At 24.8% G+C, this 115,343-nt stretch carries 103 protein-coding genes, 1 tRNA gene, 2 other RNA genes and 5 pseudogenes (2 of these 111 only partly in view); 77 read left to right on the top strand and 34 right to left on the bottom strand.

The annotated features are described in order from the left end of the window. The 20 genes from ACE38S_RS01760 to ACE38S_RS01665 all read left to right on the top strand — a co-directional run. Nucleotides 1-688, top strand: partial view of a hypothetical protein gene (locus ACE38S_RS01760; RefSeq protein ID WP_374696108.1) — the end only. Its footprint begins 959 nt before the window's first position; only the last 688 of its 1,647 coding nucleotides appear in the window; its start codon lies off the left edge, out of view; its stop codon occupies nt 686-688. After that, entirely contained in the window at nt 669-848 is a 180-nt protein-coding gene (locus tag ACE38S_RS01755) for a hypothetical protein (protein WP_374696107.1), read from the top strand. The genes ACE38S_RS01760 and ACE38S_RS01755 overlap by 20 nt, the downstream gene beginning before the upstream one ends. Nucleotides 849-874: 26 nt before the next feature. Next, a complete protein-coding gene (locus ACE38S_RS01750; RefSeq protein WP_374696106.1) occupies nt 875-1,009 on the top strand; it encodes a hypothetical protein in 135 nt (44 codons plus the stop codon). 83 nt (nt 1,010-1,092) lie between these two features. Continuing rightward, a complete protein-coding gene (locus ACE38S_RS01745) occupies nt 1,093-1,218 on the top strand; it encodes a hypothetical protein (protein WP_374696105.1) in 126 nt (41 codons plus the stop codon). A gap of 58 nt (nt 1,219-1,276) precedes the next feature. Then, entirely contained in the window at nt 1,277-1,558 is a 282-nt protein-coding gene (locus tag ACE38S_RS01740) for a hypothetical protein (RefSeq protein WP_374697179.1), read from the top strand. Between the two features lie 251 nt (nt 1,559-1,809). Next, complete coding sequence (locus ACE38S_RS01735) at nt 1,810-2,022, top strand: hypothetical protein (RefSeq protein WP_374696104.1); 213 nt, start codon at nt 1,810-1,812, stop codon at nt 2,020-2,022. A 149-nt stretch (nt 2,023-2,171) separates the two neighbouring features. Further along, nucleotides 2,172-5,357, top strand: coding sequence for a protein translocase SecDF, variant type (locus tag ACE38S_RS01730; RefSeq protein WP_374696103.1), 3,186 nt, complete (start codon nt 2,172-2,174; stop codon nt 5,355-5,357). Between the two features lie 607 nt (nt 5,358-5,964). Next, the gene (locus tag ACE38S_RS01725; protein ID WP_374696102.1) at nt 5,965-8,214 is read left to right on the top strand and encodes a RelA/SpoT family protein; all 2,250 of its coding nucleotides are present in this window, start codon (nt 5,965-5,967) and stop codon (nt 8,212-8,214) included. An 84-nt stretch (nt 8,215-8,298) separates the two neighbouring features. Then, nucleotides 8,299-9,528 carry a motility-associated protein Scm1 gene (scm1, locus tag ACE38S_RS01720; protein WP_374696101.1) on the top strand — a complete coding sequence of 410 codons (1,230 nt, stop codon included), beginning with the start codon at nt 8,299-8,301 and terminating at the stop codon, nt 9,526-9,528. A gap of 95 nt (nt 9,529-9,623) precedes the next feature. Further along, complete coding sequence (gene alaS, locus ACE38S_RS01715) at nt 9,624-12,389, top strand: alanine--tRNA ligase (protein WP_374696100.1); 2,766 nt, start codon at nt 9,624-9,626, stop codon at nt 12,387-12,389. Next, nucleotides 12,382-12,804 (top strand): Holliday junction resolvase RuvX, encoded by a 423-nt coding sequence (gene ruvX / locus ACE38S_RS01710; RefSeq protein ID WP_374696099.1) that lies wholly within the window; start codon nt 12,382-12,384, stop codon nt 12,802-12,804. The genes alaS and ruvX overlap by 8 nt, the downstream gene beginning before the upstream one ends. 342 nt (nt 12,805-13,146) lie before the next feature. Next, on the top strand, nt 13,147-13,470 hold the full coding sequence (locus tag ACE38S_RS01705) for a hypothetical protein (protein WP_374696098.1): 324 nt from the start codon (nt 13,147-13,149) through the stop codon (nt 13,468-13,470). A 17-nt stretch (nt 13,471-13,487) separates the two neighbouring features. Then, entirely contained in the window at nt 13,488-13,649 is a 162-nt protein-coding gene (locus tag ACE38S_RS01700) for a hypothetical protein (protein WP_374696097.1), read from the top strand. Between the two features lie 421 nt (nt 13,650-14,070). Then, nucleotides 14,071-14,421 (top strand): hypothetical protein, encoded by a 351-nt coding sequence (locus tag ACE38S_RS01695; protein ID WP_374696096.1) that lies wholly within the window; start codon nt 14,071-14,073, stop codon nt 14,419-14,421. A gap of 91 nt (nt 14,422-14,512) precedes the next feature. Beyond that, the gene (locus tag ACE38S_RS01690; RefSeq protein WP_374696095.1) at nt 14,513-14,794 is read left to right on the top strand and encodes a hypothetical protein; all 282 of its coding nucleotides are present in this window, start codon (nt 14,513-14,515) and stop codon (nt 14,792-14,794) included. Nucleotides 14,795-15,915: 1,121 nt separating this feature from the next. Then, nucleotides 15,916-16,053: a hypothetical protein gene (locus tag ACE38S_RS01685; protein WP_374696094.1), complete on the top strand. Its 138-nt coding sequence runs from the start codon at nt 15,916-15,918 to the stop codon at nt 16,051-16,053. A gap of 1,071 nt (nt 16,054-17,124) precedes the next feature. After that, nucleotides 17,125-17,553 carry a hypothetical protein gene (locus tag ACE38S_RS01680; protein ID WP_374696093.1) on the top strand — a complete coding sequence of 143 codons (429 nt, stop codon included), beginning with the start codon at nt 17,125-17,127 and terminating at the stop codon, nt 17,551-17,553. Between the two features lie 387 nt (nt 17,554-17,940). Next, nucleotides 17,941-18,039, top strand: coding sequence for a lipoprotein (locus ACE38S_RS01675; RefSeq protein ID WP_374696092.1), 99 nt, complete (start codon nt 17,941-17,943; stop codon nt 18,037-18,039). 579 nt (nt 18,040-18,618) lie between these two features. After that, nucleotides 18,619-19,046: a transfer-messenger RNA gene (gene ssrA / locus ACE38S_RS01670) on the top strand. Nucleotides 19,047-20,565: 1,519 nt separating this feature from the next. Beyond that, nucleotides 20,566-20,739 carry a helix-turn-helix domain-containing protein gene (locus tag ACE38S_RS01665; protein WP_374696091.1) on the top strand — a complete coding sequence of 58 codons (174 nt, stop codon included), beginning with the start codon at nt 20,566-20,568 and terminating at the stop codon, nt 20,737-20,739. Nucleotides 20,740-21,122: 383 nt separating this feature from the next. On the opposite strand, the gene ACE38S_RS01660 is transcribed toward ACE38S_RS01665, so the two are convergent. Continuing rightward, nucleotides 21,123-21,821, bottom strand: a complete 699-nt coding sequence (locus ACE38S_RS01660) for an IS30 family transposase (protein WP_374696090.1) — start codon at nt 21,819-21,821, stop codon at nt 21,123-21,125. A 514-nt stretch (nt 21,822-22,335) separates the two neighbouring features. Between ACE38S_RS01660 and ACE38S_RS01655 the strand changes: the two genes are divergently transcribed. From ACE38S_RS01655 to trmB, 3 genes are all read left to right on the top strand, one after another. Further along, the gene (locus ACE38S_RS01655; RefSeq protein WP_374696089.1) at nt 22,336-22,509 is read left to right on the top strand and encodes a hypothetical protein; all 174 of its coding nucleotides are present in this window, start codon (nt 22,336-22,338) and stop codon (nt 22,507-22,509) included. Nucleotides 22,510-23,985: 1,476 nt separating this feature from the next. After that, on the top strand, nt 23,986-24,153 hold the full coding sequence (locus ACE38S_RS01650; protein ID WP_374696088.1) for a hypothetical protein: 168 nt from the start codon (nt 23,986-23,988) through the stop codon (nt 24,151-24,153). Nucleotides 24,154-24,480: 327 nt separating this feature from the next. Beyond that, nucleotides 24,481-25,122, top strand: a complete 642-nt coding sequence (trmB, locus tag ACE38S_RS01645; RefSeq protein WP_374696087.1) for a tRNA (guanosine(46)-N7)-methyltransferase TrmB — start codon at nt 24,481-24,483, stop codon at nt 25,120-25,122. A 228-nt stretch (nt 25,123-25,350) separates the two neighbouring features. Here trmB and ACE38S_RS01640 read toward each other — a convergent pair whose 3' ends face one another. Next, on the bottom strand, nt 25,351-25,521 hold the full coding sequence (locus ACE38S_RS01640) for a YigZ family protein (RefSeq protein ID WP_374697108.1): 171 nt from the start codon (nt 25,519-25,521) through the stop codon (nt 25,351-25,353). Nucleotides 25,522-25,831: 310 nt separating this feature from the next. Between ACE38S_RS01640 and ACE38S_RS01635 the strand changes: the two genes are divergently transcribed. From ACE38S_RS01635 to ACE38S_RS01595, 9 genes are all read left to right on the top strand, one after another. Beyond that, a complete protein-coding gene (locus ACE38S_RS01635; protein WP_374696086.1) occupies nt 25,832-26,494 on the top strand; it encodes a uracil-DNA glycosylase in 663 nt (220 codons plus the stop codon). Between the two features lie 73 nt (nt 26,495-26,567). Continuing rightward, nucleotides 26,568-27,524 carry a hypothetical protein gene (locus tag ACE38S_RS01630; protein ID WP_374696085.1) on the top strand — a complete coding sequence of 319 codons (957 nt, stop codon included), beginning with the start codon at nt 26,568-26,570 and terminating at the stop codon, nt 27,522-27,524. 89 nt (nt 27,525-27,613) lie between these two features. Next, nucleotides 27,614-28,855: a serine hydroxymethyltransferase gene (gene glyA / locus ACE38S_RS01625; protein WP_374697107.1), complete on the top strand. Its 1,242-nt coding sequence runs from the start codon at nt 27,614-27,616 to the stop codon at nt 28,853-28,855. 111 nt (nt 28,856-28,966) lie between these two features. Beyond that, on the top strand, nt 28,967-29,407 hold the full coding sequence (gene rplM, locus ACE38S_RS01620) for a 50S ribosomal protein L13 (protein ID WP_374696084.1): 441 nt from the start codon (nt 28,967-28,969) through the stop codon (nt 29,405-29,407). An 11-nt stretch (nt 29,408-29,418) separates the two neighbouring features. Then, the gene (rpsI, locus tag ACE38S_RS01615) at nt 29,419-29,820 is read left to right on the top strand and encodes a 30S ribosomal protein S9 (RefSeq protein WP_374696083.1); all 402 of its coding nucleotides are present in this window, start codon (nt 29,419-29,421) and stop codon (nt 29,818-29,820) included. A 1,144-nt stretch (nt 29,821-30,964) separates the two neighbouring features. After that, nucleotides 30,965-31,111 (top strand): hypothetical protein, encoded by a 147-nt coding sequence (locus ACE38S_RS01610; protein ID WP_374696082.1) that lies wholly within the window; start codon nt 30,965-30,967, stop codon nt 31,109-31,111. 671 nt (nt 31,112-31,782) lie between these two features. Continuing rightward, entirely contained in the window at nt 31,783-31,926 is a 144-nt protein-coding gene (locus ACE38S_RS01605; RefSeq protein ID WP_374696081.1) for a hypothetical protein, read from the top strand. A gap of 448 nt (nt 31,927-32,374) precedes the next feature. Beyond that, nucleotides 32,375-32,920 carry a hypothetical protein gene (locus tag ACE38S_RS01600; RefSeq protein WP_374696080.1) on the top strand — a complete coding sequence of 182 codons (546 nt, stop codon included), beginning with the start codon at nt 32,375-32,377 and terminating at the stop codon, nt 32,918-32,920. 1,388 nt (nt 32,921-34,308) lie between these two features. Further along, entirely contained in the window at nt 34,309-34,461 is a 153-nt protein-coding gene (locus tag ACE38S_RS01595; protein WP_374696079.1) for a hypothetical protein, read from the top strand. Nucleotides 34,462-34,534: 73 nt separating this feature from the next. On the opposite strand, the gene ACE38S_RS01590 is transcribed toward ACE38S_RS01595, so the two are convergent. Together ACE38S_RS01590 and ACE38S_RS01585 are read right to left on the bottom strand one after the other, a co-directional pair. Continuing rightward, nucleotides 34,535-35,149 carry an IS30 family transposase gene (locus ACE38S_RS01590; protein WP_374697106.1) on the bottom strand — a complete coding sequence of 205 codons (615 nt, stop codon included), beginning with the start codon at nt 35,147-35,149 and terminating at the stop codon, nt 34,535-34,537. A 21-nt stretch (nt 35,150-35,170) separates the two neighbouring features. Continuing rightward, entirely contained in the window at nt 35,171-35,485 is a 315-nt protein-coding gene (locus ACE38S_RS01585; protein WP_374696078.1) for a transposase, read from the bottom strand. Nucleotides 35,486-38,820: 3,335 nt separating this feature from the next. Here ACE38S_RS01585 and ACE38S_RS01580 point away from each other — a divergent pair. Together ACE38S_RS01580 and ACE38S_RS01575 are read left to right on the top strand one after the other, a co-directional pair. After that, nucleotides 38,821-38,997 (top strand): hypothetical protein, encoded by a 177-nt coding sequence (locus tag ACE38S_RS01580; RefSeq protein ID WP_374696077.1) that lies wholly within the window; start codon nt 38,821-38,823, stop codon nt 38,995-38,997. Further along, entirely contained in the window at nt 38,946-39,362 is a 417-nt protein-coding gene (locus ACE38S_RS01575; RefSeq protein ID WP_374696076.1) for a hypothetical protein, read from the top strand. Before ACE38S_RS01580 ends, ACE38S_RS01575 begins: the two co-directional genes overlap by 52 nt. Nucleotides 39,363-39,559: 197 nt before the next feature. Here ACE38S_RS01575 and ACE38S_RS01570 read toward each other — a convergent pair whose 3' ends face one another. Both ACE38S_RS01570 and ACE38S_RS01565 read right to left on the bottom strand, forming a co-directional pair. After that, nucleotides 39,560-39,685 (bottom strand): hypothetical protein, encoded by a 126-nt coding sequence (locus tag ACE38S_RS01570; protein WP_374696075.1) that lies wholly within the window; start codon nt 39,683-39,685, stop codon nt 39,560-39,562. Between the two features lie 132 nt (nt 39,686-39,817). After that, on the bottom strand, nt 39,818-39,973 hold the full coding sequence (locus tag ACE38S_RS01565; RefSeq protein WP_374696074.1) for a hypothetical protein: 156 nt from the start codon (nt 39,971-39,973) through the stop codon (nt 39,818-39,820). Nucleotides 39,974-41,077: 1,104 nt separating this feature from the next. Between ACE38S_RS01565 and ACE38S_RS01560 the strand changes: the two genes are divergently transcribed. The 3 genes from ACE38S_RS01560 (at nt 41,078) to ACE38S_RS01550 (ending at nt 42,483) form a co-directional block, all read left to right on the top strand. Beyond that, nucleotides 41,078-41,377 carry a hypothetical protein gene (locus ACE38S_RS01560; RefSeq protein WP_374696073.1) on the top strand — a complete coding sequence of 100 codons (300 nt, stop codon included), beginning with the start codon at nt 41,078-41,080 and terminating at the stop codon, nt 41,375-41,377. Nucleotides 41,378-41,577: 200 nt separating this feature from the next. Further along, nucleotides 41,578-41,850, top strand: coding sequence for a hypothetical protein (locus ACE38S_RS01555; protein WP_374696072.1), 273 nt, complete (start codon nt 41,578-41,580; stop codon nt 41,848-41,850). Nucleotides 41,851-41,961: 111 nt separating this feature from the next. Further along, on the top strand, nt 41,962-42,483 hold the full coding sequence (locus ACE38S_RS01550; protein WP_374696071.1) for a lipoprotein: 522 nt from the start codon (nt 41,962-41,964) through the stop codon (nt 42,481-42,483). Nucleotides 42,484-43,341: 858 nt separating this feature from the next. Here ACE38S_RS01550 and ACE38S_RS01545 read toward each other — a convergent pair. The 6 genes from ACE38S_RS01545 to ACE38S_RS01520 all read right to left on the bottom strand — a co-directional run bounded on the left by ACE38S_RS01545 (nt 43,342) and on the right by ACE38S_RS01520 (nt 46,479). After that, on the bottom strand, nt 43,342-43,500 hold the full coding sequence (locus tag ACE38S_RS01545) for a hypothetical protein (RefSeq protein ID WP_374696070.1): 159 nt from the start codon (nt 43,498-43,500) through the stop codon (nt 43,342-43,344). Nucleotides 43,501-43,842: 342 nt separating this feature from the next. After that, entirely contained in the window at nt 43,843-43,989 is a 147-nt protein-coding gene (locus ACE38S_RS01540) for a hypothetical protein (RefSeq protein WP_374696069.1), read from the bottom strand. Between the two features lie 39 nt (nt 43,990-44,028). Further along, nucleotides 44,029-44,283, bottom strand: a complete 255-nt coding sequence (locus ACE38S_RS01535) for a hypothetical protein (protein WP_374696068.1) — start codon at nt 44,281-44,283, stop codon at nt 44,029-44,031. A 178-nt stretch (nt 44,284-44,461) separates the two neighbouring features. After that, nucleotides 44,462-44,752, bottom strand: a complete 291-nt coding sequence (locus tag ACE38S_RS01530) for a hypothetical protein (protein WP_374696067.1) — start codon at nt 44,750-44,752, stop codon at nt 44,462-44,464. 1,082 nt (nt 44,753-45,834) lie between these two features. After that, nucleotides 45,835-45,969 carry a hypothetical protein gene (locus ACE38S_RS01525; RefSeq protein ID WP_374696066.1) on the bottom strand — a complete coding sequence of 45 codons (135 nt, stop codon included), beginning with the start codon at nt 45,967-45,969 and terminating at the stop codon, nt 45,835-45,837. A 351-nt stretch (nt 45,970-46,320) separates the two neighbouring features. Further along, on the bottom strand, nt 46,321-46,479 hold the full coding sequence (locus tag ACE38S_RS01520) for a hypothetical protein (protein WP_374696065.1): 159 nt from the start codon (nt 46,477-46,479) through the stop codon (nt 46,321-46,323). 63 nt (nt 46,480-46,542) lie between these two features. On the opposite strand from ACE38S_RS01520, the gene ACE38S_RS01515 reads away from it, so the two are divergent. Further along, on the top strand, nt 46,543-46,671 hold the full coding sequence (locus ACE38S_RS01515) for a hypothetical protein (RefSeq protein WP_374696064.1): 129 nt from the start codon (nt 46,543-46,545) through the stop codon (nt 46,669-46,671). A gap of 31 nt (nt 46,672-46,702) precedes the next feature. Here the strand turns inward: ACE38S_RS01515 and ACE38S_RS01510 are convergent, their stop codons facing one another. The 5 genes from ACE38S_RS01510 to ACE38S_RS01490 form a co-directional block, all read right to left on the bottom strand. Next, nucleotides 46,703-47,041: a hypothetical protein gene (locus ACE38S_RS01510; RefSeq protein ID WP_374696063.1), complete on the bottom strand. Its 339-nt coding sequence runs from the start codon at nt 47,039-47,041 to the stop codon at nt 46,703-46,705. Between the two features lie 553 nt (nt 47,042-47,594). Further along, a complete protein-coding gene (locus tag ACE38S_RS01505; RefSeq protein WP_374696062.1) occupies nt 47,595-47,741 on the bottom strand; it encodes a hypothetical protein in 147 nt (48 codons plus the stop codon). A gap of 236 nt (nt 47,742-47,977) precedes the next feature. Continuing rightward, nucleotides 47,978-48,175 carry a hypothetical protein gene (locus ACE38S_RS01500; RefSeq protein ID WP_374696061.1) on the bottom strand — a complete coding sequence of 66 codons (198 nt, stop codon included), beginning with the start codon at nt 48,173-48,175 and terminating at the stop codon, nt 47,978-47,980. Nucleotides 48,176-48,500: 325 nt separating this feature from the next. Continuing rightward, complete coding sequence (locus ACE38S_RS01495; RefSeq protein WP_374696060.1) at nt 48,501-48,656, bottom strand: hypothetical protein; 156 nt, start codon at nt 48,654-48,656, stop codon at nt 48,501-48,503. Between the two features lie 366 nt (nt 48,657-49,022). Beyond that, nucleotides 49,023-49,151 (bottom strand): hypothetical protein, encoded by a 129-nt coding sequence (locus tag ACE38S_RS01490; RefSeq protein ID WP_374696059.1) that lies wholly within the window; start codon nt 49,149-49,151, stop codon nt 49,023-49,025. 368 nt (nt 49,152-49,519) lie between these two features. On the opposite strand from ACE38S_RS01490, the pseudogene ACE38S_RS01485 reads away from it, so the two are divergent. From ACE38S_RS01485 to ACE38S_RS01450, 8 genes and pseudogenes are all read left to right on the top strand, one after another. Further along, nucleotides 49,520-50,502, top strand: a pseudogene (locus tag ACE38S_RS01485) (IS30 family transposase). Between the two features lie 682 nt (nt 50,503-51,184). Then, nucleotides 51,185-51,340 (top strand): annotated as a pseudogene (locus ACE38S_RS01480) (AAA family ATPase); the annotation flags it as partial. 305 nt (nt 51,341-51,645) lie between these two features. Further along, nucleotides 51,646-51,828, top strand: coding sequence for a hypothetical protein (locus ACE38S_RS01475; RefSeq protein WP_374696058.1), 183 nt, complete (start codon nt 51,646-51,648; stop codon nt 51,826-51,828). Further along, nucleotides 51,816-52,007, top strand: coding sequence for a hypothetical protein (locus ACE38S_RS01470; RefSeq protein ID WP_374696057.1), 192 nt, complete (start codon nt 51,816-51,818; stop codon nt 52,005-52,007). The genes ACE38S_RS01475 and ACE38S_RS01470 overlap by 13 nt, the downstream gene beginning before the upstream one ends. A 257-nt stretch (nt 52,008-52,264) precedes the next feature. Beyond that, nucleotides 52,265-52,369 (top strand): annotated as a pseudogene (locus ACE38S_RS01465) (DivIVA domain-containing protein); the annotation flags it as partial. A 286-nt stretch (nt 52,370-52,655) separates the two neighbouring features. Beyond that, nucleotides 52,656-53,025, top strand: an RNA gene (gene rnpB, locus ACE38S_RS01460) — RNase P RNA component class B. 148 nt (nt 53,026-53,173) lie between these two features. Then, nucleotides 53,174-53,992, top strand: coding sequence for a hypothetical protein (locus tag ACE38S_RS01455; protein ID WP_374696056.1), 819 nt, complete (start codon nt 53,174-53,176; stop codon nt 53,990-53,992). Between the two features lie 1,201 nt (nt 53,993-55,193). Next, complete coding sequence (locus ACE38S_RS01450) at nt 55,194-55,457, top strand: hypothetical protein (RefSeq protein WP_374696055.1); 264 nt, start codon at nt 55,194-55,196, stop codon at nt 55,455-55,457. Nucleotides 55,458-55,593: 136 nt separating this feature from the next. Here the strand turns inward: ACE38S_RS01450 and ACE38S_RS01445 are convergent. From ACE38S_RS01445 to ACE38S_RS01430, 4 genes and pseudogenes are all read right to left on the bottom strand, one after another. After that, nucleotides 55,594-55,716, bottom strand: a pseudogene (locus ACE38S_RS01445) (IS3 family transposase); the annotation flags it as partial. 12 nt (nt 55,717-55,728) lie between these two features. Next, complete coding sequence (locus ACE38S_RS01440; protein WP_374696054.1) at nt 55,729-55,926, bottom strand: hypothetical protein; 198 nt, start codon at nt 55,924-55,926, stop codon at nt 55,729-55,731. A 3-nt stretch (nt 55,927-55,929) separates the two neighbouring features. Next, nucleotides 55,930-56,133, bottom strand: a complete 204-nt coding sequence (locus ACE38S_RS01435; RefSeq protein ID WP_374696053.1) for a hypothetical protein — start codon at nt 56,131-56,133, stop codon at nt 55,930-55,932. Between the two features lie 52 nt (nt 56,134-56,185). After that, nucleotides 56,186-56,332: a hypothetical protein gene (locus ACE38S_RS01430; RefSeq protein WP_374696052.1), complete on the bottom strand. Its 147-nt coding sequence runs from the start codon at nt 56,330-56,332 to the stop codon at nt 56,186-56,188. Nucleotides 56,333-56,841: 509 nt separating this feature from the next. Here ACE38S_RS01430 and ACE38S_RS01425 point away from each other — a divergent pair. The 4 genes from ACE38S_RS01425 to ACE38S_RS01410 all read left to right on the top strand — a co-directional run bounded on the left by ACE38S_RS01425 (nt 56,842) and on the right by ACE38S_RS01410 (nt 61,380). Beyond that, nucleotides 56,842-56,979, top strand: coding sequence for a hypothetical protein (locus ACE38S_RS01425; RefSeq protein WP_374696051.1), 138 nt, complete (start codon nt 56,842-56,844; stop codon nt 56,977-56,979). Nucleotides 56,980-56,981: 2 nt separating this feature from the next. After that, nucleotides 56,982-57,119 (top strand): hypothetical protein, encoded by a 138-nt coding sequence (locus tag ACE38S_RS01420; protein ID WP_374696050.1) that lies wholly within the window; start codon nt 56,982-56,984, stop codon nt 57,117-57,119. Nucleotides 57,120-57,623: 504 nt separating this feature from the next. Beyond that, nucleotides 57,624-60,446, top strand: a complete 2,823-nt coding sequence (locus ACE38S_RS01415; protein WP_374696049.1) for a cation-translocating P-type ATPase — start codon at nt 57,624-57,626, stop codon at nt 60,444-60,446. A gap of 715 nt (nt 60,447-61,161) precedes the next feature. Beyond that, on the top strand, nt 61,162-61,380 hold the full coding sequence (locus ACE38S_RS01410) for a hypothetical protein (RefSeq protein ID WP_374696048.1): 219 nt from the start codon (nt 61,162-61,164) through the stop codon (nt 61,378-61,380). A gap of 753 nt (nt 61,381-62,133) precedes the next feature. On the opposite strand, the gene ACE38S_RS01405 is transcribed toward ACE38S_RS01410, so the two are convergent. From ACE38S_RS01405 to ACE38S_RS01395, 3 genes are all read right to left on the bottom strand, one after another. After that, nucleotides 62,134-63,084: an IS30 family transposase gene (locus tag ACE38S_RS01405; RefSeq protein ID WP_374696047.1), complete on the bottom strand. Its 951-nt coding sequence runs from the start codon at nt 63,082-63,084 to the stop codon at nt 62,134-62,136. 1,445 nt (nt 63,085-64,529) lie between these two features. Continuing rightward, entirely contained in the window at nt 64,530-64,796 is a 267-nt protein-coding gene (locus ACE38S_RS01400) for a hypothetical protein (protein WP_374696046.1), read from the bottom strand. A 147-nt stretch (nt 64,797-64,943) separates the two neighbouring features. Continuing rightward, nucleotides 64,944-65,132 carry a hypothetical protein gene (locus ACE38S_RS01395; RefSeq protein ID WP_374696045.1) on the bottom strand — a complete coding sequence of 63 codons (189 nt, stop codon included), beginning with the start codon at nt 65,130-65,132 and terminating at the stop codon, nt 64,944-64,946. 442 nt (nt 65,133-65,574) lie between these two features. Between ACE38S_RS01395 and ACE38S_RS01390 the strand changes: the two genes are divergently transcribed. From ACE38S_RS01390 to ACE38S_RS01375, 4 genes are all read left to right on the top strand, one after another. Next, complete coding sequence (locus ACE38S_RS01390; protein WP_374696044.1) at nt 65,575-65,757, top strand: hypothetical protein; 183 nt, start codon at nt 65,575-65,577, stop codon at nt 65,755-65,757. Between the two features lie 725 nt (nt 65,758-66,482). Next, the gene (locus ACE38S_RS01385) at nt 66,483-66,605 is read left to right on the top strand and encodes a hypothetical protein (RefSeq protein ID WP_374696043.1); all 123 of its coding nucleotides are present in this window, start codon (nt 66,483-66,485) and stop codon (nt 66,603-66,605) included. After that, nucleotides 66,589-66,714 carry a hypothetical protein gene (locus tag ACE38S_RS01380; RefSeq protein ID WP_374696042.1) on the top strand — a complete coding sequence of 42 codons (126 nt, stop codon included), beginning with the start codon at nt 66,589-66,591 and terminating at the stop codon, nt 66,712-66,714. Before ACE38S_RS01385 ends, ACE38S_RS01380 begins: the two co-directional genes overlap by 17 nt. An 829-nt stretch (nt 66,715-67,543) precedes the next feature. Beyond that, nucleotides 67,544-70,555: a 2-oxo acid dehydrogenase subunit E2 gene (locus tag ACE38S_RS01375; protein ID WP_374696041.1), complete on the top strand. Its 3,012-nt coding sequence runs from the start codon at nt 67,544-67,546 to the stop codon at nt 70,553-70,555. A gap of 2,457 nt (nt 70,556-73,012) precedes the next feature. Here the strand turns inward: ACE38S_RS01375 and ACE38S_RS01370 are convergent. The 3 genes and pseudogenes from ACE38S_RS01370 to ACE38S_RS01360 form a co-directional block, all read right to left on the bottom strand. Next, nucleotides 73,013-73,207: pseudogene (locus ACE38S_RS01370) on the bottom strand (family 1 glycosylhydrolase). 549 nt (nt 73,208-73,756) lie between these two features. Continuing rightward, nucleotides 73,757-73,948 (bottom strand): DUF402 domain-containing protein, encoded by a 192-nt coding sequence (locus tag ACE38S_RS01365; RefSeq protein ID WP_374696040.1) that lies wholly within the window; start codon nt 73,946-73,948, stop codon nt 73,757-73,759. 496 nt (nt 73,949-74,444) lie between these two features. Then, a tRNA-His gene (locus ACE38S_RS01360) sits at nt 74,445-74,520 on the bottom strand. 2,186 nt (nt 74,521-76,706) lie between these two features. Here ACE38S_RS01360 and ACE38S_RS01355 point away from each other — a divergent pair. The 23 genes from ACE38S_RS01355 (at nt 76,707) to ACE38S_RS01245 (ending at nt 105,107) form a co-directional block, all read left to right on the top strand. Then, nucleotides 76,707-77,009, top strand: a complete 303-nt coding sequence (locus ACE38S_RS01355; RefSeq protein WP_374696039.1) for a replication/maintenance protein RepL — start codon at nt 76,707-76,709, stop codon at nt 77,007-77,009. 308 nt (nt 77,010-77,317) lie between these two features. Then, on the top strand, nt 77,318-77,470 hold the full coding sequence (locus ACE38S_RS01350; protein WP_215825551.1) for a hypothetical protein: 153 nt from the start codon (nt 77,318-77,320) through the stop codon (nt 77,468-77,470). A 69-nt stretch (nt 77,471-77,539) separates the two neighbouring features. Next, a complete protein-coding gene (locus ACE38S_RS01345) occupies nt 77,540-77,665 on the top strand; it encodes a hypothetical protein (RefSeq protein WP_374696038.1) in 126 nt (41 codons plus the stop codon). Between the two features lie 116 nt (nt 77,666-77,781). After that, a complete protein-coding gene (locus ACE38S_RS01340; protein ID WP_374696037.1) occupies nt 77,782-78,093 on the top strand; it encodes a hypothetical protein in 312 nt (103 codons plus the stop codon). Continuing rightward, nucleotides 78,084-78,245, top strand: a complete 162-nt coding sequence (locus tag ACE38S_RS01335) for a hypothetical protein (protein ID WP_374696036.1) — start codon at nt 78,084-78,086, stop codon at nt 78,243-78,245. The genes ACE38S_RS01340 and ACE38S_RS01335 overlap by 10 nt, the downstream gene beginning before the upstream one ends. Before the next feature lie 176 nt (nt 78,246-78,421). After that, entirely contained in the window at nt 78,422-78,622 is a 201-nt protein-coding gene (locus tag ACE38S_RS01330) for a hypothetical protein (RefSeq protein WP_374696035.1), read from the top strand. A gap of 63 nt (nt 78,623-78,685) precedes the next feature. Next, on the top strand, nt 78,686-79,153 hold the full coding sequence (locus ACE38S_RS01325; RefSeq protein WP_374696034.1) for a hypothetical protein: 468 nt from the start codon (nt 78,686-78,688) through the stop codon (nt 79,151-79,153). After that, a complete protein-coding gene (locus tag ACE38S_RS01320) occupies nt 79,137-79,481 on the top strand; it encodes a hypothetical protein (RefSeq protein WP_374696033.1) in 345 nt (114 codons plus the stop codon). Before ACE38S_RS01325 ends, ACE38S_RS01320 begins: the two co-directional genes overlap by 17 nt. 39 nt (nt 79,482-79,520) lie before the next feature. Then, a complete protein-coding gene (locus ACE38S_RS01315; protein WP_374696032.1) occupies nt 79,521-79,670 on the top strand; it encodes a hypothetical protein in 150 nt (49 codons plus the stop codon). Between the two features lie 1,264 nt (nt 79,671-80,934). Further along, nucleotides 80,935-82,194: a DNA (cytosine-5-)-methyltransferase gene (gene dcm, locus ACE38S_RS01310; RefSeq protein WP_374696031.1), complete on the top strand. Its 1,260-nt coding sequence runs from the start codon at nt 80,935-80,937 to the stop codon at nt 82,192-82,194. Between the two features lie 323 nt (nt 82,195-82,517). After that, nucleotides 82,518-82,808 carry an Mbov_0395 family pilin-like conjugal transfer protein gene (locus ACE38S_RS01305; RefSeq protein WP_374696030.1) on the top strand — a complete coding sequence of 97 codons (291 nt, stop codon included), beginning with the start codon at nt 82,518-82,520 and terminating at the stop codon, nt 82,806-82,808. A 59-nt stretch (nt 82,809-82,867) separates the two neighbouring features. Continuing rightward, a complete protein-coding gene (locus ACE38S_RS01300) occupies nt 82,868-84,499 on the top strand; it encodes an Mbov_0396 family ICE element transmembrane protein (protein WP_374696029.1) in 1,632 nt (543 codons plus the stop codon). Nucleotides 84,500-84,743: 244 nt separating this feature from the next. After that, nucleotides 84,744-85,277, top strand: a complete 534-nt coding sequence (locus ACE38S_RS01295; RefSeq protein WP_374696028.1) for a hypothetical protein — start codon at nt 84,744-84,746, stop codon at nt 85,275-85,277. A gap of 2 nt (nt 85,278-85,279) precedes the next feature. After that, nucleotides 85,280-89,764, top strand: a complete 4,485-nt coding sequence (locus ACE38S_RS01290; RefSeq protein WP_374696027.1) for an ankyrin repeat domain-containing protein — start codon at nt 85,280-85,282, stop codon at nt 89,762-89,764. A gap of 91 nt (nt 89,765-89,855) precedes the next feature. After that, nucleotides 89,856-90,836 carry a hypothetical protein gene (locus ACE38S_RS01285; protein ID WP_374696026.1) on the top strand — a complete coding sequence of 327 codons (981 nt, stop codon included), beginning with the start codon at nt 89,856-89,858 and terminating at the stop codon, nt 90,834-90,836. 1,375 nt (nt 90,837-92,211) lie between these two features. Next, the gene (locus ACE38S_RS01280) at nt 92,212-93,483 is read left to right on the top strand and encodes a hypothetical protein (RefSeq protein ID WP_374696025.1); all 1,272 of its coding nucleotides are present in this window, start codon (nt 92,212-92,214) and stop codon (nt 93,481-93,483) included. A gap of 58 nt (nt 93,484-93,541) precedes the next feature. After that, on the top strand, nt 93,542-95,626 hold the full coding sequence (locus ACE38S_RS01275) for a hypothetical protein (RefSeq protein WP_374696024.1): 2,085 nt from the start codon (nt 93,542-93,544) through the stop codon (nt 95,624-95,626). Nucleotides 95,627-96,834: 1,208 nt separating this feature from the next. Next, entirely contained in the window at nt 96,835-99,498 is a 2,664-nt protein-coding gene (locus ACE38S_RS01270; protein WP_374696023.1) for an Mbov_0397 family ICE element conjugal transfer ATPase, read from the top strand. Between the two features lie 32 nt (nt 99,499-99,530). Further along, complete coding sequence (locus ACE38S_RS01265) at nt 99,531-99,920, top strand: hypothetical protein (protein ID WP_374696022.1); 390 nt, start codon at nt 99,531-99,533, stop codon at nt 99,918-99,920. A 131-nt stretch (nt 99,921-100,051) separates the two neighbouring features. After that, on the top strand, nt 100,052-101,233 hold the full coding sequence (locus ACE38S_RS01260) for a plasmid recombination protein (RefSeq protein ID WP_374696021.1): 1,182 nt from the start codon (nt 100,052-100,054) through the stop codon (nt 101,231-101,233). A gap of 4 nt (nt 101,234-101,237) precedes the next feature. After that, a complete protein-coding gene (locus tag ACE38S_RS01255) occupies nt 101,238-103,304 on the top strand; it encodes a VirD4-like conjugal transfer protein, CD1115 family (RefSeq protein WP_374696020.1) in 2,067 nt (688 codons plus the stop codon). A 379-nt stretch (nt 103,305-103,683) separates the two neighbouring features. Further along, entirely contained in the window at nt 103,684-104,004 is a 321-nt protein-coding gene (locus ACE38S_RS01250; protein WP_374696019.1) for a hypothetical protein, read from the top strand. A gap of 14 nt (nt 104,005-104,018) precedes the next feature. Further along, a complete protein-coding gene (locus ACE38S_RS01245) occupies nt 104,019-105,107 on the top strand; it encodes an Mbov_0401 family ICE element transposase-like protein (RefSeq protein ID WP_374696018.1) in 1,089 nt (362 codons plus the stop codon). Nucleotides 105,108-105,323: 216 nt separating this feature from the next. On the opposite strand, the gene ACE38S_RS01240 is transcribed toward ACE38S_RS01245, so the two are convergent. From ACE38S_RS01240 to ACE38S_RS01210, 7 genes are all read right to left on the bottom strand, one after another. Then, on the bottom strand, nt 105,324-105,479 hold the full coding sequence (locus tag ACE38S_RS01240; RefSeq protein WP_374696017.1) for a hypothetical protein: 156 nt from the start codon (nt 105,477-105,479) through the stop codon (nt 105,324-105,326). A gap of 596 nt (nt 105,480-106,075) precedes the next feature. Beyond that, nucleotides 106,076-107,266, bottom strand: coding sequence for an elongation factor Tu (gene tuf, locus ACE38S_RS01235; RefSeq protein WP_374696016.1), 1,191 nt, complete (start codon nt 107,264-107,266; stop codon nt 106,076-106,078). A 117-nt stretch (nt 107,267-107,383) separates the two neighbouring features. Next, entirely contained in the window at nt 107,384-109,462 is a 2,079-nt protein-coding gene (fusA, locus tag ACE38S_RS01230; protein WP_374696015.1) for an elongation factor G, read from the bottom strand. Between the two features lie 21 nt (nt 109,463-109,483). Beyond that, entirely contained in the window at nt 109,484-109,951 is a 468-nt protein-coding gene (gene rpsG, locus ACE38S_RS01225; RefSeq protein ID WP_374696014.1) for a 30S ribosomal protein S7, read from the bottom strand. Between the two features lie 23 nt (nt 109,952-109,974). After that, nucleotides 109,975-110,397: a 30S ribosomal protein S12 gene (gene rpsL, locus ACE38S_RS01220; RefSeq protein WP_374696013.1), complete on the bottom strand. Its 423-nt coding sequence runs from the start codon at nt 110,395-110,397 to the stop codon at nt 109,975-109,977. A 133-nt stretch (nt 110,398-110,530) separates the two neighbouring features. Further along, nucleotides 110,531-114,283, bottom strand: a complete 3,753-nt coding sequence (gene rpoC, locus ACE38S_RS01215; RefSeq protein ID WP_374696012.1) for a DNA-directed RNA polymerase subunit beta' — start codon at nt 114,281-114,283, stop codon at nt 110,531-110,533. Nucleotides 114,284-114,305: 22 nt separating this feature from the next. Next, nucleotides 114,306-115,343, bottom strand: the 3' end of a protein-coding gene (locus ACE38S_RS01210) for a DNA-directed RNA polymerase subunit beta (protein ID WP_374696011.1). The gene runs 2,871 nt beyond the window's last position; only the last 1,038 of its 3,909 coding nucleotides appear in the window; its start codon lies off the right edge, out of view — the gene reads right to left on this strand; the stop codon is at nt 114,306-114,308.

Below are 115,343 nucleotides of genomic sequence, written 5' to 3'. Positions count from 1 at the left end.
ACCAATTAATCCATACTTAAAAGCTAACATTAATGCTGCTTTTGGTGAGAATTATTACTTTTATCAGAATTCTGAGACAAATTTAGATAGTTTAGTATTTTACTTATTAGTTGGTTATAAAGCAGAATATGAGAAAAATGAAAGCAAATATAGAATATCGGTACCATTTTTCGGAGAAATTGGTCAAAGGACAGTTGGAACATTTTTTGGGTTAAAAACATCTTTACTAGTTGGAAGTATTTTAGATATTTTTGTTTCAGAGAAAGATAAACAAGGAATTGATGCTGTTAACACTAATCTTATGCAACCATCAACATGAAAAGGAATTAAATCACACTTAACTTGATTTATTCCTAAAATTAACTTTTTCTTAGGACCATCATTAATGACTTATGCTGGATTTAATATTTTACGTGATTTAGGTGTAAGCAATACTGGTTTAAAAAGTAACGATGTTACAATGAACAGCGGGCGAGTTACCTTACAATTTAAAAATAAAACAGGGAACTGAGAAGATTTTACTGCTATTGTTGGTGAGAATGATAAACTTAATTTAAACCAAATTTTAAATGCTGTTGATTTTAAATTAAGTTTTACAGATGTTAAATTTAAAGTTACAGCAAAAGTAAATGATAAAATCACTTATGAGACAAATGGAAAATCCTTTTTTGACATATGTAAATTGTAAATCAAATCAAAATGGATTAGTATTAATTATTAATTTGGGAAAAAATTTAACAAAGACAGTAGTTGATATTAAAAGTGATATTCATCTTGAAGTTTTAAAAAATATTTTAGATGATTCAGCAATTAACAGTAATGTGTCGAAAGAGCAAAAACATTGTTAAATGATGTAAGGGGTGTTAATAATTTATTGTTGAAAATTAATGGAATTATTGATAAAAAAGCAGATAAAATATCTGCTAATAATTTAGCTATTATCAGCGATAATTCCCCGCTTTATAAAGGAACAGCCGTATTTTCTTTAAAAGTAAAATGAACGGCATAATTTAAACTCATTAATGAGTTTTTTTATTTTTAAAAATAATTTTCTTGAATATAAAAGTTATTTTAAGATAGGAGGGAAGAATAATGTATTATTCAATTTATGGAACAGTTCAGGATATAAATGCTAATTTAATTTATTTAGTAAATAATAATTGTGGTTATAAAATTAATTTGGTGACAAATAAATCATTTGAAAATATGATTAATTAAATTAATAATTCAAAAAATAATTCATTAGAGCGGTTATTATTTGGATTAGGAATTCGTCATGTTGGTAAAAACAGCGAAATTATTAGCCAGTCAATTTAAAACAATTGATAATTTAGCAATAAAGAAAATTTTTTGTGATTTATTAACAACCCCAACAAGTGGGGTTAAAACAGTAGTTAAATTGTTACAGCAAATTATTGTGGGATATTTATTGCTTTTAGTACAGAAAAATAATTTAACCGGAGATTGAACAATTACAGAGATTAAGGGTCCACAGTGGTCAATGGTCGTATTTTATTTAATGCTTTACAAAAAATATTTTACATACAAAAAATTTTAATAATTTACAAAACAAAATTATTACTTGTTTAAAAACACTTGGTTATTTTTTACCAATTATTTATCAAACAATTAATTCTATTAAAAACCACCATTTCAACTTGAACAATATTTAAAAATTATTTTAACAACAATTAATAAAAATGTTTCTTCATAACTTTTGCTAGGAAAATGCGATTAAATTTTTTAATAACTTAGTTATAATTACAAATATAATTAAGGTAAGATGTAAATATTACCAAAAATTATCAAATGGAACAACAACAAATTACTCAATATGTTTTAAAAATGATTATTTTAAAGGCAGTTGATTTAAAATTATTAAATCCAAATATTACAGAGCAAGATGTTACTAATTATTTATTAAAAATAATTTTAATTGAGAAAAAAATATTGATGTTAGTGATGCTGCTTATTATATTTTTAATATTAAACTTAATTATTAAATTTAATCAGATTATTTAATTTATGAATAATCAAAAAATTACTGACAGGATTTATTATTAGGTGATTTTAAAGATATGTTTATTTAATAATATATTATATTAGATATTAAATAGTGTACAATATTAATTATATAAAGGAACGAAAAAAACGTTTAAAGTAGCATAGTGGTGTCAAAAGTGGAAAAAAAAGAACAAGTTAAAAAAATTAGAGAACCAAAAGATAAAAAAACAATTTATTGATTAATTATTCGCATTGGAACATTAATTGTTTTAGTCGTGGCAATGATTTTCGGGGTTATTTTTTTAGCGGACGGTTTTCGTTATTCATATCAAGCAGGGATTGCTTATTCAGGAGGTTATCAAATTCAAGTTAATGTTTTTGATAAAAGATCTTCTAATTATGTTTCTGATCCTGATCTGCCCAATGGTAACAGTAAGAAGGGATTAGAATTATTACGGGATAAATTAGACCCATTATCAAACCAAAACTTGTATTTACAAACATTAGGCCGTAATTCAGTAGAAGTTGTTGTTGGAAAAGACATGTTTAAATCTTACAATGACTTGAGCAAAGCAATTCAACGGTTAGGAGCAATTTATTTAACTGATAGTAAAGGAAATGACTTATTAGTTAATTATAATAATGGTACAAAAGAACGAACACCATTAAGTGATGTTATTTCTAGTTCAACAACATGGGTTAACCAAAACCGTCGACCAATTATTACTTTACAAATTAAAGATCAACAAAAATGATATAGTATTATTAATGGTTTAAAACCGTCAGAACGAGGCGGCCAAGCACAGCTATTATATATTTGAACTGATATTGACCAAATGATTGATGATTTACGTCATGATATTGACAATATGTCATCAATTCAAATCTTATTTAATAGTGAGATTAAAAGTAGCGCTTCTTCAAGTGATTGAACAAAAATTAATAAAATTTTTGATATGGAATATTATGATCAAAGTTCTGCTCAAATGCAATCAGGAAACTTATTAGATAAGTTTGGTGTACCAATTTTACAAATTAGAGAATGAATGGAAGATGCTCGCTTTCGTTTTACCACAGTACCCCAAAGTCAATTATTAATTGACCCAAATGATAAAGCAGCAACAACAAATGAATACATTGACCCGTTACGCCCACAATTACAAACAATTATTGGGTATGATAAGACTTTAACTGAAACATATAAAAAACACATTATTAATTGAAGTTCAATTAAAAGTGGCGAAGGGGCAGCTGAAAATTCAAACCAAATTTTAACATCAACCGAAACAGAAGCCCGCCAAATTAGTAATTTAATTAATGGTGGATTGCGTGGTTTAGAATTTGTTATTAATGGATACCGTTTTGTTCCACCTGTTGTATCAGGCAATATCTTTAAAATTTCAATGATTATTTTAGGATTATTAGTCTTAGCTATCTTTGTTGTTTTATTAATTTATTATCGTTTGTTTGGTTTAATTGCTGTTTTAACGTTATTATTTACAATTATTGCAACATTGTATTTCTCATCGTTATTAAAGGTCGAAATTTCCCCAGAAAGTATTGCGGTCTTAATTATTGTCCTTGGTTTATCATTAGAAGGAAATTTACTCTTCTTCTCTCGTTATAAACGGGAACGCTATGAAAATAATATTCGGTTTGAACCGGCGATGAAAATTGCTAATAAACAAACAATCACAGTGTTTGTTGATGCTTTAGTTGTTTTAACGATTTTAGGATTATCTTTATTTTGAGCAGGAACTAATAATATTAAATCTTTTGCCACAATTTTATTAGTGGGCTTAATTATTGCTATTATTATGGCTTTTGCTGTTGCTCGTTTGATGTACTGAATTGTAATTAAGTTACATTGACAAGAGAAATATTGTTGATTAGATGTTTCACGCTTTTCATTATGAACATTCCTATTGAAAAAACGCGCAACATCATCCGCCTTGCTATCGAAAACAACAGCTTTAAATACAACAATGGCTCCTAGTTCAGAAGGAGATCCTAATAAACCAACCATTGGAACAACAGAACCAATCTTAACAATAGAAGATAAAAAAAACAAAAAAGTAAAGAATGGTAAATTAACATTTTATAATATTACAAAATGAACCCCAATTATTTGAATTATTTTATTAATCGTTGCCTTGACAATTGGTTTTGCAGGAAAAACTAATATTGCTAATTCAATTAAACCAGGGGTTAATATTACAATTAGTGAGGAGTTATGAGGAACTAGTGGATCTGGGCGAGTTATCGATGAAGTAGCTATTGAAAAGTTAAAAACTCATATAGATAATTTCCGTCAAACCAAAAATTATAGTTTTAGTTTTAATATTTATATTATTAAGAAACAAGAAAGTGGCGCAAGTAGTCGTATTTTAGTTGTTAGTACAAATATTACTAAAGGAACTTATGAAAGAGAATTAAAAGCAATTATTGCAACATTCTATAGCGCAAACCCGGAGGATCCGACATTGTCCTTGCAACGAACAAATCCAGTTATGGAGGGTTATATTTTAAAAGTGGCGGCAATTAGTTTGGCAATTGGCTTAGCATGTATTTTTGTTTATACTTTATTCCGTTTAGATTGAGCTCAATTTGCTGGTGTAGTGTTATCTGCTGTCTTTACCTTAATTGTTACAATTGATATTGCTATTATTACGCATATTTTAATTACATTTGAAATGTCAATTGCTTTTTTAACAATCTTTGGTTTTTCCATTGCCTTCGGGACAATGGTGATGGTCCGCGCGAAACAAAATAAAAAAGCAATTGACATTCGAGAGTATGAAACATTTTTTACCTATATGTCAGAGCATCATGCACAAATTAAGCACTTACGTCATGCACATAAATTTTATTATCAAGAGGAATTAAAAAAAATAGCATTAAAACATCCTAATTTAAAATTAAAAGAATTGAAAAAAAAATATCATGATCAATTTCACTGTATTAAAATGGTTGCAAAAGATATTAAAAGTAAAAATCATAAAATAATTTTAGAAATTCGCAAAGAGTTTCGAATTTATAATTATGAACATAACTTTTTACAAAAAGTTGCCAATGTTACAATTAAACAAATGCTACAACATTGTCTAACTTTAGGAATTATGTTTACGGTCTTATTAATTACCTTAGCAGCTTTTTCAGGAACATTATTTGGCTTTAATGTTGTTGTTTTAATTGGATTAATTATGGGAATGTTCGCAACATTATTTGTTACAATTCCAATTTGAGTAGCATTAGAAAAATATCGTGCTTTAAATAAAATCCGTGTTAAAAATTACTTAGATTCACAACGTGTTGAAGTTGATGAACAAATTGTCATTGGTATTAATGATTAATTAACCAAGAAAGTAATTTTTAAAAATGTATATAAAAAAATTATTGTTGGATATTCATAATTATCCCAAATCAGTTGTAATTTTTTGTGATATTAAGCCGTTGTTAAATAATGCGGCTGCTTTTAAAATTGTGATTGATCAATTAGCATCCTATTCGTTGGATCAAAAATTAACTGTTATTATTTGCTCCTAAGGTGCGCAGATTTATCTTTGGTCTCGCGGGGCGCTGTTAAGTTATGCTATTAACTTGCTTTTTATTCCTGTTCGAAATGCTATGGAAAGTTACCACAACAAGTTATTAATGTGAAATATAGTTATGAATATGCGGCTAATCATTAGACGTTCATGTGGTAATTTACAACCCAATTATCGCGCGTTAATTGTTGATGATGTTTTTTATTTTAGTATCAAAAGGAACAGCTCGCGCAATATATTAACTTTGTAACGCAAGAAAAAGCAAAACCGTTGTTGTGTTAGCGTTTGTGATTGATTTTAACATATTTAAATAAAAAAAGGTTTAGTTTCATACCCAATTAAAACCCTGATTGAATATTAATGTTAAACGCGATATAATTACAATAATTATAAGAAAAAGGGGTTGTTTGTAATGGATCAAGATATTAAATATGGGGAAGTATTAGCTCAAATTAAGCTATATATTAAAGATGAGACAACATTAAAGGAAATTCAGAAAGCATATGAATACGCCGAAGAAAAACACCATGGTCAAGTTCGTAATAGTGGAGCAGCGTATATTATTCATCCTTTATGAACAACTTTTTTTTTGGAACAATGACGAATGGGACCAAAAACCTTAATTGCGGGTCTTCTCCATGATGTCTTAGAAGATACTCCAGCCACATTTGAAGAATTACAAAATTTGTTTGGGATTGAAATTGCTAATTTAGTTGAAGGAGTAACAAAGGTTAGTTATTTCGCGAAAGAAAATCGTACCCAAATTAAAGCTCAATATTTACGAAAATTATACTTATCAATGGCGAAAGATATTCGTGTTATTATTGTTAAGTTGGCCGATCGCTTACATAATTTAAAAACAATTGATTATTTAATACCAGAACGGCAACAAATTATTGCTCGTGAAAGTTTAGAAATTTATTCTGCCATTGCCCACCGGTTAGGTATGACAGCGGTTAAACAAGAAATTGAAGATATTAGTTTTAAAATTATTAATCCAATACAATATAATAAGATTGTTTCATTATTAGAATCAAGTAATAAAGAACTAGAAAATACTATTAATCAAAAGATTGAAGAGTTAAAACAAATTTTGATTACTGAAAAAAAGATGTCAATTAAAGTTTATGGACGTAGTAAATCAATTTATTCGATTTATCGAAAAATGAATCAATTTGGAAAAAACTTTGATGACATCCATGATATTTTAGCAGTCCGCATTATTACGAACAGTGTTGATGATTGTTATAAGGTGTTAGGATTTGTACATCAGCATTATACCCCCTTAAATAATCGTTTTAAGGATTATATTGCGACACCAAAACATAATTTATATCAATCATTACACACTACAATTGCGTCTGAAGATGGTCTTATTTTTGAAATTCAAATTCGAACTGAGGAAATGGATGAATTAGCAGAGCAAGGGGTTGCCGCCCACTGACGTTATAAAGAGGGTGAAAATTATGATATTGCGAAGAAACAAAAAGATATTGATGATCGCTTAGATATTTTTAAACGTATTTTAGATTTAGAAAATATCTCGGTCCAAGAACGCGATGAAATTCAGCAAGAAGTTTATAAAACAGATCACTTAATGGAGCAAATAATTCAAAACGATATTTTTTCATCATTAATTTATGTGCTAACACCAAATGGGAAAGTTGTGACATTATCGTTTGGCTCAACTGTTCTTGATTTTGCTTATAAAATCCATTCTGAAATTGGCGAAAAAACAATTGGAGCGAAAATTAATGGATTATTTTCACCAATTTCAACGGTCTTAAAATCGGGAGATGTTGTTGATATTAAAACAGCAGCGACCCAGAAACCAAATCATTCTTGATTAGTAGTTGCTAAAACATCATCAGCATTACAAAAAATTAAAAAATATTTAAAAAAAGAACTAGTTGCAGCAAGCAACGATAGTAAGTTAATTAATTTAGAAAAAATTAAACAAACTAAAGCGCAAATTGAAGAGTATATTGCCAAAAAAGATTTAAAATGAAAACTAGTTGATGCAGAAACGCAATTGAAACGGCTACATGCTATTAATTTTAATAATATTGAAGATTTCTTATTAGATGTTGCTAATGATGAATATACTTTGGAGGAAACAATTAATTTAGTTTATCTTGACCGTGAAACAAGTCAAAATGAAAAAATTCTTAAAAAATTACAGGATAAACAATATAAAAAAGCTCAATTAAAAGATGACATTATTGTGCAAGGAATTTCGAACATTAAGGTTGTTATTTCTCAATGCTGTTTACCAATTCCTTATGAAGATATTACGGGTTATGTTACAAAAGCAGAAGGAATTAAGGTTCATTTAAAAACATGTCGTAATATTCAAAGCAACTATAAACAAGATCGACAAGTTGAAATTAGTTGAAACGAAACTGTTTGTAAAAATAAACAATATGATTGTGCCATTATAATTGAAGCGATTGAGCGACCAGCCTTATTGGTTGATGTGACAAAAGTGTTAAGTCATTTAAATGCTTCTGTGCAAATGATGACGGCTAATATTTCGAATGATTTAATTAATTTAACAATTAAGACAATTATTAAAATTAGTAGTGCTGATAGTTTACAACAAATTCGCTCATCATTATTAGCGATTCCCGACATTAAAGTTGTTGAACGCATTGTGATGTAAAATATCACATAAAACAAATAAAGTTTCATCTTCCTTTTTTATTGGTATAATGTACTTATTATTATTAGAAAAATGGAGGAAACTATGACAGTAAAGTCTTGAATAAAATTTAGTATTATTTGATTTTTAGTAGGAATTGTAATTATTATTGCTGGAGCTGTTGTACCAACTTTAAATCAACAAGTACCGGCGCTAAAACAAGAAATTATTAATTCATTAAGTGTTAAAAATTTTATTACCAATCCGTTAGAATGTTTGAGAGGCGATAGTGCTTATAATATTTTAAATTTTTTATTATCATATGGATCGTTTAAAGCAATTTTTAGTTTAAATGGTTTTGCTCTTTTTAAGTTTTGAGTAATTGATTTATATATTTTTGTCCCAATTTTTACATTATTTGCTGTTCCAACATCAATTTTTGTTGCTGTGTTATTAACACATACGACAACTGCCCATTGAAAATGGAATATTCGTTTATTAGTTGGAAAATGAATAACAATAATTGGCAGTTTTATTTTATATACTTCTTTATTTTTAGGATTATTTTTAATTGCAATTGCAGATGACTTTTCTTTTGTTCAAGAACAAGAAAGTCGTTGATTTAATTTACTAAAAGATCAAGTGTTAGTAACATGAATGAACAATGTCCAATTTCAACCAAATGTTTTTTCTGTTTTAGGTTTAATGATTAATCAAGAAGGGTTAGGACCATTTTTTGCCCAAACACCAGGCGTAATGCAAGCTGGGGCTGGATTAATTATTTTTGTGATGCCACTTGCTGTTGCTAGTGTTGTGATTGGTTTATCAATTAGCATTGCGATTAAATTGTTATTACCATCATCATCTGGTTTTCGCGGTTGCTTTGGTGCTAACCTTATCCAATGATTAGGATATATTAATATTTCTTCGCGTCGAGAGTTACGTCAACGATTATGAGGTAACGTTGGCATGATTGTCTTAATGCTTGGTTTTGTTGTGATTATGATTTTTCCCGCCTTTACATCGACAACAAGATATGTAGCAGCAAATTGAATTATTTTAAGTGTTGCAATTGTGTTAATGGTCGTTAGTTTTATTCCGTTGTATTTTATGTTATTTTGTTTAGCACGTATGCAAGAATTTTCATATAATTTATTAATGTTTGTTCAAATGCTAATATGATTAGTAATTGGTTTATTTTGACAAATTTTAATGTGAACATTATTTAAACAATATTTTCAATATCCAGCGGTAGTCCCAGCCATTACCACATTCTTTTTTGTTAATATTTTATTAGGTTCGTTTTATTTATTGGTGCGTGGATATCGAAAATAAGCTTTGAATAAAAACTTCTTTATTTCAAAGAAGTTTTTATCGTTTGATATGCTATAATCCTATTAATTAATTATGAACAGGAAAGGAATATTAAAATGACAAAATTTACAGCAAATACAATTCGAAAGATGTGGCTAGATTTTTTCCGTAGTAAGGACCATTGTGAATTACCGGCCGTATCGTTAATTCCCGTTGATGATCCATCATTACTATGAATTAATTCAGGTGTAGCAACTTTAAAACAATATTTTGATGGTCGTAAAACTCCACCCTCACCACGGTTAACAAATTCACAAAAATCAATTCGAACTAATGATATTGAAAATGTTGGTTATACTGCTCGTCATCATACCTTATTTGAAATGCTTGGTAATTTTTCGATTGGTGATTACTTTAAAAAAGAAGCAATTATGTATGCTTGAGAGTTTTTAACAGATAAAAAATGAATTGGTTTCGATCCAGATAAATTATATGTCACAATTTATAAAGATGATAAGGAAGCATATGAAATGTGACATAATGTTATTGGATTAAGTGATAACCGAATTATAAAAGGAAATAAAGATACTAATTTTTGAGAAATTGGAGAGGGACCTTGTGGCCCAAATACAGAAATTTTTTATGACCGGGGTGAAAAGTATGACCCTGGCCATTTAGGATTAAAATTATTACAAAAGGATTTAGAAAACGATCGTTATTTAGAAGTTTGAAATATTGTTTTTTCACAATATAATAATAATGGTGATGGTACGTATACTGATTTACCCCGCAAGAATATTGATACAGGGGCTGGATTAGAACGAATTACTTCAATTATTCAAGAAATGCCAACTAATTTTGAAACTGATTTATTTATGCCAATTATTAAAGTGGTTGAAGAACTAGTAAAAAAAGGGTTTCATTATAATGAAACAGCATTGTTTAGCGGTGATGTGCAACAATTAAAAATTAATACGGCTTTTAAGGTGATTGCCGATCATTTACGGGCAGTTACTTTTGCAATTGCAGATGGGGCTTTTCCTGGTAATAAAGATCGTGGTTATGTTATTCGTCGTTTGATTCGTCGTGCTAGTTTATATGGAAAAAAACTGGGGTTAGAAGAACCATTTTTATTTAAACTAGTAGCAATTGTTGTTAAAATTATGCAAGAATATTATTCTTATTTAGTGGAAAAACAACCAATTATTGAACAAACTGTCTTAGATGAAGAAAATAAATTTTTAAAAACATTAGAACAAGGAAACAAACTTTTTACCGAAGTTAAAAACAAATATGGTATTATTTCGAAAGAACATTCTTTTCAATTATTTGAAAGTTATGGTTTTCCAATTGAATTAATTGAAGAAGAAGCTCGTGAAGCGGGGATTAAAGTGGACCGGGCTGGTTTTGATGAATTATTAGAAAATGCCAAAACAATTTCACGGACTAATAGAAAAGATATTAAAGCAATTCAACTGCAAAATGAACTTTTTACCAAATTAGATGTTGTTAGTCAATTTGTTGGTTATGAACATGAACAAGTTAATAATACGGAAATTGTCTTTATGTTTGCAAATGATAAACTAGTTACAAAGTTAATAAATACAACAGGTTATATTATTTTGCAAGAAACACCATTTTATGTTGAAAAAGGTGGACAAGCGGCGGATCATGGCCTTATTTTAAAAGACAATACAACAGCTTATGTGCTTGATGTGCAACAAGGACCTAATAAACAACACTTACATTTTGTTAAAGTAGAAGGAATTTTACAGGTTGGCGATGTCGTTAATGCTTATGTTGATAGTAATCGTCGTTTTTATACGCGAAAAAATCATTCTGGTACGCATTTAATTCATACAGCGTTACGGGAAGTTTTAGGGATTCATGTTATGCAAATGGGTTCTTATAATGATGATGAAAGATTACGGATTGATATTACCCATAATCAACCAATTACTCAAGCTGAAATTACGGCGGTTGAAACGTCAGTTTATAAGGCAATTAAAGCGGCTATTCCTTGTGAAATAATTTATACTGACATTCAAACAGCATTATATGTTCATCACGCTTTAGCTTTTTTCACGGAAAAATATGATGCGGAAGTACGGATTGTTAAATTTGGCAATTATTCTTGTGAGCTATGTGGGGGAATGCATGTTGCTAATTCCCGAGATGTTGAAGATTTATTAGTAACAGGCCTTGAATCAAAAGGGGCTGGGACAATTCGTATTCATGCTATTACATCCAATAAAACGATTGCTAGTTATTTAAATGACCAGTTTTTAAAAGAGAAAACCGAAGCAATAAATTATTTTAATAAATATAATAAATATAATCAAGGAAAAACCAAATTACCTGATCATAATTTAGAAAAAATGTGAAATAAAATTAGTAATTTAACAGTGTCAAAAGTAAACTGGAAATTATTAAAAGAATTAGTTGGGCAATTTAAAGAAATTTTTAAACAATGACAAAAACACTATAAAAATAGTTTAATCCAACAATTTGTTAAACAGCATAATACCTTAGCACCACAAAAAAAAAATAACCTTAATATTTTAACTAATCAATTTTCAACAAAAGTTGATGTTAATGCTTTTAAAGCATTAATTGATGATTATAAAGCGCATTATTATAACTTAGTAATTTTATTAGTTGCAATGGGTGATGATAATCAAGCAACATTAGTTGTTGGTGTTAGTGATGATTTACATGATCGTTACCAAGCTAGCCAAATTATTAAGCAATTAAATCCGTTATTAGAAGGAAAGGGGGGTGGCAATAACAGTGTGGCACAAAGTGGTTTTAAAAATCGAAATAGTGATATTTTAACGAAGTTATTAATTGATCCTCTGGAATTTTTAAAACAACATGAATAAATATTATTTAGGCGTTGACCTAGGGACAAAAACCGTCGGTTTAGCAACAAGTCGTGGTCTTATTGCAACAGCGTATTGTGTTCACTTTTTTACCGAAAACGATTTTTTAGCAGCAGCACATTATTTAGCGGAATTAATTATAAAGGAATATTTTAGTGATATTGTCATCGGATATCCCAAAAATATGAATAATACCATTGGTTTACGAGCATTAATGGTTGATGATTTTGTTACTTTATTAAAATCTTTATTAGATTCAACTACTATATCAATTCATTTGGTTGACGAACGATTAACAACCCATCAAGCTCATCAAATTATGTTAGAAGCAAATCTTTCTCGTCAAAAACGAAAAAAAAAGAAAGATAGTTTAGCTGCGCAATTAATTTTAGAGACATATTTACAACAAAAATAAAAGATATTTTCTCTTTTATTTTTTTAGTTATTAACTGTACAATTATTAATATCAAAAGCAATAAAAAATGATATAATTTTAAAGAATTTATTGATAGTTATAATTTAAAATTTGAGGTAAGATGATGACTAGTAAGAAATTAAATGAAACAAAACAGTTACAAGAAATTAATAATAATTTAAAAATAAATGTTAATTAAACAATCCTTGTTAAAATGTTAACAAAGTCTTGAAAAAATCAGAACCATATTTAATATTAATGAAATAATACCAAACTTTAAATGTAAATAATTCAATTGATTTAAATCAACGTTATGAGAAAGAATATGAAAATTTTGTTAAATTGTTATTAGGAAAAGAAGCAAAATTTACAAAAATACCCAAACAGGAGTCGTTATTATCTAAAAAATTAATCAAAAAAGAAACTATCATCAAAAAGAAAATGATAGGTTTAAATCCTAGTCAATTAAGATTGTTAACAAAGTGAAAATTGTCCCGGATTGAAGACTTATTTCCATCACGGATTATTCGTGGTTATCAAGAATCACAAGAAGCAATTGAAATGGAATTACAACAACCTCGTCAATATTTTTTAAATAATAATGAAGCTATTTTAGCCATTTTAAATGTCAAAACAAAAGTTAAGGATGAAAAACAAACCTTTTAGATGAAAATATAAATAATTTGGAAACAAATTCAAGCTCAGAAGAGTTAGAAAATATTATTAGTAAGTTAAATCCAAATCAACAACGATTAATTCGTCAGCGAGATAATCATTATGGCCGTTTCCAAACACAAGCTCAAATAATCCAAAATAATAATTCCGATGAAACGAAAATTGATTAATTAAAATACTTTAATGAACAAGTTTAATAACATGCCACTAATTGAGGGTTAAATTAAAATCAACTGCAGTTATTATCCCGTAGAGATAGCAGTAAACACTGTGGTTATCAATATGTAAATCGTACTTGAGAAGAGGTGTTATCAACAAGAAGATGATTATTACCTATCAAATCGGGATTTAAAATCTCGTTCATTAGATGAAATTAAAGACCAAATGAATTTAAGTAAAAATCAATTATAACTATTATCACAGCGAAATTATCAACCTTCGGAATGGAAACAACATATAAAGGAAGTGACAATGAAGAAAGATAATAATAAAAGCAACAGTAGTGATTATCCCTGAACATATTATTCAGAAATGTGATCAGATGGTTAAAGATTCCTTATCGTGGAGTTTAGAAAAAACCAAAAAACAAATTTGGAAAAATATATTCGTAATTTTCTAACCGAAGAACAAAAACGAAAACCAATTTTTAAAACAGATATTTATTTAGATAATGATATTACAAGACAAATTAATCAGTTAGCTGTAAAAACTTCAAATAAGATTAAAACAAAAACAGCATCTTTAAAAATTGATCCAATTGTGCCAAATTTAACGTTTGCCACAGATATTAGTAGTAAACAAAACAAACTATTTTTAAATGGTGTGGCTCATAATAGTGTTCCAACTAAGACAACAATGAAGACAAATGATGAAATAAATAATTCATCAAAAACCAGAAAAAAAGGAATATATTTCAAATGTTGATCTGAAAAAACGTCCTAATTTAAAAAAATTAAAATATGGGAATGATTATGCTAAAAATAATAATAAAGTTTTTGCGACAAAAATAACAAACAAACAAACAATTAATGAAATGATTAAGAAGAAATTTGTTTTTGAAAAAAGAAAAGAAACCAATTTAAAATTATATACTCGCAAAAACTTAAAAGATTATCAAATTAATTATGCTGATTCATCAAAAACACCAGATTTAACGGTATATTTAACAAAAATGCAATATACTTTTGATAGTTATAATCCCTGGGAAATTAGAAAAATCCATTGTCGACAATTTAAAAAATTGCAAGAACGATTAGAAAAACAAAAATTAATTAAAAAAAACTTGCGCAAAGAACGGCGTTATCAAAAAATTTAATAATAAAAAAGTTAAACCAAAATCATTACCACAAGTTTTAATTAATAAATATCGTGCGGAAGGGAAAAAAGTTGTTGATGGTTTTTAATTGATGCAACTAATAATTAAAACTTTGAAGCAACTGAAACGAAAAAATGGTGAAGAAATAACAATGATAATTTTAAAAAACAATATTATCACCAGTGGAGTTAATTCAAAAATATTTTAATGAAAAAATTGTTACATCAAGCGCAACAGCAACATGCCGTAGCACTTCGTGATTTATAACAAATTAGAATAAATTAATTACGAAAACGAGAAGAATATTTAGCAACTTTAGCAAAACCAGTCAAATTACCAAAGATTAATAATCCTGAGTTGTAAAATTAAATGGGACAGTTAAACAAATAAAAATATTGTGTTAAAATCCAAATTTAAAAAAAGATAAATAACACAATGTATCAAAAAATCACAATAAAAAAATTAATTTCAATTCAATAATATCAAAATTTTAATTATTAAATTAGAAAAACAGCTTATAAAATAAATCAAAGTAAAAAAACTGTCCATATAATTTATAAAATGTTGATGTTGTTTGAAACCCAATTGAAATTTATGAAAATAGTAATAAAGACAAAAAAAGCTGGTTGCAAACAAAAAACATTAAATAAAATTTACTATGAAATTATTAATTATTTAGTTAATTATGAACACTATTCACTAGATACTATTACAAATATAATAAGAAATATTGACAAAAATTTTATCTGTTCAAATACCTTATATATAATATGTTTAACTTTTCTCGTTATAATTTTAATAAAAAAATTTATTAAGAAAAGGTAAACATAAACCACATAATAAAACAGAAAACCACAGAAAAGTTAATAATTGTCTAACAATTATTGAACGTAATATTGAATTTCCAAATATTAAAGCATAAATGTCTTTGGTCATCTGGAAAGAAATACTATAGTTGGTAAAAACCATAAAACAGCAATTATAACTTTAGCCAATATATGATTTAAAACATCAATCCCGTTAGTAACTAAATAATAGCAAAAGCAAAGATGTCATAGAAAGTATAATAAAATTTATTTTAAACAAACAACCTGGCACAATAAAAACAATTAAATTTGATCTTGGTAAATAATTTAACAAGTAAAAAATTTGAAAATATTTGTAAAATAAAAGTTTATTTTGCTGATGCTAGTTGTCCTGGCCAAATAGAATTAAACGAAAATAATAATGAAATTTTGAGACAAAGTTTACCAAAATAAATAGATTTATCAATATTTTTTTCAAGATGACTTAAATAAAATAGCATTGAAAATAAATTCAATGCCAAGAAAATCATTAAATTATAAAAATTCATTGAATTTAATACAAAATATTTAATAAAGTGTCCTAAATATATTTACAATTCAGGAAATATAAAACAAGAATGACGTAAACTGCACCTCAAAAATTAAGTAAAATAATAAAAAAAGATTTTGCTAAATTTTTATAGAGGGCATTTTATATGGCAAGAAAAGGACAAAAATATAACAAATATACATCATAATTTATAACAAAAATCATTGAGGAAATTAAACAAAAAAATCGTTGAATATCAGCAAAACAATATAATCTAAATGCAAATACAGCAAGATCTTGATGAGCAAATAATAAAAAAGGAAAATTAAACAACCCTAAAAGATATAAAATTTCTTTTGGCAAAAGAGTTTTTAAATATAATAAAAAAAAGTATTAATTATTAAAAAACTCCATGACTTTTACAATTAAACAAATTAATAATCGTCTCTTTTATTAAACAAAATTGTTGTGAATATTCAATAAAATTATTATTAGAAGTAACGGGGTTAAAACATAGTTATTGAGGTAAATATAAAAATTATGACAGTATCAAAAAAAAGATAAAAAAGCAATAAATGATATTATAAAAGTTTATGAAGAAAATTTAAAACAATTTAGATACCGAAGAATTACTAAATATTTAAATGAAGATTATGATATAACATCATAATTCAAAAAAAATTTTTAAGGATTATGTGTAATAATCAAATACAACCTGAATATGTAGGAAAAATGAGAAGAAAAATGAAGTATAAACAGAATAAAGAAAAATTTTATTGCAATATCTTGATTTAATTAATCGTAAATTAAATGATATAAAAACAAGGTTTTTAGTACTATATACTGATGTAACATAATTCTCCTTTTCACAAATTAAATATTGTACAACTTATTGTAACCTATTCGGTTTTTGTTTAGTAGCTTATAAAATTAATGAAAATAATGAATATGATAAATATTTAATTGAAGAAAATGTTGTTACCCCAAAAAACGCCATGAATTTAAATGAAATAGTTGAACATTACGGACAATGAATAATCAATACTTTTGATAAATTTGATGGCTTTGAAGATGCCACATTTCATTATGATATTAATGCCCCCCACGATTTTATGCAAAAATTACAAGAAGATATTGCCCCTTATTTAGGTTATAAAATTAAAATGTTTAAAGCCAAAAAACACCAAACATCACTTAATAAAGAATCAGGGATAATCAATCGGGTAACATGAATAATAAAAATGTTTGTGCAGGGCAAAATCTATGGCAAGTTAGATAACTTCCCATTTTTTGATAAATGTATCAGCGAACTAGGGTTTAGTGATAGCAAAACAAACACCCCCGATAGTAAAAAAATGTACCATGACCCATATTATGCTTTGTTTTATAGTTCTTATCTTTATCGTTTTAAAATGGGAATATAAAGCCTATACTTTATGGTGTTTTGGACGAGCAGCGGTTTATTTTATTAAATTTTTGTGATAAAATTACTTACAATTTAAAAAGTTTTGAGATTATTTCAAACAAATTTGGGTAACCTTTATAAAATTCTTCGCTTAACGCTTAGAATTTTTCCCAAGGATTTTGAAAAGCGGCGCAAAAGTTTTTTTAAACTTTAAGTAATTTTTCACAAAACTTATGAAAATCCCGCGAGCCTATATAAGTACAATATGGTCAAATAATAATTATTATAAATAATCTCTTAAAAATATTTAAGAACACTTACATATATAATATCAATATATCTTGATCTTGATCTTGATAAAAAATTTAAATAAAAATTTTCAAGATAATAAAGGAAATTATAGAAAATGAAAAAACTTTTAAGTTTATTAAGTGTATTAACAATTAGTGAAACTGCTGTACCAACAATAATTGCTGATAGTTCTTATGAAAAAAAGAAAAATTAAATAATAATGAAAATAATAAAATAAATAGAACAAAAATTGTTATTATAACAAATGGAGGAATTTCTACTAATGGAATTATTTTAAATAATAAAGTATATTTTTGATAATTAGATTTAATTATATTATAGTGTTTATTAATATGATCCTGTTACATAACAACAAAAAATTTGTTATTATAGTAAATGGAGAAATTTGGTGTTCTAGCATTGTTTTTAACAATAAATTATATTTTAGATCATTAGATCATATGTGACACTGTGTAGATACAAACGGCAAATTTATATCTTGTTGAATTATTCGCCAGATAATACTTTTATTAAAAGGATTTATGAAAATATCGTTTATTTTGTGTAGGTAAAACAGTAAAAAATCTGTTTTTATGATAAAAGTTATAAATTTAAAGATACTATCCAATGAATAATGCAAATAAATTTATGTGATTTAAGAAAAAAATAAAAAATAACCTTACAATAATTGTTTTTTGCCTGTGCATAGTACACGACGCCAATTATTGCAAAGAAAATGTAAGTAACAGTTTTTATTTACTGTTTAATAATTTAAGAGTATAATTATTTGTAGGGGGATGTTATGGTTTCGACAGGAATAATCTACTAATATTGGCAGTAGTTTGGCAAACTATAATGCTATTAGGTTTGAAGAAATGCAAACAAAAAACAAACAGAAGAAAAAGTTGAAATTCCTACTTTCTTGATGAATAATCAATTAGCAGGTATACCAATGTTAGCAGCTTAATTCCTTGTTGTTAGAGGATTGCTAGCCGTAGTAATGATTAATTGTAGGTTATTAATTATTATCGTATCTCAAAATTTAATCTAATAGAAGTTCTAATTGATAATGTTAGAATTTTGAAAAATCTTATTATCTAGTTATTTAATTAGTTGTCTAATCCTACTATTAAATAATAAAAAAAAGATGATTAGACTAAACTGTAGAAGGTATTAGAAAGTTATTTGTGGACGCGGGTTCAATTCCCGCCATCTCCACCATTTTTTATTTTTAAGAACTTTTGCTTATTAACAAAAAACTAATTACTAAAAGAAACTTATATTGTCATAAATAATAATTTGAGGTTTGTAATTTATTTATGATAATTTTAGTTTTTTTCTAATTAAAAAACATTTTAAAAAGGAATGGTACAATAATAAAAATACAACAATTGTTAAATTAGATGAAAATAAGTTAACAATATTTTAAATATTATTTTTGTATATTTATTATTTATAATTATTTTTTTTCGGTAGTTTATATTTTTACATGATGGTTATTTCGTAATTATTTTGCACGTTTTTAAATTTATTATTAAATTTATTATCAAGTAGTTATTGGTGGTTTTTTTGTAATTTTAGTTATTATTGCATCAAGAGTTAATTCCATTTTTTGTTCCCCAAAGGTGAGCGAAACAAATACAATGATTACAATCAATATTTTTCTACCAATAATAATTTGTTAAATGATTGGAGTTTTTATTTCTTGTTTTGCCACAATTTTATATAGTAATATCATTTTGCTTTTTCTATTTGGGATTTTGCTATTTTTAACTAATAACTATTATATACCTTTAACCGGGATTTCTAATATTATTATGATTTCAGTTTTTTATGTTTTAACACTAATAATTTTTTTTAAAATTTATTTTTTAAAAAAAATTATTAGTTGATCTTTATTGACTTTAACTGGTTTTATTACAGCCTAAGTTACTGTTTTATCTTAATCAGAAATAATCCCGTTTCGAAAAATTTAGTAAGTAAATTATATTTTTTGGTTTTAATTGCAATGAGTTATTTATATTATAGTATTTGTGGTATTGTTGAACTAATTTATGTTCATGCGATAAAATTACAAAATATCATTAAATATGATTGAAATAGTTATATCTATGAAACTTTATAACATGATGATATTTATAATTTAATTCATTAAAATAAGATTCGTCAGAAAATTTATTTTACTTTTATGATAAATAAAATTGAAAAATTAGATAAATTTTTAAGTAGTAATGTTAAAAATAAGATTATTGACTTTATTCCGCACCAAGTTTTTATATTATGAAAAGACCAAAACATGTTATTTTTTAAAGCAAGTTTAAATCATTTTGATATTTTTTCCTTTTGAGAAAGTTGAAAAACCAGATATTAGTAATGTTTTATTACACAATAAAGTAAAATACGATCATAAACTTATTTATTAAAAAAATTTGAGATTTTATTACGCCAAGTTAATACTATATTTGTTTTAAAAAATCTCGAATTGTAAAATTAAATGAAACAGTTAAACAAATAAAAATATTGTGTTAAAATCCAAATTTAAAAAAGGAGAAATAACACAATGTATCAAAAAATCACAATAGAAAAATTAATTTCAATTCAACAATATCAAAATTTTAATTATTAAATTAAAAAAACAGCTTATGGATAGTTTACAATAAGTTTAATCATATTTATGTGGACTTTCAAATAAAATATAATTATGAATAAAGTAGGAATATAAAAATGGGAAGAAATTCATATGCCGATGAATTTAAAAAAACAAATTGTTTTACTTTATCAAAATGGTAAAACCATTCTTGAAATTTTTAAGGAATATAAGGTGTCAAAATCAACTATATATCAGTTAATTGAAAAATTTCATAATTCTGGATCTTTTAAAGCAAAAGATAATCGCACTTTTGAAGAAAATTAACTTTGATTGCCTTGCAAAAATAATTAATCTAATTACGAATGGAAAACAACCTTTTAAGGCAAGCAGTGCTGATAATTAATAAAAAAATAGAAATTATTAACAATAATGCCTAATTGTAAAGTTAAGTGCAACTAAATTATTTTTCTAACCAAATATTCGATTGGTGAAAGATAATTTAGTATTTTTCTTGGTCTATGGTTTAAAGACAATATAAATTTATGAACTGCATTTTTCGTGGTATTTGAAAAATTAAATTTTTTAGGAAATTTTTCTCTAATTAACCCATTAGTATTTTCATTAGTACCTCTTTGTCAGGGTTAATATGCATTAGCAAAATAAATTTTCACATTTAAATTTTTTTCAAGTTGTTGTCAATTAGCAAATTATTTACCTCTATCAAATGTTATAGTTTTAACAAGATTATTTGGAAGAATTGATAAATAATGGCTAATGTTTTCGTTAATAACTTTAGTAGTTCTATTTTCAACTAACATTGCTAAAGTAAATCTTGATGTTCTTTCAACTAAAGTTATTAAACATGATTTACTTTTACCTCGCGATGATACTATAGTATCATCCTCTCAATGGCCAACAGTTATGCGATTATTAACATTAACATTTCGTTCTTTAATTGATTTACCATTAAATTTACCGCGATTTTCTTGAGATTTTCGTTTCTTACCTTTTCTTCTTAAATTTTTATTAGTAACCTTTTCAAGTAATCCAGAATAAATTCAATTGTAAATTGTTTTAAAACTAATAATTCATTCTTTATGAAAATTTTTAATTCTTCCATAAATTTGTTCAGGCGATCAACCTAATAATAATTTTTGTTGTACATATTTTACTAATTCTCTATTTTTAAACTTATGAAAATAAACATGTGATTGTTTTCTATTTTCTGCTTTATTTTGTGCAATTAATGAAAAATAATGATTATTATCTTTATTTCTATTAACTTCTCGAATAATAGTACTAATACTTCGATTAAGATTTTTAGCTATTTCACTAATTTTTAATTTAAATTTCAATTGATTCTCAATATAAATTCTTTCATCTATGCCAAGATGTTTATATCCCATATAAAAAACTCCTTGCTTTAATTTTTCTAAAATAAACTTAGCATCATGAAATTTTTATATGAAATTTTTTGCAATTTTATTTACTTGCACTTACAAGTATAATTTAGCAATAAAGAAAAATATTCCATGCGAAAAATTGGTCAAATAGGATCAAAATTAAAGATAGCAAAATCAACATATTACTATCAAATTAATAAATGTGGCTATAGTTGATGTTAATAATTATGAACAAAAAGTTATCAGCGCATTTAAGCTAATCGCCAAAATTTATAGAGATTGTAAAGTTAAAGCTTTTTTAATTTAAAAAAATATTATCTTATCGCGAAGAAAAATTAGCCAAATTATGATTAAAAATTAGTTAGTATCTAAATGCACCAAATTAAAATATTGTAATCATAAGTTGATGGTTAATAACAACCAAATTAGCAACGTTTTAAACTGTGAATTTAATAATTAATAATAACCACAAAAACCAATGAATTTGTTGTTAGTGATTTAACATATGTTCAAGGTGGTGCTAAATGACATTATCCTTTGTTTGTTGATTGACTTGTTTAATCGTGAAATAATTGGCTATAGTGTCGAGACAAATAAAATAGTACAACTAGTGCAAGAAACCTTTTATTCAATTATAAGATCATTAAAACAAATTACGTTATTTCATACTGACTGGGGGCAATGAATTTAAAAATAAAATCATTGATAATATCTTAAGTACTTTTAACACCAAACAATCATTAAGCAATAAAAGGGGGCTATCCTTATGATAATGCTGGGGCTGAAACAATTTACAAAAGTTTTAAAAAATAATTTGTCAAGAGGCAAAAATTTATAAATTTAACCCAATTAAAATACAAATTATTTAACTTTGTGCATTGATGTAACAATATTCGAATTCACGGTAGTTTAAATTATTTAATACCCTGTTGAATTTATAAAAAACAACAGTCAATATAAAAGTGTCCTAAAAATGGTTGTTAATCAAGTATGAAATAAATCAAAGTAAAAAAACTGTCCATAGAATTTATAAAATGTTGATGTTGTTTGAAACCCAATTGAAATTTATGAAAATAGTAATAAAGACAAAAAAAGCTGGTTGCAAACAAAAAACATTAAATAAAATTTACCTCGAAATTATTAATTATTTAGTTAATTATGAACACTATTCACCAGATATTATTACAAATATAATAAGAAATATTGACAAAAATTTTATCTGTTGGCGTTGCGTATATACAAACGGCAAATTTATATCTTGTTGCATTATTGATCGGATAATACCTTTATTGAAAGGATTTATGAAAATATCCTTTATTTTGTGTAGGGAAAACAGTAAAAAATCTGTTTTTATGATAAAAGTTTTTAAATTTAAAGATACTATCCGATCAATAATGCAAATAAATTTATGTTTTTTAATATAAAAATAAAAAACAATATCACAAGAATTGTTTTTACGGTTCATCGTACATGACGATGTTCAAATACCTTATATATAATATGTTTACCTTTTCTCGTTATAATTTTAATAAAAAAATTTATTAAGAAAAGGTAAAAATAAATCAAATAATAAAACAGAAAACCACAAAAAAGTTAATAATTGTTTGACAATTATTGAACGTAAAATTAATTTGACAAATATTAAAGCATAAATGTCTTTGGTCATCTGGAAAGAAATACTATAGTTGGTAAAAACCATAAAACAGCAATTATAACTTTAGCCAATATATGATTAAAAACATCAATCCCGTTAGTAACTAAATAATATCAAAAGCAAAGATGTCATAGAAAGTATAATAAAATTTATTTTAAACAAACAACCTGGCACAATAAAAACAATTAAATTTGATCTTGGTAAATAATTTAACAAGTAAAAAATTTGAAAATATTTGTAAAATAAAAGTTTATTTTGCTGATGCTAGTTGTCCTGGCCAAATAGAATTAAACGAAAATAATAATTAAATTTTGAGACAAAGTTTACCAAAATAAATAGATTTATCAATATTTTTTTCAAGATGACTTAAATAAAATAGCATTGAAAATAAATTCAATGCCAAGAAAATCATTAAATTATAAAAATTCATTGAATTTAATACAAAATATTTAATAAAGTGTCCTAAATATATTTACAATAATATGATTCCTGTATGGTCTACAATCAAACAATTTGAATAAATTAAAAGAATATAACATTGCTACAGCGGATAATTGGTTAAGCATTGAATATTCAAACCAAATTATTTTTATTGATCCCGAAAATATTAAAGGGTTATCAAATCAAAAACGTAGTATTTTTAGCATTAAATGAACATATTCATTTATAAAAAATCGTTAGTTTGTATTAACTAATTGTTAATGTAAATGATAAACTTAAATTATTATATCATTTATAGTAGTAATTTAGTTTATTGTGTAAATAGTGACTTAATTTTTGCAAATAATAGCAGTCCTTTTGGCGAAATTGTACATTAAACAATGTTAACAGGTTTTAATGCAGCGCTAAATATTAATAATTTTCATAAGTTAGACAATTATCTTGAACAAAAGTTATTTATTATTTATCCAACTAGTTTTACAGTATACACTTATGATGAACCTCAACCCAAAGTTAACAGTGAGATAAAATTATTATTATTAAAAAACAGTAGGAAAAGACTAAACAATGAGATTAAGAAATAAACCTTGAGCAAAAGACTATATTATGGAAAACTCGACATTTGCCACTCAAAACCCTAAAAATTATAAGGGGCAATGAAAGAATAATGTGTTCAAGAACAATAACCCCTTAAATATTGAAATTGGAACAGGGAAAGGAGACTTTATTATCGCGTTATCAAAGAAATATCCAGATCAAAATTTTTTAGCAATTGAACGTTATCCGTCGGTGTTAGTTTTATCTTTAAAAAAAATTATTGCTGAAAATTTACATAATTTAAAAATAATTGTTTTTGATGCGGCACTTTTAACCGGTGTTTTTGCGCCAAAAGAAGTTAATAAAATATATTTAAATTTTTCTGATCCATGGCCAAAAGCACGACATGAAAAACGCCGATTAACAAATAAAATATTCTTAGATTTTTATCAAATTATTTTACAAGATAAGGGTGAAATTCATTTTAAAACAGATAATGATCAATTATTTAAATACTCACTAACATCTTTCTTAGATAATAATTGAAAAATTGTTGATTATACAACAGATTTATATCATAGTTCATACCTTGTTAATAATATTCCAACTGAATATGAACAACGCTTTGTTAAACTTGGTAAAAATATTAATTATTTATATGTTCAAAAATAGTTAGGTTAATTTTATTATGATTAGTTCACAAAGTGAGGGTATTAATTTGCTCACTAGGAAGTTTAAACTAGTAACTAATGGTTTTGGTAAAATTTTTATTAATTTTTAAATTTTGATAATGATATGTTAAATATTCATCAACAAGTTTAATTTTCGTAATTAGGAATTTAATAATAACATTTTTTGTTTATAAAAAAAGGAATTAATTCGATTTTTTGTAAAGTTCTTTTAACAATGTTCGAATAAACACCGAATTAAGCATTCAGCGCCCAATTTAATACCACCAAAATAATGAATAACTAAACAAACAACATTAGTTAAATTATGATGAAATAAAATATATAAAATTGGTTTTCTAGCAGTATTGATCGGTTCACGATCATCACTTTTTCGAATAATGTCTTGGTGTTTTCCAATAATATAGGCATAACAATTGTGGGTTGCATTATCTTGTTGATTTTTTTAATAAATTTAAGAGATTTATTTTTGGAAGTTCCTTTTTGAAGGAGATAAAGAAAGCGTGATTTTTTAATGATAATTTCATTAACAATCGGTATCTTTTTCTTTAGTTCTTGCATTTTTCACTTTCCTATTTTTATGATAATTATTTTATCTTGATTATATTATTTTATCTTTTTTTGATATAATTATTTTATAAAAAACTAAAATTAATATATTAATATAATAAAAGTAATAGGAGAAAATTATAATGTTAATAAAGTGTGCAGTTGGTTGAGAAGAATTTTTTGATAATGAAATTAAAAAACCGTATTTTAAACAATTGCTAAAAAATATTGATCGAGAGTACAAAAGTAAAATTTGTTATCCAAAAAAAACAGATATTTTTCGTTTATTTACCTTAATTGAACCAAAAAATATTAAGGTTGTCATTATTGGTCAAGATCCTTATCATGGCCCAAGTCAAGCAAATGGATTGGCATTCAGTGTTAATAATGGAATAAAAAACCCGCCAAGTTTAGTTAATATTTTTCATGAATTAAAAAAAGACTTAGAGATTGACCACTATGATAGTGGTAATTTAGACCATTGATCTAAAAATGGTGTTTTTTTATACAATACAATTGGGAGTGTTGTTACCAAAACACCATTAAGTCATAAAAATATTGGTTGAACTACTTTTAGCCAAAATTTAATTATTTATTTAAATGAGATTCGCGATGATATTATTTATGTTTTATGAGGGAATTACGCTAAACAATATAGTAAATATATTTTTAATAAAGATAATATTATTAAGGGAGCACATCCGTCACCGTTTAGTTATAGCTTATTTAAAGATCAGCAATTTTTTTTAAAAATTAATTATTTACTTTTAAAAAACAAAAAAAAAATAATTGATTGGAAAATGTAATGTATAATTGTTATATGTAAAATACTAACTATATAAAAGGAAATATTTTATAAAAATAGATTACGGGGATATTATGATTCTAATAACAACATTTAGTGATATATCAAAAATCTTATATAATAATAAAATGGCATATATTGCTAGCGGTGTTATCGGTGCACTTTTTATTATTTATTGTGTTTATAATGGCTTATATTATTTAATTAATCCTAACCGCTACCATGGGATTCGTTTTACAACTAAAAACATTGCTTATATTACAATGCTATCAGCAGTTTCGGCAACAGTTACAATTATTATTTCAATAACAGTTCCAATTACTGTTTTTCCACCCGTCCGGATTGCTTTTGAAGGTTTAATGGTTAAAATTAGTGGTTTTATCTTTGGACCAATTGTTGGCCTATTATCTGGGGTTGTTACTGACTTAATTGTAATGTTGTTTGTTCCGTCTTATGTTCATGTTGCATATATTATTGTAATTGCTTCATATGGTTTTTTATCGGGTTGTGCTTTCTCAATTAATCGTGCCGTTGGTAAACATAAATTAATTTTATTTATGTTAACAAATGTTTTTATTTTAATTTTTGGAACTTTTGCAGGGGTAATGACTTGATATTCACCGTTAGAAACAATTAATTTGTTCGTGGGTTTAGAAGTTAGCAAAATTATATTACTTTATATTATTGGTTTTGGAGCAGGAGGAACAATTGTTATTATTTGAATTATAATGTTTGTTTATTGTCATTTTGATAAAACAAAAAAACGTTATTGAGATTTAGTGGCAATTATTATGCTTGCTGTTGTTAATGAGTATTGAGTTACCACGCTGATATCCGCCTGAGGGGATATTGCTTTCCTAACAGTTTCGCAGAATAAGAATGTTGAAACTGACGGTTATGGAGTAACGATGATTACAAGATTAGCAATGTCCCCAATAAAAGTATTATTTAATTCAGCGATTATTTACATTACATATCGAGCTGTTTCACCATTAATTCATAAAGATACTAATGTTAATTTACAATATTAAAAACAATAAATAACAATTTTCAATTAATTTATTTTTTTGTTTTATATTTATCTAATGATATTAGAAATTATAGAATGGAGATGAAGATAATGAAAGTTAATTCACAAATTAAAGAACTAATTAATTTGGAATTAAAACGTCAGCAAGATCATGTTGAGTTAATCGCTTCAGAAAATTATGTTAGTGAAGCAATTTTAGCAATTACCGGATCAATTTTGACAAATAAATATGCTGAAGGGTATCCATTTCACCGTTATTATGGGGGGTGTGAATATATTGACCAACTTGAACAATTGGCAATTGATAAGGTAAAAGAATTATTTAAAGCAGAGCATGCTAATGTTCAGCCTCATTCAGGTAGTCAAGCTAATGCAGCGGCTTATTATGCTTTATTAAAACCACGTGATACGATTTTAGCAATGGATTTAGCGGCTGGCGGACACTTAACCCATGGACATAATGTTAATTTTTCTGGTCGATTATATGATTTTCATAGTTACCAAGTTGATTCAAAAACCGAAATGTTAGATTATGACACAATTGAAAAAATTGCAATTGAAGTGAAACCAAAATTAATAGTGGCGGGGGCCAGTACTTATTCACGTGAGATTGATTTTAAAAAGTTCCGAGAAATTGCTGATAAAGTTGGTGCCTTGTTAATGGTTGATATGGCACATATTGCCGGGCTAATTGCTGCTGGACTACATCAGTCACCAATTCCATATGCTGATGTGGTTACTTCAACAACACACAAAACATTGCGAGGACCCCGTGGGGGATTAATTTTATCAAAACAAAAGTGGGCTAAAAAAATTAATAGTGCTATTTTTCCAGGCAACCAAGGGGGGCCATTAGAACATGTTATTGCTGCTAAAGCTCAATGTTTCATAGAAGCACTCCAACCGGAATTTAATAAATATCAAGCAGAAATTATTATAAATGCCAAAGTATTAGCAGCAACATTAAAGGACAAAAATCTACGCTTAGTAGCTAATGGAACCGATAATCATTTATTAATGGTTGATGTTAAAAGTAGTTTAGGAATTTCAGGACAAATGGCGGAAGAAATTTTACAAAAAATTGGTATTATTTGTAATAAAAATATAATTCCGTTTGATAAAGAATCATCGGTCGTTACTAGTGGAATCCGCCTAGGAACAGCAGCAATGACAACACGTAGTTTTAGTAATAAACAATTTCAACAAATTGGGGAAATAATTTATCATGTTTTAAAAGAACCAACCGATGATAATGTTATAAAATATCAAAAAGAAGTCCAAAAATTACTAAAAGATTTTCCAATTTATACAAATTGAACATTACAAAAATAATTAAATTTCAAAATATCAGATTAAAAGATTGATTATTCTGTAATTTTTAGTTATAATATTGTTGCTTTATACATTAGACCCTGGTACGGAACGATGTTAGGAGGAAGTTATATGAGACAGACTACTATCTTAAATTCAGCTAAAGTTGATAAAAAATGATATGTTATTGATGCTCAAGGTCTAATTTTAGGACGTTTAGCAAGTAAGATTGCAATTATCTTAAGAGGAAAAAATAAACCAGCGTATACTCCGCATGTTGATTGTGGCGATAATGTTATTATTATAAATGCTAATAAAGTTATCTTATCCGGGAACAAATTAAATGGTAAAATATATTATCATCACTCACAACATCCAAATGGATTAAAACGAACAACAGCAAATGATATGTTAGTTAAAAAACCAATTTATCCAGTTGAACACGCAATTAAAGGGATGTTACCAAAAAATATCTTAGGAAGTAAATTATTCCGTAATTTATTTGTTTATGAAGGTAATAAACACCCACATGAAGCACAACAACCCATTAAATTAGAATTAACTAATAAATAAAAGGAGAAAATATGGCAAAAAAACAAGAAGTTATATATCGTGGTACCGGAAGAAGAAAATCTTCTATTGCCCAAGTTGTATTAACTCCCGGCAAAGGGAATGTGGTTGTTAATGGGAAACCGGCGTTAAATTTTTTTCCATATGCAACATTAGTGCAAGATTTGGAACAACCCTTAAGTATTACTGGTTCAAAATCAGAATTTGATATCCGTGTTAAAGTGTCTGGTGGTGGTTTTACCGGGCAAGCTGGTGCAACAAGACTAGGAATTGCGAGAGCCTTAGTTGAATCATCACAAGATTATAAAACTTTATTGAGACATGCCGGCATGCTAACTCGCGATGTTCGTATTAAAGAACGTAAAAAATATGGGCTACACGGAGCTAGAAGAGCACCACAATATTCAAAAAGATAGATTTCAAAAAAAGAGCATTTTTCTTTGCAAAATGCTCTTTTTTTGAATTATTATGTTTAATTTGTCATATACCATAAGTTTAGTATAATTATTATGTAGATAAGATGGTGAGGTAATAACAATGATATAATTTACAATTCAAGAAAAAATATCAGGTAATAATTTATTATTAAATTTTTATTTTTTAACAAATGCAAAAAATAAATTTACTGATAAAGATGTTAATAATCTTCACATAAAAAACATTACAACAATGCAAGCCCTAGCCTAGATACTTTTTTTAAAACTAATATATGTATTGCTGATTTTTTGTTGCTTTAATTAATGGTTGATCAATAAAAAATCAAAAAAGGACAAAAAGGCGAATAAAAGGAACTTTATGATATTTTGATTATTTTCAAATTGATTATTTTATTAGATAAAATGTTAAATTAAAATTTATCATTAACAATCATCTGGGATATTGATCCTAAAATTGGGATTGTAAATGTTTAAAAAATATTTTTAACAGCAATGGAAAAAGAAAAATAATAATTTGAAACATTAGCAATCGGAATTGTTTTTGAGATTTCGGATAATTTTCGAATTTTTTCATAAAATACAATAATGAATATGGGATTTTTAACTTAATTTTTTTGTGGATTAAAAAGAACGATGATTACAATATTTACAATTTCAAGCTAAAAATTTATAATATAAACGGAATAATTATTGTTTATATTTAAAACAAAAATTAACATAGTATATTAAAATTCCTAAAACATTTTATATAGGAGAAAAAATAATGATGCTCGATTTTTAGCGCATAATTTTTAATATTTTTATAAAAATTATTTTATTAAAAATTTAACAATTATTAATTTATTTGAAGAAATAATTATCGTTGAGTTAGAACTATTATTAGACAATTTGAATAGATATTTAGTTTTAAAACAATTAACTAAACTAAGCACATTATTAGTTTGGTATTAATCGAACATATCAAAAAGAAACACCATTATCATTATTTACTTTTAAATTTAATTATAGTTATCCTCAAGAGGAAACAAATATTTATGATTTAGGAGTTAATATTGCAGAAACAAAATAACAACAAACAAAAGGGAACTATGATTTTTTAAAAAACTAATGAAAATTTATATGCTTGAAAATAACATTAATAAATAACATTAATCAAGAAGACTATATTTATCAAGAAACAATTAAATTAATTATTAAACAATTAGATCAGTATCAAATTATTAATTGCTTTTATGAAATAAATAATGATAATGAAATATCATTTAGTTAATTAAACAAAACAATTCCATCATATGATTTTTATTTAACTTATATTGGTAATAGTGATTTGATTCAACACTAATTCGGCGTAGTAATATTATTTTAATAATGATTAGTAAAAACGATGTTAATAATCAATATTTAATTAATTAAATTTTTAATATTGACGATATTAAATTAAAATTACAATTTGATCTAATTATGTTAGAATAATTAACATTTGCTTATAATAAATTAAATTTAAATCAAAAAAAGCAATAGAAAAAGCTTTAAATTATCAAGATATTTTTTTATTACAAGGACCACCTGACACTGGTAATACCCGAATTTATTACTGAATTAAGTTTATCAATATGCCAAAAAGATGGGAAAAAGGTTTTAATTTCATCGTAAAATAATACCGCAATTGATAATTTTTTGACAATATTGTATAAAATGCCATTGCTAATTTAGTTGCGTTTAACATGAGAAGAAGTTCGAAAAAAAATCTGTTTTTATGATTTTAATCCGGATAAGTTAATTTTTAATAGTTATCGCTTTATTTGTTAACATTTGTTAAGACAATATTTAACAAAATTAAATAGAATTGAGTATGATTATAATAATCAAAAATATGAATTACAAAAGTTAAAAGAAAATGTGAAAATGTTAGATAAATAAATTATTGATTATAATTAATATATGCAAAAGATAAACACCTTAATTGTTGAACGAAAAACAGTAATTAATCAGAAATTGAAATATCAAACTGATAATCGTAAATTAGCTGTTGATATTAACAATATTCAAAATGTACTAGCCTTCTTAGATAATTTGAATTGATAAGGAATGATTATATCAATGCCAGCTCTTGTTAAATTATTTAATAATAATTTTGATAAATTATTATAATAAAAACTTGATTTCCAATTTGATGAATCGTATTCGTTAACTAAAACATATAAAGATTATTATCAACCCCAGCTAATAATAAGTTATTTAAAGAGAAATAATTATAATTAGAAAGATTAAAACAAGTTAGCAAAGAATTACTAGATAATGATTGAATTGAAAAATTATATGAAATGCAAAATAAAATTTTATAATTAAAAATCAACTTGTATTAAAACAGGAAAATGTTGCTGTGCAAAAATAACAAGTAGTATTTAAAAATAGTCTTTTGCAATTATTAAAACAATATTAAGAAAAAATTAAGGTTAATCAACAAAATATTAATGTCAGTGATTAAAATAAATATAATCAATAAATTTATGACTTATAACCTGAAACAGGAATGTTAAATAATAAAATTAGTACTTTAAATATTGAAGTTAAAAATATTGTTGATAGTATTAATACCATTTTTAATTTAAATTTATTAGTAAAAGATATTATCGGTACAATTAATGAAATTTATAAAGCAATTAATAACATTAAACATAATTTGAATTTAATGGTCAATGAAAAAGATACAAAATTTAATTTTATAAATAATATGATTACTTTTTTAAACAAAAATTATAAAATCGGTGATTTTTTAACCCAAGAAAATATTAAAAATAATTATTTTACCGCAGCAACTGAACGTGACACAATTAATTATGCAAACCAATTTTTACAAAATAGTGTCAATGTTGTTGCAATTATGATAACTTCAAATCAATCGTATGCTCAAAGTAAAAATAAAATTTTATGTGATTATAACATTGATGACATTGATATTAAAAAGTTTGGCTTTGATGTTGTTATTATTGATGAGGTAAGTAAATTAACACCAATGGAAATTTTTATGACTTTAGTATATGATAAAGCTATTATTTTAGTTGGTGATTATCGCTAATTACCGCCACTTATTCTGTGCCAGGAAGAAGATGTTATTTTAATTAATGAAATGTATCAGGATAATTATAATTATAATGATTTTTTAGAATTATTAACTAATTCATTGTTTAAAAAATTATTTCAAAATGTGATGAATCAGTAAAAGAAATTTTAGTTGATCAATATCGTAGTTATGAAAATATTATGCGTATTGTAAATGTATTTTATGAAAATTAACTATAACTAGAGGGTAAGGAGATAATCAAAATAATGAAAAAACAACATTATATTACTGTTAAAAATGAAGATGGATTAAAAATTTTTTATAGCAATAAAGCAATTGAGCGTGTAAAATATTGTTCACAAAAATAATATGTTTACTGATGATACAACATTTACGGCAATTAGTACTAAGAAATAAAAAATTAACTATAATAAAATAGTGATCAAAATATTTATCAAATTAATAATTTATTTAATAATGTTTATGAAAAAAAGAAGTTATTTTATCATTAACAACATTTAAAGATATTAAAATTAATGTTTTCAATGATCATCAATTACAACAAGTTATTGAGGATAATGTTAATTTAAAAACAAAAATTTTAGATTATTTTTTAACTGATATGACAAAAACTTTAACTAATAACTTTAATTTAAATATTCTCAAAATTATATAAAATTTATTATAGATTGATTATCAACAAGATCCGAGTTATGTTACTTCAACATTAGTTAATCCAATAATAATAGTTATTAATTTTGTGAATGTTGATCCTTAAGCAGTTTTAATTAATAAATATTATTATGATAATATTAGTTATATTATTTTTGTGAATGTTTAATAAGAAAACACTGTGTATGATAGCAGTAGCCCGATTCCAATCCTTTATTTAAGTAAAACAACGTTACCAATTAATGATAATTTTTTAACGTTGTTTATTAATAATAAAAATTAAACAGAACTTTATGGATTGCAAGCAACAGAACTTATTACGTTAAATCATAAAATTATTACATCTCAAAAGTTTTTACCGAAGTATAATTAACTTTTATTTAATAAGATTTTATGGAGGTTAAGAGATTTAATAAATAATAATGAAACAGCCTTTGATGATTTTTTAAAAAATTATTACCGAGCATTATTTTAATAATAAAATTAATGTTTTATATCAATATGAACAAATTTTAGATAATTTCAACTTAAAATCAAATTATAGTACAAAGATACATGCAGCGTTAATTGCGGTGATGAAACATGAAGAAATGTTGCAAAAAAATATTATTAAAACTTATAAAGTACTAACTAATAATAATTTATTATCAAATAAAGACGTTTTAAATATGTTGCAATAACTTTATCATAAAGATAATTTTTCATTAATTCAGTTGCTATCATTAACTAATATGACGAATTCAACAATTATTGAAAAAATTTTAAATCAAAATCTTTTTGGAATTTTAAATAAATTTCTTTTTACAATTAATAATGATAATTTTCATCGTGAATTATTTGAAATAATAAACTATGTAACATTAAAAAAAATAATAAATTATTAGTTAATTTATATGGTTATGCTGAAGACTATATTAAATATTCTAAGGAAATGCCTAATTGTAAAGTTAAGTGCAACTAAATTATTTTTCTAACCAAATATTCGATTGGTGAAAGATAATTTAGTATTTTTCTTGGTCTATGGTTTAAAGACAATATAAATTTATGAACTGCATTTTTCGTGGTATTTGAAAAATTAAATTTTTTAGGAAATTTTTCTCTAATTAACCCATTAGTATTTTCATTAGTACCTCTTTGTCAGGGTGAATATGCATTAGCAAAATAAATTTTCACATTTAAATTTTTTTCAAGTTGTTGTCAATTAGCAAATTCTTTACCTCTATCAAATGTTATAGTTTTAACAAGATTATTTGGAAGAATTGATAAATAATGGCTAATGTTTTCGTTAATAACTTTAGTAGTTCTATTTTCAACTAACATTGCTAAAGTAAATCTTGATGTTCTTTCAACTAAAGTTATTAAACATGATTTACTTTTACCTCGCGATGATACTATAGTATCACCCTCTCAATGGCCAACAGTTATGCGATTATTAACATTAACATTTCGTTCTTTAATTGATTTACCATTAAATTTACCGCGATTTTCTTGAGATTTTCGTTTCTTACCTTTTCTTCTTAAATTTTTATTAGTAACCTTTTCAAGTAATCCAGAATAAATTCAATTGTAAATTGTTTTAAAACTAATAATTCATTATTTATGAAAATTTTTAATTCTTCCATAAATTTGTTCAGGCGATCAACCTAATAATAATTTTTGTTGTACATATTTTACTAATTCTCTATTTTTAAACTTATGAAAATAAACATGTGATTGTTTTCTATTTTCTGCTTTATTTTGTGCAATTAATGAAAAATAATGATTATTATCTTTATTTCTATTAACTTCTTGAATAATAGTACTAATACTTCGATTAAGATTTTTAGCTATTTCACTAATTTTTAATTTAAATTTCAATTGATTCTCAATATAAATTCTTTCATCTATGCCAAGATGTTTATATCCCATATAAAAAACTCCTTGCTTTAATTTTTATAAAATAAACTTAGCATCATGAAATTTTTATATGAAATTTTTTGCAATTTTATTTACTTGCACTTACAAGTATAATTTAGCAAATAAAAAAAACGCGAAACAAGTTGATTACAACTTCATTGACAAGAAATTTGGATAAAGTTACGATTATTAAAGATCAGTGTAAAAATATTAATCATGTTAACCAATTAATAATTCAACTGCTTTATTCGCTATCGCAGTTATAAGTAAAATATAAAGAAATTAATTTTAAAAATATTTTTAATTCTGAAAGTAAGTTCCAATAATATATTAATATATGTGCTTTTGATAAGAATAAATATAAACAACTTATGGAATTTTATCACGAATTAGTATTATATTTATATTGTTATAAAGCCCACAATTAACAAAATGATAATAAAAATCAGAAATGAATTAAGGAAATTGCAATAGTTAGTTATAATAGTTGTTAAAATAATTAGTATGAATATTGAACAAGTAATGTATAATTACCAAAAAAATTAAATGCTTAAGTTTAAATTTTTATTTTGGTAGTAAGAAAAAATTAAGGTTTTATAAAAATTATAAATAACATAATAAAAATAAAATTAATTAATTAATTATTAGAGCAATTTTTTATTTTTAATTAATCGTTAGATAGTATCTTTCACACTTAATAAAATATGTTTTTTCTGAAAAATTCCATCCTTTCTTTTATTAAAAATTTTTAAGTAGTTGTTTTACTTATTTATTAGTTAATTATTAAATATATTACTAAAAAATACATTTAATAAACAAATAATTAAAAAAAGATAATGAGATAAAAAATAATAAAGATACTATCCAATCAATAATGCAACTCTTAAACTTAATATTTTAATGCTTAAAGATTGATAACTCATCTATGACACGAAGCTTTAAATAAAGTGTGAAAGCGAATGGATTTTACTCCTATTTATTTCTTTAATTCTCAGCAAGATTAATCCCTCGCGAAATGTCATAGCGCGGGGTTTTTTTATCTTGTTTTCATTAAAAGAGTGCTATTAAATCAAAAAACAACATCGGACACTAAAAAAAACAAGAGGGTTGAAACTTTCAAAAGGTTATTTTCTTTATATAAAGTTGTCTAAGGATGGATTAAGCGTAATTAATAACTGGGTAAATTTTTACTCATGTGATGGATAAAACTCTGTCTAAATATAAAGTTTTAATATCATCATCATTCACCACCGAAGCGAGGTGGATGGCTAATTAAGCTAATTAAATCAAAATATAAATATTATTACTAAATATCAAAATATTAATCAACAAATGTATTTTATGTTTATTTAAAAAAATAAAAATAAAGGAGGAAAATATTATGGAAAAATATAAAAGTAAATATATCAATAAAACTTGAAATGAAATAACAACTTAATTTGGTTGAGTTAATTGTGAACCTGTTAATTATTGTATTTCCTATTATAAAAATCATTATGATTTGCAATGTTTATAATTAGCAAAAATATACTTAAATTTATTTAAAAAAAATTTAGATGTTATTAATTATAATATGCAACATTACAAAATTAATGATATTTTAGATTTAGCAACAGAAGGTTGAAAAATATTACAAATTAATAAAAAAATAAAACAAATAAATTAAAATATATTATTACAATTTACCCTTCTGAAATTGACCAAATTGATATTATTATTTATAATGTTTTGCAAAATAAAATAATTAATAACATTACTTTTAATTCTAAAGATGAATAATAAGCAATAAATAATATCTATTTAATATTAAATGAATTTAAAAAGCAAACTTGTTCTTATTTTAATAAAGTTCTTGTAATAATTGAAGGTTGTCAACTTCATAGGGGATTAAAAATAAAAAAAACCCATTATTTATCCCTAAATTCATTGGTGGTGTAAAAGTTTTATACAAATATCGATTTAATTTAAAATATGTTTTACAATCACCAATTGTTAAGAAAAATTATAGCTATAAAGGAAGTGTTAAAATGACAGAACACAAACACGACGCTTAAAAACATTTACAATATTTTTTAGCAAAGGGAGTTGAAAAAAATGGTACAAACAAAAAGTAATTTGTCAAAAAAAAGTAACAAAAAAACATAAAATAAAAAATAAAAGAATTAATAAATTAGAACTAACTGTTAGATTACATGAAAATCCAATTAAAACCAAAATTAAAGCGCTGGTTGTTGGTGATGTTGAAGTTTGATGATTGTTCAGCAAAATGTCAGTAAAATGGATTAAATTATTCAACATTATCAATATATAATCCAGTAACTGTATTTGAGTTTTTGAAATTTAAAAAAGATGATGAGGTAAAAATTAAAGGATCAGTATTTAATCAGTTAAATTTAAAAACTAAACGATATTTTTTATCTTTTCGAGTCGATAGTTTTGAAATTATAAAAAAGGCGATTAGAAAAAGAACAAATACAAATATTAAAAAATAGGAGAAAAAATAATGGTATTAAAAATGTAAAATATGTTTTTATAAATGAAAATAATGAGATTATTAAAAATGAAGATAATAGTTTAGATATTAAAATTGCTGAAATTATTTTAGAAAATACTACCGAAGTTGAAGAATTTAATGCAAGTAATTTAGAAAATAGTAATCAACAAATCAAATAACTAAAGACAAAAACAATTAATTAATTTCACAATTATAACAACAAACGCTACAATTAAAACAAATTGAAGTAATTGACTTTATTAATTATTTAACTGATAATGAAGAATTTAAAAATGTTTTATTAAAATCTTATGACATTACTGATGATATTGAAGTTATTAAAACACAATTGCAAAGTGTTTATGATTAACTAATTAAAGTCCAAACCGTTAATACTGGTGGCGTACCAAAAGTAGAAAACAAAGAAAACAATATTTTAGATACAGACAATGTATTTAATAAATAGAAAGAAGGAAATAAATTATGGCACAACACCCACAAAGAATTTTTGGTGATATTGCTAATAAAGCAACACAAAAAGAGTGTGAATCATTTAATCAATGATATTTACAAACTTATCAACAAAAATTTAGTTGATAAGTTTTATTTGCGTGAAAAGAAGCCAATAAATTTGGGTTTAACATACAAGAAAAATAAAAATATTAAATATAATGAAGGTTTAGGAGCAAACAGACAAATATTTAATACCGATGATAATTTATTGAAATATTAAAAAGTTGAATTTTAAGATGGAATTGTTGAATTAAATACCATTTTAACTTTTGCTCGTAAATTATATCCTGTAAAAAGTAATTTTAATCCTAATCTTTGAGAGGATGATATTGAACAAGCAATGGATACCAAAGTTGCCTATAAACGTAACAAAATTTTAAATATTATTAGCAAAGGAACAGTTACAACTATTCAAGGACAAAAAGAAGATGATAGAAATGCTTTAAAAATTCATGATGAAATTATATGGATAAAATATATAAAAATGGCTTTACCCCATCAGAAACAGTTGTCTTAGGTTCAGCTGATTTTATTCTTGGCATTCCGCGTGATAAATTACAACTACAATTTGGGGCAAATGACCAAATAAATAGTTTAATAACAACAAGTGGGGCAATGAAAAATATTGAAAGAACAACATATTATATTATTCCAACTATATGGTTCATAAAAAATTACCAATTATTAATAAAGATGGTTCAGAGGGAACAATTAATTTATTGCCAGAAGGTGTTAATGCAATTGCCTTTAAATTTAGCAAAAAATATGATCCGCTTATTTTACGCAAAAAAGACCATCTTTATTAATAATTGGTGCTACGGCATTAGGGACTGGAATGGTAATACTTTGATTATGGAAAGAATTTTAGAATTTTATATTTAGATGGTGCTGTAACTGAACCAAAAATAATTATTAAACATACATATGCAAAAATTGATATTAGTAAAATTGTACCATTTATCTCGGTTAACTTGTCCTTTTGTATATGTTTTTTCTAAATTAAAACTTTTTGGTACAGGAATACCCATTGCTGTATTTTTATATAATTCACCATTAACCTTTGCTTTTAATCAGGATTGTTAACAAATTACTTTTAAATAAGCAGGTGTTAACCCTAAATAGGCTCTTCGACCTAAAACCATAAACATTTTATCAGTTGGCAAACCAAAATATAGATTACTAATTTGATTTGTTAATTCAATCAAAGTTTCATTTAATGTAAAGAATGCTTTATTTGCATCATAGGCATTTTCTGCTGTATAATTTACGAAATGGAATTACTTCATATTGACCATTTGCTAAACAATAATCATAAATAGTTTGAATTAATTCACATTCTAAATTAACAAATTTATTCTGCACAACACCAGAAATATCGTCAACAATAACACCATTTTAATATTTTGTTCTATCATTGCTAAATCAAATGATTCATTCATTAATTTTAAATTAAATTTTTTATCAATCAGAACTGTAATTCTTGTTAATCCCATAGTTTTGAGTTGCTCCACCATTTGGTAATGCATAATCATCTTGTCACACCACATAATGGTTTAAATTATATAATACTTGTCCTGCATTAGGTAATCAAACAACTTGCTCTGCTGTTGCTCTGTTGTATATTGTATAATACTTGCTGCATATTCATTATATAAAAGTCCACGCAATAAAGCAATAACTATATCAACATAGGCTTTTTTGCTCTGTTGTATTACCTTGTAATGTAAAAGGTACTTATGACAACAAATTAATTTGTTGTCATAATATTTTTAACTCCCTTATTATCTAAGGTTTTTAAGTGTATAATCAGTTATTTTTTAATTTATTCCGGAGTATATGCTCCCTTTTTAATAGTTTCAATTTCATCACTTTTATTTTCAACCAAATTTTCAATAATATCTTTAATAAAATCAGTTGGTGAAACTGATGGTTGTTCTTGCACAAACAAATCAGTTTTTAATTATTTTAAAGTTTGCATTTTTTCAGTTAAATAATTACCACTAACTTTATCTAAATTAGTTTTAATATATCTAATTTTATTAGATGGAACATCTTAAAAAGCTTTTAATTCATCTAATTAATTAGATAATTCAATAAAGTCTTCTTTTGATATAACATCTTCGCGGTTTTGTACACTTTCTCTAATTTGCTTTGCTTAATTATTAAACTGATTTAAGATATTTTCTGCTATTTCTTCACTCAAACCTTATTCGATTAATTGTTCTTTTGTAAGTGCCATTTTATAAACTCCTCTTTTTTTATCCTTGTTCGATTAACAAGTCGGCGTAAACTCTTTTTTACGGAAAAAGATTAAACCTATTACTTCATTATATACTATTATTTTACTAATACAACACTTTATGTATTATTATTTATATATATATATATATATATATATATATAAATATTATTATAAATTAACAAACTTAATATAATTTATTGCTAATTTGCCCTTTAAAACGTGTAATAATAGGTATTTAACAAGATAAAATTATTAAAATAATTCCTAATTTTGCTTGTATATATATACATATATATATATAATGCAGGTAGATCTTGATAAAAAGTTTCAAGATAAAAAAAGGAGAAAAACAAGTATGAAAAAGTTAATTGGTTTATTAATCATATTAACTATTAGTGGAGCTGCTGTACCAACAACAATTGCCTCTAGTCATTATCAAAAACAAGAAACTATAAAAAATAGCGAAATTGATTATCAACAAACAAATAATTTAGAAACTTTAAATAGAGATAAAAGACAAAATAATAGTGAAACTATTATTAATTTGAATAAAACTACTGTTGATTTTAATCCTGATGGCGGGTTGCTCGATTTATCAGTTAATTTATTAGGAAATTTTATTTTACATTTTACGAATTTGCTGATATTAATGTAACAAATTATACAAATATTAAAAATTGAAATGAATTTACTAAAAAATTTAATTTTATTCGTTTTAATGGGTCTACTAATATAACATTTAGTCGTAAAGATGGTGTTGGTGGAATTGCTGGATTTGTATTAACTCCAAAAGATATTAATATTTCTTCACTTAGTTAATTAAGGCATGATTATAATTATAGAGAATTACCACCATTGCAATTTAGTAATGGCAGGGGATTTAGTAGTTATGAAGCGCAAAGATCAGACGAACTCCCATTTAATAAAAATTCAGAAAAATTATTTAGTGAAACACTACCTAATAAACTAGCTTTTAGTAAAATAAGTGTTTATATTTCTGCTATTAAACTTATTCCAAGTAATAATGGTAATAATTTATTTTTACGTTTAGTTTATAAAGTTATATATACACATTTTGCTACAACAGATGGAATAAATATAAATGGGTATTTAACAACGGAAGTATAACATTGTTTAAAAAATAAAATTTAATAAATTTATAAATTGTATGGAACTAAATAATTATTTATTACCATTTTTAATTAAATTAACAAAATATAAAATAATAGAATTATAAAAATGAAAAAGTTATTAAGTATTATTGGCGCAATATCATTAACAAGTACAAGTACAATAATTTTAGTTGCTTGTAATACATCGCAAAAATATAGCCCCGAAGAATTAGCAAAATTAAAAGAAGAAAATAAAATAAATACAAAAAATCAAGAAATTAAAGACAATTTAGAATGAATAGCACCACAAGAAAAACCATTTAATAAAGTTGATGATAAATGATATTATGTTGTATGAAAAAGTAAAAATTGAAATATTACCAAGTTTAAAAATGATATTTTAGTGGATAGATTACATACAAATAGAGAACTTAATGGTAAAAATGAAGATGAAGAGTATAAACTAAATTTAGAATGATATCAACAAAATGATATAATTAACGCACTTTTTATCCGTTCTAAAAGTGTTGTTTCGCCATGAATTAGTAATAAATATCGTTTTAAATCAGTTTATCGTTGAAATTTAGATACTAAGGAGCCTGATTTAATTTTAGATGAAAACAGTAATATAAAAGTTGAGGGTGAATAGAAAAAAGATATTTAATGATAGTATCAATTAAATATCTTTTTTATTTTTATCTTGGTTTAAATGCAATCTTAATGGGATTATCACTTTTATTTCTAATACCTAAAATAGAATTATTAACATCTAAAATAATTGACTTTTTATTACCTCAAAACCATCTAGTATTATATATAATTGCTGTTGATAAATTAATAAGGTATGTTTTTTAAAATATAATTTTTAATTTCATATAATTAGTATAATATGCTTGTAAATATGTTTCTCTAATTTTGTCATTGTCTTTATTTTTTCATTTTGTTATTTGTGTTGAAAAATATACTTTATACTTAATATCTGGTGCTTTATATTTATTAAAATAAATCTTATCATCAAATCCCCGTCAGTATAAGCAGTAATAAATGTTTAAACATCATTTATAGGTATTTCTTTCGTATCCTTTATTTGTAAAAAAGTATTTGGTAAATTAACTTTATCATTTTGTGAATAACCATCTTTTTGTAACGACAAATCTAATAATGAAAACAATAAATTATTACAATTTTTAACTCCACCATATAAATCAATATTTCTATTAGAAATAAAATCTTCTATATCTGGTTGTCCACATTATACTTGTATATTATTAAGATTACTTATTTCTATTGTTTTATAAGAACTAATAAATTTATTTATATTTTGAATTGTTGGGTCAATTTGTTTTAAGTTAATTTCTATTTCACAATAAGCAGAATTAAATTAATCAGAAAATAAATTCATTGGATAATTATCTGTTTGTGAACATTTTATTTGTGAATTAATTTTAAGTTTTTAATGGCTGGACTGTATTAGCCGGCTCAGATATCTTTTGTATAATCTGGATAATTATATGATAATGGTGGGATAAAAAACATATTGTGGATAATTAAAGGTTGGTATTTCATAGTCGTGTGGTAATAAGAAACTAGTTTTATAATTAATTGTCATATCGCGTAAATAACTATTTAATGTACTTTTTGTTTTTTCACGAAAATTTCATACCAATAATCTTAAATAACCTTCTTCATTATTAGTATATGGGTTATAAGCACAAAAGATAATTTTGAAATTATCTTTATATAATGCTTGTATTTAAAACATATCAATAATATAACTACAATTTGTTCCATCAGGTGTTTGTAATAATTCACAATCATTATCTTTTTCACTACGACCAACTGGTATTTGAGCATTTACCACTTTTGGTTAGTTAATTAATTAAATAAACTCGGTTTTTTTTGTTTAATTGTTTTAAATTATATGTTTAATAAACTATATTATTTGTTGGTTTACCATCATTAGTTAAAACAGTACCTACTAATTTATTGATTAATAAAGTTGTAAAATTTAAGCTAGTGACATTTGCTCCAAAAATAACACCAACTTTATCATATTACTTTGTTCTCTAAATATTTCAAATGGTAAATAACCTTTATTTTTCACATTATCACCTCAAAACGCATCATTATAAAAACTATAAATATTAGCACTCATAAAAAACCCATTTAATCATTGAAAATTAGGTCAAGTTTTTTAATCTTGATTAATTAATCAACCCCAAGGAATACCAAATGAAATAAATTTTAAGAATTTACCAACTCCACCGGTTATTGTAAAAGGATTAAATACTAATTTTTGATTATAGTTTAAAGGTAATGCAGTTATTTGACGGTTAATAAAATTATTCATATTTAAAATATCCCAAACATTACATGCACCCATTTTATTATATTCAATTTGAACTTGATCAACCGTATTATCAAATTCATCTTTTCTTCTAAAATACAATGATGCTTGAGTACCAATAATATTGTTAACTATACCCGTTTGTTTTTATTTTGTTTGGTGGTGTTATTTTTCAATCTTTTGATCAATAAAATTTAGAATCCTTATCTTCTGTATGAATAGTTGTGCCAACAGTGGGATTTGTTGCTGTTGAATTTGTTTTATCAGTTATAACAATAATTTAACTATTTTTTTGATTTAAAAAATCATATTTACTATCCATATCTGTTTTTCAATCTTTATAACCAGTTATCATAATTAGTTGAATCCCTTGAATGTTATATAAACTTACTTTGGGTGAAACATAAATATTTACTTTGTTGGGTGGACAAGGATACATGTTATACATTAATAAATCACGATAATTCATTACTTTTGGATTAAATTGACCTTTAATAATTGGTCGATCAATAACTGGCATATCAAAAAAGATCGGATTACCATAAAATTTAACCGTCATTGATCTAAACACCAGGGTCTTTAAATAAAACCTCATCTAATTAAACAATGCCTTTATTTATTTTTTCATTATAAGTTATTTTAGAAAAACAATAACCTTCCCCGGGGCGCCTGATGTTTTAATAAATTTTTATAACAGATAAACTACTATTAACTAATTTTGTTATTAATACTTGAAAAAGTAATTTCTTTGTCATAAAAAAACTACCATCATAAGGTTAATAATAATTAATAATAACATTTGATATATATAATCATTGTCTATTCTTGGGGGTGCATAATTAATATCACCACCACCAATATTTAAACCACAGTCATTAAATACAAGTATAAAAATTATAATAATCATTATTAATATTTAATTTACTTGCATCTTCATCTAAACTTAATAAAGTGTATTGTTTTTCGGTTGATCGCTTGGTAAATACTTGTTCAAATTTAGCTTATCTAAATTGAATTGAACTTTTATCATCAATCACATAAGCATCCTATATATTTATCAATATTAACCTCTTTTGTATAAAAATTATCAGCTTTATTATCATTATTCATAAAATAACTTAATTTATATTTATTTAAGTATTATAACATTTCTATTAATATCATAAATGTTTTCACCATCAATTAATTTTCAATAAACATTGCTATTTGTTCATCTTTTAATTTTATAACAAAAAGTATCTTGTTATTTGATCATAATTGAGTTAAACTGGTTGATTTTTAAAATCAACCATAGTTAAGATATTAATTTCTTCACCTTTATATTTTTGTGCTATTTTTAAACTATCTTGTCATTAAACAATCGTACTTTCCATATTATCAAATATTTGTGAATAACTACCGTAATTACTTAGTTTAGCGTTATTAGGTTTTCAACCTGTTTCAATATCAAGGACATATTAACTATAAACATTAAAAGGAAATACCATTAAATGTCTATTATCTTTTATGTTTTCTCTTATATCTATTAAAGTATCGTTGCCTGTTTTCTTAATTATTCGATAACCTCTGTGGGTTAATTATACTAATTTTTTAATTCTCCTCAACTTCTGCTCTACCTTGTAAAGCATTTTGATTATTACCAATTTAATCATATTACATTAATTTATTATTATGTTCGATCTCTTTGGCTTGCATTTTATCTTGTCATGCCTCTATTTTTTCAAAATATTTTGTTGCTTCTAATTCATCGATATTGTCATATTCAGTTATGGCTCTTATTGGTTCCATTTTACCATTATCTAATATAGCAGTAATTAATTCATTTTATCACATTTGGTCAACTAAACTAGCACTAATAAATCAAAACCATAAGGACGTTCGCCTGTGCCATCTCATAAACCATAATATTTTAAAACAGTATCAAACATTTTAGTATAACATTGCTTACGGTATGCTTGTAAATAGGCTTGTTTTTCTAAGTCTTTTGTTTTTAAGTTAATAATGATTGGGTTTTATTTTGATCACCATCTGATTTATCGTCAAATGGACTAGAAAAATGACATGATAAATATACTTTGTTCAATAATAGATTTTTGGTATTAGGTATATGTTTATAATTTTGGTGTATATTGTTACTACTTATAAATATTGTGATGATGTCTCATCTGATGCCATTTGACTTGATTGAATAAAAATATCATCAAAAATATTTTGATATACTTTTTTATTTCCCATATTATAGGTAGCAAGTAAACTATCATCTAATTGATCATATCAATGCGTGTACGATATGCTCATCTTTCTTTCAACTTAATATCAAAAATATCTTATAAATTAAATTGTAATTTATAAAAATTTGCCATGGTAGATAATGGATTTAAAGTAGTTAAAGTTAATAAAAATAAAGGATTAGATTCATTTATCGTTTCTCAGAAAGAAACTATACCTAATTTATTTTTAAATTCTTGGACTAAAACAGGTCTAACATAATCTTTAATTTGTGTTTTACTTTGTCCAACAACTACCTCGTTATTTTTGGGTCAACATTAATAACTATTTTATCTTTGGTACAAATTAAATTTAAAATAAAATCATTATCTGATTTATGATAATTTAATAAAATATCATCATCTTGTTCAATTTCATTTATTTTACTTACGCATGATATGAAGTTAAAATGGTTGATTCATAAATCAATATTTCCATCACTATTTTCTAATAAACCAAAAATAGTTTTACCCATTAAACTTGCTGTTAATTCATTTTTATCTAATTTTTTTATTTTATAAGTTTCATATCATCAATTTAATTTTTCTAAAATGTCTTTATGATGGAGACTTAAATAAAATATCTTTACCATTTATTAATCGCGTTTGATGGCGAGCAATAATATTTGCTAAATTAATTGTTAAATCATAATTATAAAATTTTAAAACACTATTAATATCATTTAAGTTTTATAAAATAAGGAAAGTATTATTCATGGTTATTTTGCTCCTTTAATTTTAAGATAAGTGCATAATTAATAATATTTACTATTAATAAATTTGACTCATTTACTAAAACTTAAACATACACTTTAACTTTTTGATATTTCTTAATATATTCGTTATATAAAGTTAATTTACATATTGCGATATTATCTTTTTCTAATTATTGACAAAGTTTTTTTTAACTTGTCCGCAAACAGATATATATGGTCTTTTGCATTTATTACACGCTCATCATGTATTACATAAATATCTTTTTTTAATTAATTAAGTTATTTACTCCCTTTGTTGTTATAATTTATAATCTGTTGAACTATTATGTTTAACCATTGATATTAATTCAAAATGTAAAGTATAAAAATAACTATCAAATATATCACCATATAAGTCTAGCGTTTTTTCTTCTCTGGCATTTGGTTTATCTTATCATTTAATTAATTCATATTGTGTTTTACTTACAGAACATTTTTCTCATAATAATTTTAATTGGTTTTTATTTATCAACATTGTAAATGCTTCAATACGATATCTTATTTTAAATTTCTGTTTTTGTGATGGGTTAAATGTCATATATTGCCCAAAAAAATAATTATATTTTTCTCTATTTAAACTTTGTAACGTTGAATAAGTACTATCATATACATTTAGACTAATACTACCCTGCTGTATTTAAATTAAAGTATTGATTTAATTTATTATTATAAAACTATAAAATATCTTTTACTTGTTCTAATTCAGTTTTAAATTGATGTGTAGCATTTGAATGAGTATATTCTGCTATTTTATATGCTTTTTTATCAAATGAATTATATAATCAAAAAATTGCTGATGTTGTATATTTTTTTTGGATTATTAGCATTAGCAATATCAACACCACCCAATAATTTCGTTGGTTGAATAATATCGGTTACTTGCATAATATAAATATGTCTTGCAAAGATTGATCAACTAGTGTTTGTCTCTGGCAATTCTCAACTCCACACTTTTGTTCTTTCAATATTCAATTGTTACAATCTTAATCGATCATTAACTTTATCTTGTGGTAATTAATAATTAAGTTTTCAACTAGAATAATGAATAATAATTTTCATATTTTATTTTTTAATATATTTAATTTTTTCATATTTACTATGCATTATTTCTTCATTAAAAGATAATAATTCATTACAATAACCAACAATATATCGTTTTAAACTTTCAGGATTACATGTATTAATTGTTATTTTATTTTGATAACCACTAATAGCAAACTTTAAATAACTTACATCTTTTATTTTAAATTGGTCACATTATTCCTTTCAATCAATAACTAATTTATATTTATTCAAATTAGCAAAGGTTTTTAATTTTTCTTTCCGACTTTGTCGGATGTAAAATTTTACAATATATTTTGCTATCATTCGATAAAGTAAAAGTAAAATTTGATAAATTAATACTATAATGTATATTATTTTCATCTAACATATTTCATATATTTTTAAACATACTATATTTTAAATCTTTACTCTAATACACACTAGCAATTATACAAATCGGTTCTTTAATTAATAAACTAATTTTTAATAATTCAACAAAACATTTTAATATTTGAAATAGTCTTACCGCTATATCCTGTCCCAATTTGATTAATTTCATTAACTAATTAATATTTTTTAATAAATGCGATATTTATTACCAATATTACTATTTTGTAATAATCAATAAGGAGTTTCTAATAAATAAGCAAAATGATTAAGTATTATTATCACTTTTTTAATATCTCTAATACTTGTTTGTAAATTAATAATTATTGGTTGTTGATTATTTAATTTTAATTATTTTTCAAGTTCTTTTTCTTGTAGTGAATACTTATTATCAAGTAAAGTAACTATCTTCTCGCTCGCGTAAATATCATATCTTCACTTTTTTGCCCTCCCGAGAAAGATTTAATTTATTGGTTAAATCATTCAAAGTATAGGAGATATTATTAGGTTTTATCACGTCAAAACTGCTCTATTTTACGCTCAAATGTTCGTAAATTTGCTGTTTTTGGATTAAATTCTTTCATTTTTTACTTTTTTTGTATATTAAAATTACTATTATTTAATGAATATGATTAAATAAAAGAGTAAACTATACATAAAAATATATCAAAAAACCATCGCGGTTATTTTTTGTTATTTATATTTTACATCAAAACTAAAAAAAATAAAGAAATTTACTTTTTATTTTAGTATACAGACATAAAAAGATACAAATTCGATACTTGTTACATTATAATAATATATCTTTAAAGTTATTTGTCAATACCTTTTAAAAAAAATTCGTTTATAAATGAATTTAAATAAAAGAAATGGAAATACAAATATATGCAAAATTATACACATGTAAAATTTGATGAACGAAGATTTTTAAATGATTTATTGTTATCTGATGCTTTTAAAAAGAAAAATGGTGCGATTAATTTATCAGAAATAGCAAGACAAATGGACCCGCGAGATTAATACTGTTTAAAGAAGGAAATTAAGCGATTTAAAAATATACAAGATTATAAGCCATTAGATGCTCTCACAAATATTATAAACAAAAGCGTAAAAAATCTATTAAAAAATACCTGAATTTACAAAAAAGCAGTTAGTATTTATTAAATCTTGTTTTAATAAATACCACGATACATTCGAACAATTGATTTATCGTTATTTTATAGAATTTGGTGTTAAATTTCCTGCTTGTGTTAAAATTTTATATAAATTAATTCTCTTAGGAAAATTATAATTAATAAAGAAAATTTGCTTCATCGTGGTAAAAAATATAAAACAAAACAAAAACCTGATAATAGTGGAAAATTAATTAATTTTAAATCAATTTGAGATATTGAAAATAAAGTTTCTAGTTTTGGTTGATTTTAAATGGATACTGTTGTGGGAAAAACCATCATTATAGTTGTTTAGTATTGGTTGAACAAAATAGTAAAAATTATTTTGCAATGAAATTAGAAAAAAATAATTCAAGTGAAGTTTTAAAAAAAATTGAACATATAGTTATAATTAATGGTTTAGTTGGAAAAATTAAAGGGATAATAACAGATAGAGGAAAAGAATTTAGTAAGTTTGAAGAAATGGAAAAGATTACTGATTATAATATTTATTTTTGTGATCCTGGTAAACCACAACAAAAACAATTAATTGAGTATATTAATTTTGAACTTAGAGAATTATTTCCTAAGAAAACTGATTTTAATAATGTTATGCAACAAGAAATAGATTGAGTAGTTGATGTTATAAATGAAAAATTAAGGCCTATTTTGAATTTAAAAACATCAAAACAAGTATTTTTAAATAATTTTAAATAAGTTTATTTGAAAAATTTAATAAATTATTTTTCAGTGTACTTAAATATACTTAAAATATAATAAATTTACAAATATTTTATTTTTTAAAAAATAGTTGCATTTATTTTTAAGAGTGTTGTTATAAATCTAACAAGAGATAAAAATTTGGAACTTGTATCTACACGATGCAACGTATAATTTAAAATTGCAAGATATTTATGAAACGATGGAGGAATGAACTTTAAAATAAATTTATCAATTGATTAAATTTTCAAATAGTATTAAGGAACATTTAAAATTACCGTTTAAAAAAATATTAAATCCTTATCAATATAAGGATAATGTTTAACTATTATAAGAAATTAATTATGAAAAATTATCAACAATTGAAGAATAATTTTAAAACGGTTATTGAGCAAAATCGTTCAATTGAAAAGTTAATAAAATTGTTTACAAAGCGTTTACCAGATTATCAGGGTTAAATATTCGAAAAAAAAACGAACAAAACCAAAAGGAATATTTTTTTGTTGGACCAACCCAACCGGAGTTGGGAAAACGTAATTAGCAAAAGCGTTGGCGAAGTTTTTATTTGGGAATGAAAAATATTGTATTCGTTTTGATATGTCGTAATGTAATCAAGAAGCGAATGATCAAAAATTAATTGGGCCCCACCGGGTTATGTTGGTTATGAAGAAGAGGTTAATTAACCAATGTTATTAAAGAGAAGCCCTTTAGTGTTTTATTATTTGATGAAATCGAAAAAGCACATCCGTGAATTTTAAATAAATTTTTACAAATTTTAGCAAATGGACGCTTAACGAACAATAAAAGTCAAACGGTTGCTTTCTCTGATTCATTTATTGTTATGACCTCTAATATTGGAGCAAGTGGAATTGATGATAATTTACCATTTTTGGAAATTAAAAAGAAATTTATTCAAAAAAGTATCCGATCATTTTCGAATTTAATTTAAACAACCAGAATTATTAGGTTGAATTGGAAATAATATTATTCCTTTTAATTTTATTAAAGATACTAATTTTAAAGCGAAATTAATTACCCAAAAATTACAACCAATTAAGACGGCAGTTAAAGAAAAATATAAAGTTGACCTGAAATTTGGTAATTTACCAGATATTTTACCGATTATTATTCAAGATACAGATGATAAAAAAGTGGCGTGATTTATTAAATAATATTGAAAAACATCTTGTTGATGGTTTAAGTATCTTTATTTTTACCAATCAAAATAAATTTAAACCTGGACGACCTAGACAAACAATTTTAGTACAAGCAAATGGTTCACATATTGTGAATATTGTTTGAAATAAAAGATGAATAATTTAATTAATTTTAATCATTTTGTTTCATTTACCACCATCAAAGGTCCCGACAAACGTTTTGCTTTATGAATACAAGGATGTATTATTAATTGTAAAATATGAATTAATCAAGAAATGATCCCGTTAATTAATCGGAATGTAATGGAGGTTAAAACCCCTTTTTGAAGCCATTATAGACGATAACGAGCACTTTCAAATTTATAAGAGAATTTTACAACAAAACTTTTTGTGATTAAATGTTGCTGTTTTTCCAGTGAAATAATAGTTATTGGTCGTTTAAAAAGAGACCAATATTATTATCATAATATTTTTTAATATTATAATTAAGTAAAGATTATAAAAATAATTCACAATTATTTAGTAGTAGCATTGTTGTTTTTCTCCTTCAATAATTTAATTATCAAAAAAGATAATTTGTTCCTTACAAATTAGGTGTAAAAATGAAAAAAATTAAATTACTAGCAACCGATATTATTAATAAAGAATTTAAAGTTGATTATCAAGGTTATGATCCAAATGATGTTGATATGTTTTTAAATATGATTGCCACTGATTATTGAATTTTTGAGTACATTACAAATGATTTTAATAAAGAAATCAAATATTTGCGTCAACAATTAAATGAGTTTGCAAGATGAATGATGTGTTACGCGCTCAACTTGATGAAACAAAAGTACAAAAGCGGCGCTTAGAAGAAGAAGAAGAAGAAGAAGAAGAAGAAGTATTCAAAGACGGATTTAATTAAACGAATTCATAATTTAGAGGGTAAAATAAATAACAATTAGATTTGTTTAATTAAGAGCGAAGATATAGTATAATTATTATGAGTTATGACAGAGCTAGTTGCTATTAACAAAATGTTAATAGAGGAAACTCCACGCTCGCACAGTCTGTGATGATTGTAGTGTTTGTGCTAATTTAATTCATAAAATTAGGAATAAGGGTAACTTATGACGGCTGAAAAAAATCCTACGTTATTATTTAATAATATGGAGTTTTTTCTATAAAAGTGCCACAGAAACGAGTTTTTAAAGAAATTTAAAAAATGGAACGGGTAAACCCCACAAGCGAGAAACCTAAATTTTGGTAAGGGAATTTCTTGTTTTTAAGCAGAAGAAACAAGATGATTAATTTAATGATTGATAGATAAATAACTAGTATTTTATTTTAAGAAAATAAAAACAGAACGTGGGTTATGATGTTGTAACTTTATTAATAAAAATAGATATTAATCTATTTTTATTTTTATTTAAATTAGTTATAATTTATTTTTATAAAAATAAATTATTTAACTTGACCCATATTTAAAAAATAATTTATAATTTTTATAAATAAGAAAGGAAAAAATAATGAAAAAAAATACTAACAGTAATTTAACAGTGCAAAATGATAAGATTTGAGCACGAATTAAAAAATCAGTTTTTCATAAAGAATTATATAATCAAAGTTTAATTACTTTTAAAATTGCGACTTCTGCTATTTTTTTAGCAGTGGCGGTTGGGTTAAGCTTATTAGAAGTTTTTAATGTGCCAACTCCTTGGGGAGCAACTTTTAGGTTACGTTTTTTTGATACTTTAGTAATTATTTATTCAATTTCAATTGTTGGGTTAGGATTTGCTTTACTAGAAGGAGTATCCTTACCATGAATTCATAACTTAATTGATGGGTATCATACCTGAATTGAAATGGCGTTTTTTATGATTTCTAATATTTTAGTTGTGTTTATAACATGATTTGTTTATTATATTTTATTCAATGCTTACGCAAAAATTACGGTGCCAGAAAATGTGACAGACCATAATATTCATGAGTATCATCATGTTAAAAAAGCTCATAATCATCATCATAAAATTAGTAACATTAATTTCGTAAAAAAATTTTTAGCATTTATTATTATTATTCCAATATGTGCTTTAATTGAAGCAATTTCATTTATAATAATTGTTGTAAAAATTTTAGTAAATATAGGTAATACTGATGTTGGTCAATATCATGGCCATGATATTGACGGAATGGCTTCGATTTTTGAATCATGACAGCATACTTTAATTTTTATCGGAATTTTCTTTGGAATTTTTACCGGGAAATATATTGTTAATACTACTTTATTTTTATTATTAGAAAGACGAACAAGACAGCTGGCTGACCGCTATGGAATATATGTATAAAACCTTTTTTAAAATTTTAAAAAAGGTTTTTTTGATATAATTCATTGCTACGAGATAAAATATTATGATCGCATTTTTTAAGAATAAGGTGAGGTTATGAGGAAAATCAAAGAGTTAATTGATATTAACAAAATTGAGAAGAATTTACATTACAATGAGTTACATTAAAAAACCAAACTAATAAGCAAGAAACACCATTAGAAATGATTAAGCGAATTTAAGCACCGTGAATGCATTAAGTTGTTTTTTAAAATCAAAATTTTAAAAAACCAGTTTCTCAATCAAAGATAATTTTTGAATTTTCTAGTTTATGATAAAATAGCTTTTGTTTTTTATCTTTTGTCTGATTTAATAAATCTTTATGTTTTTCACAAGTTAATAAAACTTTATTTGATAAAAATTATTTTACAATAAATGATATTGATAATTGTTACAAATCAATATCACATATCGTTTGTTGCTTATTAATTTTCATTATCTTCTTCTTTTCTTGATATTAAGTTTTTTATAGCAAAATTAATTAACTGAAACAAAGAAAGAACAACACCTTAAATTAGGAGAAAAACAGGTACACTTTGTAAAGATTTTTAAGATATTTAATAAATGTATAATACAACTTAAATGGGGTATCAAAAAGTTATTATAGTTTTTATGTAAATATTTAAGATACTGTCCTTTCTCTGAATCAATTAATAATTTTGGTTTTACAAATAAAAAAAACAATTTTAATAAAAGGTTTATTATTCTTATTTAATCTATAATTTTTTCAAAACCCTTTTTCATGCGACCATTATTGTTATGGAAGATTATTGTGGGCATGGTAAAACTGCACTTTTGTTTGAATACCTTGGTTTTTTGTTGATTATGAAGGTTAAGAAAAGATTATTGATGATTTATATAAAACAACAACTTATTTCAAATAGCTTTATCCTCTAAATAAACCAATTGTAATATTTGGTCATTCAATGGGTTGTTCTTTGATGGTTCGCTATTATGCAATAAAATATGGAACAAATATTTAAGATTTAGTTATTTGCGGAACAGCGCATTATTCAAAATGATTGTTAAAATATTGGGTTCGAATGGCTAAAATTGGATAAAAATTGAAGGGACAAAAATCAAAAGATAATTTTATTTATAAATTCTCTTATGCACTACTAAACGCTCGTTATAAAAACGAAGGGAATTAGGCAGCGAATGTGTGTGAGATTATCAACAGATAAAAACAGCACAAGAAGCTTTTGCAAATGATCCATTAACCGGACAAGTTTTTAAAAAAAGCGCTTTTAAAGATATGTTTACAGGATTATTATTTATTACAAATAAAAATAATATTAAAAATACCACCGATACATTACCGTTTGTTATTTATTTGCTGGGGCGGATTATTAGGTTGGAAAATATGGAAAAATGGTTATGAAAACTACTGATTTATATAAAAAATATGGGAAAAAAGTTAAAGTAAAATTATATCCAAATGATTGCCGTGAAATTTTAAATTAGATAATTTAAAAAGAAATTTGTAAATTGTAAAAAAGTTTGATGTTAAATTTCCAGCATATGGATTAACAACCATTTTTAGGACACTTTTATATGGACTGTTATTTTTTTCTAAATTCAACATGTGTTAAATAATTTAAACTACTGTTAATTCGAATATTGTTATATCAATGCACAAAGTTAAATAATTTGTATTTTAATTTGGTTAAATTTATAAATTTTTGTTCCTTGACAAATTATTTTTTAAAACTTTTGTAAATTGTTTCAGCCCCAGCATTATCATAAAGACAGCCTTTATTGCTTAATGATTGTTTGATGTTAAAAATATTTAAGGTATTATCAATGATTTTATTTTTAAATTCATTGCCCCAGTCAGTATGAAATAACGTAATTTGTTTTAATGGTCTTGTAATTGAATAGAAGGCTTCTTGCACTAGTTATACTATTTTATTTGTCTCGATATTATAGCCAATTATTTCACGATTAAATAAGTTAATTAACAAACAAAAATAATGTCATTTAGCACCACCTTGAACATATGTTAAATCACTAACAACAAAACTTCATTGGTTTTTGTGGTTATTATTAATATTATTAAATTCACAGTTTAAAACGTTGCTAATTTGGTCGTTATTAACCACCAACTTATGATTACAATATTTTAATTTGGTATATTTAGATACTAACTAATTTTTAATCATAATTTGGGTGAATTTTTCTTCGCGATAAGATAATATCTTGTAAAATTAAAAAAGCTTTAATTTTACAAGATCCATAAATTTTGCGATTATCATTGGATGCACTGATGACTTTTTGTTCATAATTATTAACATCAACCATAGCCGTATTTATTAATTTGATAGTAATATGTTGATTTTGCTATCTTTAATTTTGATCCTATTTGACCAATTTTTCGCATGGAATATTTTTCTTTATTATTGTTAATAATTTCTATTTTTTGCTAATTATCAGCACTACTTGCTTTAAAGGGTTGTTTTTCATTATAATTGGATTAATTCTTTTTGCAAGGCAATCAGTTAATTTTTTTCAACAGTGTGATTATCTTTTGCTTTAAAAAATCCAGAATTATGAAATTTTTCAATTAACTGATATATAGTTGATTTTGACACCTTATATTATTTAAAAATTTCAAGAATGTTTTGCTATTTTGATAAAGTAAAACAATTTGTTTTTTAAATTCATCGGTATATAAATTTCTTCCTATTTTTATATTTTTACTTTCTTCATAATTATATTTTATTTGAAAGTCCACATAAATATGGTTCAACTTCTTGTAACCTATTCAATATAAAAAAACTTTATATAAATTAATTTATTTAAATTTATTAGTGTTAAATAAACAAAATTTACGACATCACGGTAAAAATTACAAAAGAAAAGGAAAATATGATAATCATAGTAAATTAGATGATAAATTTAAGTTAATACGAGATATTAAAAATAAAAAAATTATGTTGGATTTTTAAAAATGGATGCGGCGGTTAGTAAAGATCATCAATCTAGTTGTTTAGTATTAATTGAACAAAATAGTAAAAATTATTTTGCAATGAAATTAGAAAAAAATAATTCAAGTGAAGTTTTAAAAAACTTGAACATATGGTTATAATTAATGGTTTAGTTGAGAAAATTAAAGGAATAATAACAGATATAGAAAAATAATTTAGTAAGTTTGAAGAAATGTAAAATATTACTGATGCTAATGTTTATTTTTGTAATTCTGGTAAAACACAACAAAAAACATTAATTGAGCATATAAATAGCGAGTTTAGACATTTATTAAAAAAGGAAACATATTTTAATAATGTTACTCAACAAAAAATAGACTGAATATTTAATGTTATAAATGATAAACTTCGATCGTGTTTAAATTGAAGAACTTCAAAAGAGGTATTTTTAGAGAATTTTAGATAAATTTATTTGAAAAATTTAATAAATTAATAAATTATTTTTAGTGTGCTTAAATGTACTTAAAATAAGATAAAATTACAAAAATTTATTTTTTTTGAAAAAATGGTTGCAATTTATTAAAAATATTTTATTATTAATCTAATAATATATAAATTTGTCGTTTGTATCTACACGATACCAAAGAGCAGAAAGGTCATTAATGATGGAAGAATATATATCCAAAAGTAATAGTAACTTAGAAACTTTTTTAAACACTAATTTTGAAACTGGCTTAAATTATGAAGAAGTGATCTTACGGCAAAAACAATATGGTAAAAATGAATTACCAAAAAGTAAAGTAACACCATGATATGTTATCTTTGGAAAAGCATTACTTGAACCAATTCAATTAATTTTAATTGTTGCTGCGATAATTTCAGTTATTGCTCCTATGATTGGTAATAACTGACAAATTAAAAGGGAGTGTTTTATTGATTTTTCGGTGATTGCAGCAATTGTTATTCTTGATGCAATTTTAGAAACAATACAAACTGTAAAAGCACGAAAATCAATGGCTTCTTTAAAGTCGCTATCGAAACCCAAAGCGGTTGTCATTCGGAATGATGCACAACAAGAAATTCCAGCGAATGAATTAACGGTCGGTGATATTGTTATTTTAGAATCCGGAAAATATGTTCCGGCGGAGTTACGAATTATTGAACAATCAGATGTTTTTATTGATGAAGCAATTTTAACTGGTGAAAGTGTTCCTGTTCATAAAACAGCTTTCCAAATTGAACCAACAACAATTTTATCCGAAATGAAAAACATTGCTTTTATGTCAACTTTTATTACTGCTGGTCGTGCTATTGGTGTTGTGATTAAGGTTGGTCAACAAACTGAGATTGGTAAAATTGCCACAACAATTAATGAAACAGAAGAAACAGCAACTAATTTAGAAAAAAAACTAACAAAGTTTTCATATTGAATTGCGGGATTAAGTTTTATTATTGCTGTTGTTATCTTTTTAGCATTATACTTTAGTGTTGATAAGAATGGCTGAACTAGTTATTTGATGGTTGCGATTACTTTAGCAATTGGTATTATTCCAGAATCATTAGCAGCTGTTGTTTCCATTACTTTATCATTTTCAACGAAACGAATGGCGAAGCAAAATGTAATTGTAAAAAAACTAACTAGTATGGAAACACTAGGAAGTGTAAATGTTATTTGTACTGATAAGACGGGAACTTTAACACAAAATAAGATGACTGTTAAAAAAGTAATTATGAATAACAATGTTATTAATGCTGATCAGTACATTGGTGGTCATCTTGATCAGCACCAGGATTTATTTTTAAAAGCATTAGTGTTGTGTAATGATAGTGTTACGGAATATAAAGAACGAATTGGCGATCCAACCGAATTAGCATTGGTGGATTATGCTGAATTATTTGCTTATGATGAACAAGATTCTCGTGATAAATGAGAACGAATTGATGAGGTTCCTTTTGATTCAGAACGAAAACTAATGTCAACATTAAATGTTATTGAAGGGGTTAGCACAACTTTTACCAAAGGGGCTTTAGACAGTTTATTAGAGCACTGTGACAAGATTATGATTAAAAATGAAATTTTAACCTTAACCAAAAAAGATAAATATAAATTATTAAAATTAGCTGATGATTTATCAGCCCAAGCATTACGAATATTAGCCTTTGCTTACAATACTAATTTTGATCATGAACAAGATTCAGAAGCTTTAGAAACAAATTTAATTTTTTTAGGAGCTGTTGGAATGATTGACCCTGTACGGCAATCAGCAATTGAAGCTGTAAAAAAAGCCCATGCGTCCGGAATTAAAGTTGTTATGATCACCGGTGATCATGCCACAACGGCTTTGGCAATTGCCAAGGAATTAGATTTAGCATATTTGGAATATGAAGTAATTTCTTCAGAACAATTAAATGAAATGTCAGATGAACAATTGATTCGGATTGTCGATAATATTAAAGTGTTTGCCCGCGTTAACCCGGAACATAAGGTGCGGATTGTTAGCATTTTACAACAAAAGGGTTATCTTGTCTCAATGACCGGCGATGGGGTTAATGATGCCCCGAGTTTAGTCAAAGCAGATATTGGGGTAGCGATGGGAATTACGGGGACGGATGTTGCAAAGCAAGCATCAGATGTTATTTTAACCGATGATAATTTTGAAACAATTATTAAAGGGGTTAATGAAGGCCGTAATGTTTACCAAAAAATTCGACGCGCCATCACTTTTGTTATTGGGGTTAACTTAGCAAATGTATTATCAATTTTTATTTTATCGTTAATTAATCATGTTTCATCAGTTGAAGCAACCGATATTTTATGAATGAATTTAGTTATTGAATCAATTTTAGCAATTTGTATCGGGATGGCTGATAATGATAATACTTTAATGACAATTAAACCGGTGCAAAATAAGAATCCTTTGTTTCGGAATATTTGAGGACCAATGATTCGAATTACCCTCTTAACATCCGGAGTTTGTATTGGGGCTTATTATTTTGGAATGAGTTTTGTCACAGCGGAAGAATATGAAGCTTTTGGTTATCAAACAGTTTTTGATTTTTTACGAAGTAGTGATCCGAATATTACGATTGATATGAAATTACAAATTTCTGACTTTGGTCGTACCGGAATTTTTATTGCTCTAACTTGTGTTCCAAGTATGTTTGTCAATACTGTTACTTTAACTAATTGAAAAATAAAATCACATTTTACACCAATTATTAATCGCCCATTAATTTACGCTGCCGTGGTAGCTGTTTTCTTAAATACCATTATTTTGTTTATTCCTTGAATTAATAATAAGGTTTTAAATTTAAATGATTTAGAAGTATATAATTTAAGCAACTGATATTTTGTTCCATCGTGTTTAGCGATGGCCATGATTCCAGTGACAATAATTATCATAACTGATGCTTGTTATTTTTGATGACATCATGGTTTAAAACAATCCTTACAAAAACCTAGAAAAATTAAAATAAGAAAGTTATAAAATGATAATGATTAAATTAAAAAAGGACATGATTATACTGCACCCCAAAAAGTAAGTAAAATAAAAAAGATTTTGCTAAATTTTTATAAGGGGCATTTTATATGGCAAGAAAAGGACAAAAATATAACAAATATACATCAGAATTTAGAACAAAAATCATTGAGGAAATTAAACAAAAAAAGTTGTTGAATAGCAGCAAAACAATGTAATCTAAATGAAAATACAGCAAGATCTTAATGAGTAAATCATAAAAAAAGGAAATTAAACAACCATAAATGATCTAAAATATCTTTTACCAAAAGAGTTTTTAAATATAATAAAAAAGAGTATTAATTATTAAAAAACTCCATGACTTTTACAATTAAACAAATTAATAATCGTCTCTTTTATTAAACAAAATTGTTGTGAATATTCAATAAAATTATTATTAGAAGTAACGGAGTTAAAACATAGTTATTGAGGTAAATATAAAAATTATGACAGTATCAAAAAAGATAAAAAAGCAATAAATGATATTATAAAAGTCTATGAAGAAAATTTAAAACAATTTAGATACCGAAGAATTACTAAATATTTAAATGAAGATTATGATATTATATCATAATTCAAAAAAAATTTTTAAGGATTATGTGTAATAATCAAATATAACCTGAATATGTAAGAAAAATGAGAAGAAAAATGAAGTATAAACATAATAAATAAATAAAAAATTTTATTGCAATATCCTAATTTAATTAATTGTAAATTCAATGATATAAAAACAAGGTTTTTAGTATTATATACTAATGTAACATATTTAATTTGAAAAGGAGAAAGATATTATCAATCAACAATTATTGATGAATATACTAAAGAAATAGTTGATGTAAAGTGATCTAAATATAATGACAATAAATTAGTAATGGATAATTTAAATGATGCAATTAAAAAATAAAATTAATAAAAAAAAGATCTGAATGGAATAATAATTCATCTAAAATCACGGATATCAATATAAATTCGCTATTTATTACGATAAATGTTTATCTAACGGTATTATAATTTCAATAAGGAAAAATTACCACTGTGCAGATAATATTGTTATAGAAAGTTTTCATTCATTACTTAAGAAAGCTACAATCAATAATAAAATATATAATTAACACGAATAATATATAAAAGATTTTGTAAAATGAAATACATGGTATTAAAATCGTAAAGAAAAAGATATAATTAAAAAAATAGTAAATACTTTTTATTATTATTATTTACTAAAATGGGTACATTATTACTTACTATCTTTCTTTTCTTTTATTTATCAATAGTTATTTATTAAATAATTTTATTGTTTGTTCTTTTTTAGGTATAGTTTAGTTTCCTTTAAGTATTGGTTTAATTATAATCACTTGTGACTACTCTTCTTATGCCTCATGTAGTACTATTTAATTAGTTGATTAACCTCTTTATAGATATCCCCTTTCACTTCGTTTATTTTTTAGTGTTCCAGCTTGTCCACTTTGTGAAATTTCTTAAATATATATATAATATATATCTATTTTTCCTAATTTTTGATATTAATAATTTTTCATTTATTTTTTAAAAAAACTAATTTTTTAAGAATTTGATGATTATTTTGGCATTGCAAAGTTAAAAATCAAAAGTTAGCATTTATTTTTTGTTTATTGCCTAATTGTAAAGTTAAGTGCAACTAAATTATTTTTCTAACCAAATATTCGATTGTTGAAAGATAATTTAGTATTTTTCTTGGTCTATGGTTTAAAGACAATATAAATTTATGAACTGCATTTTTCGTGGTATTTGAAAAATTAAATTTTTTAGGAAATTTTTCTCTAATTAACCCATTAGTATTTTCATTAGTACCTCTTTGTCAGGGTGAATATGCATTAGCAAAATAAATTTTCACATTTAAATTTTTTTCAAGTTGTTGTCAATTAGCAAATTCTTTACCTCTATCAAATGTTATAGTTTTAACAAGATTATTTGGAAGAATTGATAAATAATGGCTAATGTTTTCGTTAATAACTTTAGTAGTTCTATTTTCAACTAACATTGCTAAAGTAAATCTTGATGTTCTTTCAACTAAAGTTATTAAACGTGATTTACTTTTACCTCGCGATGATACTATAGTATCATCCTCTCAATGGCCAACAGTTATGCGATTATTAACATTAACATTTCGTTCTTTAATTGATTTACCATTAAATTTACCGCGATTTTCTTGAGATTTTCGTTTCTTACCTTTTCTTCTTAAATTTTTATTAGTAACCTTTTCAAGTAATCCAGAATAAATTCAATTGTAAATTGTTTTAAAACTAATAATTCATTCTTTATGAAAATTTTTAATTCTTCCATAAATTTGTTCAGGCGATCAACCTAATAATAATTTTTGTTGTACATATTTTACTAATTCTCTATTTTTAAACTTATGAAAATAAACATGTGATTGTTTTCTATTTTCTGCTTTATTTTGTGCAATTAATGAAAAATAATGATTATTATCTTTATTTCTATTAACTTCTCGAATAATAGTACTAATACTTCGATTAAGATTTTTAGCTATTTCACTAATTTTTAATTTAAATTTCAATTGATTCTCAATATAAATTCTTTCATCTATGCCAAGATGTTTATATCCCATATAAAAAACTCCTTGCTTTAATTTTTCTAAAATAAACTTAGCATCATGAAATTTTTATATGAAATTTTTTGCAATTTTATTTACTTGCACTTACAAGTATAATTTAGCATTAATAAATTCTAAAATCGCTAAATAATTACAAACATATTTTTTATAATATCAAACACCTTTTCTGTTTTTGATTAATTTTGTAAAGTATTCATTAATATAACACTGACATTTATTAATCAATATTGTTTTATTTTATAATTTAATTTTTAACTATTTTCAACAGAGTTCTTTTAAAGACACTTTCAAAACCTTCTTATAAATAGTAATATTTCTAAAATTTTTTTATTGTGGAACACTAACTAACATTTTAACCATTATACGGGTTAAATATTTATCCCAAAACCATGATAACTCTTTTATATTGCCTAAAATAATTGCTTTTATTGGTCATAGCAGTACTACGGCCCCCTCTATATTATTTGTCCTCACTTGCTTGGTTAAACGACATTCCAGGTATAATAGTTTTATTTGGTTAGTTTTTGCTGTTATTTTCTGAAAATAAACAAGGTTAATGACAATTTTAACATAATTAAAAAAGACAGAAATAAAATTCTGTATTTTTATTATTTTTTGGGAAATTCCCACCAACCGAATATTTTACGCGCTAATTTATTGGTTAAATTATTCAAAGTATAGGGGATATTATGTAATTTATCTTACCAAAATTCTTCTATTTTATGATAAATTGTTCGTAAACTTGCTGTTTTTGGATTAAATTATTTCATTTTTTACTTTTTTTGCATATTAAAATTACTATTATTTAATGAATATAATTAAATAAAAGAGTAAATAGAAATATATAAAAGAACCATCACGGTTCTTTTATATATTAATTATATTTTACATCAAAATAAAAAAAGTAAATTACTTTACTTTTTTTAGTTAAATTAATTTGCTAATAATTAACAATTAAATTGTAACATACTAAATAAAAATTACTATCTTTTTTTTGCATTTTTATTATTTTTTATAATAAAGTCCTAAACTATGGAAAAAAGGGTAAAAAATGATAAATATTGATGAAAACTTTTTTAACAACTCTAATATTTTATTAGATAAACAAAGTATCAATTTGATTAAACAAAATTTAGAAAATTATAATAAATTAATTTTTAAAAATTATAAGAATGATGAAAGTTTAAAATAATATAAAGTAAAAAACAAAATTTAAATAACAGTAATAATTTTAAAAGGATAAATAACTTTTAAAATAATAAAAAGAACGGATTGGAAAACATTTTTAGGACACTTTTTTATGAATTGTTTTCTAAATTCAACAGGTGTTAAATAATTTAAACTACCATTAATTCAAATATTGTTATATATCAATGCACAAAGTTAAATAATTTGTATTTTAATTGGGTTAAATTTATAAATTTTTGCCTCTTGATAAATTATGTTTTAAAATTTTTGTAAGTTGTTTCACCCATAACATTATCATAATGATAGCCTTTATTACTTAATGATTGTTTGATGTTAAAAATATTTAAGGTATTATCAATTATTTTATTTTTAAATTCATTGCCCCAGTCAGTATGAAATAACGTAATTTTTTTTAATGGTCTTGTAATTGAATAAAAGGTTTCTTGCACTAGTTGTATTGTTTTATTTGTTCGAGAACTATAGCCAATTATTTCACGATTAAACAAGTTAATTAACAAACAAAGATAATGTCATTTAGCACCACATTAAACATATGTTAAATCACTAACAACAACTTCATTGGGTTGTGGTTGGGTTTTATTAATTATTAAAATTAACGGTTTAAAACGTTGCTAATTTCGTTGTTATTAACCACCAACTTATGATTACAATATTTTAAATTTGGTGCATTTAGATACTAACTGATTTTTAATCATAATTTGGCGAATTTTTCTTCGCGATAAGATAATATCTTGTAAAATTAAAAAAGCTTTAATTTTACAAGATCCATAAATTTTGCGATTATCATTGGATGCACTGATGACTTTTTGTTCATAATTATTAACATCAACCATAGCCGTATTTATTAATTTGATAGTAATATGTTGATTTTGCTATCTTTAATTTTGATCTATTTGACCAATTTTTCGCATGGAATATTTTTCTTTATTATTGTTAATAATTTCTATTTTTTATCAACCATTAGCACCGCTTGCTTTAAAAGGTTGTTTTTCATTCATAATTAGATTAATTCTTTCCGCAAGGCAATCAGTTAATTTTTTTCAATAGTGCGATTATCTTTTGCTTTAAAAAATCCAGAATTATGAAATTTTTCAATTAACTGATATATAGTTGATTTTGACACCTTATATTATTTAAAAATTTCAAGAATTGTTTTGCCATTTTGATAAAGTAAAACAATTTGTTTTTTTTAAATTCATCGGTATATGAATTTCTTCCCATTTTTATATTCCTACTTTCTTCATAATTATATTTTATTTGAAAGTCCACATAAATATGGTCAAACTTATCGGAACCTATACAGAATATTATAAAATTAATCAGGAAACAGGTAAAGAAGAATGTGTTTTTATTTTAGATTTAATTGTTGGAATTGAAAAATGAAAAAGAGTAACTAATGATGTTAAAGAAAAAATATTATTATTTATTACTGAAAAAAAAGATATAAGGATATTTTAGATACTATGGAACATTTAAAAATTAGTTTAATGACAATATTTAATATTATGAAAAACGCAAAAACAGATGAATAATATTACATTAATAAAATTAATAAAAAAAATAGATATTTCGCATATTTTATATATTCAAATTGATGGAACTTATTTAAAAATGTGAAATGAAAATAAAAAAAATAATAATATAGTATATTTTCAACTGTTCATACTGGCTTTAATAAAGCAAAATAAACTAAAAAAAACCTGTAATTAAAGATAAATTAGGTGTTATAGAACCAGATAATATTCCAGAATATATTAAAAAAAATAGTAAATTAACTAATTTTGTTAGTAAATTACTTATATTAATTACAAGTTATTATGATATTAATGACAATATTGAAATTATGATTTTATAAGATGATGCGCCTTAAATTAAAAATATTGCAAAATTTATTAAAGAATATTTATCTAAAAATAAAGTTAATTACACCATAGATAAATTTCCATCTTACAAGTAGATTTTAAAAAAAATATCCTATCAAATTAAAAATAAACAAAATAAAGAAACAAATCATAAAACCGTTGATTATTTTTTAATGATAAATATGAATAATTATTAGAATGCTTAGAAAGCAGTACTTCTTTTATAAAATAAGCAAAAATTAAATTATTAAAAGAGACAATTATATTAATTAAAAATAATGAAGAAGGAATCATGAATCAAACACTATAAAATAATATTAGTTGTCATATGGGGGTAATATTTCTCATTTATTAAAAAAAGGTACTATGATCAAAAAAACTATTTATAGTGAAAAAACTATTAGAAATAAATTAAATGCTAGTATGGATGGGATTAAAAAATAAAATTGATTTATTTAATAGCAATGAACAACTATTAGAAGAAAATAAATTTAATTATTCAGTTAATAATTTTGTAAATAATAATTTACAACCAATTTTATATTTTTATTAGTTTTATATAATAAATTAAATAATTTTAATAAAAATGTATTTTTGTTGTGGAAAAATTTAAAAAAAATACAAAAATATATTGACAATAAAATTGAAAGTAATACAATCTAATTAAGTAAGTGATATATATATATATATATATATATCACTCCACAATTTTTAAGGTATTAATTTAAGACCCCAAAATAATTTATATGACCAAACAAATTTAGTTATTTTATCGTTTATAGTAGTTATTATTGTGGAGTTAATTTTAGTTGCCGATGGACGGAGAACGAGTTATTACCAGAGTTATTGTTTGCCAATAATACCAGCGATACCTTCCAAATTGCCCATTGAATACTTTTGCTTGTGGCTTATGATTATTCCTCCTTATATAATGATTGTTGCCACAAGTTATTCAATTATTAAAATTGGGACGCTGTTCTAAATGCTTTTATTTTAGATGCTTTATTTATATAATTAATCCGGTACCGTTATTAGCAATTTTACATTTTACATTAATTTAGATATTGTTTACATTGTTTTAATTATGTAACCAGTTGACATTTTAAAAACGATTTGAACATTAATTATTTTAAAACAAAAAAATTAGTAAAAAATTTAACATAGACCAAGCATATTACTGAATTTGATAATAAAATAAAAAAAATAAAAAAAATGCAAAATTTTGCATTTTTTTTATTTTTTGTGTATAATGTTATTTTTAATTTTTATGCCCAAAAGAGGAAAAAATATGATATAATCATTTTGTAATAAAATTGGTATAAAAGTGGTTAAACTAAATTTAATAAAAAAATTAAGTTTTTTGAATGGGGTAATCAGAAACAATGAAAAAAATTAGAGTATTAACATTAGAAAAAAGAGGAATTTTAAAGAAATTCCTAAATCAAAATGAAGAGGTCAAATCAGGTGAAGAAATTGCTTTAATTGAAAGTGAAAACGGCCAATCAATCATTACAGCCCCAATAAATGGAATTGTTGTTAAACCAATTAAAGAAGGCAGTAAAATTAAAAGTAATACTATTATTGCTTATTTGTTAACAACTGAAGATGAAATTGAAAAGTATTATTTTAAGCGTCTTGCGAATAATGAATCTACACGTTTAAATAAAAAAGGGATAAAGTTTTCAACAACAAAAAATGGTCAATTTGGAACAAAATGAAAAGACATTGAAAAAGATGATTATTCAGGAATTAGTGTCACAAATGAAGATACATTACATCCAACTTTCACCCCACCGTTATTAAATCAACAACAATTTCATAATAATGAAGAAACGGCAATTGAATCAAGAACTACATTAATTAATGAGCAACCATTTAATAATCAAATAATGCCTCAAATTTTTAAACAAAATAATGAGCAAGAATTTTTACCCAAAGGAATTATTATTAATAATGATCCTTACCTTTCACCAAATCCGGACAAAAATCAATCAATTTATTTTAAACAACAAAATAATATATTACAACAAGATCAAACTTTTAAACAACCCATTACAACAAGAGGACAAAATAAGAAACGTTGAGATGAAACAGGACTATCATTCGGCTTTAAGAAAACTCGAAGCTTGTCATTTAAAAATTTGAATATTGATGATAATTATATTATTAATAATCAGAAGAAAATCCCTTCAATTGACACAGTTAATAACCCAATGTACCAGGGTAAAAAAAGGGGGGATGTAAAGGCAACAATGGTTAATATTCCTAATTTAAATAATAATATGTTTCAAAAAAGTAATTTTGAAGCACAAAATAATAGTTTAAACCAACCACCATCACCATCACTTTCGCCACAAATCATTGTTACTAACGCTGTTCCAATTAGCCAAACAAAATTAATAGAAGAAAATCAAACAAAAGAATATGATAAATATTTAGTTAATACCACAAAACAACAAGACGAAGAACCAGTAAATGCCGCAGAATTTTTGGGTGGTAAAAATCAAAATGCTAGTTTTCGTAATCTTGTAAATAAACGTCGTGAGCAATTGCATAATAATAATGATTTTCACGAATTATCGTTAGAAGCGGATAGTTCAAAAAGCTCAACAGACTTTTTAAATGAATATGGTCGTCCTAAAATTTTGCGTAATATTGTACAAGGAAGAATTAATGATTTAATTAAAAGAAACATATCACCACCAGAAACACAAAGTGGTGGTTATAATAGTGGTTATAACTCTAATGTTAATACGCTTCAAGCGGATGAAAAGAATGAACCATCTGATGAAATTTATATTTCATCAGATGGTTATACAATTGATCCAAGCAAAGAAAAACAAGCAAAAATTAAAAAAACAGGCAATTTTTCGCCATTAAAATCTTATCGTGATCGTTTATATGAAAAATTAAATGATAATGATCAACGAGAAAAAATTTTAAAAACAAAAAATCAACGAGAGTTGATTAAGAAAAGAATGGAACAAATTGCAAAATCAAATGTTGAGGTTGATTCAGTCTTAGGTGGAATTAGTAATTATCGTCGTCCTTCTTTTGAAGAAATTGAGTCACAATATGAAATGTTAAATAATAAATATAATAGTCATAATTCAGAACAAAATAAAGTAACTATTGATGCAATTCAACAAGGTTCAGCAAATGAACAACAACAATTATCAAAACAATTCAAACCAAAGGAAAATAATGGTAAAGATAATCGTGAACCAAATCCATTATCATTCCAACCAGGAATAAATGATAATAATGTTATGATTGAATTAGCAATTTTAAAAGAGCGTTTAGCTAATCAAGAACAAAATAATAAGCAAAATGAATTATTGAGAGAAATTAAAAGTTTACGACAGATAAATAATAGTAATAAAAATAGTAATAACAGTGATAATTATAATGGTACAAATTTTGATAAAATGATGCAATATATGTTAATGCAACAAATGTTAAAAACAATAAATGAACCAGATCCGATTTTGAAAGAAATGCTAAAAGAGTTTAAAATCAATAATAGACAAAATATTAAAAAAGGCAATGAAAATAACGAGGGAGCACATAATTTACAAGTTAAAAAATTTAATACAGAAGAAAGTATAACTTCGAATGTGCATGGAAACTTAGTGCAACCGTTAAACGATAATTTAAGTATTATTAATACTAATAGTAAAATTGAATCACAAGGATTAGAAACAAGAGAAGAAATTAAATCAACAAAATATCCGGCAATTAAATCAATGATTATGTCACAAACACATGTTCCACCATTAACAATTAATGGTGATATTGATATGTCATCAATAATTGACCAACAACGAAAATTAAAAAATGCTAATATTGATCATGGTGTTCGTTTTTCAACAATGAGTTTCTTGGTAAAAGCTGTTTCTTTATCTTTAAGTAAATATCCAAAATTAAATTCATATTATGATTCAAAAACAAATCAAATTGTAATTAAAAATTCTCAACATATTGGTTTAGCAACAGAAACTAGCGAAGGATTAGTAATCCCAGTTATTAAATTTGCTGAACGAATGAGTTTAAAACAAATCGCAATTAATATTCAAGAAATAATTGAACGTTTACGTCAAGGTGAATTGTATGATTATGAATTACAAGGAAGCACTATTACGATTGCAAACTATGGAATGGTTGGAGCAGTTAATGCAACACCGACAATCTTTTACCCTAATTCAGCTGTAATTGGTATTGGTCGCATTGTTCGTAAACCAGTTGTTATTAAAGGTGATAAATTAGTAATTCGCTCGATAATGAATCTTTCTTTAACAATCGATCAACGAATTATTGACGCTGCGGAAGCGGGAATCTTTTTAACAAGATCAAAAGAAATATTAGAGTCACCAGAATTAATTACATTATCATAAAAAAATCTTATTAATTTTTAATTTTTTAAAATTTTATAACTATAAATTTTTCCTTTAATAATTAAACTATTTAATTAAATTAAAACACTGTTAGTGCGATTAATTATTATAGTAATAATTAATTATAAGTATCTACGATAAATTAATCTAGATACAATATTTATTTTATTTTTGTCTAAAAACTAAAAGATTTCGTAAAAATATTAAAAATATCTAGTTTAATAACCATAATAATATTTCAATTTTAATTTGTTCATTAATTTTTTATAATTGGGCATAATTTAGAATAATGCAAGTAATTATTGCATATCATTTTTTAATTAAGTATTTGGGTAAATTGTAAATTTAATTAAAATATCGAAAAACTAAAATAATAATATTTGTTAAATTTTTTTCAATAATGTTTTATAAGATTGTTTTACCATTAATATTTCGTGATTTATCATTATCAATTTTATAAATGTTTTTATCGTTTATCATCGACCCGATATATGCATATAACATTATGGTTTGCCTTTTTTATCTTTATATTTATTTAAAAAGTTGTTAATAACATCCATTTCAGTTTGAACGTAACTAGCGAAACAAAGAAATTTAACATTACGAATTATTAATTATTAAATTAAAATTTTGTTTTTATTAATGATATACATTTTGCTACTATTTTTATATTTTGTTACTCCATGGATACTATACATATGTACTTAATATATTATATAACCTGAATTGTAAATATATTTGAGACACTTTATTGAATATTTTTTATTAAATCCAATTAATTTTTATAATTTAATGATTTTTGTGGCATTGAATTTATTTTCAATACTATTTTATTTAAGTCACCTTGAGAAAATATTGATAAATCTATTCCTTTTGGTAAACTTTGTCTCAAAATTTCATTATTATTTTTGTTTAATTATTTTTGATCAGGACAACCAACATTTTAGCAAAATAAACTTTTATTTTACAAATATTTTAAAGTTTTTTTCACTTGTTGAATTATTTACTAAGATCAAATGTAATTGTTTTTATTTTGCCAGTTGGTTTTGTTTAAAATATTTTATTTAATAAAACAAGAGAATTGTCGCTAAACATTATTTATATTTACTAATCTTCACTTGATAATTAACTAATTGTTTAGGATATAATAAATCTAACTTATATTTTAACTGATACATTTGCATATCAAATCGAATAACTTATGCTTTAATATAATTATTTTACATAATTTGTTCCAAGTAAACTGTTTTTGTTTTTAAGCTTTTAATAATTTCTAAATAAATAATCTTCGTTGCTTGGCCCTTTTTTAAAAAACCGGGAAATTATTACTAATTCAAGCTTACGCTGTAAATCATTATAATGATACTTCGTCATTCTTGTTAAAAGAGGACAAATTAATTTATCGTTTTTTTATCCTTTGTTCCAGCATGATAAAACATATAATTTTATAAATCAACATATGTTAGATTGGGTTTAATATCCTGAGCTAACATTGTTAATAACATATGAAAAGTTTTTTGGTAAAGGTTTTTTGATTTTAATACTGTGAATTAATTTTAAAATTTTGGATGCTTCGCGGTATAGTGTGAAGCACATAAAAAACTATTAATTAAACTCTTATTTGTGTGGTTTATAATCATTTTATACTCTTTTCGTAATGCAATTAAGCGTTATGGATTGGTAATCTTTATATCTTAAACTTTTAAATTAAAATTATGTATAATATATTTTAAAGTACCGGTTGCAGAAACTTCATCAATAAAACTTTTTGATTTTTTTAAAATTATCTCCTATTTTTAATTAAATATAGTTGAACAAATCCATGCCGATTTTTATAAAAATTAACTCATGACTAATTATCAATATAAGCTCAAAAATGATAACCAAAACAATTATAACCTCCCTTAATTGTTTGATAAATTAAATCTAAATGTTCCCACAAAATAAATACGGTATTGATAATTAATAGTCCTCTTTTCTAAAAAGCGTTATTTATTTTTAACTCCCATCCCGTTTTCTGAAATATAAACAGGAATATTATTATAATGTTATTTTAAATTAATTAATGTTAAATAAATTGCTTTTGTAAAGATTTTTTCTCATCCCTGGTATAGATTAAGAAGTCGTTATGGCGTTTCATATAGCTAGTAAGTGATATTTTTTGGGCAATTTTTTTAACTCTTCATGATAAGTATTTTTTACCACGGGGTCTAAAAAATAATTTGTTGTAAATAAATCGTGTCATTTTAACGCCTCTGTAAATCAGCCTTATTTTGATTATGATAAATTGGGGATATGGTTAAATTCTTAAAATACAACCAATTTATCTTTTTAATTTTAATTGTCAATATACTTTAACTGCTCATTTAAAAGCAGTTAAAGTATATTGTGTTGAGCTTGCACCCCTTTTTGTATATTAATTTCATTTATAAAATATCAATCATATCAGTAACTACCTTAAATTACCACAATTGGATCATTAAATGTTGTAAACATTTTAACACGATCACCAAATAATTCAAAACAAGTTTTTGCATAAAACACAAAAGCGTAAAATACTTATTTTGATAGTCAACCACCTTTTTGTTGTGATCAATACAACATATCAAAATGAAATAAATTAATAATTTGTTTAATGTTATTATTTAACATTTCATTAATTACATTATTGTAAAATTCAACTCCTTTTGGATTAATTGTTTTCCACAAGGAATTAGGTGTGTTCATTTAATTGATGTTAGTAATGAATTAAAACTTAATTATTTGACAATTTTAATATCTTATTGATAACAATGATAACAATCATTTAAATAAGGTTACTAATTAAAAAAGCAATATTTTTTATAACTTAAATCAATGATCTCAATTTGAAACAAATTTTCCATTTTCAAAAAAAAAGCACTTCCTGTTTGTGAACTATAAAGGAGGGGGCTCTCTCATAAAAAATTTTTCTTAAAATTATACTGTATCATTAGAAATATCTCTTCCAAAGACACTTACATTATAGTGTTTAATACAAAAAAACAATAATTTTTATTTATTTGTTTTATCTTCTAATTTCAAATATTGTTTCCATAACTATTGGGCTTGACTATGTTCGAAAATAAAAAGTTTATTTTTAATTAAATATTTTAAATTATCAATTTCTGTTCAAATTGCATTAACAATATCACGACTATATTTTCAAGCAATTCAATTAAATTATTTTAAATCTAAAATTTTATAACTACCACCAGCAAAAAATTTAATATCTAAATCATAATTAATATATTGATCCATAATAAATGGCAATGCAACATTACAATAGTAATTTATCCCAGTTCCAGTATCTTTAAACATACAAATAATATTACTCCAATTTTTTCGATTAAAAAATCCAAATTGCTGGTTCATTTTTTAACTTTTTACCATTTAATTATGTAACATTAACATCTTAATTTACTAATGCAATATATTCTTCTTATAATAAGAAGACAACCGTTGATTATCAATTTTGGTAAACTGAGCCATTATTTTTTTTGTTTATAATTATGTACTAATACACTATTTCAAACTTGTAACGAATCCATAACACGTTGCCTTCTATAATTGATTTCTTAAAATTACAGTAAAAAACGATTAAAAATAATACAATAAAAAATCATATAAATTTATTAAATTGCCATAAAATATAATTTTATTTTGATATTAATTACTTTAAAATAAAATTATATTTTAAATACGTCAACATTTCTATTATATCAGTTGTATTTATTAATTAAACGGTCGGTTTTTAACTAATTAGAAATTTTTTTCTTTTAAATAAATTATTTTGAAAATTATAAATCTATATATTTATTTAAATTATCAATCTAAAAATAAAAAAAAATACTTATCTCGTAGTTAAAAATGGGGCGGATGATGGGACTTGAACCCACGAATGCCGGAGCCACAATCCGGAGCGTTAACCTCTTCGCCACAACCGCCATATTTGATTATATAAATAACCTCATTAATTATAACTTAAAACAAAAAAATGTAAATAGAATCATCGGCACATCTCAAAAACATTACTTTTTTATAAACAAAAAATAAGTAAGTTGTTAATGAAAATGATTGTTATATTAATATTTATTAACATTAATTTTATAATTCAGGTAATATAAAATTAATGGGATATTTAAATAAATAAAAATATTGTGTTAAAATCTAAATTTAAAAAAGGATAAATAACACAGTGTATCAAAAAATCACAATAAAAAATTAATTTCAATTCAATAATATCAAAATTTTAATTATTAAATTAGAAAAACAGCTTATGAAATAAATCAAAGTAAAAAACTGTCCATATAATTTATAAAATGTTGGCTCTGGTTTAAACCAAATTGAAATTTATTAAAATAGTAATAAAAACAAAAAAAAGCCGGTTGCAAACAAAAAACATTAAATAAAATTTACTATGAAATTATTAATTATTTAGTTAATTATGAACACTATTCACCAGATATTATTACAAATATAATAAGAAATATTGACAAAAATTTTATCTGTTCAAAGACTTTATTTATGTTTAACTTTTCCCGTTATAATTTTAATAAAAAAATTTATTAAGAAAAGGTAAAAATAAATCACATAATAAAATAGAAAACCACAGAAAAGTTAATAATTGTCGAACAATTATTGAACGTAATATTGAATTTCCAAATATTAAAGCAATAAATGTTTTTGGTCATCTAGAAGGAGATACTATAGTTGGTGAAAACCATAAAACAGCAATTATAACTTTAGCCAATATATGATTTAAAACATCAATCTCGCTAGTAACTAAATAATAGCAAAAGCAAAGATGTCATAGAAAGTATAATAAAATTTATTTTAAACAAACCATCTGGCACAATAAAAACAATTAAATTTGATCTTGGTAAATAATTTAACAAGTAAAAAATTTGAAAATATTTGTAAAATAAAAGTTTATTTTGCTGATGCTAGTTGTCCTGGCCAAATAGAATTAAACGAAAATAATAATTAAATTTTGAGACAAAGTTTACCAAAATAAATAGATTTATCAATATTTTTTTCAAGATGACTTAAATAAAATAGCATTGAAAATAAATTCAATGCCAAGAAAATCATTAAATTATAAAAATTCATTGAATTTAATACAAAATATTTAATAAAGTGTCCTAAATATATTTACAATTCAGGAAATAATGGATTAACAACCATTTTAGGACATTCTTATATGGTCTGTTTTTTTATAAATTCAACAACAGGTATTAAATAATTTAAACTACTGTGAATTCGAATATTGTTATATCAATGCACAAAGTCAAATAATTTGTATTTTAATTGGGTTAAATTTATAAATTTTTGTTACTTGACAAATTATTTTTTAAAACTTTTGTAAATTGTTTCAGCCCCAGCATTATCATAAAGACAGCCTTTATTGCTTAATGATTGTTTGGTGTTAAAAGTACTTAAGATATTATCAATGATTTTATTTTTAAATTCATTACTCCAGTCAGTATGAAATAACGTAATTTGTTTTAATGGTCTTGTAATTGAATAAAAGGTTTATTGCACTAGTTGTACTATTTTATTTGTCTCGACACTATAGCCAATTATTTCACGATTAAACAAGTTAATTAACAAACAAAGATAATGTCATTTAGCACCACATTAAACATATGTTAAATCATTAACAACAACTTCATTGGGTTTGTTTTGTTTATTATAATTAAATTCACGGTTTAAAACGTTGCTAATTTCGTAGTTATTAACCACCAACTTATGATTAAAAATTAGTTAGTATCGACCGCATAAAGAAATCGTTTGGTGATAATTTTAAAAAAACTACTAAGAAAAAGACTGAGATAAAATAAGTCTTTTTTAATTAGGTTAAAATTGTCGTTAACCTTGCTTAGTTTAAAAAAATAATAGCAAAACCAACCGAATAAAACTCTCCTACTTGGAATGTCGTTAAACCAAGCAAGCGAGGATAAACAATATAGGGGTGGCCGTACCGCTACGACACAATGTGGGCAATTCTTTTAGGCAATATAAAAGAGTTATCGTGGTTTGGGAATAAATCTTTAACCTGCAATGGTCAAAGGGTAAGTGTTCCACAATAAAAAAATTTAGAAATCTTATTATTTATAAGGAGGTTTTGCGAGTGTCTTTAAAAGAACTCTGTCAAAAAAAATTAAAAATTAAAGTAAAAAATAAATCAACACTGATTAACAAATGCCAGTGCTATATCAATGAGTACTTTACAAAATTAACCAAAAATAGAAAAGGTGGTTGATATTGTAAAAAATATGCTCGGCATTGTTTGGCAAGGTTGGAATTTATTAATAAACAAAAAATAAATGCTAAACTTTGATTTTTAACTTTGCAATGTCAAAATAATCATCAAATTATTAAAAAATTAATTTTTAAACAAAATAAATGGAAAATTATTAATATCAAAAATTAGGAAATATATATAGATGTAAGAAATTTCACAAAGTGGTCAAGCTGGAACACTAAAAAATAAACGAAGTGGGAGGATATCTGATAAGGTTAATCAACTAATTAAATTAGTACTACACGGGGCAGAAGAGTAGTCGCAAGTGATTAACCAAACCAATGCCTAAGGGAAGCTCTGCCTAAATGAGGAAAAGCAATAAAGTTATTTAATAAATAACTAGTGATAAACAAAAAAGAAAAGAGAGAGAGTAAACAATTGTCTTACTCTCTCTCTTTTTATATAACAAAAAAATAAATGAGGAAAGGAAAATATATATGCTCGAAAATAATATCAAAAATACAATTAGTGATTTAATTAACGAAATTAAAACAACAACAGAAAACAATTTAAGCAATTTAGAACAAATTATGGAAGCTTTAATTGACAAAGTTAACAATATTGAAAATATCTTAAATCAAATAAGATAAAAAAATTAAACCAACTAATTTTAATAAATAGTTGGTTTTTTATTTCTGATAAATAAAAAAATAAAGGAGATGAAAAATATGTCTGAAAATACTTTTATTAAATACCAAAAATGTGGAACACCAAAGCAGTTTCACAAAGTTAACCATCGTGAAAAAACAAAATGATTTGAAGATGTTTATTATACTGAATATTAAAATTTTTATTTTTAAAACTTAATATCTTATAAAATAGGCGTTGATTGCAAATATTTATGATACAGCAATAATTTTTTTTCGAAAAATAATTATATTGGAAATGGGGATTTTAAATAATGAATATAACAGAATCAATTAAATTTGACAAACTAAAAGAAGAAAACGAAACACTTTTAAAAGAACTTGCTGAAAAAGAGCAAGAAATAAATAGTTTTAAACAACAAATAGATATGGCACATAATTTTAACCAAAATTTAGGTAGTGAAATTGAAGAATTAAAACAACAACGATTGTTTAAAGAAGATTTTAAGAAAATAGCAAATACCAGTTTTAGTTCCAAAGGTCATACAAGCTTCACAACTTGAGAATTAAAAGATAATTCATTATATGACAAATTACCTAGTAAGGAGGATAAAACATGTATTTAGTTATAAAAGATTCAGATAATATAAAAGATCATTATAAAATAACGGATTTAATTTCAAAAAATACCGATCATGAAGAAAAAGCAAACTTTTGATATAAATTTGTTTTAGAACAATATTGAACAGGAGATATTGCTGATCAAGTGGAACAATAGATAATATAAAAGATATTGATGAATATTTAACCAAAAAGTTTAAAGAATTACAAGAAAAATCGTGAAATGAAATTATAGAAAATTATGTTGAAGATAAATTTGGTTATACAGTGGTAAATCATTTATCTGATATTAATTGAAAAAAGATCCAGACAAAAATATAGAACCAGTTAGTTATGAAGCGGTTCTATGGTTTAATTAATTATTTATTTTTAAACTACTATTGGATATTAATTTTAGGAAAAATAAAATTAAAAGCAAAAAAGCGAGGTGATTATCATAAAAAAGATTATTCAAAACCAAAAGCAAAATTAAATGGAAATATAATTATTGACTGTATTAGATGTGAACAAGAGTTCGCTATTTTAAATTCATAATGATTAACGCTTAATAAATTCTATAAATGCCAAAAATGTAAAAAATAAAGTGAGGTATTAAATATGATAAAAAAAATTTATTTAAACCAAAATATAATTTCACAAGAAATAAATAATAAAACACACATTTTAATAAACAAACAAAAAGATTGCGTTGTTTTAGATAAAAATTGTTTAGGTTTATCAAGTTATCAAAATTATTTTAGTTTAGAAATTGATGAAAATAAAAATTATATGGTTCATAGTAGGGTTAATAATAAAAATGGTAATATTGTGGGAAAAAATTTAATTTTATATTTTAAAAAATTAAAACAAGAAAATGAAAAACAGTTTAATTTACAAAGCAAAAATTATGCTAATAATGATTTACTAAATGAATATAACAATCATTATGATAATAAAACAACACAACAAAAATTAACATCAGAACAATTAAAACAATTACTAGAAGATTTAGAAAATATTGATAACCCCAATTATTGAGATAATGGTTTTTATTTAGGATACAACAAATATGAAAAAAATAATTAGTTTGTTATCAATATTTTTGTTATCGTGTACAAACACGGTGAATTTGATTAGTTGTGGTAATATTGCAAATAACAAACCATATTTACCACCAAAAAAACCGAATAAACCAATAATAAAAGATGTTTTTTACTATGAAAAATTAAAACAAGAAATTACAGCAGAAACCAAAGAATATGATGAAATAATTAAAGAATTTGAAAATAGTAAAAATGATTATGAAAACGAAACAGATTATCAAACAGAACTAAAACAAACACAAGCAGAAAAATTTATTAAAATGTCTGAACTAAATAATTGTGAGTATCAAATTTTACTATGTCAAAAATAAAACAAATTTACTGAGGAACAAAAACAACAAGCAATTAAGTTGTTAGAAAACCAAATTAACAACTTAAATAGTGCTTTAAATTTACTAAACGAAATTAAAAATAGTGATTTTGATCAGAAAGATTTAGAAAAAATTCAAACAAAGTTTAAAAATACAAAAATTATTTTAGATGAAATTAAAAACAATTAAGAAAGGAATGATTTAATGTGAAAAAATATAAAATTAATAAATTAAGATTATTTTTTAGTTGCATATCAATTATAATGTGTGTTTTAATGACCACAGTTTTAATTTTATGTAGAGAATGATATTCAAGTGAAAACTTATTAATTTTTTCAATATATATTTGTTTCTGTTGTTATAATTCTGCTTTTGTTGGTTTGTTTATAGTATTTACTTTGAGTGAAATTTCAGAATTTATAGACAACAAAAAAAATAAAACAAGATAAGTAATTATTTTATTTCAAAAAATTTAAATAGTTAGTTATAATTTTATCTATTTTATTTAAAAAATAATGATTTTCAATATTAATTTCATATTCTATACATTGATTTTTTATTTTATTTTTTAATTCTATATACATATCTAAATGTTTAATAGTTAATATTTTATGATTATTTAATATTCAAAATTTATTAGCAATTATTAATCCAAAATTACTCTTTACTATAAACCAACAATATATTGAAAAAAATGGAATTCCTATTGAAATAGTATATAATAATCAATTTTGATTTTCTAATTTAATTAAAAAATTTGAAATTAATAATAATAAAGAAAATAAGATAGAAAACAAAGGCACAGCAATAATAATAAAACTCGAAAATATGAAAATACAATATAAAATTCAAACAAACAAATGCTTAGTACTTTTTTTCATTTTTACCCCATTAATTTGATTTTAATAAAATACTAAAATATAAATCTAAATAAATTATATATAAATTTTAAAAGAAAGGAATAAATTTAATGTGAAAAAATTTTTTAAAAAAGGAGGAAAAAATGATATTTTTAAAATTTGTTTAACGAGTTTATTGATAACAATAACAACAACATTTTTGTTTTTTATTTTAAAATATGGCCATGATCTAGTTTTCAGTATAACGAATGAGGAATACAGATTGCTTTTTTCCGTTTAATTATATACATTATCCTTGTTGTTGTGGATATTCTTTTTATTGGAAAAATAATATTTGATTTGTTATTTTGTATTTGAGAACTAATTGAAAATAAAAAACAAAACAAAAATAATAAAAATAACACAAAAACAAGATAACTAATATCTTGTTTTTTTAGAAAGAGGTGCCGAAATGATAAATTGTCCGTTGTGTAAATATGTCCATCATATTTATAATGAAAACAATACCCAAATATTATTTTTTTGTTCTTATAGGCATCCCAATCCATGAATCATTTTAGATAAAAGAAAAATTAGAAGAACGATGGTTTGTTATGCTTAAAATAATTGAATTATTTGCTGGGATTGGAAGTCAAAGAAAAGCATTAGAAAAGATTGGAATTAACCACAAAGTAATTGCATTTTGTGATAACGATAAATACGCTGAAAAATCATATCGAGCAATATTTAATGATTATGACACACAAAATTTAGGAGATATTACTAAACTAGAAACTTTACCGTATGCTGATTTAATAACTTGATCATTTCCATGCCAAGACATATCAAATGCCAATAATAATGGGCGAGGATTAAATGGCAAGCGAAGTGGTTTAGCTTACAAAGTTGTTGATTTAATAAAAACAATGCCAACAAAACCAAAATATCTTTTAATGGAAAATGTACCAAATTTATTAAATAAAAAGTTTTTTGTCGGATTTCAAAATCTTCAAAATCAACTTGGTGAATTAGGATATTATAACCAATATTTTACAATGAATGCCAAAGATTATGGAATTCCCCAAAATCGGAAAAGATTGTTTATGATTTCAACATTAAAGCAAAATTTTAAATTTCAATATCCCCAACCTTGTAATTTAAAATTTTTAGTAAAAGATATTTTAGAAAATAATGTAAATGAAAAATATTTTATTAGACAAGAATCAATGAAAAAAGCAATTGAAAACAATAAACTTAAAATTATTGAACAATGTGCTTATACAATTACAACAAAACAAATGCGATGAGGAAACGCTGGAATTATTGCAATTCCCAATGATATAAAATTTAATGCTCGTGGCAAAATGGAAATAGACTTTAATTCTTATAAACAAGAAAGTAGAGTATATGATGCTAGTAATGAAAATACATATCTAGATACATTAACTACAAATTCAAAATCAGCAAAAATTGCAATTCCAATTAAAAATTATAGAAATTTTATTGTTTTACCACGAGCAAAAGATGGTTTACTAGTTAACGGTTCATATAATCGGTTTTGAAAAACAGAAAATAACTATATGGGAACAATCGCAGCAAGTAATATCAATAAAATCATCGTTGATAAACATAAATTACAACAACAAGATAGTAGTAAAATATTATCTTTTTTAATTGATGAAAAAGAATATTTTTTGCGAGTATTAACTCCAAAAGAATGTTGATTATTAATGGGGTTTAGTAATAAAGACTTTGATAAAGCAAGTAAAGTTGTTTCAGAAACCCAACTTTATAAACAAGCTGGCAATAGTATTGTTGTGGATGTGCTAGAAAGAATTTTTACAGCAATGTTTCAAATAGAAAGGAAAAATTAAAGATGCAAAATAAGAGAAAAGTTTGATGAAAATGGATTTTATATCCTTTGACAATTATAATCGGAATTTTGTTGCTAGTAATTTCCCCTATTTTGTTTTTAATTGCACTAGGAATTGATTGTGATCTGATATTAGGTGATTTATTATTGCATTTATTTTTTCTACCTTTCGAAAGGAAAGAAAAAAATGGCTAAGAAAAACAATATTAAAAATTACTTTAATAATAAACAACAATACTATCAAAAAAAGAAAAATATATATTATCAAAAAAGAAACAAATTTAACAAAATAAAAATTTTTAAATAACAAAGGAGGATGAAAATATGAAAACAAACAACACAGCAGATTTTAGCGGAATAATTGATGTTGCCATAATGTGAACTAATATTGTTTTGGGAGTTATTCTAACATTGCAAGTTATTTTTGCAGGTTGAAAATTAATTATTATTTTAATTTCAATAATGCGAAATGCCGATAATCCAGAGGCACGAGCAAATGATCTAGGTGCTTTAAAATGACCAATTGTCGGAATTATTGGTTCTTTGGTAGTAATTGCCATAATTAATGTTTTTCTGCAAGCTTATAAAGGATATAATCCCGCGATTGGCGGATAATTTATATAAAAATGAAAGGAAGTTGATAAAAAATGATAGTTAATGCACTTTATAAACTAATGTGATCAATTTTTGTACAAGGGCCATTGCAATTAATCGCATCATTTAACACCGTACTAAATTATTTAACAGGTGGAGTGGTTGGTGATTTAATGTTTGGATCAAAACAAGAATTTAGTTTTCAAAATATCCCAATGGCATTCTGATATTTTTTCATTACGGCTTTGTGTTTATTTTCCTTAATATTTACAATTACCATGATTAAAATTTTGTTTCAAGATGCCACCGAAACAAAAACAAAATTTATTGTTGTTTTACAAAACGGCAGTAAAGCATTTGTTTTTATCTTTTTAATTCCAATCTTTTTCTTTTTGGCAAATTTTGCAATTGCACATATTTCCAAAATGATTACATCAGGGTTTGGGGGCGAAAACGGAAATATTGCCAATTATCTATACAATATTGGAAATGCCAATTGAGATGGGAGCGGCGATAATATACCAAGAAATTATTCCTATCCTGATAATATTGGTGATTTTAATATGATTGCCGAAGTTTTTGGAGTATGATTTATGTTATTTGCAATGTTTATGATTGGAATTGCTTTGGTACAAAAAATAATCGAATTGTTTTTCTTATTTATTATTTCACCATGAGTAATGGTTGCCATGACTATTGACAATGGTAAAGGAGCATTTATTTGAAAAGATATGGTAATTGCAAAATTTCTAGCATCAACTGCCACTTTAACAGGATATTTTATTTTTATGACAACAATTCAAACAATTTTAAGCACTAATTTAGCAGGATTAGGAATTGAGGGAATTGGAAAATCATTGTTTGTTATTCTGATGATGTGTGGTGGCGGATTGGCAGTAATGGCGTTTTCGGATGTTGTTGCCAACTTAATTGGTGAAGCAGCTGGTGTTCGTGAAGGTATGAGTTCGATGAAATCGACTGTTGCTGGTGGGATGATGGCAATGGGGGCTGCTAAAATGGCAGGAAAAGCATTTGGATTTGCTAAAAGCAAAAGAGCCAAACGAGCAATGGCAATGGGTGGTACTAGTATGGCAGATAAAACCATGAACGCGATGGGTTCTGGTGGTGATTGAGGGGATAACGAAACAGCAAGTGGTCAATCTCGCCAAGAAAAACCACTAGACTTTCGCCATTTCTGACACGCCACCGAGGGAATGAGTTCAAGAGCTGGCATTGTTGGTTTAGCGGGATTTGGGCTTGGTGTCACAACCTTGGCAACAAGTAAACTAGTTGGAGCAGCACGCGGAGGTGGAACAAAAGGATTCTTCCGCCAAATTGGAATTGGGATTGCAACGCCATTTAAAGCAATTGGAAAAAGATTTAATCCACAACTTGCAAATAGTGGTAATGAAACCAATAATTTTAAAACAACAAAATCTAGCGATTGAAAATCTGAGTCTTTAAACAAAAAACTAGGGAAAATAAATAAAGTAAAAGATAAATTAAACATTCCAAATAATAGTTTTGTTTTTGTTAATCCACAAAATAAACAACAAGCAAAACACAATAAACCAGTTAAAAAAGTTTATAGTCTTATCGAAAAAGAAGATAAACTTAATAAAAATATTGGTAGCCATATTACAAAACAAAATGCTAGAAACAAAAAATGGGATGAAAAAGCGGCCAAAAAAGCAGAAAAGAAAAAGTCATAATTTAAAAAACCACCTGACAAAAACAAAAAATACGATATAATATAAATAAAAAGGAGTGATAAATGATGGGATTATGACGATTATTGGGCGGCGAAGTCAATTGAGAACGCGTTTCCAGAATGCAAGACAGAGGTCTTGCAACTGAAATTCACGGTGCAATTATTAACTCACGAGGGGGGGAACTAATAATATTCCTCTAAGCATTGATAGATTAAATAATGATGACAAAAATAATGTCATGTGAGTGCTAGAAAAGTTTGGTCGTCAAGTCCCTGATTTAAAAAGGTACTCATTTTTATCAAAATCATATCTTGATCCTTATGAATATTTAAAACAAAAACATAATGCAGTACAACAACCAAAATGAGATCAAGCGTGAGAATGATACGACGAATATAAAAAAGGAGCAATTCCTTTTCTTGAATATCGCATTCAAATTAGAGAAAAAGAATTGGAAGAAGACGAAAATAAATTTGTTCTTTATAAACAAGAAATAGAATATTATGAAATATGAAAAAAAAGTGAAAATAAAACAAAGTGAAATAAAAGAAATAAACCATCTAAAACAACACATAAATTAATAAAACACTATGAAGAAAATATTACTAAACAAAAAGCAGAAATTGTTAAATTAAAAGCAGAATTGGAATTGTTGAAAGCAAAAGAAATGCAAACAAAAAAAGAAATACAACCCGATGTATCACTTGAAAATGAAAATTTACGATTAAAAAAAGAAATTTTAGAAATGGAACTAAAATTAAAAGAAGGAAACAAATAAAAATGAAAAAACTTTTGGGATTATTAGGAACAATTATGATAACTAGTAATACGGCCGTGCCACTAGTTGCAAATAAGTCTAATAACAATAACGATAAAATTAAGAACATTCTAGAAATATTAAATCGAAAAAAAAGACAAAATAATGAAAATATCTCAACTACTCCAAAAACGCAAGATGACCAACAATCTCAATTTTTAGCAACTTCAAATAATCAAGTTGAATTTATTGAAAAAGAAATTACTTTAAATGAAAATTATTCTGATAATATTCAAATAATGTTACAAGAACTTATTAATGAAAATTATATTGATCCGTTAAGAATGATAAATAATGAAGGAATTGTTAGAACAGATTATTTTGAAACAAACCAAAATATAAAAGAACGCAATGAAAATATTAAAATAATAGAAAAATTAGATGAAATTTTAGAATTAAAAAAATTTGATGCAAATAAAATAAGAATTTTAGTTTTAACTTTAAAAAATAAAAATGACAATAAAATAAAATTAGTAATTAATTTAAATAACTTTTATTTACTGGGAATTATTAATAATCAAAATCAATATTTTTATTTTGATGATGAACTTGTAGAAAAAGTTAAACAAAAAAATAAAGAAGCTATCGAAACATTAAAAAACCAAATTAAAGAAATATCAAATAAAAATCAATTAGGTAATTTAAATAAGAAACTTAAAAATTTACAAGGTGAAAGCTTAAAAATTGATGAACAAAAAATTAAAAGTTTAAATACTGCAGTAATTAAAAAATATAATTGTCAAAAGATTAATTTAAATTATACAGGATCATATTCAGAAAATGGATTAGATGTTGTAATAAAAGAAAAAGGCAAACCAAATAGGGCAAAAGATATTATTATTTCAAGAGATACTTTAAATAATGCAATTGTAAATTTAGAAAAAATTAACAATGAAAGTAATCAAAATCAAACAACAAAAAATGATTTAGCAAAAGTTATTTTTATTACAAGTGAGGCAATGAGATTTGGCTCTCATATTAAATATTTTAATTATGAAAAAAATGGAAAACAAGTTGAATTTAAAAATATTCCAGAAGATATTCAAAATATTATTAATTCTAAAAATGATGACAAAATTCAATGAAAAAATTATTCTGAACAATTAATAGGTGGATGAATAGCATCAAGTAAATATGTAGAAGAAAAAAGAAAAGAAATTTTTAAAGAATTAAGGGCGCTTTTAGAATATTTTGAAATACATGATTATTTTTTAAATAATTTAAAAAAAGAATTAAAATTAAACAAAGAAATTTTATTTTCAGCAACTAATGAAATTTTTAAAAAAATAGATGAAAAAAATATTGATGATATTAAAATTAAAATCAAAAATATTTGAATTGCCAATATTTTAAGTATTTTAAAAGAGGCCGAAACCACGCCATTTAAAAATAGAGATCAAATACTAAAAATTGTTTTAGATAAAATGCGGGGATTATCACCAGCTCATGTTACTATAAAAATCAATAATTTAGATATAACAAAATTATTGATTTTAAGAAAAAAAGAATTAATAAACCAACCAACCAATACTGGTGATACACCTTTACATTTTGCTTGTAATTTTATTGAAGATAATAAAGAAAACGGACGAGAATTTCTTAATTGAGCACAACAACGAGGCGGCGATATAGAAAATATTGATAATATATTAAATAATCAACCAGAAATAGATAATAAAAAAGAAAGAGAAAATAATTATTTATTAATAAAATTTTTATTAGAAAATGGAGCTGATATTAATGCAAGAAATAATGATGGAAATACACCATTGCACAACGCTGCTAAAAATGGTTATCTTAATGTTGTAAAATTATTATTAGAAAATGGGGCTGATATTAATGCAATAAATAATGATGATCCATGAGTTACACCATTAGATGAAGCGGCAATTAATGGTAATATAGCCGTTGTTAAATTTTTGCTCGAAAATAAAGCGAATATTGATATTTTAAACAGAAATCAAATTAATTCTTTACATAGTTCGACAATTAATGGTCATATAGCCATTGTGAAGCTATTATTAAAATATTTATTAGAACAGTTAGAACAGCGTAATATTACTTTTGATAATTTAACTAAAAATATTCTTCAAACCGCTTTAATAATTAAAATTGACGAAAACAAAAATCATACAAAAATCAAAGAACTTTTAGAAAAATTTAATAAATTTAATAAATTAAAAACAAAAGCATCTAAAAAAGCAAAAGAACAATATAAACAATTAATAGTAAAATTATTAAAAATTGAATTATCAGATATTATTACAGAAACTGATTTAGGGAAATTATCAGATAATAGTCCAGAAACTATTTTAAATAGACTAAGAGAACTAAATCCTAATTTAGATATTAGTCAAGTTAAAATACAAGAGAATAGCATTACTGATACTGCCGCAAGTATTGAATCAATTGATAAAATATATACTGATGATACAGTAAAAGTTACATTTACACTTGGTAAAAAACCAAGTAATATAAATGATACAAAAAAAATAATTACAGAAGATGAATATAAAAAGCTAGGAGCACGCCCCAAAGGAAGTCAAGTAATTTCAAATCAACCTTATAACACAAATAATTCAAATGTTTCTGTTTCTGATAGTAAAAAAGATAAAACAATTGGCACACAAGGTCAAAATTATAATCAAAGAGAACAAAATACTATGTATGATGTGCCTGGAGAGGGTAGTTGTTTGTTTTGATCTGTTGCAACAGCTTATTTATTGCCTGTAAGAAGAAATAATGATGAAAAATTTAAAACAAGATTTATTCAATTATTTGGTGAAGAAAATTTAAAATATTTACAACCTATTCAAAAATTATTAAAGCAATATGATTTAGAAAATAACAGAAATTTAAATCAATTATGATATCAAGATCAAATAGCAAATAATTTAGTAACAACTGTATTTCGTAATCGCGTTGTTGATTATATTGAAAGAAATTTAGATACAATTTCAAATCACGGTAGTGAATTAACATTTAGAAATCTTATTCAAGAAAATAATGAAATTGATGTTAATTATTTAGAAAGAATAAGAGAAAATAATTCATGAGGTGATACTCCAGAAATAATGGCAATGAGTAATCTTTTAAATGTTAATATTAGTGTAAATAATGACAGTCCTTATCAACCAATTAATCAAAATTCAAGTAATACCATAAATATATTTCATGTTAACGGAAATCATTATAATTTTGATATCTCACATCAAATATCATCAACAAATAGTGAAATTGAATCTATAAATAACAACAACAAAACACAACAAGACTTAACGGATGCTGTTACAGAAAATAAATTAGATAAAATATCAGATAATCAAGAACAGACGATTTTAAATCGCGCTAGAGAATTAAATCCTAATTTAAATATTGATAAAATTAATGTTACAGATATTAGATCAACAACTGCACTTATTGTTTCCAATGACGAAAATATTTATAGTGGTTGTGTAATAATTAGTTTTATAATTGCCACACAAAATAATCTAGAAAATATATCAAGTAATCAAGAACACACAATTAAAGAGAGCATTATAAATTCACAAGAAAAAATCGCAACAGTAATTTCAAATCAATCTGCTGGTGGCGGCACAGCAAGTGTGCCTGTAAATAAACAAATAAGTACAAATATTGTAAATTCACAAACAACAGTTAAAAAAGCAATAAATAAATATAACTCTCTTTCAAAAAAAGAAAAGCAACAAAAATTAAATGAAATAAACAATCATTATCAAACATTATCCGAAAATGATAAAAAGACCTTTAAAGATAAATTAAAAATGATTGGTACACAAGCATTTGGAGCAGGAACGATTGGTGTAGGAGCAAAAATAACTGTTTCTAGTTCTGCGGCCACTGGTGTTAATGCGGCATCCGCAGCAGGTACACAAGCAATAGAAATGACCCCGCTTTTATCATCTGGTACAACAGAAGGTTTGGCAACTGCAGAAACAATTACTGTCGAAGCTAGTGCTGCCACAGCTTTATCTCTTGAAACTTTAGGTTTATCATTGGTGATTGCGGGCTTAGCGATTTCTATAACTGGGATACTTTGATGAATTAATTCTGATCATACAGCAGCTAAACACGAATCACATAATCAATATAATGAAATTGAAAAATACTATAAATTTTTAGCTCATGATCAATTAAAATTAGATATTAATATTAATGAATGAGATAAAATTAAACAAATTTATCAAGAAAATTCAAATAATTATCAAGAATTTAAAAATAAAATCAAATCAGAAATTACTAATTTTCATAAAGAAGATCATAGTGGTTGGGGCGGGTCAATTAGTGATGATGATATTGATACTTTAATTAATATTATTTACAATCATTTTCAAGAAATAAACAATCATTTTTCATATAATCATAATCATGGCTGGAAAATTGTAACAAATACAATTGGTAGTTATTTTATGATTGAAGAGGAATAGGAAAAATTTTAATAAATAAATATTTAAAATGGCAATTTAATTAAATTGCCATTTTTTATTTTGGCAAAATAGAAAGGATGATAAAAAATGTATGAAAAAATTACTTAGTTTGTTGGTAATATTTTCGTTGTCATGTGCAAACACAATGACGTTGATTGGTTGTGGTAATATTGATACCAACAAACCACATTTACAGCCAAATAATTTTAAAAATAATTTAAAAATTAATTTAGAAACAAATATTGATTTAGAAAAAAGATACTTATCCCACCCTATTTTAATGCAAAAACGAGGTTATAAAGGAACTTTCTTTAATCAATATAAGACAGATACTATCAAACGGTTAACAAATGTTTTTTTAAGCAAAGCAGATAATAATTTAGCAATTAAATTTAAAACAGAATTTAGTACTTATGAACAACTACAAAATTATCTAAAAATAGAACAACAAAATTACTGACAAAATTTACTTAATAATATTTGTCAAAAATACCAAGATAATTTAAAACAACTTATCTTATTATTTTATAATTTTATTTCAAATATTTGAAATAAAACAATGATTAATTCAATTTTAAGGAAAATAGAAATTGAAAATGTGATTGATGGGGATGATAATGTTTGGGGACAAACAAATAATCACCAAGCTATTTTAATAAATAAAAAGATTTTATCTTGTGCGTTTGAAAAAACAATAAATAGCGAATGACACAAAGGACAATTTACAACCAATAACTTTCTGCATATTTTAATCCATGAATTAGGACATATCTTTTATTTTTATGATTGAGAAACATTTAAAATCAATCATATTTTTTATTTAAAGCAATTTTTAGGACAGAAAATTAATAACTTAAATAAGTTTGCAGAACTAGACAAAGAAAAAGTGTTAAAGATATTTGCCAACAGTAATTATGGATTGAGTGATGATGACGAGTTATTGGCAGAGGGATTTGCGTATTGGTTATTAACAAAACAAAATATGCAAACAAAAATATGAGCATTTTGAAACGAATACTTTACAAGTTATTTACCACAAATAAGAGATAAAAAAGAAAGGAAGTGTAAATAATAATGTTAAACACAATAATTGGAATGATGGGAACAATCGCCGTAATCGGCTTATTTGGTTGTTTATGAAAGTTTCTTGACATTAAATTACAAAAAATGAAAAAACAAATTGAGTTAACCAAATATAAAAAAACTTTCCAAATAATATTTTATGTTAGTATAGGTTGTTTGGCGTTGTTTTTGTTAGTGATTGGGCTATGGTTTGGATTAATATATCCAACTTTGAAATAAAATGAAAAGAATAGGAAAATTTTTAATATATGTTTTTCGAATTGGCAATTTTTTAACTGGGATATACTTTTTCGCAACAAATTCAATATATTTAATTAAAAATTATAATATGAGTGAATGATTAATTTGATTTTTTATTATGCCAATTAATTTAATACTTTTTTATTTCATAGATTGCATCTTATATAAGATTAAAAGTTTTATCTAACTATATTTTTTAAAAAATAGAAAGGAATGATTTAATGAACTGAAAAATTGAACTTATAACAATATTTGTACTATTTATTATAACTATTGTATGACAAATAATAATTGGATTTTTAGGTTATAAAAAAGAAATTGATTCAAAAAAAATTATTTATTTTATTAACATCATCAATTTTCTTTTTTATTTTTAGTATTTTAATTATAAATATTATAAAAATTATTTTATGTTTTGTTTCTTAATCAATATTAATAAATAGAAAGGGGATGAAAAATTTGAAAAAAGAAAAATTTTTAAAAATTAAAAAATGAGGTAATAAATATAAAAGAAAATGATGATTTATTATTTTATTTATGTTTGTTACCCCTATTTTTTTTATTTTACTTTATTTATGTATTTTATCGATTATTTTTATATATTCTAATCCTTCATTTTGAATTACATGATGTTTTTTAACAATATTTACATTAATATTTATAATTTGTATTTATATTTTTGAATATAAAATAATTAAATACATATATTAAATTATTTAATTATTTTTTTAACAAGAACTAAAATAAAACTTTTTGCATTATAATAAGCAAATATAGATCAAAATCAAATTATTAAGATAAAAATAAAACTTATTAATTGTGTTAATAACATTTGATTATTTAAAATTTTTTCTCATAATCAAATTAATTTAACACATATTAAACTACAAAAACTTCTTATTTTTTTAATTTTACTTATATTAAAAATAAAATTAAAAGTATTGTAAGTAAATCCGTATAGAATCGCAATTAGTAAATAAAAAATAATTAATGTAAAATTCATCCCTAATCCGATTAAAAAATATTTCATTTTTTATTAATTCAAAAAAACATTTTTAATTATCCTTATAAATTTATTTTATCATTTTTAAACTTTTTAAAACAGAAAGGAGGTTTTATATGTTATGAAAAAAACTATATTATCATGTTTATTAATATCACTAATAGGTGTAAATGAACCACTTATTGTCAAATCATCCAGCAATGATAGTTTTTCAATCGCAAAACAAGAACAAGTTATTAGCAAAAATGCAAAGAAAAGTTTTAATCCAACATCACCAAGTTTTACAAAAAATATTAATTGAAATAATGATATTTATTCTGAAACAAGTGGTGTTTGGGGTAGTGATTATACAGAAAAAGTAGAATCACCATATTATTATGTTAATATACTCAATTATGCTAGTAGTTGAAATGATTTTAAAAATAAGTATAAACAGATTAAAATAGATTATGAGGGTTATGTTGATCATAACCAAGCAGATAAGGTAGATTATAATGCTTACCATTATCTCAATCTAAGTCAAATAAGTGGTATGGCAAAAACATCCCAGATTTTTCACCACTATCAAGGTTATACCCAAAATGAAGAGTGAGGATGAGCGGATGTAAGATATCAATTAGAAAATAATGATCGCATTAAAATTGATTTTCTAGTTTATGCCAGGGCCGCAAACGGATGAAATTCTCATAATACATGAGCTAAAACATGATTAAAAGTTAATAGTTTGTTTTTTAATACTAGTTTTAGTTTTAATGAGATGAAAGGTAATTTAACAAGGGAACTAAATAAAGAACTTAGTTATTATTCTAATATTGATAATAACCCACAAAGCGCTAATAATTGAAACCAAATTAAAACAAAAATGGATAGCAAAATCAGAAAAGCACTAAATGATAATAATGATACACAGGGATGAATTGAATTTTTAAACCCAAATTATCAATTAGAAAAAAGGAACAATAATTATTATCTTAAAACAAGTTTTAATATTGAAAATTATCAAAATGGCAATTCTGAAATATGAGAATTTAAAACACCTTTAAATTTTAATAGCGATTATAATATTGCTAATGCCAAAAATAGAATAGAAAACGAGTTAAAACAAACAATTATTTATCAAAGTGATACATCAACCAATATTTTAGATGAAAGTAATTGAAATGCAATTAAAACTATCTTAGATAATAAAATATTTAATGTTTTAAGCAAAAAAGGAAGCATAATTGAATGAAAAAAACTTATTAAACCAAATTACGCCTTAATAACAGAAAGTAATAATTATTATCTTAAAACAAGTTTTAATATTTTTAATCATTTAACAGAACAATGAGAAAATTGAGTTTTTAAAACAAAACTCAATTTTCTCATTAAGTGCAAAATATTGAAAAAGTAAATTACAAGAACGAATTTTAATAACACCAGGAAAAATTAGTGATGAAAATGGGGTTACAATGATTAATGATATCGAAGAAGTTATTAATAACGGTGAGGGAAGGGAAAATAAATACAATAAAGGAATAATAAAATATCATACAACAACATTTTTTCAATATATCGAACCAAAGGAAAATAACAATGATCCTGATTATGATATTGTTAAAATAAATGGAGTTAATTTAAACGCTGTTAATGGTTTATACACATATACTTTTGATGATAAAGAAAAAGTTAATAAATATGAAATTGAAATTATCCACGAACCAAACCCTAAAATTGAGGGAGATGTTGGTGGTAATTTTAAGTTAACAATTTTAATTGAAACAATTACTCCATCATTACAACTAAAATTAATGGGATGAGGGCCAAAAAATATTGACTACGAAAAACTAACAAGTGAATTTATTAAAGACCCTAGTAATGAAAATAAAACAATTAAAAACCCCAATTATGATCAAGAAATTAATAAAGAAACAGGAACAAAAAAACAATTAATATGAGTTCAACATCAATCTAACACCCCATTTCCGTTAGATCCAGTTAACAGAGATGGAAATTTAATAAAAAGTAGTAATATTAATGATTATGATATTGGTTATTTAGCAGAAGCAAGTGCGGTCGGAGCGGGATTTGAAAACTTTTACAATAATGACAACATTGAAAAAGTTATTCGTTATTTATCAAATGAAAATTTAGAGACTAAATTTGAAAATGGCTACGAATTAGAAAAAAACAAAACTGATGATGTTAATACTAGTGCTGGGTGATTTCATTTTATTATTCAGCAAAAACGCTTTAATGATTTAAAAGGAAATACGCAAACACCATTTTATCAACACAAATTTATTTATGTTGATAAAAATAAAAGTTCAAATTATCAGTATTTTTTAAATTCAGTTGATAACAAAAATGCTAGTTATTTTTGAAACACAACACAAGGAAGACATCTGAAAGATTACATGATTAACTATAAAAAGTGAAACACAGACAATGATTTAGCAAAATTAAATTATGAAGCAGTGTTATCATATTGGCGAGATTATGTTTCAGATATTCGCAATCATTTAGCGGTCAATGAAAGTATAAATAATTTTAAGGCATTAAATGATTTAAATATTAGTGCTTTAAAAATGAATGTCAAAGATATTAAAACTATTAGAAATAAAATTGAAAAATTTGTTTGACAAAAAATAAATAAACTTAGTTTATTAGCAACAATAAACAAAGATTATATTATTCAAATATATAAAAATAGCCAATGACAAAAATTAACTGATGATGATTTAAACCAATTAATAACTAATCAAGAAGAACAAACAAAAGAAATAATAATAAAAATTAAAGCACTAAATACATCAATGATACTAATCGGGGAAACAAACCAATTTAAAGTTATTAACAGCTTAAATTATGATGAAAATAAAGTCATTGATTTAAGTAAAATTAAGTATCAAAATCAAGAATATAATTTTAAAGATAAAACAAAAGATAATATTTTTAATAATTATATTATGGAATATATTAAACAAGGTTTTAAGATTAATAAATTAGATGAAATATTAGTACAAGATGTTGATTATCAAATATCATCGCAAGGATTAAATGGTAAAAAAATTAACATTAATGATAATGAATTACAGGAATTTATGAAAAAGATTCAAGAAAATAAATATACTGAGCTAAAAATTACTATTTATGCTTTGGATAATAGTTTAAAAGTTATTGGGAATGTTTCATATAAGTTAATAAATAACCCAATAGCAGAAAATACCCCTAATAAACCAAATGAAATTCCCCCAACAGAGGGAATTATACCTAACATTCCCAATAAACCAATGGATCCTAATAATCCCAATGGAAATAATGGGAATGGAGAGAATAATAATCCAAATAAACCAGAAAAACCAAACAAACCAATAGACCCCAAGCCTAATGAAAATAATGAAACAGGATGAAAAAAGTTTTTAAAAAAACCAGTTAATTTATTTTTTATGACATTGATTAGTTGTGGGATAGTTGGTGGGTTTATAACTTGAATTATCATTAAAAATCAATTAAATAAAAAAATTGGTGGCAAAATAGAAAATAAAAAAAAGTAAAAACAAAAAGAAAATAAAAAACAATAAATAATATCTGTTTATTTCCATTTTATTTAATACCCTTATTATGCATTTTAAGGGTTAAATTAGGCACTGAAAATTATTTTATTTTAAATATATAATAATATATTATAAATATGAAAATAGTTTTTAAAATAAATATATAAAAACACAACAAAAAAGCATTTTAAATGCTGTTTTTTATGTAAAAGAAAGTAAATTGTTAATTAATTATGAAAACAATATTAATTATTTTATTTATATTATTACATTTAGGAATTGTTATTATATTTTGAAAATGGCCGGTTAAAAACAGGAAGAAAAATGGGACAATTAATCTCTGAAAGTATAAATTGAAAAAATTTTTATTAGTTGGTATATTGACAACATTATTATATTTTGAATTTGGTGGAAATTTAGTAATTTTATTATCCGGAACAATTTAATATTTATTATATAAATATCAAATAAGCCCAAAATGTATTATTGTATGTAAAGCAATAGAAATAATTCAAAATTCAACAATGTGTATTTTTAGAAAATTAATAATTATTCATTGAAAATTATTCCAATTATTATAAATTATATCTTTATTAAAATTAGGACTAATTGTTTTAATTGATTCTAAAATAGAGTATAACAATAAATACTCAATAATAAATATTATAATCATAATACCAAAATTTAATATAACAGACATACCAATTTTTTTCATATTTTAATACAATATTTTTTAAAATGATTAGTTATTCAAATTGAAATCTCATTTTTTTATTTTTTATTAAATTATAAATAAAAAAAGTAATTAAGTTATGTATAATATACGATGAAAAATTAATAAAAAAGCCAATAACAAACCAAAATCATAATTCTTTTATCAATATCATACTAAAATAATATCAAAAAATAAAAGAAAGAGGTGTAAAATATGAAAAATAAAAAAATGAAAAAGAAAACTAAATTTGATTTTGTTTTTTGGACTTTTGTTTTAATACAAATACTATTAACAATAGCGATTATAATTTTATTTAGTTAATTATTTTAATGAAATATCTATTTATTCCCCTTTTATTTTTAATATCCTTATTAAGCATTTTAAGGGGCAAATTAGCAATTAAAGTTATTTTATTATATTAAATTATATAAAAATAGTTTTTAAACCGGCATTTTAAATGTCGTTTTTAATTTAAAAGAAAGAGGTGCAAAATATGAAAAATATAATACCAAAAAAATTAAAAGACGCCAAATATCGATTTTGACGCAATATAACAATAACAGATGTTTTAATAATTGCCATTTGAGTTGGATTAACAATTATGTTTATATTTGGTTTTCAATGAAAACTATGAATAAAATTATTATCATCATCAATAATGATTTTAATTAGTTTACCACTAATTATTACAAATAAAAAAACTAATTTAAAAGGGTGACAATGCTTATATTATAAAATTAATTACTTATTTAGTTGTAAGAAATATAGTAAAAACAAAACCAGCTTACTGGTGCCATATAATAAAGTTGTTGGTAATAACTATATTACAACTCACGGAATTTTAAAAGGTACTTTAAAAAAGACCCTAATTGGAACAATTAAAATAAAAGGATTTGATATTACTTTATTAAGTGGTGAGGAACAAATAATAAGATTAAGAGATTTACAAGATATTTTAAAATTTGCTAATTTTCCAATAACTTTTTTAAAGTTAGAACTACCATTAAATTTTGATGAAAATATTAAATATTTACAAAAACAAATTAACAAAACAAAAATTCGTTATAAAAACAAAGAAATTAGTTTTAATCAATTTGTAAAAATTACAAAACAAATTAAAAATAATATTACTTTTTTAAAAAAAGAATTAATTAAAATAAACGATGAAATTAAAACTGAAAAATGTTTTTTTATTTTTGTGTATGGAAATAGTGAACAAGATTTAAACGAAAAAATATTATTTTTAGAAGATAAATTATTTAAAGGAAAAATTAATTGTAATATTTTATCTAATTACGAAATAACAAAAATCTTAAAATTAATGTGAAATCCATATGAAAAGCCATTAAATAAAACAGATTTTAATAAAAATAAAGATAATTTAGCAAAATTATTGCAATTCAACTACCTAAATATTAAAAAAAATTATTTTATAGCAAATGATTTATATTATTCAATTAATACTATTCAGGACTATCCTTTATTTATTAACGATTTATGAGGAGCGTGTTTATTTTCAAATGAACAAACTATTATTTGAAATATAAATCCTCTAAATTATGATGAAACAAAAAAAGCAATTAACAGCGCCATTCAAACAACTAAAACAAGACAAGTGATGACAAAATCATATGTTAATACAAATGAAAATAACTATGAATTAGAAACATACTATCATTTAATTAATGAAGTTAATGGTGGCGGTGAATTATTAAAAAATGTTAATATTTTATTTTTAAATTATGGAACAAATAAAAAAACATTATCACAAGCACAAACACGATTAGCAAAATCATTAAAAGAGATGGATATCAAAATTAATTCATTGTGATATCAACAATTTGATGGTTTAAAAGGATTTATACCATATAACAATAAGGTCATAATTAAAAAATATGGCCGAGAAATGCCAACAAGTACCCTGGCAGCATCATTTCCATTTATTGATAGTGGTTTACATGATAAAAAAGGTATGTGATTAGGGGCAAACAATATGGGAAATGTCGTATTATGAGATCAATTTAAAAAAACCAGTAAAAGAACAAACCATAATATGTTTATTAATGGAACATCGGGAATGGGAAAAACATATTTGTTAAAAAAAATAATAAGTCATCATATTAAGACGGGGCGTAAAGTGATTGTTATTGATCCCGAACGAGAATACCAACCATTATGCATTTATTATGATGGAAATTGAATTGATGCAGGAGATGCTTCGATAGGCAAAATAAACCCCCTACAAATTTTAGATAATAACTTTATTGATGAATTAGAAAATACCAATTCATCGCCCCTATCAAATCATTTACGATTTTTAGAACAATGATTCAAAACGCTTTATCCTGATTTTAACGGGCGAGAAATTAATTTATTAACAAAATATTTGAAATTATTATATCACCAATTTAACATTACAAATAATAGCGATATTAACAAAATTAATAACAATGATTTTCCAATTATGAGTGATTTTTATGACTTATTAGAAAAAGAATATAAAAATAATAAAAACCAACTTTTAAAAGAGTTTATGGATTTAATTACCACAGATTTTTTAAATGATGGAAAATATCAAGCACTTTGAAATGGACATACAATGATAAAATTTAAAAATAATTTTGTTGTTTATGATGTTTATAATTTGTTTGACTTAGATGACAAAAAAACAAATGCAGCACAATTAATTTTAATGCTAAATATTATTAAAAAAGAAGTAAAAGAAAATCGTTTCAAAGATGATAATGAAATAGTAATAATTGTTGATGAAGCTCATTTAGCAATCGATAAAGATAATCCAGTTGCTTTAAATTTTATGTACCAAATGACAAAAAGGATTCGAAAATATAATGGTGCTTTGGTTGTGGCAACGCAAAATATCGCTGATTTTGTAGAAAATGAAACCGTTTTAAAGAAAACAACAGCAATTATAAATAATAGTCAATATTCATTTATTATGGGGTTAAAACCCAATGACTTAGAAAAAGTAATTAATTTATATAAAAGTTATGGGGGATTAACATCAACAGAAAAAGACTATATTGCTCGTAGTGTAAAAGGACAAGGACTATTTTTTGTTTCAGGATTTGAAAGATATCGGATTGAAATACAAGCAAACAAAAAAGAAAAAGCCGGATTTGGAAAAAAAGATAATTAAAATAAAAAACTAAAAAGAAAGGAGCTATCAAAATGAAAGAAACAGAAAAATATATAAGTTATCAAGTTATGACAAATAATTTAATTTTAACAAAACCTTATTATGATATTAAAGATAATAAATGAATTGAGTTAAGGATAAAAAATTTATTGTATCCTTATGTAAGAATTAATATAAATATTAAATATTTTAAATTACAATATAACAAAGATTATTGTTTTATTATAATTTTTAGAAATCAAAACTTTTATATTAAAAATAAAGATGGAAAAATTGAGGGTGAGATTAGTTGAGAAAAATTACACCCCCTTTTATTAGAAATGGATAAGCGAGTTTTAATTAAAAAAGCGGAGCAAAAACAAATATACCAAGAAAATTTAAAATATTTTAATGGTAATAAATTTCCGAAAAAAGATGATTAATTAGACAAAATAAAAATAAAATTTTTGAAATATTTTGGCAAAGCCAAAATGTATAATGAGTAGTAATTTTGGCTTTTTAAATTTAACAAATTTTAAAGGGTAAAAATTTCCAAAATAAGGAGGAATAGAAGATGGAAAAAGAAAATAAATTTAAGTCATCACCACCGATTGCAACTTTTAAAAAATATAAAAGTGGTACAGTCGACAAATTAATACGACATAATTTTAGAATTAAAGTACCTGAAAATGTCAACCCTGAATTTACAAAATATAATTTTTATTATGTTGGTGATAAAAAAGAAAAAATTATAAATTATAAAGGTTTTGAGTTAGCAAATAATAAAAGATTTGAATTATTAAAAAATATAGAAGAAGATTGAAATAAGCAACAACAAAAATATAGTGAAGCACAAAAATCAACTTTTAAAGATTTTTGTAATAAACATAATACTTACATAGAGGTTGTTTTGCCAGCAACAAGACAAGAATGATTTGAAAAAATGGTAATATGTCAATTTACAGATATTAAAGTATGAGACAAAAAAACAAATACGCGTAAAATGGGACAATTAATCCCTGAAAGTATAAACTATCATAAATTAAATGAATGAGTTAATATTGAAATAAATTTTATGAAACAATGAATGAAAAATAATCTTAAAACAGATATGGGATATTTGTATTCAGTAGTTCACATGGACGAGACAACACCCCATATTCATTTTGGTTTTATTCCTGTTAGTAAAGTTTTTTCAAAAAAAATTAATGAAGAAAGATACATAATTAGTAATAATAGGATTTTTGGTGGTAAAAAACAAATACAAAAATTTCATAATTATCATGCTAATTATTTAACAAAAGCAGGTTATGAAATAGAGCCTGGTGAAATTGGTGGTAAAGGTAGTTATAATGCAATGAATTTTCGAGAAGTTAAAGAATTTGAACGAAATAAATTAGAAAATGAAATTAATAATCTATTTGATGAATACAAGTCTACCAAAGACAATATTAAAGAATTTAACAAAATTAAAAGTATTAATGATGATTATGATAGTTTAATTTATGAAATTAAACAATATTTAATATATGAAAATAATTTTACAGATTATGAAATAAATCAATTAACTAAATATTTAGATTTAGCAGAAAAAATGAAATACTACAAGATTATCACTACTATCACTAACCCAAAAAAATCAGATTTTAAAAATATGAGTTTAATTGAACAAGAATTTAATGAAATGGTTTTTAAAATCAATCCAATTATGCAAAAAGGTTATGATTTGGTGAGCAGTCTAGAAAGAGAGTTATAAAAATATGTGAAATAAAATTAAAAAGAAAAAAATAAGTTTATTAATTGGTTTATGTTTTGTTCCAATAATTTTTATTTTTTGTTTAACATTATTTGGAATAGGTTATTCAATTTTTAATAATTGAAAACAAATGGCAATATTTATCAACGAAATTAAGCAATTTCAAATATTATCATGATGAAATTATATAATTAAAAGTGAATACGGATTATTAATAACAGTTGGATTAAGTTTAGCTTTTTATTGCTGGTTTTTTTATTTTGTTTTATTTAGTAAAGTGAAGAGTAAAGAAACTGCAATTAAAACAACCGATAAAATAGATTTTGGGGATAGTAAATGATTAAGTATAAAAGAAATTGATGATATTGGTGATAAAGTTAATATCAAAGATAATTATAAAAATACTGGTTTTGTTTTTAACTGTAATAAAAATAAAAAAGATTTATTGTTTAACTTAAAAAATAATATTCATAGTGTTATTGTTGGCTCAACAGCAAGCGGAAAAACACAAGGAATAGTATTACCAACAATTTATTTAAACGGAAAATCAACCGCTAAACAAACTATGATCATAACCGACCCCAAGGGAGAATTATATAATTTAACTAGTGGATTTTTAGAAGAAAATGGTTATAAAATAAAAGTTATTGATTTTCGTAATTTAGAGAAAGGAAATACTTGAAACCCACTAAAAATAATTTACGATGACTTTATTAAAATGATGATAACAGATAATGAAAAAGAAAAAATAAAGTGAAAAATAAAATATCAAGATAAAATTAGATCACTTAGTCGTATGTTAATTAACAAAAATATAAATATTGAAGATGAATTTTGAAACGAATCAACAAGCATGATTGTTCAAGGAATTATTTTGGCAATATTAGAAGATTATGAAGATAAAATAAATAAATTTAGTAAAAAATCAGAAATCGAAGAAAATTTAAACCAAGAATTATTTTTTAACAAATTTAATATGGCATCAGTAGCAGCAATCGCTAGTTTTAAAAAAGATTTAGTTGAATGACTAAATAATCGAAAAAATACCAGCATTGCCAAAATTACCGCAAGCCAGGCTTTAGTTGATAGTAAAGAAAATAGGACACTAGATAGTATTTTAATTACTGTTGCAAAAAGTTTAGAAATATTTAACAGTGATTTTATTCGTAATTTAACATCCCAAAATGATATTAATTACAATGATTTTATCGAATATCCAACAGTTCTATACATCATATTTAGTGATGAAAATGATAATTACTATAAATTAATAGCAATATTAATTAGTCAAATTTATCAATTTTTAACAAATCACGCAAGTAAAACAATCGAGCAAAAACTAGAAAAACCAGTATATTTTATTTTAGATGAATTTGCTAATTTAACAAAAATAAATAATTTTGAAAGATGAGTTAGTATTTCACGCAGTAGAAACATCTTTTTTCAATTAATATTACAAGATATCAACCAATTAAAATTAAATTATGGTGATACAATAGCAAAAATTATTTTAAATAACTGTGGGATGCACATTTTCTTACATACCAACGATTTAGAAACAATTAAATATTATAGCGAATTATTTGGAACAAAAACAATCGAACAAATTAGTATTAATGAAAATAAAAGCAATATTAGTGTTTCAAAAAATTTAAAAAGCCATCCGTTAATGTTAACTAGTGAGTTAGCAAATTTAAAACAAGGACAAGGAATTGTTAAAATATCACGCTATAACCCAATGAAAATAACTTTAAAACTATGGAAAGATTTAAAGTTATCAGAAAAAACAAACCCATTTCAATTAAAAGAAATTGAATATATCAATTTTAATAAAGAATATTTTTATGATATTAAAAATAATAAAAAAGAAATGAAAGAAAATGAAACTAATGAATTTGCGAATTTAACAACAGAAGAAATTACAACAAATATTAATAATTTAAAAATCCAATTAACAGAATATGAAAAAACAAACTATAAATCTATTCAAAATAAAACAATGATAAATTTACTTTTACAAAAAATTAAAAACCTTGAAACAGAGTTAATCAAAAGACAAGAAAACCAATAATTATTCTGAAAAGGAATAATTATTTTTTATAAATAGTAAGATTTCACAAAGTGGTCAAGCTGGAACACTAAAAAATAAACGAAGTGGGAGGATATCTGTAAGGTTAATCAACTAATTAAATTAGTACTACATGGGGCAGAAGAGTAGTCGCAAGTGATTAACTAAACCAATACCTAAGGGAAACTCTACCTAAATGAGAAAAAGCAATAAAGTTATTTAATAAATAACTAGTGAAAAATAAAAAGAAAAAGGATAAGAAGGTTAATTAATTTCTATCTTTCTATCGATAAAAATAATGTAATAAAACTGCTGACAAATTATTTTAAGCAGTATAAAATTTTACTATCATGCAATGATGATTTAAAAGGAATATAAGTATATGTTAAATATTTTCAATACTATTAATTTTAGAGAAAAAGTAAATATTGATGTTAATGAAGTAGGAAAAAGATTAATATTAGAAGAATGAGAAAGCACTGATCAAGAATTAAGAAAACAAAATTGCAATGGTCAAAATGGTTATATTATGTGAGGGAAAAGACCTTTTACAGAAAAAACAGAGTATGGCGATATTACTTTTTATAGAACATTATTTCGTTTTTACAATAAAGATACTAATAAATATGAATTTGTTTTTTTTTATTTGATAAAAAAATTGGGAGAAAAAAATGAAGTAGAATTAGCATTTTTATTAAAATAGCAATTTGAAAAGAAATGGATAGTGCTAAAAGACAAAGAGATATTAAGGATACGTATCCAAAATTAAACATATCCAATATGACAATCACAAATATTAATAAAGAGGTTAATTTTGATAAATTATTTAAAGAACAATTAAAAACAAAGACAGAAAAAATAAATGTTCAAACACCATATTTATATGCTGGAGTTGACGATTCTTTTAGTAATTTAACAAAATATAAAAAAATAGAAAAAAACATGTTTAGAGTAGCATATTTCCATACTGGATATGATGAAATAAAAAGTACTAAAAACAAAAATGTTTTAAGAGATAAAAAGATTTTTATTGTTATGAAATCAGTAAAAAATAAATATTATCTTATTAAAAAATATAAAAAAGAATTTTTACATTTTTTAAATCAAAATTTTAATATTGAAAATTGTAAGTTAACGCTGGCAGGTGATGGAGCAACATGAATTCAAAAATTCGCTAATGAAATTGGTGCAATTTATATTTTAGATGAATTTCACTTAATGAAAGAATTAAAAACAATAGTTCCTTATCGAAGAAGAAAACTTACCAAAAATTTAACTGATAACGAAAAAATAAGAAAACAAATTTATTTAGATATGAATAAATTATTGAAAAGTGGCGACCCTGATGAAGCAATAAAATATTTAAAAAATTTAATAAAAATCAAGAACATTAAAGAACATCCATTTTTGAAAGATAAAAAAGAAGATATAAAAAAATTTATTAATTATATTAATAAAAGAAAAGATGGAATTAAGGTTTATAAAGAAGATTGATATAAAGGGTCTTGCACTGAATCACAAATTTCACATAATGTCAAATGATTAAAAGGATATGGCTCTAAATCATATAGTGAAAAAGTTTTCAAAAATATGATTGCAATGAAAATGGCGAAAGAAAACGGGGTTAATTTAATTGAGTTTTATCTTAATAAGTTAAATAAAAAATTGCAAAGAGAACATAATTATTATTTCAAAAATGATGCTAATCACCTACAAAAAGAGCATAATTTTTATTTCAAAAATAACGCTAATCACCAATTTTTAATAAATAAAAATGTTTCTCAACAAGCAAGCGTGTTTATTTAAAATATAAAACAATTCAATAAATATTTATTAAATAATTTTATAAATTATTATTTTTGTTTTGTAATTTTGTGATTTTATGTTATTATCAAGATGGTTAAAAAAGATAAATTTGTCTTTTCCTTAGTTAGTTTTATTTTAATAGATAAAATATTTATTAAAAATAAGACATCACCAAACGAATATTTTATTCCATCGTTAGTATCTAAATATACCAAATTAAAATATTGTAATCATAAGTTGGTGAATTTTTCTTCGTGATAAGATAATATCTTGTAAAATTAAAAAAGCTTTAATTTTACAAGATCCATAAATTTTGCGATTATCATTGGATGCACTGATGACTTTTTGTTCATAATTATTAACATCAACCATAGCCGTATTTATTAATTTGATAGTAATATGTTGATTTTGCTATCTTTAATTTTGATCTATTTGACCAATTTTTCGCATGGAATATTTTTCTTTATTATTGTTAATAATTTTTATTTTTTTGCTAATTATCAGCACTACTTGCTTTAAAGGGTTGTTTTTCATTATAATTGGATTAATTCTTTTTGCAAGGCAATCAAGTTAATTTTCTTCAACAGTGCGATTATCTTTTGCTTTAAAAAATCCAGAATTATGAAATTTTTCAATTAACTGATATATAGTTGATTTTTACACCTTATATTATTTAAAAATTTCAAGAATTGTTTTGCCATTTTGATAAAGTAAAACAATTTGTTTTTTTAAATTCATCGGTATATGAATTTCTTCCCATTTTTATATTCCTACTTTCTTCATAATTATATTTTATTTGAAAGTCCACATAAATATAGTAAAATTCATTGTAACATATCCATAAAAAGTTTTAATATATATAAAATGTTACATTTTAATTTAAAATATACAATAAGAAAAAAAGATAAAAACAAGATTAATTATCGATAATAAAAAAATAACTCCAAAAAGATTTTTTTAAAATGTTATTATTTGCTAATTGAAACAACTGTTCCAGCTCCGATGGTACGACCACCTTCACGAATTGAGAATTTAGTTCCTTCCTCGATAGCAACTGGTGCGATTAATTCAACTGTTATTTCAACATTATCCCCTGGCATTACCATTTCAACACCACTTGGTAATTTAATTGATCCAGTAACATCCGTGGTACGGAAGTAAAATTGTGGACGGTAGTTTCCGAAGAATGGTGTATGACGTCCTCCTTCTTCTTTTGTTAAAACATAAACTTGTGATTTAAATTCTGTATGTGGTTTAACTGAACCTGGTTTTGCAATAACTTGCCCACGTTCAACATCATTACGATCTACTCCTCGTAATAATATCCCAACATTATCCCCAGCTTTAGCGTCATCTAATAATTTTCTAAACATTTCTAAACCTGTTACAACAACTTTTTTAGTTTCACTTTTTAATCCAATAATTTCAACTTCTTCATTAACTTTAACAATCCCACGTTCAACACGTCCTGTTGCAACTGTCCCACGTCCTGTAATTGTGAAAACATCTTCAACTGGCATCATGAATGGTTTTGCTGTATCTCTTTCTGGTTCTGGAATTCATTTATCAATTGCAGACATTAATTTAATTATTTCTTCTTCTCATTTAGCATCACCTTCAAGCGCTTTTAAAGCTGACCCTCTAATAACTGGTGTTTTTTCTCCATCAAAACCATATTCGCTTAATAGATCTCTAACTTCCATTTCGATTAAATCCATCATTTCATTATCGTCATCCATAATGTCGCATTTATTTAAGAAAACAACCATTTTTGGAACTCCAACTTGGCGTGATAATAAGATATGTTCTCTTGTTTGAGGCATTGGTCCGTCTGTTGCTGCAACAACTAAAATCGCCCCATCCATTTGAGCAGCACCAGTAATCATGTTTTTAACATAATCAGCATGCCCTGGACAGTCAACGTGCGCATAGTGTCTTTTTTCAGTACGATACTCAACATGTGAAGTATTAATTGTAATTCCACGTTCTTTTTCTTCAGGAGCTTTATCAATACTATCATATTTTTGGGCTTCTGCGAATCCTTTTTTGGCTAATACTGTTGTAATAGCCGCTGTTAAAGTAGTTTTTCCGTGGTCAACGTGTCCAATTGTTCCAACGTTAACGTGTGGTAAACTTCTATCAAATTTTTGTTTTGCCATTTTAATATTTTCCTCCTATATTTTAATTAATAGACAAATGTCATAATTATTTTAAATTAATTTTATTTGCTTTATAATCATTTTTTTCTAATGGTGAATTAAACCATTTTTATTCAATTATTCGGCTGATTTTCCAGCTTTTTTAATAATTTCTTCAGTAATTGATTTTGGTGCTTCTTGGTGATGTGAAAACAACATTGTATAAGTTCCGCGACCTTTTGTAAAACTTCGTAAATCAGTTGCATATCCAAACATTTCTGATAATGGAACTTTTGCTTTAACAATTTGGGCATTCCCACGTTGATCATTTCCTTCGATTTGACCACGGCGTGATGACAAGTTCCCCATTACATCCCCATAGTATTCTTCAGGAACAGTAACTTCAACCGCCATAATTGGTTCTAAAATAACTGGTTTACATTTTTTTGCTGCTTCTTTTAATGATAAACTAGCTGCAAACTCATAAGCCATTTGTGATGAATCAACATCATGATATGACCCATCAAATAAAGTCGCTTTAATATCAATCATCGGATAACCCGCTAATTTTCCTGTTTGCATTGATTCCTCTAATCCTTTTTTAATAGAACCGATGAATTCCTTTGGAATTTTTCCACCAACAATCTCATCAACGAATTCAAATCCCCTATCATTATTTGGTTCAAATTTAATTAATACGTGTCCATATTGACCACGTCCTCCTGATTGTTTAATGTATTTCCCTTCCACTTCAGCACTATCTTTAAATGTTTCACGGTATGAAACTTGGGGAGCTCCAACATTGGTTTCAACCTTAAATTCACGTTTCATTCGATCAACTAAAATATCTAAGTGTAATTCTCCCATTCCAGCAATAATTGTTTGACCTGTTTCCTCGTCTGTTCATGTTCGGAATGTTGGATCTTCTTCAGCCAATTTTTGTAATGCTAAACTCATTTTTTCTTGGTCAGTTTTTGTTTTTGGCTCTAATGCTAGGTTAATAACTGGTTCTGGAAATACCATTGATTCTAAGATTACTTTGTTTTTCTTATCGCAAAGAGTATCTCCCGTTGTGGTTAATTTTAAACCAACGGCTGCCACAATATCGCCAGCATACACTGTTTCAATTTCTTCACGATTATTAGCGTGCATTTTTAATAAACGACCAATTCGCTCTGATTTATCTTTTGTTGAGTTTAAAACAGAACCTCCTTTTTTTAATACTCCTGAGTAAACTCGGAAAAATGTTAATTTTCCAACAAAGGGATCAGTCATAATTTTAAATGATAAGGCTGAGAATGGTTCACTATCATCAACACGACGTTCTGTTTCCATTCCGTCTTCTAGCACTCCTTTAATTGATGGGATATCAAGTGGGGAAGGTAAATAATCAATTACCCCATCCAACATTAATTTAACTCCTTTATTTTTAAAAGCACTTCCACAAAAAACAGGGAAGAAATCACCTGTTAATGTTGCGACACGAATTGCGCTTTTAATTTCTGTAATTGGAATTTCATTTTCGTCTAAATATTTTAACATTAATTCTTCATCAAAGTTAACCACTGCTTCAATTAATTTCATGCGGTATTCTTCAACTAAATTTTTTAAATCGTCTGGAATTGGAATTTCTTGTGATTCTTCTTTTTCTGTTCCATCATAATGATAAGCTTTTCGTTCAATAATATCAATAATTCCGCTAAATTGATCTTCCGATCCAATTGGAATTTGGACTGGATGAGCATTTGCTTGCAGGCGATCATGAATTGTTTTTACTGAATACAAAAAGTCAGCTCCAATTTTATCCATTTTATTAACAAAAACGATTCTTGGCACCCCATAAGTTGTTGCTTGTCGTCAAACTGTTTCTGTTTGTGGTTCAACCCCTGATTGTCCATCAAGCACCGCAACTGCACCATCTAAAACACGTAATGATCTTTCCACTTCAACGGTAAAATCAACGTGTCCTGGAGTATCAATAATATTTAAACGCATATTTTTTCAAAACGCTGTTGTTGCCGCAGAAGTAATTGTAATTCCACGTTCTTGTTCTTGGGTCATTCAATCCATTTGGCTAGCTCCATCATGTGTTTCCCCAATTTTATGAATTTTACCAGTATGGAATAAAATACGCTCAGTTGTTGTTGTTTTTCCGGCATCAATATGCGCCATAATTCCAATATTTCTCGTATTTTCTAGAGAATATTCTCTCGCCATCTATTTTTTTCTTTCTATTTTTTATCAACGATAATGTGCGAAAGCCTTATTAGCTTCTGCCATTTTGTGTGTATCATCTTTTTTCTTAACTGCTCCCCCGATTCCGTTTGAAGCATCAATAATTTCATTTGCTAAGCGATCAACCATGCTCTTTTCATTTCGTAATCTTGCATAATTAATTAATCAACGTAACCCTAAGGTAACTTTACGATCTTCATTTACTTCAATTGGGACTTGATAATTAGCTCCCCCAATTCGTCGAATTTTTAATTCTAAATGTGGGGTAATATTTTTAATTGCTTTGTTAAATACTTCTAATGGTTCAGTTTTTGTTTTTTCTTTAACGATATCAAATGCACCATATAAAATTGTTTGCGCAATTCCTCTTTTTCCGTTGATCATAATTTTATTAATCGCACGAGTTGTCAATTTTGAATCATAAATTGGATCTGATAAAACATTTCTCTTTTCTGCTTGACGTTTACGCATAGTAACCCTCTCCTTCTATTTACTTAAGTTTTGGCATATTTTGGTCTTTTTGTTCCGTATAGTGAACGTCCTTGTTGACGTTTATTAACTCCAGAGGTATCTAATGTTCCGCGAATAATATGGTAACGAACCCCTGGTAAGTCCTTAACCCTTCCTCCACGAATTAAGACAACACTGTGTTCTTGTAAATTATGTCCTTCACCAGGAATATACGCTGTTACTTCCATTCTGTTTGTTAAACGAACACGAGCATATTTTCTTAAAGCTGAGTTGGGTTTTTTGGGTGTCATTGTTGCTACCCGTATACATACCCCTCTTTTTTGTGGTGCGGTTTCATTAGTTTGTTTTTTTTGTAAAGAATTTAAACCCTTATTTAAAGCGGGTGCTTTTGTTTTCCAAACTTTTTCTTTTCGTGGTTTACGAACTAATTGATTAATTGTCGGCATTAAACTTTCTCCTTTCTTCTTCACATATCCTAGTGTATCAAATAATACAATCCACACATAATATTACATAAAACAGCAAAATAAGTCAATACTTAATAATAAATATTGTCAAAAGAAAAACCACAAGATTTTTCTAATATTCTTCAGATTTGGCAACAATTCCAGCCATAATAATATCTTTCGAATTTTTTAATCCTGTTCCAGCCGGAATTAAGTGACCTAACATAATGTTTTCTTTTAAGCCTTCCAAACTATCAACTTTTCCTTTAATTATTGCTTTAACCAAAACACGGGTTGTATCTTGAAAAGACGCTGATGATAAGAATGACTCTGATTCTAATGGCGCTTTCTTAATTCCAAATATAACATGTTTCGCTGTTGGTGGTTTTTTCATTGAGCGAACAGCATTAATTGTTTCATTACGATAACGTTTAATTGTTACAATTTCTCCTGGCAACAATTTAGTATCTCCTGCATCAATAATTTTAACTTTATTCAACATTTGTTTAATAATAATTTCAATATATTTATCGGAAATTTCAATTCCTTGTAAACGATAAACTCGTTGTACCTCTTTTAAAATATAATTATAAACATCTTCAATTTTGGCAACTTCTAATAATTCTTTAATATTAATTGAACCTTCAGTTAATTTTTGACCACTAACAACTTTATCTCTTATCTTAACTATTAAAACAGCATTATATTGGGTTTTATATTTTCGTTCATCACTATCTGATTTAACATAAATAGTATGAATCCCACTCTCATCACGAATATCGCTAATTTCCCCATCAATTTCGGAAATTACCGCAATTGATCCTTTAGGAGTGGTAACGTCTAATAATTCTTTAATCCGTGGTAACCCTTGGGTAATATCAGCACCACCAGCAACACCACCGGTATGGAATGTCCGCATTGTTAACTGCGTTCCAGGTTCACCAATTGATTGCGCCGCAATTGTTCCAACAGCTTCACCAATTTCAACTTCCATACCTGTTGCCAGGTTTTTTCCATAACAACGTTGACAAATCCCTTTTTCAGCTCCACAAGTTAATACTGAACGAATAATAACTTCTTTAATATCATTATCAATAATTTTGCGACTATCTTCTTCTGTTAATAATGTATTAGCTAGAATAACTTCACGATTCTTTAGTTTAATATCTTTTAAATTATAACGACCAACTAGGCGGTCAAATAACGGCACAATGATATTAGCGTGTTTTTGTTCAATAATATCTGAAACAACAAAACCACGATTATTATTACAATCTTTTATTGTAATAATAATTTCTTGCGAAACATCAACTAACCGTCTTGTTAAATACCCCGAGTCGGCTGTTTTTAAAGCCACATCAGCCATCCCTTTTCGAGCCCCGTGGGTTGAAATAAAGAATTCAGACACGGTTAAACCTTCCCGGAAGGAAGATTTAATTGGCAATTCAATAATATCTCCTTTTGGATTATTCATTAAACCCCGCATCCCAACCAACTGCGTAAAGTTTGACACATTCCCCCTTGCTCCTGAATCAGCCATCATAAAGATTGGATTTTTAGGATCTTCACGTAAAACATGTTCTAATTCAGTTTGAATATTATCTTTTACTTTTGATCAAACACCAATAATTAGATGTTGTTTTTCTCGGCTTGTTAGCATTCCCATTTTAAAGTAATTATTAATTTCTTTTACTTTTTGGTCAGCTACTTTAAATTCTTCTTGTTTTTTATAATAAACTTTAACATCGCCCGCTGAAACAGTTACCCCTGATTTTCCGGAATATTTAAATCCTAGGTTTTTCATATTATCTAACATTTCAGCTGTTTTATTAGCACCATATATTTTAAAATAACGATCAATAATATTTGATAAATCTTTTTTCTTAAACGGTACGTTTGCCGTTCATGTGGATAAGTATTCAATTAAATTAACATTATCCTTAATTAACGAACGCGCTGGTAAAGCTGTTAAATTTTCGATATTTGTCTCATTTAAATAAGGGAATTCCTCTTTAAAAATTTGGTTAAAAATAATTTTTCCTGGTGTCGTAATAATATAATCATTCATTTGTTCGGGAGCAAATTTTTTATGCGTAAAACAAGAAACTGGAATAGCAACTAAGGCATGGAGCGCAACAGCCCCGGTTTCACAAGCAATCACTGCTTCATTTAAATCTTTAAAAATTGTTCCTTCACCTAACTGCCCCTTTTCTTCATGTGTTAAATAGTAGTTCCCTAACACCATATCTTGGGTTGGAGTAACAATTGGTTTTCCATCTTTTGGCCCTAAAATGTTACGACTTCCCAACATTAAACTACGCGCTTCGGCAACTGCTTCATCGGTAATTGGCACATGGACCGCCATTTGGTCACCATCAAAGTCGGCATTAAAAGCGGTTGTTACTAAGGGGTGCAATCGAATTGCTTTTCCTTTAACTAGTTTTGGTTCAAATGCTTGAATTCCTAATCGGTGTAAAGTTGGTGCGCGGTTTAATAAGACCGGGCGTGTTTTAATAACATCCTCTAAAATTTCTCACACTTTATCATCTTGATTTAAAATTAATTTTTCAGCAACTTTAATATTTGCTGCTAAACCATCTCTCACTAATTTGCTAATAACAAATGGTTTAAACAAAGTAATTGCCATATCCCGTGGTAAACCACATTGATACATTTTTAAATCTGGTCCAATCGCAATAACCGAACGTCCTGAATAATCAACCCGTTTCCCTAACAAGTTTTGACGAAAACGACCTTGTTTCCCCTTTAAAATACTTGTCAATGATTTTAATGGGCGTTTATCTTTCCCGGTTACAGGGCGAGCTTTTCGTTCATTATCTAATAATGCATCAACAGCTTCTTGTAACATCCTTTTTTCATTATTAACAATAACACTTGGGGCTCCCATTGTTTTAACTTTTTTTAATCGTTCATTTCGAATAATAATTCGACGATATAAATCATTAATTTCTGAAGTGGTAAAACGACCCCCATCTAATTGAATAATTGGGCGAATATCTGGCGGAATTACTGGCACCGCACGAAGAATCATTCATTCTGGGTGCGACCCTGATTTTTTTAATGAATCTAAAACTTCTAATCGTTTCATTAATTTATTTTGGTCTAATTGTGTTTTTTTGTCTTTTAAATCTTGTCTAATTTTTTCAATTTCATCATCAATATTTAAATTTTTCAATAATACTTCAATCGCCGCAGCCCCAATACCAAAACAGGCGCTCGTATGACGATTAATAAATTGGGCACATTCATCCATTGAAAATGGTAACGAAGTATTTTTTAAATCTTCAATCATTGTTTCGCCAGCCTCATAAGCAATTGTCCCGGGTTCTAATGTATCTAAAATTTCTCGTAATGTTTTTGTTAAGCGTTGACGAGTTGCAGCTGAAGTTTTAGCATTTCCTAAATCTAAAACCATTTTTTGTTTTAATGATTTGGCATCACCATCATCTAAAACAATATACGAAACAAAATAAACAACTTCTTCAAGTTCTTTTGTTTTCATATCTAAAATTAAAGCAATTCGACTTGGTGCTGCTTTTAACATTCAAATATGGGTAACTGGTTCTTCTAATTCAATATGTCCCATGCGTTCACGACGAACAATTGCTTCGGTAATTTCAACCCCGCAACGTTCACAAATTTTTCCTTTATTTTTTGATTTTTTGTACTTCCCACAAACACACTCAAAATTTTTGGTTGGCCCAAAAATTTTTTCATCAAATAATCCGTCGCGTTCTGGTTTTAATGTTTTATAATTAATTGTTTCTGGTTTTTTAACTTCCCCAAATGACCAGCTCCTAATATCGTCAGGCTTTGCCAAACCAATTTTAATCATTCGATTATTTTTTTTATTATTATCAATCATTTTTTCTTCCCCCTTAATCTAATTAGTCTTTATCATCTAAATCATTAACTTCGTTTTCATCATATTCAACTTCATAATCTTCATCATCTAAATTATCTTGTAAATCAAAACTATCTTCGATTTTAGTAAAGTCATCTAAATTATTACTTTTTTGTCGATCACAATTATTATCACTTAAAATAAAATTATCAATGTCAAATTCATCTTCAAATTCATTACTATCAGTTAATAAATCTTCATCAACATAATCTAATTCATCATAACTTTTAATACTTTTAATATTTCCTTTTTCATCAATCATATTAATATTAAATCCCAAACCTTGGATTTCACGTGTTAAAACATTAAATGATTCCGGAATTCCTGGTTCAGGAATCTTTTTATCTTTGATAATTGATTCATAAGCACGCGTTCTTCCTTTAATATCATCCGACTTAATTGTTAAAATTTCCCGCAAAGTATGAGCTGCACCATAAGCTTCTAGCGCTCATACTTCCATTTCTCCGAAACGTTGCCCTCCATTTTGAGCTTTTCCTCCCAATGGTTGTTGGGTAATTAATGAATATGGTCCGACATTTCGGGCATGCAATTTATCATCAACCATGTGTGATAATTTCAGCATATACATTACTCCGACTGAAACGGGATTATCAAATTTTTCTCCTGATTGACCATCAATTAAAACTTCTTTCCCGAAGTTTTTCATTTTCGCTTTGTCCATAATTTCAATTAATTCTTCATTTGTCATGCCATCAAAAACGGGTGTTGAAATTTTTTGTCCTAATTTTTTAGCTGCCATTCCTAAATGAATTTCTAGAACCTGTCCAATATTCATCCTTGATGGTACCCCTAATGGGTTTAACATAACATCAATTGGAGTTCCATCTTCTAAATGTGGCATATCTTCTAATGGTAAAATTTTCGAAATAACCCCTTTGTTCCCATGGCGTCCGGCCATTTTATCTCCCTCTTGGATTTTTCGTTTTTGAACAATATAAATTTTAATAACTTCTAAAACATCCGCTGATAATTCATATTTTTCCCGAGGAAAACGTTTAAT

The organism is Spiroplasma endosymbiont of Polydrusus formosus (assembly GCF_964263245.1).
GTDB lineage: Bacteria > Bacillota_I > Bacilli_A > Mycoplasmatales > Mycoplasmataceae > Spiroplasma.
The sequence above is the reverse complement of the archived record's forward strand: the minus strand, read 5'-3'. Positions and strand labels throughout refer to the sequence as shown.